Genomic DNA, 115,343 nt, shown 5'->3' with positions numbered 1-115,343 from the left:
GCAAGGCAAAAATGCAGGCGATGCGTAACACTTGCACACGCGAGCGTTCCGACATGGGTGAATTCACTTTCGCTAACGACAGCGCCAATGTTGACCATAACTCCAAGGATTCGGGCGAAAGCGTTAACTCGTTCACGTCGCTGGAAAACTGAATGGCTTTGGCGACTTCATCCGCGTAGTGCAACATTTTGACAACAGGAATACTCTCAGGAATGGCTACAATTTTCGGGCGACGTACACAGATCCATAAAATACGACTGGCTAATGCGGTGGCATATTCGCTTTGCTCCAAACGCTTCACCAACTCTTCATAGGTAATGTGACCCACGAAACACACATGCGCATCCGTGACCGTCACGCGATTGTTTTTAGTTAAAGGGGAAAAATTGCCTGTATCCCAAAAGCGACGAATTGCAGCCGAGACCGTATTACCTTCACGACGCGCTGCTTGCAGAACAGCGGCGAATTCTTCTTCGAGTATCATTAAGCGCTTATCGGGAACACCTTTGTCGGTTGGGTTGCCATCTTCATCATCCGTATCCGCCGGATCACGTACCGCCCATGCCAACCCTTCCCCGCTCGACATTGGCCCGTCCCGGTACAATATCAATGGCAAACCTAACTTACGTAATTGCACGTTTACATAGTCATGCATTAATTTTCTTACTGGGGAAGCCGCTGTGCCTTTACCACCACCGGCAGAACTCGCTGTCACACTAAAAAGACGTGGTGGCGCTTCCACATCCCCTAAACGCAATATCGCTTTGTTGCCGAAATAAGCACCCGCCCATGTTAATAGGTGAATGAGCACCCCCATGGGATCGGCCTCGGACTGCTGACAAGCATCAAAGGCAAATTTTCCGGCTATTCCGTAGTAACAACCCTCGTGAGGAATTGGAAATTCTGACGGAGCGTCTTCTACCTCAATTCCGTTCTGCGAGCCTGTTTCAGGCAATTTGACAACATTACTCATGGTGTTTCTCCGTTCAAAGTACTATTAAGTACGTAATAGTATACGCCAAAAAATACCATAAATTAACATTTAAGTTAATGTAAATTAACGTTAATTTTATTTTTACGTAAATACGTTTTAATTTTTTTAGTAAGTTACTGCACAATATAAGTGCACGTAATGAATACGTGTACTTTACACATTACTTATGACGAATTAACCAACAGCCATGAATTTTAGGATCGCGTTCAAAATCCAGTGGTAATGACTGTTTACGATAATCTTGTACAGCGTATTGGTTATCGACTTCCGCGTCCAACTTGAACTTACGGAAATTGTTGGAAAAAATCAGTGTGCCATCCGGTGACAGTACCCGCATTGCATCGTTGATCAGCGCTATATGATCACGTTGCACATCAAACGTATCTTGCATCCGCTTGGAATTACTAAACGTAGGCGGATCAAGAAAAATCAAATCGTAATATTCATCACAGTCATACAACCAGTCCAGTACATTGGCCTGAATAAAGCGGTAACGTCGATAAGGATCATGTTGCAAACCGTTCAGCTCGAAATTATCTTTCGCCCACTCTAAGTAAGTAGCCGACATATCCACGCTATCAACACGATTTGCCCCACCCACCGCAGCATGGACACTTGCCGTGCCGGTATAGCAAAACAGATTCAACACTTTCTTACCTTTGGCATGTTGCTGCAACCAATAGCGCATCGGGCGATGATCGAGGAATAATCCCGTATCCAAATAATCCGTCAAATTTACTTTAAAACGTGCGCTATGCTCAGTGACAACAAGGGATTGTTCTGCCCTGCCCTGTTTTTGATATTGGTTTTTACCTTTCTGTTGCCGACGTTGTTTCAGTACAATCTTTTTTGGGTCAACACCCAGCGATTCAGGTAAGGTGAGCAAAGCTTGTTGCAAGCGTTGTTCTGCCGCTTTTTCATCAATGGTTTTCGGTGGTGCATATTCCTGCACATGTAACCAATCTGCATAACGATCAACGGCAATCGCGTATTCGGGAATATCCATATCATAGACGCGGTATGCATCGGTATGCCCTTGCTTGATGAAACCTTTTAGCTTACGTAAATTTTTGCCAATTCGATTCGCCAAATCCTCAGCAATCCAAGCAGTTGGGCGTTCTTTCTGCAATAACTTGTCAAAAGTATAGAGCTTGGATTCGGTTTCACTGTTCAGGAAACGGTATTCTTTGCTGTAAAACAGATTAGTTAACGCAATCGGTGCCTCGTTTTCCGCGAACAATGCGCCTCGATAAGTCTCCGGCAAACTAGCCATCCACTGCCCCAATGCATCATAAATTGGGCGGAGTGCAACCACGTTGCTATCCGTAGTAAACGGCGGACTGCTAATCACCAAACCTGTTGTTGCTAATGTTGGCGCTGGCATTGCCTTTAAGTCACATTGCGTCCAACGTGCTGCCGGTAAGTCGATAGAACGCCAATCCGCTCGCGCTGCCATGACAGCCGCTGCATTACTGTCATTGCCCCAAAATTCAAAACGTTCAGCATTCGTAAAACCAGCACTACGGCGTTGCTCTGCTTCGATATATAGCTCATTCCAGAGAGTCGAGTCATGCCCTAACCAACGTTCGGCAATTGTTTGCTCCCGCAATAAACCGGGGGCAATATCCAGCGCCATTAACGCACCTTCGATGAGAAACGTACCAGCACCACACAGCGGATCAAGCAATGCGACGGTTGCAGCATCACTGGCTAACATATCCAGCCACCCTGCCCGAATCAATACCGCCGCCGCAAGATTTTCACGCATCGGAGCATGAGTATCAAGATCGCGATAGCCACGTTGATGCAAACTGTGTTGATTGAGTTCGATACCAATGCTGGCATTGCCTTTGTGTAAGTTCACCACAACGACCAGATCAGGCGTATTACTGACGCTAGGACGTACTCCGTGTTGGCTGCGGAATTGATCGCCAATCTGATCTTTAACCCATTGCGCTCCAAATTGCGTGTTGCGAATATCGTCATTCAGACCAAAGAAACGTACTTTTAGTGTTCCCTCTGGGCGCAGGTGTTGTTGCCAGTCAATGCTATCAATTAGTGCTTGTAACTCCGTCTGATCTTTGCCGAAACCGTGAGCCAGTTGCAAGGTAGCGCGTGAAGCCAGCCGACTCCACAACATTGCGCGATAGCCGAAACGCAAATCCCCAGTAGCTTGCACACCGGCGTGACCGATTTTGACTGACTCTGCCCCATAACGGGTAAGTTCATCTGCCAACAGTGGTTCGATAAATTGAGGACAGGCAAAAAACCATTGCAAAGGGGCTGAAGCGTCTGCTTGCATTGTGTTGACCGGGGTTAAAAGCAAAGCTGAATTCTACCATCAAAATCGGCGGGAATTCGCAGTTGTGCTAACATCTTGTGAATTTTACCCGTTGAAGGAATCCGCATGAACCCAATGACACAACCTAAAATCGGCTGGATTGGCCCCGGCATTATGGGACTACCGATGTGTAAAAATCTGATGAAAGCCGGTTTTACCCTTGCCGTTTATGCGCGTCGCCCTGAAGCAGCACAAGAACTCGTGAATCAAGGCGTGGAATATTATGCTAACCCCGCTGCACTCGCTGCAAATGTCGACATCGTAATATCTATCGTATCCGACACACCGGATGTAGAAGCGGTATTATTAGGTGATAACGGCGTTATCGCAGGTGGCAAACCCGGTTTGCTAGTGGTTGATATGAGTACCATTTCCCCAGTCACAACCCGTGCAATTGCTGAAAAGCTGTCAGAAAAAGGTATCCGAATGCTGGATGCACCCGTATCCGGCGGTGATGTTGGCGCAATTGCTGGCACATTAACCATTATGGTGGGCGGCAATGCTGACGATTTGGAATATGCTCGCCCCGCTCTTGCGGCAATGGGGAAAACCATCACCCATATCGGCAATCACGGCGCTGGGCAATTAGCCAAAGCTTGTAATCAGTTGATTGCTGCACAAACAGTCATTGCAGTCACGGAAGCATTTGAAATGGCAAAGGCGGCAGGTGTTGATCCCGCTAAAGTACGCTCGGCGCTGCTGGGGGGTTTTGCCTATTCAAAGGTGTTGGAACTGCACGGTCAACGTATTTTGGATGAAAATTTTCAGCCCGGTTTTAAAGCGCATTTACACAACAAAGACATGCATATTGTAATCGATACGGCTGCCACATTTGGTTTGAACTTACCGGGAACGCAACGCGCTGCGGATTACATGCAAGCGTTGGTGGATGCGGGGCTTGGGGAACTCGATTCGTCGGCATTAGCGAAAATTGTGCAGAAAAACGCGCTTACTTAAGTGCCTGAAGTCGCAGTAGAATGAGGCGCACCGCTTCACGGCGTAACTCCTCCTTGATAACGGTTTCCTCTTCTGCTGTGCCTAACACATATTTACCGTCATACACTTGAGAACGGGTGGCGTTTACCGAACGTTCCACGCTTTCTGTCAGCGCAGGTGTTTTAACCGTAAAATCAACCGTGACAGAATGGTTGAACTCCCGCACTTGCCGCGTGGAGGAATACCCAGAGACCGAACGATTTTCCCGCACATTCTTAATGGTTAAAGTGGTAGCGGCATCTTGTGGATTTTCTTTCAGGATCGCACCCGCATTCTCCAAACCATCACGCAATGCCAAGGTAAAATCATTTTGCGGGTCAAGCCCTTGCAAATAAATTCCTTGACGCATCAATTCGGGCAATGGCTTGCTGCCGCGTAGGTGGAACGGTTCTCCACCACACGCAGACAGCAATAACAGTAAACTCAACGCTAAAATGAACGTTTTCATCAGTTTGCCACGATGTTTACCAAACGGCCTTTAACGACGATGACCTTTTGCACGCTTAAACCCTCTAGGAATTTTTGAACATTTTCATTGGCTAATGCTGTAGCTTTAATTGTATCTTCGAGTGTGTGCGCACTGACTTGAATTTTACCGCGCACTTTGCCATTCACTTGCACAATTAATTCTAGCGTGTTTTGCACCAGAGCACTCTCATCGACGTTAGGCCAGCGCGTATTCACCACGGCTTCATTATGCCCAAGCGCTTGCCAGAGTGCATGAGAAATGTGTGGCGTAATTGGCGCAAGCATTAACACCACGGTTTCTAAGGCTTCGTGACGCACCGCCCTACCCGTGGTGCTATCATCGCTAAAGCGCGAAATCTCGTTCAGCAACTCCATGTTCGCGGCAACAGCAGTGTTGAAGGTATGACGACGCGCCATATCATCCCCGACTTTTTGTATCATCTGATGAACTTTACGGCGCAATGCTTGCTGTACATCATCCAATGCGGTGGTGTTCAAAAGCTCGACTGCACCCAAAGCCACGTGATCAAACACTTGTTTCCACAAACGTCTGAGGAAACGTTGCGCCCCTTCTACCCCAGAATCTGACCATTCCATGCTTTGATCTGGCGGTGCGGCAAACATGGAAAACAAGCGCAAAGTATCCGCGCCATATTTCTCAATCATTTCCTGCGGATCAACGCCGTTATTCTTGGATTTAGACATTTTGGTAATGCCACCGGATTGCACCGGTAATCCATCAGCAAGCAGCGTTGCACCCACGACACGCGCTTTATCATCACGCTCGACATTCACCGCGGTGGGTTGAAACCAATCTTGCCCACCGTTCTCTTTCTCGCGGTAGAATGTTTCTGCCAACACCATGCCTTGTGTCAACAGGTTAGTAAATGGCTCATCAGAATCCACTAACTTATTGTCACGCATTAATTTATGGAAGAAGCGCGAATACAATAAATGTAAAATCGCATGTTCGATCCCACCGATATACTGGTCAACCGGCAACCAATAATTAGCCCGTGAATCCAGCATCGCGTCATGATTATCTGAACAGGTGTAACGGGCGTAATACCACGAAGACTCAAAAAACGTATCAAACGTATCGGTTTCGCGCGTCGCAGGTTTGCCGCAGCACGGACAAGTCGTCTGGTAAAATTCTGGCATCCGCTTAATCGGTGAGCCGCCGGTTTCATCAAAGGTCACGTCTTCCGGCAAAATCACCGGCAAATCTTTTTCGGGAACAGGTACAGCGCCGCAATCATCGCAATAAATAATCGGAATCGGGCAACCCCAATAACGTTGCCGCGAAACACCCCAGTCACGCAAGCGGAAATTAATCCGCCGCCGCCCTTTCCCTTTCTTTACCAAATAGTCAGCAATGGCTTCAAAGGCCGCCGCAGAAGTCAGCCCGCTAAACTCACCTGAATCAACCAACACGCCTTTTTCGGTAAATGCGGCACTATTCAAATCAATGTCACGTTCATCGGTGGGTGCGATGACTTGCTTGATAGGCAAATCGTAAACCTTGGCAAATTCCCAGTCACGCTGATCGTGCGCCGGAACCGCCATCACTGCCCCAGAGCCATAAGACATCAACACGAAATTGGCAACCATGACCGGCACACTTGCACCTGTCACTGGATGCAGCGCCATGATTCCCGTCGCCATGCCTTTCTTTTCCATCGTCGCCATATCAGCTTCGGCAACTTTGACCAATTTGCATTCTTCGATGAAAGTGGCTAATGCAGGGTTAGTGGTTGCCGCTTTCAATGCCAGCGGGTGTTGTGCCGCAACTGCCACGTAAGTCACGCCCATCAATGTGTCGGGGCGTGTGGTGAACACACTTAACTTGCTATCCGAACCCGCCAAACCAAATTCAAGTTCCACACCTTCTGAACGCCCAATCCAGTTCTCCTGCATGGTACGCACTTGTTGCGGCCAGCCCGGCATCTTACCGATTTCTTCTAACAATTCATCGGCATAAGCAGTAATCTTCAAAAACCACTGGTCAATTTCACGCTGTTCAATCAATGCACCGGAACGCCAGCCACGCCCATCAATGACCTGCTCATTGGCTAATACGGTTTGGTCAACCGGGTCCCAATTCACCGTGGATTTTTTACGATAGACCAAACCTTTTTCATACAACTGAGTGAAAAACCATTGTTCCCAACGGTAATATTCAGGCGTACACGTAGCAATTTCGCGTGACCAATCAATGCCCAAGCCCATGGATTTGAGCTGAGTGCGCATGTAGTCGATGTTTTTGTACGTCCAAGCGGCAGGAGCGGTATTGTTTTTGATTGCCGCATTTTCAGCAGGCAAGCCGAAGGCATCCCAACCCATGGGTTGCAAGACGTTTTTACCCTGCATCCGCTGGAAACGTGCAATCACATCACCGATGGTGTAATTGCGGACATGCCCCATGTGCAGCACGCCGCTGGGGTAAGGAAACATGGAGAGGCAGTAATACTTTTCCTTGTTAGGGTCTTCTGTGACTTCAAAGGTACGTTGTTGTTCCCAGAATTGCTGAATTTCCGGTTCCAAGGATTGCGGTTGATACTGTTCCTGCATATTACTCATAGCCTAGGCTTGCTTTTCACTGGTGATCAAAGGGGCGAAGCATACAAAGGCTGCTGACAATATGCCAGCAGCTTTGCGGGTAAGCGCGGGATTATAGCGGATTATTTGGGGCAATTCTCCACGCAAAACTGATAAGGCTTCACTGCCCCGCCACAACTGGTATAACACTGGCGATATTGCGTGTCACATTGGCATTCACTGCTACAAATTAGCTCACGAATGCGTACTGTCTCGCTAGTCAGCGTCGGTTTTTCAGGCATATTATCAGGGCGACGCGGTTCATTGAGTGAAGACATTCCGTTTAATAGGGAATGATGGTGTAAGCAACTCGCTGATTCTTTGCCGTCGCGGTCACAGGTGAGCCGCCGCAGATCGTGTTGCAATTCACGCTGACGCAATTCCATTTCGTAAAAGCGCAAATCGGTTTCGTAACGTTCCCTCTCACGTTGCCAAGCGGCTAGGCGTGTGTCGTATTCGCTAAGTTTTGCGGGAAGTTCGGCTTTAGCTTGTTGTTCCGCTTTAGCGCTGCATTGACCGTATTGTAAATTGCATTGCAGGTTGCAGGTGCGCGTCTGGGTTTCGCAGCGGTTGAGACAACTCAAACCGCCGGTACTCGTCGGTGGCGTGAATTCGTAGCGGGTTTCGTATTGCGGCGCACAGCCGGATAACAGCCAAAGACTGATTAAGAATCCCCACCATTTGTTCATCACTCACCTCATTGTTTATTTACGCATTTTTGCTAAGGCTGCGGCTAAGGCATCACCCATTGCTGAGTTTGCGGCAGATGCTGACTCTTTCATAGGCTTTTTCGCGTTAGGCTGACGATTGTCAGATTTACGGTCATTGCGGTCATTACTGCGCTCCTGTGGCGGACGCACCGCTTGTGGCCTGCGTTCTTCACGGTTCGCCGCCGCCTTAGACATAGGGTTTAGAACAGCTTTCGTTTGAGTAGGTTCTAAACGCATGGTTAAGCCAATGCGCTTGCGCTGCACATCGACTTCTTCGACGCGCACTTTCACCACATCGCCAGTACGCACCACTTCACGCGGGTCTTTGATGAATTTATCAGTCAGTTGGGAAATGTGTACCAAGCCATCTTGATGCACACCAATATCCACAAACGCACCGAAATTCGCCACGTTAGTGACCACGCCTTCGAGAATCATGCCCGTTTGCAAATCTTTCAGCTCATTCACCCCTTCGCGGAAGGTAGCGGTCACAAATTCGGGGCGCGGGTCACGACCCGGCTTCTCCAGTTCTGCCAAAATATCGCGAATAGTGGGCAAACCGAATTGTTCAGTCACGTAATCGGCTGGGGTAAGCGTGCCGACAAAATCGCTATTTCCCACCAACTCTTGCAAAGGTTGACGGTTCACGGCGGCAATCTGCTCGACCAGCGTGTAGGCTTCCGGGTGAACGGCGGAAGCATCCAACGGATACTCACCATCACGAATCCGCAAAAAACCGGCGGCTTGTTCAAAGGTTTTTGCACCTAGCCGTGACACTTTTCTCAATTGGTTACGATTGCGGAATGCGCCATTGTCATTGCGGAAATCCACAATATTGTCGGCAATGCCACTGTTTAGACCGGAAACCCGTGCCAGTAATGCCGCAGACGCGGTATTCACATCGACACCGACCGCGTTTACACAGTCTTCCACTACTGCATCCAGCGAACGCGCCAGTTCTGGTTGATTTAAATCGTGTTGGTATTGACCAACGCCAATGGATTTAGGGTCGATTTTCACCAGTTCTGCCAGCGGATCTTGCAAGCGGCGGGCAATGGATACTGCACCACGGATAGAAACATCCAAACCAGGGAACTCGCGGGCAGCCAATTCCGAAGCGGAATACACCGAAGCACCGGCTTCCGACACCACGATTTTAGACAGCTTGAGTTCGGGGTGACGGCTAATCAAATCGCCCGCGAACTGATCGGTTTCGCGGGATGCCGTGCCATTACCAATGCTGATCAGTTCCACGCTGTGTTTAGCGCATAAGTCTGCCAATATCGCAATCGACTGATCCCATTGCTTTTTCGGCACATGCGGATAAATCGTGGCAAAATCCAACAGCTTGCCGGTGGTATCCACAACAGCGACTTTCACTCCCGTGCGCAAACCGGGATCAAGCCCCAGCGTATTGCGTGCGCCAGCAGGTGCTGCCAGCAATAAATCTTTCAAATTGGCAGCAAACACGCGGATGGCTTCTGCTTCCGCTTGTTCACGCAAACGCTGGTTCAAGTCAGTGCTTAAGCGGCTGTGCAATTTCACTTTCCACGTCCAACGTACCGTATCCAGCAACCACCGATCCGCCGCCCTGCCCTGATCATAAATATTAAAAGCTTGCGCAATTTTATCTTCACACGGGTGATTCATGCCGTCTGCGACGGTGACATCCAGTTTCAAATCCAGAATGCCTTCGTTGCGTCCACGAAATAATGCCAACGCGCGGTGGGAAGGGATTTTGTTTAGCGCTTCGCTATACGCAAAGTAGTCCGCGAATTTCTGTCCTTCGTGTTCTTTACCTGCAATCACGTTGGACTCAAAACCGCCCTGCTCCCATAAATATTCGCGCAATACACCGCTCAATTCAGGGTTTTCCGCGAAATCTTCCATGAGGATCTGCCGCGCACCATCAAGCACTGCTTTGGTATCGGCGAATTCCATCTCAGGGTTAAGGTATTTGGCTGCTTCGGTTTCAGGGTCAAGTTGCGGATCACTGAGTAAAGTTTCTGCCAGTGGTTGAATCCCTGCTTCGCGGGCAATCATGGCTTTGGTGCGGCGCTTAGGTTTATACGGCAGGTAAATGTCTTCGAGTTCGGTGCGAGTTTGTGCTTGCAATACTTGTTGCTCTAATTCGGCACTCAACTTGCCTTGCTCGCGGATGGAGTTGAGTACGGTCTCACGACGCTTTTCCAGTTCACGTAAGCTGCCCAGACGGGTTTCGAGGTAACGCAGTTGGGTATCGTCCAACCCGCCGGTTTTTTCCTTACGGTAGCGGGCAATGAAAGGAACCGTTGAACCCTCGTCCAATAAGGCGACAGCACTAGCCACTTGCTGTTCTTGAACCGCCAATTCGGTAGCGATACGGGAAAGAATACTTTGCATACGAAACTCGTTGTTGTGATCAATGCCTTGCATCATAACAAAGTCGGGGAAAGCCGCAAAACAAAGCGAATTAAATGTGATTGGTGATGATTATCACAGCAAAAGCCATAGACCACTGCGATAATTCGCCTACTAAGTAAGCAATAGAATGCGCACATTGGGTAAATGCATTCACAACTAACAACGTTTCTGAAATTTTTGGCTTTGCCAGTTCTCAAAAAGGGTCTAAATATCATGGGTGTACATTTACATCTTGCTGCAATTTCTGATTTTAATATCAGTCGCCTGATGGCAAATCCAAGGCTCATCTGGACGATTGCATTTGCCGAGCAAGTCAATGCCATGCAAGCGGAACAGCCATTTCCGATGCCACGCCACGCACTCGAACCGGAAACCATTAACCTGCGGGAAACATTGGGTGAATACTGGCATGGGATTCATTACTTGATGTGTGGACAAGTGTGGAGCGGTGAATTTCCCGACGCATTTTTGATTGACGGCGGCAGCTATGTGGGTGATGTGGACTTAGGTTACGGCCCGGCACGCGCGTTTGAATCATGCGAAGTCAAACACATTGCTCAAGCGTTACAGAACAAAACGCCGGATTCATTAGCCCGGCATTTTGACGCCAACCAAATGTTGGATGATGACATTTACCCCCAAATTTGGGATGGCAACGACCAAGCCTTGGCTGACTGTTTGAACCGTTTCAAGGCCATGCAACACTTCATGAGCCATGTGGCTGAAAATAATCTGGGTTTAACCGTTTACCTGCAAGCAACGCATTGAGCGTAACGCCCCGTATCATCTACACGATACGGGGCGTTATGTCAGATAAATACGTGAGCGGGGTTTTAGACCGCCCCGGCTCTGATCGTAGCAAGGCGATTTCGTGCATACATAAAATACATCAGCGGAATTAACACCAGCGTTAGCACGGTTGAAACCAAGATCCCAAAGATCAGCGATACCGCTAAACCACCAAAGATAGGGTCATCAATAATAAAGAATGCCCCGACCATTGCCGCCAACGCCGTTAAAGCAATTGGCTTTGCCCGCACCGCACTGGAATTGATAACCGCTGCTTTCAAATCCATGCCACCACGCACTTGCTCGTTGATAAAATCCACCAGCAAAATCGAATTGCGCACAATGATCCCTGCCAGTGCAATCATGCCGATCATGGACGTCGCGGTAAATTGCACCCCTAATAAGGCATGACCCGGCATAACCCCAATAATGGTGAGCGGAATCGGTGACATAATGACCAACGGCACCATGTAGGATCTAAATTGCGCCACGATCAATAGAAAGATCAGAACCATCCCAAATGCGTAAGCAATCCCCATATCGCGGAAAGTTTCATAGGTCACTTGCCATTCGCCATCCCATTTCATGCCATATAAATACGGGTCATCGGGCTGGGCGATAAAGAATTGATTGACAGGGTTATCGTATACCGATAATTCTTTGATACCACTGAAGATTTCAAACATACCGTACAACGGGCTATCGGTAGTACCTGCCATATCACCCGTCACGTAAACAACCGGCAATAAGTCTTTGTGGTAAATGGAATGTTCGCGAGTTGTTTCCTGTACGCTCACCAATTCAGACATTGGCACCAACTCACCGGCTTGGCTGCGCACCCGCAACGCCAGCACCGAATCCATTTTATCTTTGAGTGCTACCGGGAATTCAACGCGAATGGGTACGGCGTATTTAATCCCCTTGCCGTGCAAAAATACCACGTCTTCGCCGCTCAATACCGTATCAATTGCCGAGGCAATCGTATCTTGCGATACCCCCAATAACGCGGCTTTGCTGCGATCAACTTGCACCACTAAGCGTTTTTGCGGTGCTTCTACGCTGTCATCAATATCGACAATATCCGGTGTTTGCTCAAATACACCGCGAATTTGCTTAGCAACACCAATCTGCCCCGGATAATCCAGACCGTACACCTCTGCCACAATCGGCGACATCACCGGTGGCCCTGGTGGTACTTCCACCACTTTCACATTCGCGTTGTATTTCTTGGCAATTTCTTGCAACGGCGGGCGCACATCTAAGGCAATCTCGTGGCTTTGGCGTTCACGCCCGTGCGAATCGGTCAGATTGACTTGAATATCGCCAACGTTAGCCCCTTCGCGCAAATAGTATTGACGTACTAAGCCATTGAAATTGATCGGTGCTGCCGTCCCCGCGTAAATCTGGTAATCGGTGACTTCATCCACTTTACCCAGATATTCCGACATTTCATTGAGAACCCGCGAAGTTTGCTCCAATGACGTACCTTCCGGCATATCCAGAATCACTTGGAATTCAGATTTATTGTCGAAAGGCAGCATTTTCAGCACAACCAGTTTGAATACCGCCAGCGAAGCCGACAATACGATCAGCAAAGTAATTACCGCAAACAACGTGACCCGCCGCTTCCCGCCCTTTTTGTCATCCAAAAATGGCGACATAATCCGGCTGAAAAACCCGTGCAGCTTATTGTTATCGTGTTGATGATGGTTGAAATCGACTTTCGCCAACATTTTGCCCGTCATCCACGGTGTTACCACGTAAGCTACCGCTAAAGAAACCAGCATCCCCATGCTGGCATTAATCGGGATCGGCGACATATAAGGCCCCATTAGCCCCGATACAAACGCCATTGGCAGCAATGCCGCAATCACCGTAAAGGTCGCTAAAATAGTCGGGCCGCCGACTTCATCGACTGCCAACGGAATAACTTCCAACAGTTTTTTACCACCCTGCTGCATGTGCCGGTGAATGTTTTCCACCACCACAATCGCATCATCTACCAGAATCCCGATAGAGAAAATCAACGCAAACAATGACACCCGGTTCAGCGTAAACCCATACGCCCACGACGCAAACAAGGTGACTGCTAACGTAATCACCACCGCAGCCCCAACAATCAACGCTTCGCGCCACCCTAAAGCAAACCAAATCAGCAACGCGACCGCGATCGTTTCAATAATCAGCTTGTGAATCAGCTTTTCAGATTTGGCTTGCGCGGTTTCACCGTAATTGCGCGTCACAGAAACATTCACGCCTTCTGGCACAAACGTGCCGCGCAATTTCTCGAAACGGTCAATGACATTATTCGCAACATCCACCGCGTTTGTCCCTGGTTGTTTGGCTACCGCAATCGTTACCGCCGGTGTGTGAATGCCAGTGGGCAAGCCTTTGTGTGCCGCCGCTGCACCCGTGCCAAAGCTCACATACGCTTCCGGCGAATCCGAAGTACGTTTCACTTCCGCCACATCACTGAGGAATACCGGTTTGCCCTCGAATACCCCAACCATTAACTCGCCAACTTCCGTCGCATCCATCAGGAAAGTACCCGCTTGTACCTGAATTTCCTCATTGTTGTTTACGAGAGAAGCCGAATCGCGTGCCGAATTACTTGCCCGCAATGCATTACGCAAATCGGCTAATGAAATGCCATGCCCCGCGAGTTTTTCCGCATCTAACAACACGTGCACCACTTGTTGTGGCCCACCGATGGTATAAATATCACGCGAACCGGGAACACGCTTGAGTTCTGATTCAATCGCGTGCGCCACTTGATTGAGTTCGTATGCACCACGCTTGTCATCCTCTGTCCACAAGGTCAGCGCCACAATCGGTACATCGTCAATGCCCTTGGGTTTAATCAGTGGTGTACCCACCCCCAAATTTTGCGGCAACCAATCTTGATTAGACGCAACCTTATTGTATAAACGCACCAAGGCATCGGTACGATCCTGCCCCACTTTGTATTGCACGGTTAGGACAGACATCCCCGGCATTGAGGTAGAATAAATGTGTTCCAACCCCTCAATTTCGGACAATACTTGTTCGGCAGGCGTACTCACCAAACTTTCCACCTGCTCAGCGCTTGCCCCCGGAAACGGGATAAACACATTCGCAAAAGTCACATTAATCTGCGGATCTTCTTCACGCGGCGTCACCATCACGGCAAACAGCCCTAACAGCAAACCCACCAGCGCCAATAGCGGCGTGATTTCGGTGATGAGAAATTTTTTGGCAATTGCCCCGGATATACCCAGCTTTGGCTCATTCATCGTGCGTTACCTCGGCTGCTTGTTGCTTTAGAGAAATCGCCGCGTGCACCGGGTCAAGCGCAATGGTTTCCCCTGCGGCTAAACCCGCCAGCACACTGATGGTATCGTCATCCAATTTTTTACCCAAACGGATTTGTCGCAACGCGGGTTTACCGTCAGCATTGAGGACGTACACCCCAATTACCTCACTGCGTACCACGACCGCGCTTTCAGGAACGCTGACCACGCCTTCCTGTTGCCCCATCACAAACGCTACCTTGACAAACATGCCAGGGAATAAGTCTTGCACGCCTGCTTTCAAATCAATCCTGACCTTAAATGCATTGGTTTTGGGGTCGGCATAAGGAAAAAATGTCAGCGAATCAACCGCTAATGATTTATTAGAGCCATCCTGAAACACAAAGGCTTTCTTTTCCTGACGCACTTTAGCGATCAAACGCTGCGGCACTTCGACCACTACCCGCATTTTATCCAGTGAAATACCCGTCATGACCGGCGTACCGGGGTTGACCGCTTCACCTAATTGCACATGGCGTTTGATCACAATGCCGCCATAAGGTGCAATTAAACTGGTATAACCTAACTGCTCACCGGCTTGCGTCATTTGTGCTTTCGCGGCGGCCAAACGTGCTTCAGCCGCTTTCAAGCCAGCTTGAGCCGCATCCAAATCCGCTTTAGGCACGAGGCGTTTGGCGTAAATTTCACTGATACGTGCAAAGTCTGCTTGCGCTTCGGTGTAACGTGCTTGCGCTTCATCCAGAGAAGCTTGTGCCTGTTCGACGCCTGCTTGCTGATTTTTGGATTTTATCCGCGCAATTACTTTACCCGGTTCTACATAATCATCCACATCGTAAAACAGTTTTTCGATAACCCCGCTGGTTTGCGCGGAGATCGTACTTTCATTGACGGCTTCTACATGACCATCAAGGTAGTGTAATTCAGGCGTACCGACCGCATTCACCTTGGCAGTTTGCAAAGTTGACTGCACTGCCGGTTTTACTGCTTCTGAATTTGCCGATTGCTCAACTTTTCCACAAGCCGACAATGCTGACAATCCGACGATCAGTAACCACTTTGGTAACATTTTCATGGCATACTTACCTTAAGCAAAATGAGAAATTGACGCATCCTAACAGAGAATATTAGAAAATACTAATATGTGATCAAACACTAACATCACAAGGTGATCCCATGAAAAAAGCAATCTTTATGCCCGTTATATTATTGGTAAGCGCTATGGTTACGACTACCGCAGCCGCTGAAATGTACAAATGGACCGACAAAAACGGCGAAACCCATTACACCCAAACCCCGCCGCCGCCTGATGCAAAAGGTGAGAACATTGAAGACGAAATTCGCCTGTCTACTGGCAAGTTAGGCAACACCATCCCCACTGCCCCAAGCGAAGCCCCGAAAGATGACATGGAAAAAGCTCGGCAGGAAGGTGAAAAAAGCGACCAAAAACACCGTGAATTTTGCGCACAACAAAACGATGCATTGCAAAAAATGACGGCGAATGCACTCATTAAATGGAAAGATGCCCAAGGCGAACGTTTCCTGACGGCTGAAGAAAAAACTGTCAAGACGAAGGAAATTCAAGGCAATATCGACAGCTTATGCAAACCAGAAATGTTCAATAATACAGAGAAAACGACGCGCCAAACCGAAAAAGCGGTTGATGCGCGGCTGAATAGTGATGCATCAACCACTTCCGAGAGCAGCCAAAATCCTACTCCATCAAGCACCAATACTAATGCAACCGGTTCGGGCAGCAACGTCACCAATCAAGCAGCTACCGCTATGCTACCGGCAACTGATTGACTTAAGTCAAGAAAACAGGATGCAACCTAGTGAAAACCCTTGAGAAACCCACTGTTTTCCCACGGTTTTATGTATTGGTTTATTAGCAAATACTAATTACAATCCGTTCCAGTACTTGCAACAACAACCGTGTTAAACGCTAAGCTAGGAGCGAAAGCAAGTACCAATAAAATAGACCGAACGAAACGATAATAAAATTAATCTGGGGAGTCAGAGCCATCTGACTCCCCAATTTTTTTGGGATTTTCGGCACGGTAAAATTATCTGCTATTATACGTTTGTTACAACAGGGACAACACCATGACTACCGATATTGATAGCGAACAAGTCGATAAAAAAGAAGATGACAATCGCACCATTATCGTTGGTATTGGCGCATCAGCAGGCGGCTTAGAGGCATTAAGAGCCTTAGTTCCCAACCTCCCTATTGATGAACGTGTCGTTTACATTTTGGCACAACACCTAGATCCCAAGCACAGCAGCATGATGGTGCCCATTCTGGCACGCGAAACCAAATTGCCGATTGCGGAGTTACAACACAATCAACCCATCCAAACCGGAATGTTCTACATTATTCCGCCAGCGATGGATGCTTTTTATGCCAATGGACGGTTTCATTTGGAAAAAGCCACCGGCATTGGCCCCAAACCTTCCGTTGATCGCTTGTTTGCCTCATTAGCAGAAAATCATGGCAGACACACCGTAGGCATTATCCTTTCTGGTACGGGCACAGATGGCACACACGGTATCCGCGCCATCAAAGCCGAGGGCGGTATCACCATTGCGCAACTCGAATCCACCGCCCGTTTTGACAGTATGCCGCATTCCGCTATCGGTACGGGGCATGTTGATCTTGCCCTGCCCCCTGAAGATATTGCCCAACAAATTCACGACATGCTGGCGCAACCGGATATTTCATTTTTATTTGCCAGCAAACCTGAACCCAGTGAAGATGAGATTCAGGAAATATTGAGGATGTTACTCGATCAAACCGGCACGGATTTTCGCGATTACAAACGCAATACCTTGCTGCGCCGTATCGAACGCCGCATGACGGTACACAAATGCAAGCAACTGAGTGAATACGCTGCTTATTTGAAGCAAAAACCCGAAGAATTGTATGAGTTACACAATGATATTCTGATTTCAGTCACGAGCTTTTTTCGGGATACGGACGCTTATCAAGCCCTGCGGCGCGTAGTAGAAGATATTGTCCCTGAAGGTGGACACGAAATTCGGGTATGGGTGGCAGGTTGTGCCACGGGTGAAGAGGCTTATTCCATCGCAATTATGTTGTCTGAATACCTCGGCAACCGCATTGCGCGTTATAAAATACAAATTTTTGGTACTGATTTGTATGATGGTGTTTTGACCATTGCGCGGCAGGCACGGTATTCCAAAGCTTCAGTCGCGGGAATTGATCAACGCATTCTCGATAAATACTTCATCCAAAAAGACGGCGAATACCAACTGACGCAAACCATCCGTAATATGGTATTGTTTGCGCGTCATGATTTAGTTCGCGACCCGCCCTTTTCACACTTGAACTTGGTTTCATGCCGCAATGTATTGATTTACTTTAATCAGACCTTGCAACGCAATGTATTAGAATCTTTCCATTACGGTTTAGAACCGGATGGCATTATGTTTCTCGGTAAATCGGAAACCATTGGCGGCAGTGATCGTTTATTTATTACGGTGGATCGTAAATCGCGTATTTACCGCCGTCGTAGCGATATTAAAGGACACTTGCCTTATTTATTGCAAAATCGCTCACTCCGCGAACAACGCAACCAACAATACAGCAATAATCTTCGCGACAAACCCCGTGCTAAATTACAAGATTCCATCGACAAGCTATTGGTTAATATTTACCAACCCGCCTGCATTATGTTGGATGACCGTCAAGAAATTGTGTATGTGCGCGGCAATGTTGACCCCTACCTTGGTTTTGGGGAAGGTCGTGCAGCGTTAGGTGTGCTCGATTTAATTCGCACTGAATTACGCCAAGACTTACGTGGATTAATTTACAAAGCACGGCGTGCTGATGAAACGATTACCAGTCGCCGCATTAATTTCACCCTCAATGGTGAACTGGTGCGCTTGGTGATGCGTATCCGTCACTTTCCAGCGGGTAAAATGACTGAAACAGAAGTTAGCCTCGTTATTTTTGAAGTCTTGCCCCCGAACGATCACCCCATCGCGTTAGAACAAGAAGCTATTAGCGTCAGCGATGCTTTGCGTATCAAAGAGTTAGAAGAAGAATTGCGTGAAGTTCGTGAAAGTTTGCAAACCACAATCGAAGAATTAGAAACGTCCAACGAAGAGCTGCAATCTACTTACGAAGAAGCCCAATCCACTAACGAAGAACTCTACACCTCTAGCGAAGAATTGCAGACATCTAATGAAGAATTGCAATCCACCAATGAAGAATTACGCACGGTTAACCAAGAAGTTAGCGTCAAAAGTAGCGAGTTAGAAGCGGCTAATTTACAACTGAAAAATACCAACGAATTGTTGCTCCACGAAATTGAAGAACGCAAGTGGGCGGAAGCTCGTCTGGAAATCGAACGCGCTAAGCTGGATACCATTTTCCAAAGCCAACCGAACTGGATTAATATCTGCGCATTGGATGGCACGATTCAAGAGGTGAATCCCGCAGGACCAATGATTATGGAGGCAAAAAATCCAGAGCAGTTGATTGGACACTCGCTCAAAGATTTTGTGTTTCCTGAATACCAAGCCGATGTCGATACGTGTATCACTCAGATTAGCCAGACAGGTGAGTTTCATGCACGCGAACTTAAAGTCAAAACCTTTAAAGGCAATGTTCGCTGGCTGGAAATACGTCCGGTATTGATTCATCTGGACAATGATGAATTGCGCATTATGTCAATAATTGTTGACCACACTGACCGCATGATTGCTCAACAATTGCTGGCAGACCGCCAACAAGAACTTGCACACATTATGCGTTTAAATACCTTGGGTGAAATGGCATCGGGCATTGCGCATGAACTCAATCAGCCATTGTCCGCGATTGCCAATTATATTCGTGGCTGTGAATTACGCATGAAAAGCGACGAATGCAGCATGAAAGATATTGCGGATGTGATGCAATTGGTCGGTACTCAAGTGCGGCGAGCAGGCGAAATTTTACGTTATGCCAAAGACTTTACCCGCAAAGATCAGGATGTCGAATGGCACGAGCATAATATTAACCAGATTATTGAGGAAACTTTGCACCTACTGGATACAACGGAACAATTTAAACAAGTTAAATTAAGCAAAACGCTTTATCCCAACTTACGGTTGGTGAATGTTAATAAAATCCAGATTGAACAAGTATTGGTGAATATGATTCTAAATGCATTGGATGCAATGGAAGAATTTTCACCTGAAACCATCGGCAAACTGCATATTCTCAGCGAACCTGTCGGCACATACGCAGTACGAGTGACGGTGATTGATGAAGGCACGGGCCTGCCTGAAGATTTTGCCAGTAAGATTTTCCGACCCTTCTATACCAGCAAGAAAAGTGGAATGGGCATGGGATTACCAATCAGCAGTTCCATCATTGAGGCGCATGGTGGTAAGCTTGAGGCTACCAATAATGCTACCAAAGGCGCTACCTTTAGTTTCACTTTACCGTTGACAGGAACTAACCGTAAATGAATTATGAACCTACCGTATTTATCGTTGATGATGACCCCGCCGTGCGTGATTCCCTACGCTGGTTGTTGGAGTCAATGCGTTTAAAAGTGGCGACATTCGGTTCAGCCGAAGATTTTCTTAAGTTTTATACCATGCACATGATCGGCTGTCTGATTTTAGATGTGCGGATGCCGGGCATGAGCGGTTTACAATTACAACAGTTTTTGACCAAACAGAAATACGCGCTGCCGATTTTATTTATTACCGGTCATGGCGACATTCCGATGGCAGTACGTGCCATGCAAGCCGGAGCAATGTATTTCTTGGAAAAACCGTTTGAAGACCAAGTGTTGCTGGATTATGTGCATGAAGCCTTAACACTGGATGTTGAAAATCAGCAATCCCGCATTCGTTTAACCATGATCCAAGCACGCATTGCCAATCTAACCGAACGTGAACGCGAAGTCATGGAACTGGTCATCGACAACCATTCCAACAAAGAAATTGCTACCAAACTGGGGGTTAGCATTAAAACAGTCGAATTTCACCGCAGCCACATGATGGATAAAATGCACGCCACGTCACTGATTGAATTGGTGAACATGGCGCGGGAAGCAACGGATAACGAAAAAGTTTAATAATGCTCGCCAACCAAATGGAAGCTACGCACAGTACGCCCATTCGGTTCTACTGAGTGCAAATCGACATCATAGCCCCACAACTGATGCACATGGCGTAACATTTCGTTCACGTCATTATTCAAGGGACGGCGGTCGTTCAATACATGCTGCAATGTTAACGAACGATCGCCGCGCACATTCACTTTGTAAATTTGAATATCAGGCTCTTGCTGACTCAGATTATATTGCAGGGATAACATTTCTCGTACCCGCCGATAACCTTCGTCATTATGAATCGCTGCCACATCAATGGTATTTTTGCGGTCGTCATCTTCCAATGCAAACAAGTGAAAATCCCGAATCACTTTCGGCGATAAAAATTGCAGGATAAAACTTTCATCACGGTAATTGCGCATCACATTATCCAAGGTGCTGAGCCAATCACTGCCTGCAATATCAGGAAACCATTGCCTATCTTCGTCCGTCGGGTGTTCACAAATACGCCGAATATCCGTCATCATCGCGAAACCCAGTGCGTAAGGATTAATCCCACTGTAATACGGGCTATCAAAACCGGGTTGCATCACCACATTGGTATGCGAGGTCAAAAACTCCATCATGAAACCGTCATTCACCAGCCCTTCGTCATACATTTCATTGAGAATGGTGTAATGCCAGAAAGTCGCCCAGCCTTCATTCATCACTTGCGTTTGACGTTGTGGGTAGAAATATTGCGCGACTTTGCGCACGATACGGATAATTTCACGCTGCCAAATCTCCAATGACGGCGAATTTTTCTCAATGAAATACAACAGGTTTTCTTGCGGATCTTGTGGGAAATTCCTGACTACTTTCTCTTCATCGCGTTCCCGTCCGCGATGTGGCAAAGTACGCCACAAATCATTGAGGTGTTGCTGAATATACAATTCGCGTTCTTTTTGGCGGTTTTGCTCTTCTGCTGCTGAAATCGGCGCGGGACGTTTGTAACGGTCTACCCCGTAATTCATCAGTGCATGGCAAGAATCCAGCAAGGTCTCGACCTGCTCCACACCGTGGCGCTCTTCGCACTCACTGATGTATTTTTTTGCGAACATTAAATAATCAATAATCGCTTCAGCATCCGTCCACGTGCGGAACAAATAATTGCCTTTGAAGAAAGAGTTATGCCCATAACAAGCGTGCGCAATCACTAACGCCTGCATGGTCATGGTATTTTCTTCCATTAAATACGCAATACACGGGTTGGAATTAATGACGATTTCATACGCCAAGCCCATGCGCCCCCGACTGTAGTTTTGCTCCACATTGACAAAATGCTTACCATACGACCAATGGTTATAGAAAACCGGCATCCCAATAGACGCATACGCATCCATCATCTGATCCGAACGAATCATTTCAATCTGATTCGGGTACGTATCCAATTTGAATTTATCGCGGGCAATGCGGGCAATTTCGCGGTCATAAGCTTCGATGGTCGCGAATGTCCATTCTGAACTGGTGGAAATATAACGGTCAGTCATCAATCAACCTCCTCACCCGCGTGTTTGCGGAACAACTCACGGAATACTGGGTAAATTTCAGCATTATTGCGCACCCGTTGAATCGCAAACCGATCCAGAAAATCACGCTGCAAATGTTCGTACAAATACCACAAGCCTTGCGGATCACGGTCGCCGATTTCGATATAAGTGTAATACTGCACGAACGGCAAAATATCCTTGATCAAGGCATCGTGGCAGCGTTGATTATCTTCGTGCCAGTTATCCCCGTCAGACGCTTGCGCAACGTAAATATTCCACTGGTTGGGTGCATAACGTTCTTCAATAATCTCACCCATCATGTTCAAGGCGCTGGATACCACCGTGCCGCCGGTTTCGCGGGCGTAGAAAAAGGTGTTTTCATCCACTTCCTGCGCTTGCGTATGGTGACGGATAAACACAACTTCGATCTTTTCGTAATTCTTTTTCAGAAATAAATACAACAAGAAAAAGAAACGTTTTGCGGTGTCTTTAATGTCCTGTGTCATTGAACCTGACACATCCATCACACAAAACATTACGGCCTTAGGCGATGGTCTGGGTATCTTGACCCTGAGATTGTATTTCAGATCAAAGTCATCCAACCAAGGAATCGCGTGAATCTTCACATTCAAACGTGCCAGTTCAGCCTGTAATAGCGCCTGTTGCGCAGCAGTTTCAGCGGTGACGTTGGCCTGCTCCAATAATGCCAGCTCAGCCAAAATTTCACGCCGCCGCCGCCGCTCTTTACCTCGCAGTGCAATGCGCCGCGCATGAGCACTGCGCATCGAACGCACCACGTTAATTTGCGCAGGATTCCCGACTTCGCTAACCCCAGCACGGTGATAATCAAAGGAATCGCTACTCAGTAATTGGCGTTTCACCATATTGGGCAAGGCGAGGTCTTCAAACAAGTATTCGAGAAATTCTTCCTGCGAAATCTGGAATACAAAGTCTTCCATCCCCTCGCCGTCAGCGGACGCTTGCCCTGAACCACTGCCACCGCCCGCGCCGCCGGGTGGACGCTGGATGCGGTCACCTTCGACAAACTCCTTATTGCCAGTATGCACAATGCTGCGTTTGCCGCCCTGCCCGTGCCGAAACACCGGCTCAGAAATATCACGCTTGGGGATCGTAATACTCTCCCCTTGTTCCATATCCGTGATGTTGCGACGGCTTACCGCATCCGATACCGCGCGGCGAATCTGCTTCTGGTAACGCTTTAAAAAGCGCTCCCGATTCACCAGACTTTTGTTCTTGCTGTTTAACCGACGATCAACAATATAGGCCATACGGCACTCCTTTGGGTCTCACCGTTTACTGGGATTTACGTACCCGTAAATACCACTCAGCCAACAAGCGCACTTGTTTCTCGGTGTAGCCACGTTTCATCATGCGCTCCACGAAATTGTCATGTTTGCGCTGTTCATCCGCTGACGATTTTGCGCCATACGAAATCACCGGCAGCAAATCTTCCGTGCTGGAGAACATTTTCATCTCAATCACGCGGCGCAACTTTTCGTAGCTCGTCCAAGCAGGATTGCGCCCGTTATTGCTATTGGCACGCGCCCGCAACACAAAGTTGACGATTTCATTACGGAAATCTTTCGGATTGCTAATACCCGCCGGTTTCTCGATTTTTTCCAAATCGGAATTGAGTGCCGCACGATCCAAAAACTCGCCGGTTTCAGGGTCGCGGAATTCCTGATCCTGAATCCAGAAATCGGCATAGGTCACGTAACGATCAAACAAGTTCTGACCGTATTCTGAGTACGATTCGAGGTAAGCCGTCTGAATTTCCTTGCCGATGAAATCCACATAGCGCGGCGCGAGATACTCTTTGATAAAGCGCACATAACGGTCTTGCAATTCGCGTTGATACTGCTCTTTCTCAATCTGACGTTCCAACACATACATTAAATGCACCGGGTCAGCCGCTACTTCGGTCGCATCGTAGTTGAAAACTTTGGACAGAATCTTGAAAGCAAAGCGCGTTGACAAGCCATTCATGCCTTCATCCACACCAGCAGCATCCTGATATTCCTGAATGGTCTTGGCTTTCGGATCAATATCCTTCAGGTTTTCACCATCATAAATGCGCATCTTGGAATACAAACTGGAGTTTTCCGGTTCTTTCAGGCGTGACAGCACAATGAATTGCGCCAACATCTTCAAGGTGTCTGGAGCGCATGGCGACGCCGCTAAAGAGCTGTTAAACAATAACTTTTCATAGATCTTGATTTCTTCGGTAACACGCAAGCAATACGGCACTTTCACAATCGATACCCGGTCAATGAACGCCTCATTGTTGCGGTTATTTTTGAAGGTTTGCCATTCAGATTCATTGGAGTGCGCCAGAATCACCCCACTGAAGGGAATCGCACCGATACTTTCCGTGCCGTTGAAATTGCCTTCTTGGGTAGCGGTCAATAGCGGATGTAGCACTTTAATCGGCGCTTTGAACATCTCCACGAATTCCATCAAGCCTTGGTTCGACAAGCACAAACCGCCGGAATAGCTGTACGCATCGGTATCGTTTTGTGGGAAATCTTCCAGTTTGCGAATATCAACTTTGCCCACCAATGACGAAATATCTTGGTTATTTTCATCACCCGGCTCGGTTTTAGACACCGCAATTTGGTTGAGACGCGAAGGATAACGTTTCACCACGCGGAACTTGGTAATGTCACCGCCGTATTCGTGCAAGCGCTTGACTGCCCAGGGCGACATCACGGTTTTCAAGTAACGGTTCGGAATCCCGAAATCTTCTTCCAAAATCGCGCCGTCTTCTTCCACATTGAACAAGCCCAGTGGCGACTCATTAATCGGCGAGTTTTTGATGCAATAAATCGGGGCTTTTTCGATCAATGCTTTGAGGCGTTCGGCGAGTGACGATTTACCACCGCCCACTGGCCCCAACAGATACAACACCTGCTTGCTCTCTTCCAAGCCTTGTGCGGCGTGACGGAAGAAGGACACGATTTGCTCAATGCACTCCTCCATGCCATAAAATTCAGAAAATGCCGGATAGCGACGGATGACTTTGTTGGAAAACATCCGGCTCATGCGCGGGTCGCGAGACGTATCGACCAATTCCGCTTCACCGATAGCGTACAACAGTCGTTCAGCGGCGGTGGCGTAAGCCATGCGGTCGCGTTTGCACAAATCCAGATACTCTTGCAGCGAGTATTCTTCTTCTTGCAAAGCTTCATAACGCGATTGATAGTGATTGAAAATGCTACTCATTGTGTACCCCTTTCACGGTAAATACGGGGCAGGTAACTGCCCTGCGGTGTATATACAGACAACTATCTGCTTCTGATACTGACAGTTTGCAAGTCAAATGCCAAGTGACTGCAAACCGACTAATGTTGAATTCTTATCTACCTCTTACTGTAGACTACTGATCAAGCAAAAAGTGTGATCAGCCGCCAGTTAATGTCTACAATTTAAACTGAAACAACCACTATCGACACAAATAGCTGATGAACGGAGGGAATCCACAAGCCCAACTGAAAAGAACCTTTCCTCACTAAACGTTATCTGCTATACCACTGATGCTGAGTTGATCAATGATTACTATTGATCAACTCAATGCTAAACAATGCGCGTAATGAGGAGGAAATTTCTATGTTAAAACAAACAGCTTTGGCGTCCTGCCTACTGATGCTGGCGGTAGCGCCTGTCCAAGCGGCAGAATTTATGGATGCGGCATGGGCGAAACAAGCCTGTGATGCGTGGAATGCCGATGCCACCTTAACCAGTGGATTGAAAGAGAGCGATGGCTATTCATGGATTCAAAATGACAACAGCCGAGGCTACAAATTGGTGCAAATGTACCGCACAGATTGTGGCGAAAGCACCAAAGTGCAGCTCAACATCAGTTTGCAAAATGACAAAGCCATGTGCAATTACGGCGGCGCACCGGACGGCAAAAAAATGGACGCCAGCTACGACTACCTCATGCACGCTACCGATGCAGATTGGGCGTGCATGGGCGAAGGCAAGTTCGGTTGTGGTGCAATGGGTGCAATGGGCACGGGCAAACTCAAATTCACCGGTCCGAAAATGGAAGCCATGAAAGTCATGGGGCCATTCGAGAATTTCCTCAAACTCACCGGCAAAGTCGCGGGTACAAAAACGGAATGCAAGGCTAAGTAAGCCACTTGGGGTGAGGTTGCTCCCGCGTAAAACATGCTATTATCCGCGCGGTTAACACTAGGATAAGAACCATGTCGGAGCAACTTCCCCCGCAACTCCCCAAATCCGCGTTACATCAATTATCGCAATCACTGGGTTTACGCACCCTAGTCGTCATGTTACTGGCGCTGTTGATGTTAATTCCGCTGTTTTTTGCCGACACCGTGGTGAAGGAACGTCAAGCCGATTACCAAGCGGCGTTGAACAGTGTTGCAGAGCGCTGGGGTGGCAAACAAACTCTCATCGGCCCGGTTTTGGTCGTGCCGTATGTTGAACACTTCACCAGCGTTGACACCATTAGCGATGAAAACGGCGAAAGTCGCGTGGTCAGCAAAGACGTTTTCAACGACCGTACCGCGATTCTGCTGCCCCAAGCGCTTGAAATCCGCGCTAATCTCAATGAAGAACACCGGCAACAAGGCATTTACGATGCGCTTGTTTACAACGCCACCATTAGCTTAAGTGGCAAGTTCAACCACGCACAAGTGCTGCAATCCAGTGAAGGCGAACGCCGCATTCTGTGGAATAAAGCCTTCGTCGCCTTAGGCTTAAGCGATCAACGTGCCGTTGATACCGCTTCCAGCTTTTTCTGGAATGACGGGCGTATCGACATGCAACCCGGCACGCGCCTGAGCAAATTACTCCCCTCCGGTTTTCACATTCCTTTGAGCGTCAATGCCGATAGCACGCCTAGCAATGAATTCAAATTAACCCTCAATCTGCGCGGCAGTGACGGGTTATTTTTCGCCCCCTTGGGGCAAACCACCGCGATTCGCATGACATCGGCTTGGACACATCCCAATTTTCAGGGCGACTTATTGCCCAACAAACACGACATTACCGCAGCGGGCTTTAATGCCGCATGGGACATCCCCCACCTCGTGCGTAGCTACCCGCAATATTGGGTCTTAGAAGATCAGCAAACTTATGACTTGCACAGCTTCAGTGCCGGAGTGGGTTTGCATGAACCGGACTCGCTCTACACCCTGATTGACCGCTCGGTAAAATACGGAGCACTGTTTATTGGCCTGACATTCTTGGTATTTCTCGCGTTTGAAATCAGCCTCAAACAACGGCTGCACGTTTTGCAATACGGCTTGGTAGGCGCGGCGTTATCGCTGTTTTACCTAATATTGCTGGCAGCGGCGGAACACATCGGCTTTCTGTATGCCTATGCAGCAGCGGCAGCTACCACTATTTTCAGCATTACGGTTTACACCGGAATGATATTGCGCCACTGGCGGCAAACTTTCTTACTGTTTTTGTTACTGGTGCTGCTGTACGGCTCGCTGTATTTATTACTAGAAATGGAAGACTACGCGCTACTAATCGGCGTGGGGCTATTGCTGTTTGCCACCCTGCTTATGATGTACGTGACACGTCACTTGCTTTCCACACCCAAATAACATCGTTACGCGGGTCACGGTAATCCGCTTCCAGTTTGCTGATTGGCAGGTCAGCAAACAGCGTGGCAATGCCGCGCGGTGGTAACATCGGATGACCGATTTTAATGCCCATCCCCGCATTCAACACAGTACGCCATTGTGCCGATGTCGAGAGCGTATCCCCGTGAAATTGGCTATTCGGCGCATGAATGTACAGCAAACCACCCGGTGCTAATAAGCCGCAAAGCTGCTTGGCAAACGCCTTATCATTTTGGCAGTAATACCAGCAAATCCGGTTAAAAATCAGGTCAAAACTCGCGGGTTGCAGCGCTTGCGTCTCTTCCAAATAGCCTAATGACCAATGCAAATTCACCTTGGCAACCGCCGCTTTTTGTTGCGCAATGCGTTGATAGGTATGCGAAATATCGTGCCAAGTCACATGCGCCCCCCGCTGCGCCAAGGCAACGCTGTATTGCCCCGCCCCCGCGCCCATATCCAGAATGCGTTTGCCCCGCAAGCCACCGAGTTGTGCCTCAAGCTTATCCAATAAGGCGTTATCGACCATTTGCCACTCGGCAGCGGCGTATTCTTGCGCCCATACGGGATCGACCGGATCCCACCCTTTTTCGGGGCGATGCAGCTTGCTATGCAACCAATTGATCACCGTGACCACCTTTATTGTTAACTTGTTGAGGCTAATTGTTTTGATGCGCAAAGCGTAACGATTCAACCCGCTGGATTACTGCGAAATACGGGTTAAACGGCAATTTTTCTGGATAACTGGTAAGGTTTACTGTGTATAGCTTTTGAGGAGATAGTTACCATGAGTTCACCCGATACCGCGTACCAAGCGTTCACGCTGGAATGGCACAGCAGCGTTGCCACCCACCGCGATTGTTGGTTTACCCCCGCGTCTACCAATACTGGCAGCAGTGATTCGGCAACAACCTTGGCCGCCGGTGAATGGGTAACGCCCACTCAACGCGCCCCCGTTACTTTTCCACGCTCACAATTCATTACTCAACACCGCCAGCTCACGGTAACACCACGCACCGGGCGTTTTTACCCGCAAGCGTATGCGTGGGAAGCCTTGGATTGCAGCCGCAGTGACTTTCGCCCTTTTCGCTTGATTGCTGCAACACCGGATACTTTGACGGCGGATTTGAATCACCCGCTGGCGGCTTATCCGTTGCGTATCATCAAGTCGGAACACGCCCCCCTCACGCCCGAAATTAGCAAAGCGCTCACCGAAACCGGCGCGGGGATGCAAGCGCCCTACCCCAGCGTATCCACTGATTATTATGCATCGTATCCCTTTACGCGGGCGGATGAACGCGATGATGCGCAATTTTACACAACGCCACGTTTCGTGAATCATTTGGATACCACCGCACTGGCGCAAGTTACCGCCGTGTATGAGCGCTTGCTACGCCCCGGTATGCACGTCCTTGATCTCATGACCAGCCACGTTTCACACCTGCCCGACACCTTGACCGACATAACCGTCACCGGGCTTGGCATGAATCCGGCGGAACTCGCCACTAACCCGCGTTTACAACAGTATGTGGTGCATGACCTCAATCAAGACACACAACTGCCTTTTGCTGATGACAGCTTTGATGCGGTTATTTGCACGGTTTCCATCGAATATTTAACTCAGCCATTAGCCGTGATGCAGGAATTAGCACGGGTAACGCGAAGCGGTGGCAAAGTGATTATGGCATTTTCAACCCGTTGGTTTCCGCCTAAAGCCATTACGCTGTGGACAGAAATGCACCCGTTTGAACGCCAAGGCTTGGTGTTGGATTATTTTCTGAAAACGGGGCAGTTCAGTGACTTGCATACCGAATCGGTACGGGGATTACCGCGCCCGCTGAATGATCCGCATCGGCGAACGACGCCGTTGTCTGATCCGGTTTTTGCGGTATGGGGGACAGTTACTTAAGCTGAAAGCGAATAAACCCCACAAAACCTTCGTTTTTTAGCACTTCCCTGCATCCATCACGCATACTCAGCCGTACAAGTAAGGTATAGGTTTAGACAAAGGAAGTGCGTTATATGTATAAGAAAAGTGTGGCAATTATTGGCTCAGGTATAACAGGACTTGCATCCGCATGGCTGTTACACCCACGCTACAACGTCACTCTGTTTGAAAAAAACGCCTACATCGGCGGGCATACCCACACCATCGACGTACCCGAAGCAGACCGCCAGATTCCGGTCGATACCGGCTTTATCGTCTACAACGACCGCAACTACCCCAACCTCATTGGGCTATTCGCGCAACTTGGCATCCCCACCCGTGACACCGATATGTCGTTCGGATTCTCGCTGAATCAGGGTGAACTGGAATATTCCGGCTCTAGCCTCAATACCCTATTTGCACAACGCAAAAACCTATTCCGCTTAAGTCACTGGCGTTTGCTCAAAGAAATCATGCGTTTCAACCAAGTGGCGCACCGCTTGCTCGAAAACCCCGTTGCCGCCCCTGACATGAGCTTGGGTGAAATGCTCGACGCGCACCAGTTTTCCCGCGATATGCGCGAACATTACCTGTTGCCAATGGGTGCAGCGATTTGGTCATGCCCGGTTGACACCATGCTCGCATTTCCCGCGCTAAGCTTCCTCCGCTTCTTCGCCAACCACGGTTTGATTGATCTCCACAACCGTCCCCAATGGCGGACAGTTTGCGGAGGAAGTTCTTTTTACGTGCGCAAACTTCTCGCCGAAATGAGCGACAAGATCACCATTCAATCCGGTGCAGTACGGGTGGAACGCAGCACCACGCAAGCCAGCGTCTTTACCGACACCACCAAACACGACTTTGATGCGGTGATTTTTGCCTGCCACGCCGATGAAACATTGGCGCTACTGGCACAACCCAGCGCGGAGGAACAACGCATCCTCGGCTGCTTCCGCTACGAAAAAAACCAAACGTATTTGCACACCGACACCAACCTCATGCCCGTCAATCGCAAAGTGTGGTCGTCCTGGAATTACCTCGCCACCAGCCAGCCAGAATACGCCAACGCTCGCCAACAAATGACCGCGACCTATTGGATGAATAACTTGCAAGGGCTGGACACCACCACCGATTATTTCGTCACCCTCAACCCGTATCAGTTGCCGCGTGACGAGCACATCATTGCTGAAATGTCTTACGAACACCCGATCTTCGACCAAGCCGCCGTCGCCGCGCAACCACAACTTGCCAGCCTGCAAGGGCAGCAACACTCGTGGTTTTGTGGCAGTTACCACCGCTACGGTTTCCACGAAGATGCCATCGCCTCGGCGGTGAAGGTTTGTGCAGATTTCGGCATTGCCCCGGTTTGGGTCAAAGCACAGGAAACGACGACTCCTCAGCCTGTGCTTCCGTTGTCGATAGCTGGAGCGGTCATACCATGAATACGCTTGCACCTGCGGCTGTCTTTCCCTCAACAGTCATGCACAGCAGGCGTTTTCCGGTGGTTTACCGTTTCAGCTATCGCGTTTTTAGTTTGTTAGTGGACATCGACCGGCTGGATGAAGTCGGACGTAACCCACTGTTTTCCATCAACCGTTTCAACCTATTCAGCCTTTACCAGCGTGATCATGGCGCACGCGATGGCAGTGCATGGCGCGGCTGGGCAGAAACATTGTTGTGCGACAATGGCATTGACGCTGCTATTGGCAACATCCAGTTGCTGTGTTTCCCGCGTATCTTGGGTTATGGCTTTAACCCGTTAAGTTTGTGGTTCTGCTATGACACGGCGGGCAACTTGCTGGCAGCCATTTGCGAAGTGCGCAATACCTTTGGTGAACACCACCATTATTTGCTACCGGTAGCCGCTAATGCCGCCATCGTCACCGGCAGCAAGCAGAAAGTATTTCATGTGTCGCCCTTCATGGGGATGGAAGCCCGGTATGAATTTTTCATCCATCCACCGGCTGACACGGTAAAGATTCTGATCCACGAATACGAAGGCGACGAATTGGCACTGATTGCCAGCCAACAAGGGCAACGCCAGCCGTTTAACACTGGCGTTTTGCTGCGGCAATTTGCACTCATCCCCTTCATGACGCTGAAAGTCATGCTCTTGATTCACTGGCAAGCCCTGAAAATCTGGCTAAAAGGCGGCAAGTTTTATCGCAAGCCTGCGCCCTCAACGGAGACCGTAACCTAATGCCCTTAGAAACCACCCTGAACCCGCCATTAGCGCCCAGTTTTGATCATTTGCCCACGCTGAAACGCTGGCTGTTGGCGACGTTTGCCCGCATTCAATACGGGCGGCTCAGCATTCATTTGGATGGCGAATATTACGTGCTGGGGCATTCCGACGAATTGCACGCCAGCATCCACATTCACCGCCCCTTGCGTCTTGCGCTGAAATGTTTGACCAAAGGTGATTTAGGGTTTGGCGAAGCGTATATCGCAGGCGATTGGTCAAGCGATCACCCGGCGGATTTGCTGACGCTGTTACTACGCAATTGGGAACAATTCGGTAATACGCTTGATAGTCGCAAGCTGCTGCGCAAACCAGCCAACTGGTTTCACCAACTGCGCCGCAACAGTGTCCGCAACAGCCGCAAGAACATTGCCCACCATTACGACATGGGCAACGATTTCTACCGCGAATGGCTGGACAGTACCATGACGTATTCGTCGGCGTTGTACACCACCCCAGAATTAACCCTGGAACAGGCACAACGTGCCAAATACCAACGCATTTTGGATGAATTGCAGGTGCAAGCGGGGCAAACCGTGCTGGAAATCGGTTGCGGTTGGGGCGGTTTCGCGGAAATGGCAGCCGAACAGGGTTGCAAAGTTCATGGCATTACCCTTTCCAACGAACAACTGGCGTGGGCGCAACAGCGTTTGGAACGTTTTGGCGAACAAACCGTGCTGGAATTGCGCGATTACCGCCACCTGGAAGGCACTTACGACCACATTGTCTCGATTGAAATGTTCGAGGCAGTGGGCGAACAGTATTGGGAAACCTATTTCCAAACGCTGCAACGTCACCTCAAACCGGGCGGACGTGCCGTGCTGCAAATCATCGCCATTGGTGATGACTGGTTTGAAACCTACCGTTCGCGAGCGGATTACATCCAACGTTATATTTTCCCCGGTGGGATGTTGCCAAACCCTGCCAACCTCGAAAAGCTGGTTGCGGGTAGTCACCTCAAGCAGATTAATCAAGTTGGTTTTGGCAAAGATTATGCGCGGACGCTGCGCGAATGGGATGAACGTTTCATCGCCGCCCTGCCAACGCTGCGCCCGCTGGGGTATGACCAACGCTTTGAACGCTTGTGGCGTTATTACCTTGCGTATTGCGAAGCGGGTTTCAACGAGGAACGCATCGACGTGATTCAGTTAACGCTGGAGAAACCGTTGTCATGAAAGCGGCCTATTATCGCCAGTTGCTGTTTTACGGTTTACCGGGGCTACCGCTGGCGATGTTGGGCTTGCCATTATACGTGTATTTGCCGTCGTTTTATGCGCAAGAGTGGCATTTGTCACTGACGGTGATTGGCATTGCGCTACTGGCAGCACGTGGTTTTGATGTGCTGACTGACCCGCTGATTGGTTGGGCAAACGACAAGGTAAACAGCCGTATTGGGCGGCGTAAATTATTCATCTTGTTGGGGATACCGTTACTGCTGGTGGGGTTGGATTATTTGTTGCGCCCGGTGGGTAAGGTCGATGGCCTTTACCTGTTCACTTGGTCAATGGTCACGTATTTGGGTTGGACGTTGATCAGTATTCCTTGGCAAGCATGGGGGTCGGAAATGACCCGCGATTACCACGGCAAAAGTGCTTTATCCGCCAGTCGTGAGGTGTTTGCGATCCTCGGCACGGTGGTGGTGATTAGCCTGCCGTTCTTGCTCGGTTCGATGGATAACATTGCACTCACATTGGATACCCTTGCCAAATTATTGTGGGTGTTATTGCCCTTGAGCCTTTTTCCCGCCTTGGTGTGGTTGGTGGAACGCCGCCAAGTGCGTCGGTTCGCGCCATTGCGCAAAGTGGGTAGCATTCTCTCAGCACACCCAGCGATACGCCAGTTGCTGCCCGCTTATTTTATTAACAGTTTAGCCAATGCCCTGCCTGCTACCTTGTTCATTTTGTTTGTGACCCATGTGTTACAAGCATCGGAACAGGTCGGCACGGTGCTGATGGTGTACTTTCTCAGCGGTATTGTTGGTCTGCCGCTGTGGTTGTGGCTCGCCCGTCGCATCGACAAAAGTCGGGCGTGGGTATTGGCTCTTGTGTTGTCGGTGGCGGCATTTGCGTGGATGCCGCTTTTGGGCGCAGGCGATGTGTATGGGTTTCTCGCCATCTGTGTTGTCAGTGGTTTGGCGCTGGGGGCTGATGTGGCGTTGCCTGCGTCAATGCAAGCGGATATTGCTCAGCAAATGGAACATCAGGGCAATCCGCAAACCGGCTTGCTGTTTGGTTTGTGGGGTTTGCTGACGAAATTGGCACTGGCTTTGGCGGTGGGGATTGCATTTCCGTTGTTGGATTGGGCGGGGTTTGCGCAAGAGGCAGCCCTACAAAGCGATACAACTTTATTAACGATGGCTTTGTTATACGCCGGACTGCCCGTATTGCTGAAAAGCTGGGTAATTTGGCGCATGTGGCGATTTCCATTCAGTGAAGTCGATTTTCGGGATTATTGGGAGATGAGTTATGCGAATGCGCTCTATTCTGCTCGCCCTTCTACTCATCACAATGAGCGGGTGCAGCAATATGAAGATTGAAGATTACGCGACGTTTGAACCAAAGTTTGACCTGTTTGCATATTTTCAGGGCAATACCCGTGGTTGGGGCGTGTTTCAAGATCGCAGCGGCGCATTGAAACGCCAGTTCTTGGTCAACATCAAAGGTGAAGTGAACAAGGATGGCGAATTGGTGATGACCGAAGATTTCGTGTGGAACGACGGCGAAATCTCCCAACGCATTTGGTACATCCGCAAACAAGACGCACACCGTTACAGCGGGCGAGCGGCCGATGTGGTCGGTGAAGCTAAAGGAGTGGCTTACGGCAATGCGCTCAATTGGCAATACGATTTGAATCTGCCAGTAGATGGCAAAGTCTGGCAGGTGCATTTCGATGATTGGATGTATTTGCAACCCGATGGCGTATTGCTGAACCGCGCGAAAATGAGCAAGTTTGGGTTCACGCTGGGTGAAGTCACGATTGTGTTCCAGAAACGCTAAGAACATCCTGAAGAGGGCGTATGCAATACGCCCCTACAGATGGCGGTCTTCGTAGGGGCGTATTGCATACGCCCTCTTCAATGACAACAAAGGGGTATCAATATGTTACGGAAAGGTTTATTGCTGGCATTGTGCTGTTTACCGCTGAGCGTGTGGGCAAACATTCCGGCGGGCTTGCAAACCGTTGGCAAAGGTGAGGCACGTTATCTGGGCATGATCAAAGTGTATGACGCGGAATTGTCGGTTAGCCCTGATGCGAGTCGCGCTACGGTGCTGGATGCGGCGGTATCACGCTGTTTAAAGCTGGATTACGCGGTGGAATTGACTGCCGACAAATTCACGCTTGCCGCCGAAACCGTGCTGAAACGCCAGCATGACGCGGCAACATTGGCAAAGATTCAGCCGCAACTTGACCAACTGCATACGGCGTATGTGGATGTGAAACCCGGTGATATTTACCAAATGTGCTACGATACCAAAACACAAACCACCAACTTGCTATTGAATGGCAAGGCGGTGACAAAGGTGAAATCGGCGGCGTTTGCGCAAGTGTATTTCGGCATTTGGTTAGGCGAAAAGCAGCCGATTGCGCAGGAATTGCGGGAACAATTACTCACCGGGCTGTAGATTGACGCAACACCAAGCGCTGCTTGGTCGTATCATACTGGTAATGCGCAATTTGTTCCGTCATCAATAAGCGAACTGCTTGATCAATCACCTTGAGTGGCACCACAAACCATTCGCGTGGGCTATGCCGCTGCCCTGCCGCATCAAATATATCCAGATTCAAACAAGCCTCGGCAAACAGGGTGTGCAAGAGCCATTCCAGCTTTTGCGGATTCAGGTCGTAAGTCTGGTACTCCGCCATCACCTCGACTTCCGCCAGCAAATAGGTTGGCTCTTGCACTGCATTTTTCAGACGCTGCGCAATGGCTTGACTGGAAAAACCAATTTTGTGCAAATAAGGCAATTCCAAAATAGCGGGATTGCTACTCAAGGAACGCAACACATAAATCACCCCGGTCTGTGTGCCGGTTTCACTGACTCCGGCAAAGCCCGCTCTAAAACGGGCGTGCGTTTCCGCTTCGGTATCGGTGACGATATAACCCTCTTGATACAGCGCTTTCGCTAGGGAACGGTAGAGCATGTTCGATTCCGTAGCGTTTTCAAACACGCAATACGTGCGCCCGTCTTTGCGGTAACGCCTGCCATTCACCGTTTTTTCTGTTGAAGTGAAATGGACGTTCACCATTTTGAGCAAAATGCCATCCAACACATAATAAGCGCCATCTACCAATTGCTCGCCCTTATCCGTGAAAGGCAACAGTTTGCGTTTCCCTGTGGCTAATTCGCGGTGTACCTGCTTAAACTCGGCTTCATACGCCGCAAACTCAGCCGGGTTACACGGCTTACGCTTGGCGACATACGCACTGCTGGCGCGGGGTATTACGCTGATATGCTGCAATTGCAAAATACTGTCCGCAACCGTTTCCTCGGCGGATGCGCCCCCTAATAAACCCAGCGGATCATCCAAAACATCCGCGACCGTTTCAATGGTGGGCATATTAGGGAGCGTAATCCCAGCCAACAAACCAAAACGGTCAACGCTTTGCAAGGAAAGCGCTTTTTCGGGGTCAGCACGTAAGCCTTGCAAACGGCTATAGAGTTTACGTTCTTGAATATCACGACTGGCGGCAGGCTCACGCCCATGTTGTGCAAAAAACGCATTGATTTCCTCAAACGCTGCCAACAAGCGTTCATCGGTAGAAACGTTATTGCTGGCTTTGGCGGTTACACTCAGCAAACCCAAGGGATCATTGTGCAGGATCGCTTGCATTTCCTTATCAAAGTCAATCATGCCGGATTCGCCTGTGCTGCTTGTTGGGCTTGTTGCTGGCGGCGTTTATTGCGCAAATACACCAATGCTTCCGCCATGCGCTTTTCCAGCGGGTCAGAAGCGTTGATATGCGGTTCACGCCCGTGTTGCTGCATAAATGCACCGATTCTATCACGGTACAAAATCACCGCCTCTTCATCGGTCATCTGAATGCGCCCCGCATCAATGGTTTCCTGAATCACTTTGAGCAAGGAAGCCGTTACCGATTTGGATAACACTTCAAACGCTTTCTGGAACGGATTCACGCGGTCAATCAGATCAATGTGCAAATCTTCGATATTGACGAATTTGCCCGCCATGCGCACAAACTTCTTATCGCCGACCTCCTTGATTTCACCGTTTTTGATAGCGGAATCCGCCACGACGTGCTGGCGCACTTCCTCGACCTGTTCATCGTTCAAATCGGGGTATTTGGTGCGAATAACCCGTGGAATCAGCACCTTGTTAATCACTTCTGGGTCAATAAACTCGCCTGGTAGCACTTTCAGCAAGGTGCTGTCTTGCAAAATACTCGCCTTTAAATCGTTCAAGTCCGACGCGACAATCGCTTTTACCCGCATAGAGGTCGGCTCTTTGAAACCGCGAATGTGGATAGTCCCCACTTCTGGGGTTTGCGTGTCATCGGGGTGCTTGGTCTTGAATTTAAAATTAGGCGCAAGCACTTGTTCCATCAACAGCGAGGCGGTAATCGCTTTCAGCATATTATTGACGGAAAGCTTCACCTCGCCATCCGCTGCATCCGGCTGCGCAATCAGGTTGGTAAATTGCGCATGGGTTTTGTTCGGGCTATCGCGGGTAGCACGCCCGATAATCTGAATGATTTCGGTCAACGAACCGCGATAACCCACCGTCAGTGCGTGTTCGCAAAAAGGCCAGTCGAAACCTTCTTTCGCCATGCCCAATGCAATGATCAGATCCATATCATCGGGGCTATTGAGAGTGCGCAGGTAAGCGACGATCTTGTCACGGTCTTTGGGATTATCGTTCACCAAATCCGCCACTTTAATAACCTTGCCATCGGTTTTGCGGCGCACGAATAACACCCCCGTCGCGGAATCCTGCTTTTCCACCTCACCGATAGCATCAAGAATGTAATTCACCTCATCATGTTTTTGCTTGGTCGACTCACCCGCGTTGACATTGGGGATGTGCAAAATGGTTTTCTTGTCCGTATCCAAAATCTGCGCAATCGCGCTCAGGTAACGCCCCTGATAAAAATGGTAGCCAATCCCCAACGTTTTCAAGTGGGTATAACCGTTCAATTGCTCGTAATAGTTGTAAGTCACTTTGCTGAAACGGGCTTCATCTTCGGCTTGCAGCACCGGCACGCTATCCCCACGGAAATACGAACCCGTCATGGCGATAATATGCGCGGTGGTATGACTCATCACCGAGCGCAACACTTCACCAAGGCGATTATCGGCATCCGCCGATACATGGTGAAATTCATCAATCGCCAGCAACACGCGGTTAAAACGGCTTTCTTCCACCGCATCAAAGGCAAAACGCAAGGTAGCGTGGGTACAAATCAAAATCGTCGCCGCCGTGTCATCCAAAAACTTGCCGAAAGCTTTGACCTTGCTGGACTCACCACCGGGTGTACACAGGTTGTAAGCGTCATTCACCTCCCAATCCGCAAAGAACCCGTGGGCGCTCAGGCGAGCGCTGGCAAACGAGGCACCGATGGAACGTTCCGGCACGGCGACAATCACTTTCTGCACGCCTTGATTGAACAGTTTATCCAGTGCCAGAAACATGAGGGCGCGGGATTTGCCAGAGGCAGGCGGGGCTTTCAGCAACAGGTATTGGGCGTCACGCGCCAGAAACGCCTTGGCTTGCATTTCACGCATTCCCATGCGGTCAAGCGCGATGCTATCGCCGGTTTGAGCGTAGGTGACGTTGACGAGATTGGTGGGGGCAACCACCGAAGAGGGCGACAGCCGGTCGCCCCTACGGGGGGATTCTGTAGGGGCGACCGGCGGTCGCCCTCTTCCTCTTCCAGCGTCTCCACCATAATCGACCTCAAACGGCTTAACCTGACCTTTGACGGCGAAAGGTTCGATGGCACGCGCTTCCGCCAGAATCCATGCCCAATCGCCGGAATCTTCGCAGTCTTGCGCAGTGTCGCGGTCACAGCCTGCGGCTTTGCCGTGCAATTTGGCATTAAACGGAACGCAATCCACCAGCTTGACGTGCGCTATTGCCATACCGGAGGGGTAAAGCGTGCCATCCCGCATCCGTTGCCCCGCCATGTTTTTGCTGGCACCAATCAGCAAGTCGCCACGGTGGGTGTAGTGCCAACTGCGGATTTCCACGGTTTTGCTGCCGTCGGCAATTTGGCTTGCCCAGGGTTGGCGTACCATTAAACATTTCATTTTCTAAGCCCTTTAACGATCAATCGTCTTTTTCGCCATATCATTGTTTATCCCATCGCCGACTGAATCAGGGAAATATCTTTGCGCAACAATTCATTAACCAACTGCTGCACGTCGATACCTTTGGCTTTGGCTCGCTCGGCAAACCATGTTTCTACATCCTGATCTAAATAGACAGGGATGTTCAGGCGGGCATCAGGGCGGAAAAACTGACCACGCCCCCCTTTAGAAAAATCGTATTCGTCTTTCATGCTGCTTCAGCCATGCTCGGTTGCTCAATAAATGCCAGCACGATGTCTTGTTCGGCTACACCGTATTGGAGCAAATCATCGGTAATGCCGTGTTCGATACCGTCGTATTCGACGATAACTTTGCCATCTTGCAACGTGATGTAGATGAGGTTGCCGCGTACTCGTCTACCGCGATCCCAGCCGACTTGCATCAGGGCGTAGCGGTCGTGTGTATCATCGAACAGTACATCTAGGCGAATGTTGCCGTGAGAAGGGCGAAACTTGGCATACGTTTCAATCACATGTTTTATCGCCGTCCGGTAGTCTTGCGTATCCATTTTTTTACCTCCACTGTGTTGATGTCGATCACGATCAAATCCATCGGTAACTCATTCACGACTAATTCGCCGATGGGTTCGCTGAATATTTCGTCGTAGGCAAGGTGCGTAATCGCCAAGTAAACCTTTCTTTTTGGGTCAACTTGTTTGAGCAATAATTGATACAACACGTATTGCCCAATGGCTTGTTCAAGGTTGCTAATCGCGGATTTTCCACGGAAATCCTTGATTTCGACTGCGATTTTTTGATCACGACGCTGTGCGCCAATAAATTGCCCTGTGGTCGGTGCACTGGATGCACCTAAGTCCACGAACAGGAAACGCTCACCGTAGGATATAACGTAAGGGTCATCGGTTACATCCCAACCGTCTTTTACTAGCGCGTCTCTTACCGTTTGGTGGATAGCGTCTCTTTGTGGCATAAGATCAATATTTCCTAATAAGGGCGAGGGGCTCTTCTACGTCATTATATGTCATCCCCGCGCTTTCTCCTTGGCGATCATCGCCTCATACAACGTGAACAAATACTCCAGCCGTTCTTCGTCGGTGGTGAAGGGTTTGGCGCGGTAACATTGCTCGATGGCGATGTCCATGTCGTGGTGGGCTTGGCGGAGGGCTTCGGGCATTTTGTCGGGGTCGTAGAGTTGCGCCATGGTCTTTTCGGGGTGTTTTTCGCGCTCATCCAAGACGCGGAAGACGTGATCTTCCAGCTTCTCTTTTTGCTTTGCCGAAATATCAGGAAACGGAAACGTGTTATAACAAAGCACTGATGAATAGCTAATATCTTCTCTCATTCGTCCGCCAACAGTCCGCACCCAAACCATGTGCATTCTTGATGAAAGAAAACTAAAAATATAAGGCTCACTTTCATACAAAACCATTGCTTTATTTGTGACGACAGTGGAATTATCTATAAAAATAATTGGCAAATATTCTCTTCTTTCTGATGAAACAGTAGGCAATACAATACTCTGCGTTTTTGTTTCATTTATATCTCTGAACTGATGCGGTCTCTCGATAAGTTTCGCCATTTCCTTGTCCGCACTATTCTCTCTGGCTTTTTTAACAGCAATTATTCGCTTTTTTAAATCGGGCAATGACTCTGCGAAAGCTCTATCTTCATTACTTATCCATAAGCACCATTTACTTAATCCTTTAATTAACTCATCCGAACCTATGAGTTTTTTTACAAATCCAGCCGCTTCGGGATTTCTTTTTATCAATGAATCTTTCTCATCATCATTCATCATGAGATTTTGAGCGTGCTCTGTATAATTACCTGCCAACATTATTGGGATGGATTTAACAGGTAATTTTCTTGCTTTTACAGATATATCTTTTCCATCGACAAGATAAGCATTAATATTATTGGCGATAGCCATTGCATTATTTTTAAAAAGACGTTTTGGCTTCTTTATTTTATTTCTAATGCCAATAATTACGCACGTAACACCTGCATTCCCTTTTGCATTATTTATCCATTTAAATGACTGATATGCAAAACCAATCTCCAGATTCATCGCTATAATTGGAGTCCATAATATATCAACCTGTTGACCTTGATTAATTGAGTTTGTAGAAACGAATGCCATTTGATAATTGGTATTCTTGATATATTTAGCTCCTAAAAAAAACCAACATGCAATATAATCAAGATTTTTGTAGTTACTTGAACCTTTAAATGCAATAGACATATCTTCTTTTTGAAGATCTGACTGTTTACGAGTACCTTTGTAGGGGGGGTTGCCGAGGATGTAGGTTTCGTGGGCGGGGTCTTTGGGGCAGACGGTTTCCCAGTTGAGGCGGGTGGCGTTGCCGCAGACGATATTGCCGCCGCTTTGCAACGGTAGCGTAGGCTTGGCATCGCCGAACACTTCGCGGAATGCCATGTTCATTTGGTGTTCCGCCAACCACAGGGAGAGCTTGGCGGTTTCGTGTGCGAAATCGTCCAATTCGATCCCGTAGAATTGCGTCAAACGGATACCCGATTTTGCCGTCTTCCACTTGGTATTCAACGCCTGCAATTCGCGGAAAATCGCAATCTCCAGCTTGCACAATTCCTTATACGCAATGATCAGGAAATTCCCCGACCCACACGCCGGATCAAAAATTCGTAAGTGATACAGCCGATCCAGCAATTTAACCAGCTTGCCCTCATTCCCCGCAGCCTTCCCCAATTCCTCCGCCAATTCATTCAAAAACAGCGGCTCTATCACCTTCATGATATTCACCACCGAGGTATAGTGCATTCCCAAATGGCTACGCTGCTCATCATGCACCACCGCCTGAATCATTGAGCCGAAAATATCGGGATTAATCGCCTTCCAATTCAACGCCCCGCATTCCAGAATCAGCTTGCGCGATTTTCTGCTAAATTGTGGTACAGGATAGTCTTTCTCAAACAAGCCGCCATTCACATACGGGAATGCCTGCAAAAACGCTGGAAAATCGCCACGTTCCCGCAGCGCCAATACCCGAAACAATTTCTGCAAATAGTTCGATAAATCGCTGCCATCGTCCGCCGTATGCGAACCCACCGCATTGGTAAACTGGTTGTCGCCAAAAATGCCGGTATCTTCCGCAAAAAAGCAAAACAACAAACGCGACAAAAACAGATTCAAGGCATGGCGATCAAACCCCTTATTGTCTACATGGATCAAATCATACAGCCGCCCCATGCGCTCCGCCGCTTTCACATCCGCCGGATTTTCGCTTTGGAATTGCTGTTTCTCCATCCCCGCCCACGGTAAAAAGAAATCGAAATGCTTGGGCAAATCCACCAGTTCAATATCCAGCGTATCCTGCGTTTTGGTATCGACCGCCACCAGATGCTGCATAGTGGTCACGATTAAGAATCGGGGCGCATGGCGCGTAATCGCCGTATCTTGCTGGATAGCATCAATCAGCGCGTGTAAATCCAAATGGCGTTCATGGCTGAAATACACTTTCTTCTTCCACAACACATCCGTGCCACGTTTGGCGAGGTTGTAATCGCCCTTTTGCAAACGGGTGATGGACGCACGCGGCTGCTCATACACCAGTAACAACTCATACAGAAACTGGTTAGGGTCAGGGTTTGTCACCAATTTGCGTAGATTCTGTTCCAGCGTGTCGATATTCATGCCATGCGTTGCCCGTGATGAAAGAGCCAACATATTAACCCATTGACCCGCCCAACGTCATTCAACCCGCCGCCAACTTGCCCCGCAACCAACGCATCACCCACCCCAACACCGGCAATTTGCTGTAAATATGCTCCGCCGGATCCCAATAATCCACATGCTCCACCGCCAAACCCGCATCATTAAACCGCACCACGCTCGTACCGGGGATTTCCCAACGCTCCCCTTTCAAGGTCTGAAAATGGTAATCCCAACGAATAAACAGCGTATTCCCCGCCAGCGCGTGATCCACAATCATAAAGCGTGAATGCTGAGTGGTCGCAAACATGTGCGCAAAAACTCGCGTAATCGCCGCCAACCCGCGCACATCATTAAACGGGTCTTTGAACCGCGCATCCGCCGCAAAAATTCCTGCCAAACGCTCCAAGCCATCTGCCTGCAAGGTCGTAAAGGTCTGCAAATAACGCTTCACATGCTCCATCATGCCGCCCCCTTCGTCAGTTTGAAATACAACGAATACGGCAACAAACGCAACAGTTTCATCAAATACGCAAAGCGTTTCGGAAAGGCAATCTCGAAGTTCTGGCGCGGCAAATCACGCATAATCGCTTGCGCCGCGTCCTCTGCTTCCATCAAAAACGGCATTTTGAAGTCGTTTTTATCAGTCAACGGCGAACGCACAAAACCGGGGTTAACCACCCGCAACAACACGCCACGCGCTTTCAATTCCAGATGCAAGGATTCCGCCAAGCTAATCACCGCCGCTTTGCTGGCACTGTACGGCGCGGATTTTGGCAAACCGCGATACCCCGCAATACTCGCCGTCAGCAAGATTTGCCCACGCCCCCGCGCCAACATCAATGGCAAAATCGCATCCAGCCCGTTCACCATGCCCAGATAATTCACTTCACACAGCTTACGGAATAAGGCAGGATCAAAAGCATCCAATGGCATCGGAGTGTAATCGCCCGCATTCAACACGCACAAGTCAATCTCACCGAGTTCACGGGTAATCGCCGCCGCCGCTGCGTGCAAGCTGTGCGCATCGGTCACATCCAACGGGTAAGGTGTTAATGAAGGGTGGCGCGTTTGCATCGCTTGCAACGGCTCGCTACGCCGCGCACTGATCGCGACTTGCCAGCCTGCTTGTGCTAACGCAAACGCAAGCGCTTGCCCAATGCCGGAACTTGCGCCGACTAACCAAGCGACTGAAGGTGTTGTCATAATTGTTGCACTCTGAAGAACCCCTCACCCCAACCCCTCTCCCTCAAGGGGCGAGGGGCTAAGAAAATAATCCCTCTTGCTCCCCCTCGCCCCTTGAGGGAGAGGGGGCTGGGGGTGAGGGGTAACAATGCCTCTCGAACGAAAGATCATTTTAGCCCTCAGGAACTGAAAGCCCTAATGCCCAGTCAAACCCAAGTATAATCATGAGTGTAAGGAGTATTTTATGAGCGCGATGCGTTTTGGCGGGATGGTAGTGCTGGCTGGCAGTGTGTTGTTGAGTGCGTGTGTGCCGAACGGGGTGTATGTCGACCCATTTAATCCGTGGGGTACGCCCACTTACCCGCCCGCCACTCCTGTTCCGGTGACTTATGTTGATGTCTTCAAGTACCAAGGTTCACGGCAATGTGAAGGCGGCGGCACCCCGTTAGCGGAAATGCAGCGCCAACTGCAAGCCGGTGGCGCGATTGTCACCAGCAGCAGTTGTGGCATGGACGGACGCATGTACCCCGCTTTCTGTGGCGGCGCGGATGGCAAACTCAATATTTTCACCATCAGCAGCAACTCGATGAATGCCGCGTTAGCACAAGGGTTCACACCCCTCACTAACCTGCCAGAAGCGCAAAAAACCAGTTGCTACAACGCCCCTGCCAGCACCGGCACCAGCACTAGCACTAGCACTACTTACCCGTATACCGGCGGCAATAACAGCTCGTACTATTCGTATCAATAGCGTTTAAACAGCGGCTAATTCCCGTACTTGATCGGCGGTGAGCAGGAATACTCCATCACCGCCGCGTTCAAACTCCAACCAATGAAATAACACATCGGGGTAAGCAGCTTGCAGCGCATACTGACTATTGCCCACTTCCACCACCAAAATCCCATTCGGGGTAAGGTGATCGGCGGCATCACGCAAAATACGCCGCGTGTGTTCCAAGCCATCCGCGCCGGAGGCTAACGCCAGCTCAGCGGGTTCGTGCAAGAATTCCGGGGTCAAGGCTGCCATGTCTTCCGCATCCACATACGGCGGGTTACTCACAATAATGTCGTACTGACGCCCTTGCAGATTCTCAAACAAATCCGATTCCAGCGCTTCAACCTGCCCCGCTAGATTGTGGCGTTCAATATTGATTTGCGCCACTTCCAACGCCCACGGAGAAATATCGCTCAAATCCACCCGCGCATGGGGGAAAGCATAAGCACAAGCAATCCCAATGCAACCACTGCCGGTGCAAAGATCCAAAATCGTGTGGACTTGCGGTGGCTCAATCCACGGCGCGAATTGCTTTTCAATGTACTCCGCAATCGGTGAGCGCGGAATCAGCACATTTTCATCCACATAAAACGGCAAGCCCAAAAACCAGCCCTCATTGGTCAAGTACGCTGCCGGTTTGCGCGTTTCCACCCGTTGTTGCACGATGTCTGCCACCGCTTGGCGTTCATGGCTGGTCAGGCGGCTGTCGAAATACAGATCGGGCGTATCCACCGGCAAATGCAGGGTATGCAATACCAAATACGCTGCCTCATCGAAGGGCGATGCCATGCCGTGGGAAAAACTCAATTCCGCCTCGGCAAAACGGCTTGCGCCCCAACGAATATAATCTTTAATCGTCAACAGTTCGGCGTGGTTGAAATCCATAAGCTCCGTCATCGCATCAGTCCAAAGGGGGTCTATCATCCCGTATTTTGCGGAATGCTACCATGTTTATTGCCACTCCTTACTGCACCCCTTATGATTGCGCCCATTCTCAACCTAGCAATAAAGCAACAATCACCATGAAACATATCGAAAGTTTTTTTGAACACTTCCTGTTCACTAGCCGCTGGCTGCTTGCCCCTATCTACTTAGCGTTAGTGATTGCCTTGGGCGTATTATTGGTTAAAGCAGCGAAAGTCTTATGGATACTGACCACTGGCGCTCTAACCGCCAGCGAAGACGACATTATCATTGGCGTCCTCTCACTGGTGGACATTTCCCTGATCATGAACTTACTGATCATTATCATTTTTAGTGGCTATGAAACTTTTGTCTCCAAAATGGAAGACCTGCACGGTCACGCGGATCGCCCCGACTGGATGGGGCATATCGGTTTCAGCGATTTAAAACTCAAACTCATCGGTTCTATAGTCGCCATTTCAGGGATTGACCTGCTGAAATCCTTCATGGCCTTGGGTACAAGCTATGCGCCAACCACTGAAGAAATGGCGTGGATGGTTGGCATTCACCTGACATTTGTGTTGTCCGGCGTGTTGTACGCACTCACGGATCGTTTAAGCCATAGCGTAAAATCAGGCAATCATCCCCGTTAAGCACATCACGCGCACCCAAAACGGTTGGTCAGCTCGCCAATACCTGCGATGCTGACCACCACGGTATCCCCGTCTTGCATTCCACACACGCCCACTGACGTACCGCAAGCAATAATATCACCGGCTTCCAAGGTCATATCGTGCGAAATTCGACTCACAATGTCAGCCGGTGAAAAAAACATGTCCGCCACCGGATAATTTTGCTTTTCCACACCGTTCAACTCAACCCGCACCCGCAACTCAGCCGGATCAAGCTCGGTGGCAACGTTGGGGCCAAACACCCCAAATTGATCGAAACTTTTGGCTCGTGTCCAATGCACAAATACCGGGTCTTGTTTGAGCAAATCCCGTGCGGTGACATCATTCACGCAGGTATAGCCAAAAATGTAATCAGGCGCTTGTTCCTCTGTCACGTCTTGGCAACGTTTACCGATGACAATGCCTAATTCGCCCTCAAACACTACCATGCCGTCGTAACCCGTCGGGCGCGGAATCACCTCACCCTGCCCCGCAAAACTGTTGGCGGCTTTGAGGAAATACAAGGGGTGCGCAGGCTTATGCAGATTTTCCACCACCGCCCGTTCCTGAAAATTATTCCACAAACCAATCAGCTTAGAAGGTTCACACGGGCGCAATAATTGCACGGCTGCCAAGGCAAATTCACGCCCCGTCAGCGAATGCTCGGCGAACATATCACCGCAATATTCGGTAATAATGCCGTGTGCCAAGGTTCCAAAACGGGTTTCACCCTCGGTGGAAAAACGTACCCATCGTGCCATCGTCTGCTCCTGTTAAAACAATGCCTAAAGCTTACGGTTGCAGCGCACAAAAAGCACGGATTTGTTGCTCACAAGCCGCCGCCAGCGCTTTACGATCAATACCTGTCGTGGTCATTAACGGTAAAAAGTGAATTTCTGCTTGAATCCCGGATTCTGACAACAACGCTTTCAAATTATCCCACAACGATTGCTGATCGACATACGGCACGACCGGGTGCGTCAAACCGTCTTGCCCCGGATAACGCAACGCGACCGGCTGTACCGCAACCCCCGCCTCAAACGCAGGCGCAAACAAACGTGCATGAAAGGTACGCACATCATTGCCCGTCGTCGTTGTACCTTCTGGGAACAGCAATACCGAATCCCCCGCCTGTAACGCTTGCAAAATAGTTGCAGCCGCTTGTGCTGCCGCCCCCGCTTTACCCCGCGTAATAAATAAAGTGCCGGATTTTGCTGCCAGCCAACCGATCACCGGCCATTGACGCACTTCTTGCTTGGACAGAAAACGCGGATTGGCAACCCCGCCCAATAGCGCAATGTCCAACCATGAAATATGATTAGCCACCATCAATACCGCCTCAGCAGCGGGATTTCCCACGACGGTTAGCTGAATTCCAACGATTCGCCCCGCTTTACTCAACCACCAACGCACCAAACGCGGGTAAAAAGTGGCTTGCCACACCCCAGCAAACAACACCGTCATGCACACGCCAAGGCACACGTGTAGCGCCAACCGAATCAACCGTATCATTCTGCGTAATCGCTTCATTTTATCTCCCTGGTTTCAGATGCCCTGAGGTTATTGGGTTACATTCTTTGGCGAAAGAGCATAACCGTATTTTTTTGTGTTTGTCACAAAGCTGTCATATTCACCGCCTATAGTTCGCAGCAGTTCAACACTGACACTGATTGAAAACGATTGATCTAAAACTTTGGAGACTTTCAAATGAAGAAACTTGCTCTGGCAATTGCTGCCGCTCTGGCACTGTCTGCTACTGCTGCACAAGCACGTGACAATATCGAAATCGTGGGTTCTTCCACTGTTTATCCTTTCACGACAGCGGTTGCAGAAACATTTGCTAAGAAAACGGGCAATCCAGCACCAAAGGTTGAATCCACTGGTACTGGTGGCGGCATGAAATTGTTCTGCGCTGGCGCTGGCGTTGAAACCCCAGACTTGACCAACGCTTCACGCCGCATGAAAAAAGGCGAATTTGAAGATTGCCAAAAGAACGGCGTTGACGCTATCACTGAAATCAAAATGGGCTACGATGGCCTGAGCATTGCACAGTCCAAAAGCGGTGATGAATTCAAAAACTTCACCCTGAAAGATTTGTACATGGGTTTGGCGAAAGACGTGCCTAACGAAAAAGGCGAATTAGTCCCTAACCCTGCCAAAACTTGGAAAGAAGTTAACGCTGAACTGCCGGACGTTAAAATCGAAGTCATCGGGCCGCCACCTACTTCTGGTACACGCGACTCTTTCAACGAACTGGGCATGGAAGGTGGCTGTAAGCAAGTTGAATCGCTGAAAGCACTCAAAGAAAAAGACGAAAAAGCTTACAAAGCGGCTTGCCAAACCATCCGTGAAGACGGTGCGTATGTGGAAGCGGGCGAAAACGACAACCTGATCGTGCAAAAACTGGAAGGAAACCCTAAAGCTCTGGGCGCATTCGGTTTCAGCTTCCTTGAGCAAAACGAAGACAAACTGCGCGGTTTGGCTATCGGCGGCGTTGCACCTTCAGCAGAAGCGGTAATTGACGGCAGCTACCCTATGTCACGTTCCATGTATGTTTACGTGAAAAACAGCCACGTTGATCAAGTAAAAGGCATCAAAGAATTTGTTGCTGAATACGTGAGTGAAGCGGCAATGGGTACTGACGGTTACTTGGCAGACAAAGGCTTAGTGCCTGTTGCTGCTGACGAATTGCCAGAAATTGCTAAAAACGCAACGGCACTCACACCCATGACTGCGGATGGCTTGAAGTAATTTGAAATAATAATATCCTCCTCCGAAGATAATATTTCCAATAACGGATTCAAAAGGAGTGCCGAGGCACTCCTTTTTTTATGGTGAAAGCAATCCACCCCACGCATTGCGGCTTCTCGACACGCCCCCTGTCATCTGCTTTGCTTGTAGGGATTCCACCAACAGGATTCCCCATGCGCCCCCTAAATTTCGACAACCGTTTCGTGCGCGAACTACCCGGCGATACCGACCGGATCAATATGCCGCGCCAAGTCTATGACGCCTTCTGGTCAACGGTACGCCCCACGCCCGTGGCGAATCCGCGCTTACTGATTCATTCGCCGGAAGTTGCCGCCTTGCTCGGTTTAAGCGAGGCAGACATAGCGCACCCCGATTTTGCGCAAATCTTCGGCGGCAACCAACTCATGGCAGGAATGCAGCCCTACGCCGCTTGCTACGGTGGACACCAATTCGGTGGCTGGGCAGGGCAATTAGGCGACGGACGCGCCATGAGCCTCGGCGAAACCATTAACAGCGCGGGCGAACGCTGGGAACTGCAACTCAAAGGCGCAGGCCCCACCCCCTATTCCCGCCGCGCGGACGGACGTGCCGTCTTACGTTCCTCGGTGCGCGAATTCCTGTGCAGCGAAGCCATGCACCACCTCGGCATTCCCACCACTCGCGCCCTCAGCCTCGTCGCCACGGGTGACGGCGTAATGCGCGATATGTTTTACGACGGCAATCCGCAAGTCGAACCGGGCGCAATCGTATGCCGCGTCGCCCCCTCCTTCACGCGCTTCGGCAACTTTGAACTGCCCGCCTCACGCGGCGACATCGGCTTGCTGGAACAATTGGTGGATTTCACCATCGCCCGTGATTACCCCGAATTGCACGGCGATACGCAGGAAAAACGCGGGCAATGGTTCTTGGAAATCTGCCGCCGTACTGCGGTGATGATTGCGCATTGGATGCGCGTCGGTTTCGTGCATGGCGTGATGAATACGGACAATATGTCGATTCTGGGCCTGACCATCGACTACGGTCCTTACGGCTGGCTGGAAGATTACGACCCGCTGTGGACACCGAACACCACCGACGCCCAAGGCAAACGTTACAGCTACGGGCAACAACCCTACATCGGTCACTGGAATCTGGCGCGTTTAAAAGATGCGCTGAAACCCGTGATTGCCGATGCCAGTGTGTTGGATGCCGGTTCGCAAGTGTACGCTGACACCTACAGCGAAACCTTTGGTGTGATGCTTGCCGCCAAATTCGGGATTCGGGAATTATCGGATGAAGATGCGCCGTGGATCAATGGCGCGTTTGAGCTGCTGCATAAGGCCGAGGTGGACATGACGCTGTTCTTCCGCAACCTTGCCACTATCGACCTAGCAAACCCCACGTTGAAAGCACTCTACCCAGCGTTTTACCGCGATGAGTTATTGCAGCAATACCACGCGGAATGGGAGCAGTGGTTGCAGCACTATTGCCAACGTTTACAGCGTAATCATCTGTCGGATGTGGAACGCCGCCAGCGCATGAATGCCGTGAATCCACGGTTTGTATTACGCAATTACCTCGCGCAACAAGCCATTGACCAAGCCACGGCTGGTGATAACAGTATGATCACAGAATTGTTAGACGTGTTGCGTCACCCGTATGCCGAGCAAGCGCACTGTGCGAAATTTGCCGAGAAGCGTCCCGAATGGGCACGGCACAAGGCGGGATGTTCGATGCTGTCGTGCAGCTCTTAATTGACCGGTCGCTGGCGCATTGGCAGGGAACAGAACGTGGTGCATTGCACATTGTTGCCAACATTGACTTCCACCTCCTGCTGCCCCTTGGGTTCGGGAGGTTTAGTTTCCACCCGAATGCTGGTCGCAGGCGTACTCAATGGCATACTTTCATTCGCAGGCGCAGATTCAGAGCCTTCCGCATCCGTTTGCTGTTTAAACGGGTTAACCGCCGCCAAGGTAGAACAAGCCGATAGCGACAAGCTACCCAGTAATACCGCTATGCACGCCAAGGTTCTTGGGCTGGTGATCTTCATTTGCTAGTCTCCTTACTGTGTCCCACAACAGGACTATTTTTACACAATAGTGCAAGTGTAGCAGTAAAGATACAAAAATCCTGTTGATTTTATTGATATGTTGCAAATTTCATACAAAAAATTCTATTTCAAAGACACATCTAAACTTTAGCCTGCATTTGTTCCGGGCGCGTCGGCGGATTTAATTCGGTTTCTGCCCAATCCACATCGACTGGCTCACCCGCTCGATTAAACAAGGGCAATTCGTAATCATTCCAGCCGCGTACCCCGGTTTTCATGGAATAGACTTGCTGATAGCCCAATAATTGCAACGTCAACGCCGCCAGCGCAGTACGGTTTCCCGAACGGCACACCAGCACCACCGGCTTGTCGCGTGCCAGCGCTAACGCAGGAATGGTGTCGGAATAGCCCCAGTCACAAGAAGCTTCCAGAATACCACGCGGCACATGCAGAGAATCTTTAATGTGTGCCGCGTCGTATTCGTCCGCTTCACGAACGTCGACGATCAGTAAATCCGGGTGGCTGGCTTGCATTGCCTCAACATCCCACGGCATCAATTCCTGAATGTGGGACAAAGCGTCGGCAACCAGTGCCGCAAAGGTTTTCGCGTTATTCATGGTATTCGTCAATGGATTAATGTTCTGCGTTAGCCGCTTCGACACGGATGCCGTATTCCACTGCCATCACCGCAGCGGTAATTCGCGAGCTAACATTTAATTTGCGTAAAATGGCTTTAACATGCAGTTTTACCGTGCCATCCGAAATACCCAAATTGCGGGCAATGACTTTATTGCTTTGACCTTCTGCCAACAAGGTGAGAATTTCGTATTCACGCGGGGTCAATTCAGAAAACGGGTTCGCAAGCTTACCTTCGTTAGCGCGTGCATCGCCACCTTGCACCACTCTTGCCAATATTGCCGCAAGTTCTGGCGCAACCACCGTTTTGCCTGCGACGATTTCGCGCAAAGCCACCACTAACTCATCGGGTTCAATGTCTTTGAGCAAGTAACCACGTGCGCCACTGCGCAAGGCTTCGACTAAATCGTTTTCATTGCTGCTGGTCGTGAGCATGACGACCCGCAGATTCGGGGTATTTTTGCGTAACTGGCGCAATACCGTGAGGCCATCCATTTGCGGCATCCGCATATCCAGCAAGACAATATCCGGTTCAAGGTTGATAGCAGCCGCTAAGCCTTCGTCACCACTGCCCACCGCCGCAACCACTCGGATACCCCGTCGTGTCAGCAAATCTTCCAAACCGGCACGAAACAGGGTGTGGTCATCAATCAACAATACTTTTTCATTCATGTGGTGAGGTCGCTTATTACTGTGGTTATCAAAAGCAGGTTACACCCCAAACAAATCAGAAAGTTTCTTGGTTGGCGGTGCATCAAAATTTAATTGTATCAGTGTACCCTCACCCGGCTCACTTTCAAACTGTATCTCGCCACCGATCTTCTCAGCACGCTCTTGCATAATGCGTAAACCGATGTGTTCGCCCGTGGTCGGGTTGGGTTCAGGCAGCGGGTCGGGCAAACCAATACCGTCGTCTTCGACCAAAATGCTGCACTTGCCTTCTTCGCTACTGTGCAACAACAAGCGCACGGTTGATGCTTGGCTGTGTTTACGAATATTGGTCAATGATTCTTGCACGATACGGATCACTTCCAGCTCAACTTCGCGCGACAAATCTTTCAATGCCCAATTATGGTAGAAAAACACTTCCATACCCGTTTCTTGGCGGAAACGTTCGGTCAAACGCTCAACTGCACGCAAAATCCCTTTACCATCAATTGGCGCACGGAAATCGGTAATCAGGCTGCGTAATTCGGCGTAAGCTTCGTCGATGGTATTTTCCAAGACCTCCAATTCATGCCACATATCCGCTTCTGCCCCCCGATTGAACGAGTCATCCAGCAGGCGCACCTTAAAGCGCAAACTCGCCAAGGTTTGCGCCAGTGAATCATGCAATTCGTGCGCCATCCGGGTACGCTCTTCCATGATTGATAAGGTGCGCATGTCTTCATCGCTATTGGCTTTTTCAATTGCCATGCCCAAATGCTGACCGATACTGAGCAATAGCTCGTCATCTTCTACTTTGTCGTAACGCCCTTGGCTAATAAACAAGTTGTAAACACCCAGAATTTTATCGCGGTATTGCAACGGAATCGCCAACATTTCCAAATTTTGTTTACCCGCACACAGGGGCTTGCCGAGAATCGCATTGCACTGTGAAATATCACTGCGCATTTTGATTTGCTTATCCGTTGCCGCTTTGCCGCACAAACAACTGGGTAATGGCAAGGTTTCTTCCGCTTTCAAAGCGGCGGGATTCAAACCAATGCTAGAAACGAGGCGCATATTGCCTTCACGATCCAGCAAACGCACCGTTGCCGCTTCTGCGTGCACCACGTCGGTTAGGGTGTGCAGAAAAAGATTGAGCAACGCTTCCAAACTGTCGGCACGGTTAATACAGCTTGCCACCTCGTAAAGCACACTGAGGTGACGCTTTTTCTGGGCAAGGTATTTTTCTTGCCGATTCATGCGTTTTTGCTGCACCCGTGACAGCGCTTGGTAATCTTCGGTAATCGCGTTGATTTGCTCACGAATTTTGCGCGATGGGCAGCTTTTGCCTGAAATCAGCATCCGCGCACTAAAATCGCCTTTGCGCAAACGAATCGCCCAACGGGATAATTCTGCCCCAAATTTGGAAAATTCGCGCCACACCCAATACAACAATGACAAGACACCCGCACCCGCAATCAACCATAAACCGGTCATCATCGGCGCAATCCACTGGTATTCCGCTTTGCTGCTTGTTACCCAAAAATAAACCGCGCCAATCACCGTGAAGGTGAAAAACAGCACCATCAGACTCATTTGCGCCTGCCAAGGCAAATCAATGACAGGGCGGCCTTCTTGACTAGCCCAGTAACTGTCGCGTGAAGCCGTCGCAGCAGCATCGTCAACTTCTGCTGCCTGATGGTGCATTTCTTGCATAGAATTACGCCTGTGGTGGACGGTAGTTAGGGTCATTCGGATTGATGAAAACAAACTCCAGTTTGCCGTCGATTTCCACGTAATCCAGCGTCATGCCGGTTACTAATGGCTGAGAAGCCTCATCCACCACCAATACCACGCCTTCGGATTCGATTTTTTGGTCGCCTGCTTTTTCCTGATCGTCAAACCCCATCAGGTAATGAAACCCACCGTCCGGCTTTGTTTGGATAGCAATGCGTAACGGTAAACCAATGGCATTGCCCTGTACCGAAGCGGTACGAACTTGAGTGGCGGCGGCGGCAGTAACGGTGATCATGCAATAGAATTCCTTTGAGTTTGACGGATAAATTCCACAAAACGCTGTGCCCACCGGAATTGGGAGGTATCGCGCATGTGTGTGTAAGAAGCTAACAAATTGCGGTAAACCCAGCCATCGTGTTGACCATCAATGCCAGTTCCGCGCCGCATACGGTAGGCGAATTTACCCGTTGCGGTCAAATTCTCAAGCCGCGAATAGTGGAACTCGTGTGCATTAATCGTGTGCAACGTGTCGCCCCCCGGCCAAGGCATATCCGCAGTTTCTTGCAATTTCACGTAACCCCTGCCCTGCGGCTTGGTATGCATCACCGCGTCACCGGGAATCACGCCCACCATTGGTGCTTGTTGCCCGTTCCAGATTAGGCTACGGGAAAGGTACATCAAGCCGCCACATTCTGCATACGTCGGCAAACCGTTGTCGATGGCGCAGCGGATGGAATCGCGCATTGACGTATTTGCCGCCAATTGCTGCATGTGCGTTTCGGGAAAACCACCGCCAATAAACAGACCGTCGATGGCGGGCAAAGCGGTGTCTTGCAGGGTGTTCACTGGAACAAGGGTTGCGCCTGCTTGTTGCAGGGCTTCGAGGTCGCCGGGGTAGTAGAAACCGAAAGCAGGGTCTTGACAGATACCGATGCTAAGAGACCCAGAATATTGTAGGGGCGATTCATGAATCGCCCTGCCCTCCAACCCTACTGCACGCTCCGCAATCCCCAGCACTGCTCGCAAATCCACCTGTTCTGCCACCAGATCCCGAATCCGTGCAATCTGCTGTTCTGCTGCACCGCTCTCATTGCTCGGCATCAACCCCAAATGGCGCTCTTCGATTTCCATTTCGGGATTATTTTGTACCGCGCCCAACACCTTGATGTCGGTGTAATGCTCAACGGATTCACGCAACTTAGCGGCGTGGCGAGCACCGCCCACGCGATTGAAAATGATTCCGGCAATATTTACTTCGCGGTCAAACGCTTGATAACCGAGCAATAACGGCGCAATGCCGCGTGTCATACCGCGTGAGTCCACCACCAAAATAACGGGGGATTGGGTTAATTTAGCGACAGCCGCATTGCTATCCGAACCATTCAATGCCATGCCGTCGTACAGCCCTTTATTGGCTTCGATTAGCGCAATATCTGCATTTTGCGAATAATGCTGCACGGTTTGGATGATTTCAGCCGGTGTCATCGTATTGAAATCAAGGTTGTGGCAGGGGCGCTGACTCGCCGCCCCTAACCACAGCGGATCGATATAATCCGGGCCTTTTTTGAACGGCTGGACACGTAAACCTTGGGCGTGCAAAGCGGCACACAGACCGATGGACAGTGTGGTTTTGCCGGAGGATTTATGAGTTGCGGAGATAAAAATTCTTGCCATGGACGCATTCTACCGCAACTCAGGTATATTATTAAATCTTAATATTATCGTGGCGTTGCCAGACAAACATAATCCAATAGAACAAGGCGGCAACCACCACAAAGCTGATCAAACTCGCCACCGGATCAATTTCATTAGCGGTAAACAGCGACGGGGCAGGCAATGCCGAATCCGCGTAATTCATAATCAACACGGTAAACAAATTATTCGCGGCGTGTACCCCAATCGCCAATTCCAAAGAGTTACTTTTGACGGTAATCACCGCTAAAAACAAGCCCATTAACAAATACAACAAAGGAATCAAATAAGCATCCGCGCCCACTTCTGGATTTGCCAAATGCGCCGCCATGAACAGCAACGAAGACCCCAACACCGGTATAACAGCACCACGTCCCCACAAACCCAAGCCTTGCATTAAATAACCACGGAATAGCAATTCTTCCGCTGCCGCCTGAAGCGGCGTAATCACCAGTGCAATCGGCAAGAACATCAAAAATTGCGTTGCGTCAAACGTCATTTGATACCCCGCAGGCTGGGATAACGCTTCCAACAACGTTGCCAGCGCAATCAAAGCAAAGAATACGAAAAATCCCTTCAGCATGAGCTTCCAATCAATGCGCATTAACGGCGTTATCAAACTGGTGAAATAACGTTTGTGCAAAAAACGCACCGTCACAAACACGCCCAGCAACATCGCCAGCAGGGTGAAATTAATTCCCAAATAAGGCCACAAGCTATTGACCCCCTCAAACTGCAAGGTGCTCAGATCGACATTCGTGTTAGGGTCATCATCACCCAGCAACATAACCACCATGATTCCTAACGGAATAGCACCCAATACCTGCCAAAAAATCGCAATGACTAATAAGCCAAGTACATAACGCCACCAATGATTTTTGCCTAGGCTGGCTAAGCTTAGATAACTTGTGTTCACTTATTTTCCTTAATTATGTAATTCACATCATACACATGCAGACTATTGTAGCGCATATTTTGAATTGCACATGCATTAAGAGACAACCATAATCAAGATGAATAGACTCAGTAAACCGCTCCACTGATTATTTCAGACTAACGGAGTGAAGAGCACGCTTGTAACAAAGCACGGCGGGATTCAGCAAGGCAGTAATAGACACGATTAGCCACCCGATGCGAAGACAATAAGCCCTTGTCACGCATGATCGCTAAATGTTGGGACACATTGCTTTGACTCGTGCCGACATGATCCACAATATCTTGCACTGTCATCTCATGTTGTGAGAGTAAACACATGATTTTTAAGCGCAATGGGTGAGACGCGGCTTTGAGGGAACGGCTTGCATATTCGATATCGTCTTCTTGTATCGGAATGCCATTAACCATAATACTGTGTTCTGATGTGTGCATAATTAACCCTTCCTAGGTTAGTCTCAATGGAAAATCTAGCGGGGTTGATGGTTGATTAGAATATTATAATAAACTGAAGTGTAGGAGCTTTTGAAGGTTTTGTCACGGTTAAATCTCAGAAAGATAAGGGTTGTATGTTGCAGTATGTCATTAAACGCTTGCTAGGTGCGCTGCCAACCTTGCTGGTGATCATCACGTTGGCGTTCTTTTTAATCCGTTTAGCACCGGGCGGGCCATTTGATACCGAACGCCCCATGCCGCCGGAAATTGCGGCGAATATGGAACGTGCTTACCACTTGGATAAGCCTTTGCCGGTGCAATACGGGTATTACTTGCTCAATGTGTTGCAAGGGGATTTGGGGCCGTCGTTTAAGTACAAGGATCACAGTGTCAGCAGCTTGATTGCGGAAGGGTTTCCGGTGTCTTTGCAATTGGGGGTGTTTGCCATGCTACTCGCCTTGTTGGTTGGGATTCCGGCAGGAATGTTGGCGGCGTTGCATCACAACCGCCCGCTGGATCACGCGGTAATGGCGGTTTCCATGACGGGTATTACGATACCCAATTTTGTCATGGCACCGTTATTGGCGTTGGTGTTTGGGGTATTTTTGCATTGGCTGCCGGTAGCCGGTTGGGATCAAGGCTGGAAATCAGCCGTGTTGCCGGTAATTGCGCTGGCATTGCCACAAATAGCGTATGCAGCGCGGTTAATGCGTGCCAGTGTGCTGGAAACGCTGTCTAGCCCGCATATTCGTACCGCTGTTGCGAAAGGTTTACCGATGCGCCTGATTGTGTGGCGGCATGTGTTGAAAGGGGCATTGTTGCCGGTGCTGTCTTGGCTGGGGCCTGCGACAGCGGCGATTATTACCGGGTCGGTGGTGATTGAGCAGATTTTCGGAATTCCGGGCATCGGGCGGCATTTTGTGCAAGGGGCATTGAATCGGGATTACACCTTGGTCATGGGCGTGGTTATCTTTTACGGCGCGTTGATTATTATGATGAATTTGCTGGTGGATGTGATCTACGGCTGGATGGATCCGAGGGTACGTTATGATTAAACACAAAGCATGGCATCGCTTGTTGCGTAACAAAATGGCGGTCGGCAGCGCCATCGTCTTGCTGCTGATTGCCGTCTTGTGTGTGTTAGGGCCGTTGTTTAGCCCGCACCCTTACGATGAAATTTATTGGGATGCCATGGGAATTCCGCCCGATGCCGTGCAAGGTTTCTGGTTTGGAACGGATGCGAATGGACGGGATTTATTCGTGCGTACCCTGATCGGCGGGCAGATTTCACTAATGGTGGGCTTGGCGGCAACCTCGGTCAGTTTGCTTATCGGCGTTTTGTATGGGGCAACGGCGGGGTATTTGGGTGGGCGCACCGATGCGCTGATGATGCGCTTGGTGGATGTGTTGTATGCCCTGCCCTTTATGTTTTTTGTGATTTTGCTGATGGTGTATTTCGGACGCAGCATTTTCCTGATCTTCGTGGCAATTGGCGCGGTGGAATGGCTGACAATGGCGCGGATTGTCCGTGGGCAAGCGCTATCCTTGAAAGGTCGCGCTTTTGTGGAAGCTGCACGGGTCAGCGGCGTGAGTCATTTTGGGATTATTCGCCGTCATATCGTCCCCAATACCTTGGGATCAGTGATTGTGTATGCCACTTTGACCGTGCCACAAGTGATCTTGTTTGAATCATTTCTGAGCTTTTTAGGCTTAGGGGTGCAAGAGCCGCTCACCAGTTGGGGCGTGTTGATTGCAGAAGGGGCAGCACAAATGGAAACTGCACCGTGGATGTTATTATTTCCCGCCGGATTTTTGGCGGTGACGTTGTTCTGCCTTAATTTTTTGGGCGATGGCTTGCGGGATGCGTTGGATCCGAAAGGGGGATGAAACATCCCCCCTTGGTTCAAGTGTTACTCGAATTCGACGACCAAATCACCCTGCTCGACCAGCTCCCCAGCCTGCAAGTGAACTTTTTTCACCTTACCCGCCTCTGGCGCAGTAATCGTGGTTTCCATTTTCATCGCCTCAATCACAAACAGCGGCGCATTCTGCTCTACCTCATCGCCCGCTTTAACCATAATGGCGGAGAGCTTGCCCTGCAACGATGTACCGACTTCATTCGGATCAACCGCTTTGCGGTTAGTCGCACGGGTCGGCTTCACGGACAAATCGCGGATTTGCATCGCACGAATTTGCCCATTGAAGTCAAACGTCACGCCACACATACCGTTCTCATCCGTCGGCGAACGGTACAGCAAGCGAATAATCAGTACCTTACCGCGCCCCAGATCAACCAGCACTTCCTCGTTCAGCTTGAGACCGTAGAAGAACAGCGAAGTCGGCAAATGGCTAATTTCGCCGTATTCTTGCTGATGCTTATAGAACTCGCGGAAGACCGCCGGATACATGGTGAATGACAGGAAATCGAGGAAAGTTTGCTCAGGGTCAAACTCTTGCTTGAATGCCTCAAATGCCGCATCCAAATCCACCGGCTTCAAGTGATCATTCGGGCGACCCGTGTACGGCTTCTCGCCTTTGAGGATAATGTCGCTCAAGTCTTTCGGGAAACCGCCGGGCACTTGCCCCAATCCGCCTTTGAACAAGTCGATCACGGAATCAGGGAACGCCAAGGTGCGCCCACGTTCCATCACATCCTGCTCGGTCAAGCCGTTGGAGGTCATGTAAATCGCCATGTCACCAACGACTTTGGACGATGGGGTAACTTTCACGATGTCGCCGAACATGCGGTTGACGACTGCGTAATTTTCCTTCACTTCCTCAAACTTGTGTTCCAAGCCCAGCGCAATTGCTTGCGGACGCAGGTTGGAATATTGACCACCTGGAATTTCGTGGTTGTACACTTCCGCCGTGCCTGCTTTCAAACCAGACTCAAACGGGTAGTACATTTCGCGTACATCTTCCCAGTAATTCGCGTAAGCATTCAACGACTTGAGATTGTACGGCTGTTCACGCGGCTGACCTTCCATCGCAGCAATCAACGAGTTCAAATTGACCTGCGAAGTCAGACCCGACATGGAACTCATACAGCCATCCACAATATCCACACCCGCTTCAATCGCTTTCAGCAAAGTCGCGGATTGAATCGACGCGGTATCATGCGTGTGCAAATGAATCGGAATACTCACCGATTCTTTCAACGCGGTAATCAACGTCGTCGCCGCATACGGCTTCAACACACCTGCCATATCCTTGACCGCCAGCATGTGCGCACCCGCGTCTTCCAACTGCTTCGCCAAATCCAGGTAATATTGCAGGTTGAACTTGTTCGATGGGTCTTTGTTCAGCACATCGCCGGTATAGCAAATCGTGCCTTCCGCAATCCCGCCAGTACGTTCGCGCACGCACTGAATGGATTTGCGCATCCCTTCAATCCAGTTCAAGGAGTCGAAGATACGGAATACGTCGATACCGTTTTCCCACGACTTTTCGATGAAGGCTTCCACCACATTGTCGGGGTAGGCGGTATAACCCACTGCATTCGAGCCACGGAACAGCATCTGGAACAGGATGTTAGGAATCGCTTCACGCAACAGCTTGAGACGATCCCACGGGCATTCGTGCAAGAAACGCATCGCCACGTCAAACGTCGCGCCGCCCCACAGTTCCAACGAGAATAATTGCGGATGATTTTTCGCCAAACCTTCGGCGATTTTCATCATGTCGTCGGTACGCACACGGGTTGCCAGCAAAGACTGGTGCGCGTCACGTAAGGTGGTATCGGTGTAGAAAATGTTCGGCTGGTCTTTCACCCATTGGCAGAATTTTTCTGCACCCATTTCGTCCAGCAAGTTTTTGCTGCCCTTCGGGTATGCTCCCAACTTGTCGAAATCGGGAATAATCGGCTTGCGGAAATGCTTGTTGGGGTCGACGTATTTCACATCTGGGTTGCCGTTGACGGTGACATTGCCGATGAATTTCAGCGTTTTGGTGCCACGGTCAAAGCGCAACGCGGTGTGGAACAGTTCGGGGTGGTTGTCGATGAACGTCACCGCGCACTTGCCCGTGGTAAATACCTCGTGTTGCAACACGTTTTCGAGGAAACCGATATTGGTTTTCACCCCACGGATACGGAATTCCTGCAAGGCACGTAAGTTACGATTGGCTGCACCTTCCAGCGTGCGCCCCCACGTCGTCACTTTCACCAGCATAGAGTCGAAGAACGGCGATACTTTTGCACCGGGATAAGCCGCGCCTGCATCCAGCCGCACGCCGAAACCGCCACTGCTGCGGTACGCGATAATTGTGCCGTAGTCGGGTTTGAAGCCGTTTTCAGGGTCTTCTGTGGTGATCCGGCACTGCACGGCGTAACCGTTGCAGTCGACCGATTCTTGGTTGGGAATACCGATTTCGGGGTCATCCAACCGTGCACCGCCTGCAATCAAAATCTGGCTGCGCACAATGTCGATGCCAGTGATTTCTTCGGTGATGGTGTGTTCCACCTGCACACGCGGGTTCACTTCGATGAAGTAAATACGTTCGTCTTTGTCGACCAAGAATTCAACCGTACCCGCGCAGGAATAATCCACATGGCGGGTAATTGCCAGCGCGTATTTATACAAGTTTTCGCGGGTTTCATCTTTCAGACTGGTACTGGGCGCAACTTCGACCACTTTCTGGAAGCGGCGTTGCACGGAACAATCGCGTTCGTACAAATGCACGAGATTACCGTGGGTATCGCCCAAAATCTGGATTTCGATGTGCTTAGGCGAGTCGATGTACTTTTCGAGGAAAACGGTAGCATCGCCAAAGGCTTTCAGGGCTTCGTTACGCGCATCGTTGTACGCGCCTTCCAACTGCGACGGGTCACGCAACACGCGCATCCCGCGTCCACCACCGCCCGACGCGGCTTTCAACATCAGCGGGTAGCCTATGCGGTCGGCTTCGCGACGCGCGATGTCCACCGTATTCAGCGGTTCGCGGCTGTCTTCGATCACCGGCAAACCAGCGGTAATGGCGTTTTCTTTCGCGGCAACTTTGTCGCCTAAACGCTGCATCGCTTCAGGGGTCGGCCCCACGAAAATAATACCCTCTTCGCGACAACGCTGAGCAAATCGCACGTTTTCAGACAAGAAGCCGTAACCTGGGTGAATCGCGTCCACATGGTGACGTTTGGCGGTTTCAATAATGGCTTCAATATCAAGGTAGGGCTTGAGCGGCTCGTCGTCTTTGCCAATCTGGTAGGCTTCGTCCGCCTTGTAGCGGTGCGGTGAAAAACGGTCTTCGTAGGTGTAAATCGACACCGTACACAGCTTGAGTTCGGCTGCTGCACGCAGGATACGGATTGCAATTTCGCCACGGTTGGCGACCAGAAGTTTCTTGATTGAGCGGGTCATGGAACTACCTTCGATAAGAGTGGAACGGGTTGCCATTAACGGTGGGCTGGGTGTGGAACTTGAGCGTATCCACACTATTATTATGCCAATAGTTTGCGTGAGTGGGCGGCGCTAGTCAAACCGCGATTGGTGCTTTAATCAGCGGATGGTGTGCGTAATCAACCAATTCAAAGTCATCATAAGTAAATGCGAACAGATCGGTCACTGCCGGGTTCAATTTCATCTGCGGCAACGCATACGGTTCACGGCTCAGTTGCAATTCCACCTGCTCCAAATGATTAGAATACAAATGTGCATCCCCTAACGTGTGAATGAATTCACCGGGTTGCAACCCTGTCACTTGCGCCACCATCATGGTCAGCAAGGCGTAAGAGGCAATATTAAACGGCACACCAAGGAAAATATCCGCACTGCGCTGGTACAACTGACAGGACAGCTTACCTTCCGCCACGTAAAACTGGAAAAAAGCGTGGCACGGCGGCAATGCCATATTGTCCACATTCGCCACATTCCAAGCGCTGACAATAATCCGGCGCGAATCAGGGTTGGTTTTTAATTGCTGGATAATTTGCGCAATCTGGTCAATATGCCGCCCATCAGGAGTTGGCCAATTGCGCCACTGGTAGCCGTAAACCGGCCCCAACTCACCGTTTTCATCTGCCCATTCATCCCAAATACTCACGCCGTTTTCTTTCAAGTAACGGATATTGGTGTCGCCTTTCAGAAACCACAGCAACTCGTGAATAATCGAGCGCAAATGCAATTTTTTGGTAGTAACAACCGGAAACCCAGTACTCAAATCAAAGCGCATCTGATAACCGAATACCGACACCGTACCCGTACCCGTGCGGTCGGCTTTGACGACACCGCGATCACGGACATGGCGCATTAAATCGAGGTATTGCTTCATGCCTTCGCCTTTTTATACGCAAACCACATAAACAACACGCCGAGCAGAATCATCGGCACACTCAACACCTGCCCCTGTGTAACCCAACCCCATGCCACGTAGCCGAGTTGCGCATCCGGTTCACGCACAAATTCCACAATAATCCGCGCCATGCCGTAGCCGACAAGAAATAAGCCAGAAATTGCTCCCACCGGCGGCGAACGCTTCCGAAACCAATTCAGCACGAGGAATAGCACCAAACCTTCGAGGAATGCTTGATAAAGCTGTGACGGATGCCGCACGATATTATCCACTTGCGGGAACACCATGCCCCACGGCACATCCGTTGACCTGCCCCACAATTCGCCGTTGATGAAATTGCCGATACGCCCCGCGCCCAAACCGATGGGAACAAGTGGCGCAACAAAATCACTGACTTGAAAGAACGTCAGTTTCCAACGCCGCGCCAACAAGAACATCGCCAGAATCACCCCCAGCAAACCGCCGTGGAAACTCATGCCACCGTCCCAAATCTGGAACAACGAAATCGGGTCAGACAAAAAACCTTTCAGGTTATAAAACAGCATGTAACCAATGCGCCCACCGGCAACCACGCCGAGAGCGCCCCAGAACATCATGTCATCCACACGGTCTTCGGTCATGACGCTACGGGGTTCTTTCGCACGCATTTTGCCAATGAATAAAAAGCCGAGGAAACCGATCACGTACATTAGCCCGTACCAATGCACTTGCAACGGGCCCAGCGATAACGCAACGGGGTCAAATTGAGGGTGTACCAGCATAAGTTGTGTTTACTCGCTTGCTAGAAAAACAGTTTTTTGAGTTCGGAGCCGGGGTCTTCCGCCCGCATGAAGGCTTCGCCCACCAGAAAGGCGTTCACGCCGTGGTCACGCATCAGTTGCACATCGGCGGGGGTATGGATGCTGCTTTCTGTGATAAGCAGAACATCCTCTGGCACATCAGGAAGCAGATCAAGGGTCGTTTGCAGAGACGTTTCAAACGTCCGCAGGTTGCGGTTATTGATGCCGATCAGTGGCGCATTGAGACGCAAGGCACGCCCAAGTTCATCCTTGTCATGCACTTCAATCAGTGCATCCATGCCCAGTTCCGTTGCCAGCGCGTACAGATCCATCATCTGTGCATCAGCCAATGCCGCCACGATCAGCAGGATGCAATCTGCACCAATCGCCCGTGCTTCGTAAACCTGATACCGATCAACGATGAAATCTTTACGAATAACGGGCAATTGGCAGGCGGCACGCGCGGCTTGCAAGTAGCTTTCGCTACCTTGGAAATATTGTGCATCGGTCAGCACCGACAAACACGCTGCACCGCCACGTTCGTAACTCGCCGCAATCGCAGGCGGATCGAAATCCGCACGAATCAAACCTTTGCTGGGTGAGGCTTTTTTGATTTCCGCAATCACCGCCGATTCACCCGCTGCCAAACGCTTGCGCATGGCTTGCTCGAAACCGCGCACGGGCGAAGCACTCGCTGCCTCTGCCTGCAATTGTGCCAAGCTACGCACGGCAGAACGTGCCGCGATTTCTTCCTGCTTAGTACGCAGGATTTTTTGCAAAATATCAGGGGTACTCATCAGGCATCAAAACTTTTGGTTAAGTCAATCAATTGCTGCAAACGCACAGCGGCTGCACCAGAATCCAGCACTTGCTGGGCTTTCGCAACACCAGCAGCATGGCTATCCGCCAGACCTGCAACGTAAATTGCCGCACCCGCATTCAAGCACACAATGTCACGCGCTGTGCCTTGCTCACCGGCAAACACGCGCTGAATCAGTTGCAAACTCTCTTGCGCCGTTTCCACCCGCACACTGTCGAGGCTGGACTGCTGCACACCCACATCTTCGGGCTGGATGGTGTATTCGGTGATCACACCGTCTTTCAGTTCTGCCACAAATGTCAGGGCGGCGGTACTGATTTCATCCAGCCCATCGGCAGCATGAACCACCATCACGTGATGACTTCCCAAGGTTTTCAACACTTCAGCCATTGGGCGTACCCAATGTTGATCGAATACGCCTAGGACTTGGTTGGGCGCATTTGCTGGATTCGACATCGGCCCCAGCAGGTTGAAAATCGTGCGTACACCCAACTCACGGCGTGGCGCACTCGCGTGCCCCATTGCACTGTGATGCTTTTGCGCAAACAAGAAACCCACACCCAAGGTATTGATGCACTCAGCCACCTGTTCAGGCGTAATGTTCAAATTCACGCCCGCCGCTTCCAACACATCCGCGCTGCCGGATTTGCTGGAAATAGAACGATTGCCGTGTTTGGCGACTCGCGCTCCCGCCGCCGCCGCAACAAACGCACTGGCAGTAGAAATATTAAACGTGCCAGACGAATCCCCGCCCGTACCGCAGGTATCCACCAAATGTTCCGGCGACACCTCAACGCGGGTCGATAATTCGCGCATGACACTAGCAGCGGCACTGATTTCCGTGACCGTTTCACCGCGCATCCTCAAGCCAATCAGAAACCCACCGATTTGCGCGGGAGTCGCCTGACCTGTCATGATGGTACGCATCGCAGCCGTCATTTCTTCGGTGGAAAATGAGCCGTTTTCAGTGATTTTACGTATAAATTTTTGCAATTCCATGAAATCCGCTTAATTCTTGCTAAGATAGATATGTACGAATGCTAACATGGATTTGGTCTTTTGTGTTCACTACTGAAAGAGGTGTCTTATGGAAAAGAACGTTGGCAGCATGGATAGAAATATCCGCTTCGGGGCAGGCGCTGTCCTGCTAATTTGGGGCTTGGTGTTTAAGGGCGGCTTCCTGTTGATTCTGCTTGGGATTGCGCTACTGGCCACTGGCTATCTGAACTTTTGCCCAGCCTACAAACTGATTGGCATGAATACCAACAAAAGGTAAGAGGATTTCTACTGCGCTGGCTACCGTCATTTGCCGGTAGCCAGTCAGTGTGCGATATTCACTACCATTTTTAGAATGGATAGTTTGCATCATGATCATCAAACCCAGTGAACAGCCCGGTTCACACGAGCGTCATTTACTCCGTAAAGCCAGCAACCCGCTGTTCCCCAATGCTCCCACATTAGACGATGACAATCTCATCGACGCGCAACGCCTTGACCACGAAGCCCTGCAAACCTTCAACACCGAATTCCGCGCCTTGCTGGAAGAAACGACTTCGCTCACTGGCAATGTTGAGAGTGAGGTGATTTTGCAGCTCAAAGACCGGCTGGATCGGGCGTATGAAAGTGCCTCCAGCATTGGCAGCGATACCACTGCCATGAAAGGCGCTATTCGCAAATTGCTGGGCTTTATGATGACAAGCGTGCGCCGTGGTGCTGGCAATGATGCTCAAGCCCACTTGGAGCTTGATCAGGAAGAAATGGCACGCGAAGCCCATTTTGCGTTGCTGGATGCACCGTTAGTGGCAGATCTATTGCACCCTGCCTCCCCAATTCACCCTGACGAACTCGTTCCCACCCTGCTGTCTGCGGATAAGGACGAGCTGCAATTAGCCCTGCAAATGTTTGATGAAGTGCAGTTACTGGCGATTTTAAGCCAAGGTGCAGCACTGCTCGAACAATTGCAGGGCGCAGGCGTGAATGTCAGTATTCCGCAGGAAAAACTGGCATTTATGCAAGGCTATGCGGAATTCGCGGGCGGATTGTAGAGACCCACGGTTTTACGTGCCAGTGCTGCAATGCCCTGCCAGTCGTGCGCACTCAGCATTGCCTCCGGGGTTAGCCAAGAGCCGCCCACACACAACACATTCGGCAGTGCCAAATAGTCGCCGAAGGTTTGCTCGCTGATTCCCCCTGTTGGGCAAAAACGCACGTCCGGCAGGGGGCCGTGGATGGATTTCAACATCTTCACCCCACCGGCGGCTTCCGCTGGGAAAAACTTCAAGGTATCGAAACCACGCTCCACCAGCCGCATCACTTCGGATACCGTGGCCACACCGGGCAGCAACGGCAAGCCTGCATCCTCAGCCGCCGCCAACAAACGTTCGGTAGCACCGGGGGAAACGGCAAACGCCGCTCCTGCTGCCTTCACCGCTTTCACATCGGCGGTGGTTAACACCGTGCCTGCACCGACAATGCTACCGGGGACGGCGCTCATGCGGCGGATGACTTCCAAGGCGACCGGCGTGCGCAAGGTTACTTCCAAGACATGCAAACCACCGCCGACTAACGCCAAGGCGAGTGACTCGGCGATGGCAAGGTCTTTCACCACTAATACCGGAATCACCGGCACTTGCTGACAAATACTTCTAACTGACATGCTTACACCCTCGCTGTATCGGAAAACAGGGCGCTTGCCCCGCTTGCGGCTGCACTGACGTGAGTACGGAATACGTCGAATAAATCCCGTCCACAGCCGGTTGCATTCATACTCAAATCGGCAGTTGCCGCTTCGCGCTCGGTAAAATCCTGCGCCAATACCTCCAGATGCCCGTGATGCGCATCCAAACGAATCACATCGCCATCGCGGACTTTGGCAAGCGCACCGCCATCCATCGCTTCGGGGCTGACATGAATCGCGGCAGGCACTTTGCCACTCGCCCCCGACATTCTGCCATCCGTGACCAATGCCACGCTTTGCCCACGGTCTTGCAACAGCCCCAGAATTGGGGTTAAACCGTGCAATTCAGGCATTCCATTGGCTTTAGGCCCTTGGAAACGCACCACGCACACAAAATCACCTTCCAGTTCACCCGCTTCAAACGCGGCTTTGACCGCTGCCTGATCATGGAAAACCTTGGCAGGCGCTTCAATCAGGTATTTTTCCGGTTTAACGGCGGATACTTTGATCACGGCATCGCCTAAATTACCCACTAAGCGCACCACGCCCCCAGAAAGCTGAAAGGCTTGGGCGACCGGGCGTAATACCGTGTCATCATGGCTAATGCTCGCGCCGTCACGCCATGCAACCGTACCATCGGCGGCGAGATATGCCTCTTGGGTATAATGGTGCAGCCCCTTACCGGCTACCGTTGCCACCTCTTCATGCAATAAACCGGCTGCCAACAACTCGCCAATCACGAATTGCAAACCGCCTGCCGCGTGAAAATGGTTCACGTCCGCCACGCCGTTGGGGTACACCCGCGCCATCAGCGGCGTAATCGCGGATAAGTCCGCAAAATCTTCTGGGCAAATCACAATGCCCGCCGCCCGCGCCATTGCCACCAGATGCAGCAATAAATTGGTCGATCCACCTGTCGCATTCAGCCCCACAATCCCATTGACAAAGGCTTGTACGCTGAGAATGTGTGCTGCTGGGGTGTAATCCTGCCCTTGCGCTGTCATCGCCAACGCACGCTGCGCCCCCGCCACGGTTAAGGCTTCGCGCAATGGCGTACCCGGATTCACAAAACTGCTTCCCGGCAATTGCAAGCCCATGAATTCCATCAGCATTTGGTTGCTATTCGCCGTGCCGTAAAAGGTGCAAGTGCCAACGCCGTGGTAAGACTGCATTTCGCATTGCAACAATTCGTCACGCCCGATTTTGCCCTCGGCGTATTGCTGACGCACCTTGCTTTTCGCGTCATTCGCCAAACCGGACACCATCGGCCCTGCGGGTAAGAAAATGCACGGTAAATGCCCAAAACTCGCCGCCGCAATCACCAAGCCCGGCACAATTTTATCGCATACGCCAAGGAAAACCGCTGCATCGAACACATTGTGCGACAAGGCAATCCCTGCGCTCATCGCAATCACATCGCGGGAAAACAGCGACAGTTCCATGCCCGCCTGCCCTTGGGTCACACCGTCACACATCGCCGGAACGCCACCCGCCACTTGCGCTGTGCCGCCGACTTCACGCGCTGCCGCTTTGATCACATCGGGGTAATACACAAACGGCTGGTGTGCGGAAAGCATGTCGTTGTAAGCGGTCACAATACCGAGGTTGCCTGCCGTCCATTCCACCAACTTCAGCTTGTCGGCGTTAGGAACGGCTGCAACGGCGTGCGCCAAATTGCCGCAACTCAGCTTGCTGCGCGGCGTCACCGGGTCGGCAGCGGCAATCTGTTGCAAGTATGCACGGCGGGTGGGCGCACTGCGGGCTTCGATACGCTGCGTCACTGCCACTAATTGAGGGTGAAGGTTATTCATGCTCATGCTTCGATCTCCCGCCAGCGGCGTCCGTCCCGTGCCATCATTTCAATCGCCGAAATCGGCCCGGAACTGCCCGGTTCGTAGCCATCCGGCTTGGTGCCCGATAATTGCTAGGCTTCGATAATCGGATCAATCCATTGCCATGCCGCCTCCACTTCATCGCCGCGCATGAACAGGGTTTGATGACCGCGCACCACATCCATCACCAAGCGTTCGTAAGCATCCGGCATCCGGCATCCGCCAGCCTGCATCCTGACGTTCTGCAAACGCCATATCCAACGGAATATCGTGCAAACGAAATCCCCCAGGCCCCGGCTCTTTGGTCATAATGTGCAAACGCAAACCCTCATCCGGCTGCAAACGCATACTCAATACATTGGGGAGAATCGGGGTATGCAATTCGCCAAACATGACGTGAGAAGGTTTTTTAAACACCACCGCAATTTCAGCGGCTTGGGCTTTCAAACGTTTGCCGGTACGCAAATAGAACGGCACGCCAGACCAGCGCCAACTGTCAATTTCGACTTTCAAGGCAACATACGATTCGGTCAAACTTGCCGGATTGCCCACTTCATCGGTGTAAGACGGGGTGGTTGATGTTCCCGAATATTGCCCGCGCACGGTGTAGTCGCGCACTTTATGCCCGCTAATGGGGCGTAGGGAACGCAATACTTTGAGTTTTTCATCGCGCACGGCGTCCGCTTCAAAGCGGTAAGGGGGTTCGATGGCAATCAAGCACAGCAACTGCAACAAATGGTTTTGCACCATGTCGCGGATAGCCCCTGCATTGTCATAATAGCCACCGCGTGTACCCACACCCAAGGATTCGGCGGCGGTAATTTGCACATGATCAATGCACTGTGCATTCCAAATCGGCTCAAACAGGGCATTGGCAAAGCGCAGTGCCATCAAGTTCTGCACCGTTTCCTTACCGAGGTAATGGTCAATGCGGTAGATGGCGTGTTCGTCAAACACTTCGCCAATCTGCGCATTCAGGCGGGCGGCACTCGCATAATCATGCCCTAACGGTTTTTCCACCACTAGCCGCGCATTATTGCCCGCCAAGCCTGCCGCCGCTAAACCGTGAGAAATCGGGTCGAACAGTGCCGGAGCGACGGCCAGATAATAAACGCGCACCCGCTCTGGGTGTTCGTCCAGCAAAGTGGCAAGGGCTTGGAAGCTGGCAATATCCCCAACATTGGTCACACGGTATTCGAGACGCGCTAGAAAACGCTCCAACATTCCAGCTTGTAATTCGTTGGCATCCAGATGGCTTTGCAGGGCATCGGCTACCTGATCGCGATACTCTGCGGTGGTTTGCTGGTTCAATGCCAGCCCAATAATGCGGGCTGGGGCGGGAATTTGCCCCGCTGCATCCCGTCGAAATAATGCCGGTAATAACTTGCGTAACGCCAAATCACCTGTTCCACCAAAGATGACCAGATCGAACGCGGCTACCGGAATAATGACTTGACTCATACCCTTAGCTCCGTCAGTTATTCAATTTTACTGCCGGGGTGACGATGCAAGTTTTACGCCATGAACTTGCTACGGGTGAATACGCTCCATCACCATCCGCCCAACCATACTTTCCACCGCGACAATTTTACCGCGCAAAGAATTCGGTTGCGCTTCGGTGATGCGGACATCCACGAACCGACCAATCAAATTCGCCGCCCCATCAAAATTCACCACGCGATTATTCTCAGTGCGCCCTGCCATTTGCTCATGTTTGCGAGAAGGACGTTCCACCAACACCCGTTGCACCGTCCCCACCATTGCTTCGCTAATGGCGTTGGCTTGCGCCAGAATGCGGGTTTGCAAATGCTGTAAACGGTCTTTTTTTACCGATTGCGGCACATCATCCGGCAAGCTCGCGGCAGGTGTGCCGGGGCGTTGGCTGTAAATAAAGCTGAAACTCAGGTCGAAGTTCATCTCTTCAATCAGCTTCATGGTATCGGCAAAATCCTGCTCGGTTTCACCGGGGAAACCGATAATAAAGTCGGATGACAAGCTCAAATCGGGGCGAATTTTGCGTAATTTGCGGATTTTGGCTTTGTATTCAATCGCCATGTGATTGCGCTTCATCGCCATCAGAATCCGGTCAGAACCGCTTTGCACGGGCAAGTGCAAATGGCTGACCAATTCCGGCACATCCGCGTACACCTCAATCAAACTGTCGTTGAATTCGTTGGGGTGTGAAGTGGTGTAACGAATCCGATCAATGCCATCAACCGCTGCCACCAAGGTGATCAGCATGGCAAGGTCAGCAATCGAACCGTCGTGCATTTTGCCACGATACGCATTGACATTTTGCCCCAGCAAATTGACTTCGCGCACACCTTGCGCCGCGAGTTGCGCGACTTCGGTAATCACGTCATCAAAGGGGCGGGAAATTTCTTCGCCACGGGTGTAAGGCACCACACAGAAGGTGCAATATTTGCTACAACCCTCCATCACCGACACGAACGCCGTAGGGCCTTCGGCACGCGGTTCGGGCAAATTGTCGAACTTTTCGATTTCGGGGAAAGAAATATCCACCACCGCATGGTGTTCGGTGCGTACTTGGCGAATCATGTCCGGCAAGCGGTGCAAGGTTTGCGGGCCAAATACCACATCCACCACCGGCGCACGTTGCCGCAAGGCTTCGCCTTCCTGACTTGCCACACAACCGCCAACACCAATCACAATATTGGGATTTTTGTCTTTGAGTTTTTTCCAGCGCCCCAATTGCGAGAATACTTTTTCCTGCGCTTTTTCTCGGATCGAACAGGTATTCATCAGTAAAACATCCGCTTCCGCCGGATTGTCGGTGAGTTCCATACCCTGCGCATGATGCAGCACGTCCAGCATCTTGGCTGAGTCGTACTCGTTCATTTGACATCCGTGGGTTTCGATAAAAATTTTGCCTGCCATTGTGTCCGTTCTATCCGTCGTGAAAGCGTGGGGAAACGCGCTATTATCCGCGCTCTACGGAATACAGACAACTTTTCACAAAAAACGCGCTAAAATTGTGGGTGTAATGCCCGCGAGGGGCGCTTTAATGAATAGAAATCGTAGGAATACACCATGAAAACAGCTTCATTTTTTTCAGCACTCGCTTTAGCGTTGGCACTGAGCGTTTCCAGCGTGCAGGCTGCCAGCGATGTATATGTGATCACTGGCGTGACAACAGGCGAATTCTTAAACATGCGAGCCAATGCAGGCACGGGTAGCAGCGTTGTCGGTAGAATCCCACACAATGGTCAGGGCATTGTGACCACGGGTGAAGAGAAAAAAGTCGGTAGCACCGTCTGGGCAAAAATTTACTGGAACGGTGTCGGCGGCTGGGTCAGCAAACGTTACTTATTGCCGGAAGACCAAGCAGCAAACGCACCACCCACGCCAACGCCAGCACCTGCTGCACCACCTGCGGTTGTTGTACCACCGATCAAAGTTCCGTCTAATGTCACGCCACCGCCTGCCAAGGCTGCCAGCAATAGCTTGGTGTGCAGCGGCACTGAACCTTTTTGGAGCATTGAAGTCACCGATGCCAATTTAAACGTGAATATGATGGATGGCCCTCGCTACAGCGTACCCGTCACGTTTCGCCAAACATCGGCAAATAACGCCACCATCGCAGTAATTGCCGGAGTCGCTGGTACAAATAATACTCAAGCGTTCATGCAAAAAGTCAGCAGTTGCAGCGACGGCATGTCGGATACCAATTATCCGTATAGCGTTACAGCGGTGTTGAATAACCAGAGAGTCGTGTCAGGGTGCTGCCAAGTGCGGTAACAGCATAGAAAAACAGGGAGATCATGGGTACACTCTGCCCTTTTCTCCTCTGTGCAAGGAACCCCCATGTCCCACATGCAGTTCGACCTGCTCACCACCGATGGCAATGCGCGGCGCGGTCGCCTTACCTTTCCGCGTGGCACAGTAGAAACCCCCGCCTTTATGCCGGTTGGCACGTATGGCACGGTCAAAGCCATGACCCCCGAAGAACTGCAAGGCATTGGCGCAGAAATCATCCTCGGCAATACCTTCCACCTAATGCTGCGCCCCGGCACGGAGATTGTGCAATTGCACGGCGATTTGCACGGCTTTATGCATTGGGAAAAACCGATTCTTACCGATTCTGGCGGTTTCCAAGTGTTTTCACTGGCGGAAATGCGCAAGATTTCCGAAGAAGGCGTGCGCTTCCAATCCCCCGTGAATGGCGCAAAAGTGCTGATGACCCCGGAATCGTCGATGCAAGTGCAGCGTGAACTCGGCTCGGACATCGTAATGATTTTCGACGAATGCACCCCCTTCCCCGCCACGCCCGACGAAGCCCGCCATTCGATGGAGCTTTCCTTGCGCTGGGCAAAACGCAGCAAAGACGCACACGAGGGCAACCCCTCCGCCCTGTTTGGCATTGTGCAAGGCGGCATGTACGAAGATTTGCGCAAAATTTCCGCCCACGGCTTGCTTGACATCGGTTTTGACGGCTACGCCATCGGCGGCTTATCGGTTGGCGAACCCAAAGACGAACGCGACAAAGTGCTGGAATGCACCCTGCCCGAACTCCCCACTGACCGCCCGCGTTACCTCATGGGTGTTGGCAAACCCGAAGACATTGTGGAAGGTGTCAGGCGCGGGGTGGATATGTTCGATTGCGTCATCCCCACCCGCAATGCGCGTAACGGCTTTTTATTTACCCGCTACGGCACGTTGAAAATCCGCAACAGCCAATACCAGCACGATACCCGCCCAATTGATGAACAGTGCGGATGCTACACGTGCCAGCATTATTCCCGCGCCTACCTACGCCATTTGGACAAATGCACCGAAATTTTGGGTGCGCGGCTGAACACCATCCACAACCTGTATTACTACCAAGAACTGATGCGCGGTATCCGTGACGCGATTGCAGCGGGGACGTTTGCAACCTTCGTGCGCGATTTTTATGCCTTACGCACCAAGGCTGAGGATTGCTGACTACCACAACAGGGTTATTGGCATCGCGCCGCCCTACCCCGATAATCTTGACATATTTCCTAGGATAATCGGTACACCCCTTGCAGCTTTCCAACGAAGACAACCTGCGGCTCAACGTCCTGCTTGCCCAACCGCTGCAAGCCGTGCGCATCAACGAGTCCACCATGACCGTCCACGCCCTCACCGAGCGGGGCGAAGCGAAAGTGCGCCTCAACCCCACGGCGCGGGACGAGCAATACCTGCGCTGGGTACGCGAATTGCTCTCCATGAAAGTCACCGGCTCACCCGGCGGCTACCCGATTTTCCTGAAACGCTGGACGCGCATGGGTCACGCCCGCAATAACCTCGACCAAATGCTGCTCCTTGGCGAACCCGAAGCCGTCGCCGCCGTGGTCTACACCCCCGGTTTAAGCCACGACATCGCGAAACGCGCTTGGTGGGCAAGCCCCAGTGCCACCAACGCCCGTTGCCTGTTAGAAAACCCCGAAGTTGTCGCGGGCGAACTTGGCAAAGAACTCACCGCCTACCTGCTCGAATTCCTGCCCTTCGAGGAAATCCAACTCGACGTAGTAGACACCGTGCGCCTCTGCCTGCAAGGTGAACTCATTTCCCCCGCCGAACGCAGCAAACTGTGGGAACGCGCCAAACGCAAAAACCCATTCTACATCGGTTTCCTGCACGCTGACCCCACGTACATTCCCTTGCCCGCCAAGCCGCATCGTCACCACGCTGACCTCATCGCACAACTGGCAACGCAACTCGACGCAAACAACCCCTACGCCCAAGCCTTCAGCCAAACGCTTGATAGCGCAGGGCAAAATTGGTTACGCGCCCTGCAACTAGCACTCGAAAAACCCGTCGATCAAGAAGTCGTCATCTCCTTATTCATCGCCATCGACAAACGTTTCCCGCTACCTTTACCGGAATCTCGTGGAGTACGCGACCTGAATACCGCCCTGCAACGCGCCGAACAATTTTGCCACACGGATGATGATTGCCCAGCCGATGCAAAAGCCGTGCGTGACACCTTGAATCCCGACACATTGCCCCTATTTAAGGCTATGTTAATACTCGCGCAAATGGGGGAAGATTCCCTCATTCCGTATTTTGGCGGCAACGATTCGGTCGGTTCAGTGATGCGCAAACGCCTCGAACCCTTGATCAAACCCTTGCTGGCGCAAACCACCCTTTTACTCAAATAGGTACACCCATGCCCTACTACGTGTTCAAAATCACCCAACCCAACCCGATGATCAAAAATCTGGACATGCAGCAAGCCTGTGAAGTTTACAAAGACGCGCGTGAACTGGCGCGTGACTTGCGAGCCAAGCAAGAACCCGGCGACAAAGCCATCGTCAAAATCGTCTTCGCTGCCAGCCAATTGGAAGCCGAAGAAAACCTGCACGAAACTCGCGAAAAACCCATCCTGATGGAATGGGAAAAGTAAACCGCGCATGGATGAAGACCAATACCGCAGTGTTTACCGCGAAGTTAACGCCAACCGCTGCGTATTCGAGAAAGCGTTAAATAATCGCCGTTGCGATTGCAGCCGTCACGAACGTTTCCTGCTGGCAACCCGCGAAGCCGTTGGCTGCAAATCGGAAGCCAGCCTCGCCAATTGCACGGTTTTTTTAGACACCTTGCGTGAAAAATCCCGCTTTGCGCTGCGTGAAACCCTGATTGATGGCCCATTGCCACACAATAAGGAACTAAAAGTGCAAGCAGGTGGCACCTTAGCCCTGCAACAGCACTTGTTTCCTGAGCAAATAGCGGCAAAAACCACGCAAGACATCTACGCATTGGTCAACATCGCGCTGTCAAAATACGCTAACATTGCCGATTTCCCGTATGGCGAACTCGTCAAAGGTGTCGTCCACTACGAAAGCCGCCCCAAACGTGGCAAATAACCCAGTTTTTAGGTGATAAATGGATCGTTTTCCCGTCTTTCTCGACCTGCATAACCGTCAATGCCTCGTTGTTGGCGGTGGCAAAGTAGCCGAACGTAAAGTGGATAGCCTGCTCAAAGCCGGAGCTGTCGTGACGTTAATTGCCCCCGACATCACCACGGAAATGGGCATTATCATTAGCGGGCAACGTGTCCAGCACCATGCGCGTCCGTTCGCGGATGGCGACATTGATGGGCAATTCCTCGTCATTGCTGCGACTAATAATCCCAGCGTCAATGCGCACATTGCCAGCCTTGCCGATGCGCGAAATATGCCGGTGAACGTGGTCGATGATGCCAGCGTGGGCAGTTTCATTATCCCCTCTGTCGTTGACCGCTCGCCCGTCACCATTGCCATTTCCACCGGCGGCGCGTCCCCCGTGTTAGCGCGGCAATTGCGGATGAAGCTGGAAACCATGATTCCCCCGCAATGCGGCGAACTGGCGGGTATCACCGAAGAATACCGCGACATCGTGAAAAAACACCTGCCCGAAGCGCAACGCAAAACCTTCTGGGAAAAAGCCTTGAAAGGCCCGTTTGCTGAATTGGTTTACGCGGGTCACGTCGAAGATGCCCGCCGTTTGCTGGATGAAATGCTGGCAAGCTACCCCGATGGGCAAACGATGGGCGAAGTCTATTTGGTCGGCGCAGGTCCCGGCGACCCCGATTTGCTGACCTTCAAAGCCTTGCGCCTGATGCAGCAAGCCGATGTGATGGTGTACGACCGCCTCGTGTCCAAGTCGATTCTGGACATGGCAAACCAACGCGCCGAACGCATTTATGTCGGCAAAGAAAAAGCCAGCCACGCCGTACCGCAAGATCAAATCAACGACTTACTGGTGAAACTCGCCAAGCAAGGCAAGCGCGTGTTGCGTCTGAAAGGCGGCGACCCGTTCATCTTCGGGCGTGGCGGCGAAGAAATCGAAACGCTGGCGGAAAACTGCGTGCCGTTCCAAGTCGTCCCCGGCATTACCGCCGCTTCTGGCTGTTCGTCTTACGCAGGCATTCCATTGACGCACCGCGATTACGCGCAATCTTGCACCTTTGCCACCGGGCATTTGAAAGACGGCAGCATCGACCTGAATTGGGCGCAATTGTCACAACCGAATCAAACCGTGGTGTTCTACATGGGTTTAACTGGCATTGAAGTGATCAGCCAGCAATTGCAAGCCTTCGGGCGTTCCGGCGATACGCCTGCGGCATTGGTCGAGCAAGGTACAACCCGCAACCAGCGCGTCCACATCGGCACGATTGCCACCTTGCCGCAATTGGTGAAAGACAGCGGGGTTCGCGCCCCCACCCTCACCATCGTTGGCGAAGTGGTTAATTTGCATAGCAAATTGCATTGGTACGAACCGCAACGCCACGTCATTGCCAGCGAATTCAGCCTCGATCACCCTGTTGCCCCTGTAGAGGTATAAGCCATGTCCGAAACCCGCATCAGCGTTGAAACCTTCAAGCAAAACTTGACCGCCACCGGGCAAGATTTCAAACACAACATGAGTTCCGAAGGCAATTGTTCCGAAAACGAACCCTATGCCATGCAAGTCATCGACGACAGTATGGAACCGGAATTCGCCAAAGGTTGTGTGATCGTGATCGACCCGACCGGTATCGTGCGGGATGGCGCATATGTGTTCGCGATTGACGACAAAGACGAATACATTTTTCGCCAATTGCGCATTGTCGAAGGCAAATACATCCTCGTGGCTCTGAATGAGGACTACGAAGCGATTGAGATCAGCGGCATGAATCGCATCGAAGGCGTGATTACCCAGCGTTCAGCGGGCAGTTATCGCCCACCGAACGGCAAACGCCGCACTTACCACAAGTGGTACGACAAATGACCATTATGTACGGCATCCCCAACTGCGACACCGTGAAAAAAGCCCGTGCGTGGCTGGGCGAACGCGGCATTGAATACACCTTCCACGATTTTCGTAAGGATGGCGTAAATCCGGTATGGTTACGTGCATGGGTCGCGGAGTTCGGCTGGGAAACACTGGTCAACCGCAAAGGCACGACTTGGCGCAAACTGCCAGAAGAAACCCGCGAGAACATGGATGAGGCGATTGCGTTAGTGGTAATGGAAGAATTGCCGTCGATCATTAAACGTCCGTTGCTCGACACGGGGACGCGGCATGTGGTGGGCTTTTCGCCGGATACTTACCGCGAGCTTTTTCAAAACTAAAACACGAGATTCTTTGATGTCCGCTACTCTCGATCTTGCTATCGACTTAATTTCGCGCCCCTCCGTCACGCCATTGGACGAAGGTTGCCAGCAATTACTGGCTGATCGCCTTGCGCCGCTGGGCTTTGTTGCTGAACACCTGCGCTTTGGCGACGTGGATAATATCTGGCTACGCCGTGGTAGCACCTCCCCCGTATTCTGCTTTGCAGGGCATACCGATGTTGTCCCCACCGGCCCGCTGGATGCGTGGGATAGCCATCCGTTTCAGCCAGAAATTCGTGATGGAATGCTCTACGGGCGTGGCGCTGCGGATATGAAAGGCAGCATTGCCGCATTCACCATTGCTTGCGAAACCTTCGTGCGCGAAAACCTGGATCATCAAGGTTCGATTGCATTTTTGATTACCAGCGACGAAGAAGGCCCTTCCATCAATGGCACGGTCAAAGTCGTGGAAGTGCTAGAGCAGCGCAACGAGAAAATCGACTGGTGCTTAGTCGGCGAACCTTCCAGCACTTGCTGCGTGGGTGACGTGGTGAAAAACGGGCGGCGCGGTTCACTCAATGGCGTACTCACCGTGATCGGGCAGCAAGGGCATGTGGCGTACCCGCATTTGGCAGACAACCCCATCCACCGCGCTGCACCTGCGTTGGCGGAACTGGTGAGCATCGAATGGGACAAGGGCAATGAATTCTTCCCGCCAACCAGCTTCCAGATTTCCAATATCAAAGGTGGAACGGGTGCGAATAATGTGATTCCGGGAACGCTGCACGTAGAATTCAACTTCCGCTTTTCGACCCAGCAAACAGAAATGGGTTTGCGCGAACAAGTGGAAGCGATTTTTAACCGTCACGGGTTGAAGTATGAGCTGAAATGGACGCTTTCGGGAAACCCGTTTTTGACACCGCGTGGCGATTTGGTCGATGCGAGTGTCGCAGCAATTCAGGCGGTAAGCGGGCAGGCCACTGAACTGTCTACCGCAGGCGGGACATCAGACGGACGTTTCATCGCGCCGACAGGTGCACAGGTCATGGAATTAGGGCCTGTAAACAAAACCATACATAAAATCAACGAATGTGTTGCAGTCGATGATTTAAACGCACTCACGATTATTTACCAGAAAATTCTGGAGCGTCTGCTAACAAAAGATGTGCCGAGCTGATACCCGGCTGCATCTTGTATCGCGGGTTTTATGCTGAATTTATTTGAACGTTTTACGCGGTCGCCCACGTTTGCGTTGGGTGATTTGCCCCTCTTCCAATTCAGCATTTGCCCAGTCAGTTAGGCTCTTATGAATATGCTCCGCCACTACTTGCAAGCGATCTTCTAGCGCTGCTCTGAAAAAGGCTTCCCGTTGCTCACTGGCGCGTAAAGCGTCACGAAGCTCACGCACTTCTTCTTTGTAGTTAGCATCAAGCTCTTCAAGTTGATTGCGTAACTGATTGATTTTATGTGTCAGTTCTTCCCGAATTTTGCGCTTCTCATCCGCTGCCTGTGTTCTCACATCAGCAAGGGTACTGGAAGTCGCACCTTTGGGGCGTCCTCTGCCACGTTTATTCATCGCATCATCTGTCTGCATGGATGTATGACCTGTCTCGTTGTCATGGCTGTTGCTTTGTAAAGTCGTCATGCCGGGCATTCCGTCCATATAATCCGCAGTTCTCACTTTTTTTCCCTCACAAGAACGCATTGAAGTGATTTCTTGGTTTTGACCCTAGAACCATCATTATCTGAATAAATATTCTACATTTCAAGATGATATTTGAAATTTATTCAAAAATAAATAATTTTATCTGTCAAAATGAAATCGTAATACCATACACGGCGCAATATGCTACCGCATTTATAAATTGATTTGTCGCAAGTATGGGTAGGTTACACTTTTTTTTGTTACGGTTTCAATTAAAAAGCATCACTGTGTGAGATATTTCTCATTGAGTCTCTGCGCAGAGTGTGCGATGTTAGGGCGCTTTAAATGCTGCATGGAAAACATGAGAACCAGATTACACCAGCATTTCTTGTTTAGCACCCTGTTAGCATTGGCGTGCAGCCCCAGCGTGGCGTTAGCGCAAACGGGGTGGATGGCGTGTCCCGTACCCGTCACTAACGAGACAAACGGGGTTCAACGCCCCGATAACCTGCCCCCCCAAGCCGTCTACATTGAAGCTGATACGGCTTTATTTCGTGGTCAAGGCATTTCAACCATGGGCGGCAGTGTTCATATCTCTCAAGAAAACAATCGTTTGGAAGCAGACCAAGCCAGCTATGAGCAACCCGCAGGAATTGTAACCGGCTCAGGCAATGTCAGTTTTACCAGCGATAATATGCAAATGCGTAGCCGTGAATTACGCTATAACTTGCTTCAAAACACCGGTGAAATGTTAGACGCGGAATACCATTTGCCACAAGCGGATGGACAAGGCTTGAGCAAGCGCGTCGTGCAAGAGTCCCCCGACTTAACGCGACTGGAATCCTCCACTTACACCACCTGCCCAATTGATGACCCCGATTGGAGCTTGAACGCGACTACCCTTACCTTGGATCATGCCAAAGAACGCGGCACAGCCAGCAACGCCACCCTGAAAATACGCGATATTCCGGTACTGTACTTACCGTATTTTACGTTTCCACTCACGGATACTCGCAAATCCGGTTTCTTGTGGCCGACCATGAGCAGCAATGAGCGCTCTGGGTTACAACTGAGTGCGCCTTACTATTGGAATCTTGCCCCTAACTACGACTTAACCCTGACACCCTCCCTGATTAGCAAACGCGGCTTGCAATTAGGCACAGAATTTCGCTATTTGACCGAAAAAAATCAAGGTTCTGCCAATTACGTGTTATTGCCTGATGACCAAGCCAGCGACAACGGCAGCCGCTACTACTTTGATCTGCGCAACAGCACCCGCTTAGGCACGAATGCGAGTGTGCAACTGAAAGCAGAAGGCGTGTCAGATGATCAGTACTTTGTCGACTTAGGCAATTCACTCGAAGCCACCAGCGTTGTCAATCTGGAACGGCGGCTCGAATACCGCACGGCTGGCAGCGATTGGTCGTTTTCCGGTTTATTGCAAAATTTTCAGGTACTGGACGGCGGGATCGCACCTCATGCCAAACTTCCGCAATTATTATGGGGTTATCACCCGCTCAAAAAAGGCAATGGCTTCGATGTGGATGCGGAAGCCGAATACACCAACTTTACCGGCAGCAATACCGAAACCAACGGTTCGCGCCTAGACTTCATGACACGTGCCAGCAAACAATTTTCAACCGAAGCCGCCTACGTCAAACCCTCACTGACCCTGCGTCACACCGAATACCAGCTTGATGATCCCGATAACACCAGCATCAGCCGCTCTGTGCCTAGTGCCAGTTTGGATTCGGGCTTATTCTTGGAACGCAATATCCGTGAAGGGCGTTACGTGCAAACTTTAGAGCCTCGGCTGTTTTACACTTACACCCCCTTCCGTGAGCAAAGTGACATACCGGTGTTTGACTCTTCTGCCCGCAGTTTAAATTACAACCAACTGTTTGCGGAAAATCGCTTCACCGGCAAAGACCGTATTGGTGATGCCAATCGGCTCACGGCGTCAATTTCCACCCGCATTCAGTCACCCGATGATGGGCGCGAACTGTTCCGTGCCAGTATTGGGCAGATGTACCATTTTGATGAACGCAAAGTCACCCTGCCGGATGAAGCTCCTTTGCAAGGCGACCGTTCTGAACTGATTTTAGAAGCCGCCGGGGAAATTAACCCGCGTACTCGCCTTAACACCACCGCGTATTGGGACAGCAAAGAAAATTCAATCAACGCGGGGGAAATACGGGTAAATTATAAAGATGATAAAAAACGCATTCTCAACGTCGGTTATGCACAACGCAAAGACAATTTTGAGTCAGCGAGTCTCTCATTTGCCGTCCCGGTCAACCCACAATGGAAAGCCATCGGTGCTTGGGAACGTGACTTACAAAATGACCGTGACCTAGAAACCGTTATCGGTGCAGAATACGAAAGTTGCTGCTGGAAAACCCGTGTCGCCAGCCGCGATTATTTACTTCCCGACAATACCACCCGTGATAACGCCGTATTTGTCGAGCTGGAGCTAAAAGGGCTGGGTAACTTTGGTAGCGGAACCCGTGACCTGCTACAAGACCGTGTGTATGGATATGAATAAAGTAAACTTTCACCCGTTACTCGGTGCAGCTATCTTAGCTGCGCTAATCAGCATTCCGTCGGTACAGGCTGATAATACAGCAACCCCGTTGGATCAAATTGCCGCCGTGGTCAACACGGATGTGATTATGCTGAGCGAGGCGCAGCAACGCGCACAAATACTGCGCTCTGCCAACCCTGCCGCCGCAAGCCTTGCCGCCCCCGCTCTGCTCAAACAAGCCGTCGACAATTTGATTCTGGAAAAGCTGCAAATCCAACAAGCCGATGCTGCCGGTATTCAGATTGATGATGTCACCCTGAATAAAACGCTGGCAACGATTGCGCAACGTAATCAACTGAGCCTGCCCGCGTTTCAGCAAGCTTTACAGCAGGAAGGCATTGATTATGCCGACTTCCGCGAACAAACCCGCCGCAAATTGATGGCGGATGCATTACGCAAACGGGAAATACAACAGCGTGTGCAAGCCGCCTCCCCCGAAACCGCTGATGCGCAAGCCGAGGAACAGTTTCAGGCATGGTTACAAGAATTGCGCAATGATGCTTACGTGGAATACCGCATTCCGGTCGAGCCTAACGGTTTGACGCTGCAATAGGCAAACACAATGGCAAACAACAAACGACGCATTGCTATTACGGCGGGCGAACCTGCCGGTATTGGCCCTGACATTATTCTGACACTATTGCAACAACAGCAATGGGCAGCGGATTTGGTGGTCATTGCTGATCCGACAGTATTGCGCGACCGTGCGGCACAATTGGGCATTAACGTGCACTTGCGCCCTTACACGGCGGCTGAGGAACAGCGCCCATGTGAAGCGGGGGAATGTTTCATCTTACCCCTAGCATGTGCTGCGCCGGTCACAGCGGGTGTGCTGAATCCCGCGAATGCTGACTACGTGTTGCAAACCTTGCGCCGTGCGGCATCCGGTTGCCTGAGCGGTGAGTTTGCGGCCATGGTGACAGCACCGTTACACAAGGGCGTGATTAACGATGCAGGCATTCCATTTACCGGACACACCGAATTTCTGGCGGAACTGACCGGGGCATCCTTGCCAGTGATGATGCTGACGGCGGGAACGTTGCGGGTAGCGCTCGCGACGACGCACGTTCCCTTGAATAAAGTCAGTGGTTTGATTACCCAGCCCTTGCTGGCAGAAGTGCTGACCATCTTGCATCACGACTTGCAAACCCAGTTTGGCATTGCTGATCCGCATATTTTGGTGTGCGGCTTAAACCCACACGCGGGTGAAGGCGGGCATTTGGGGATGGAAGAGATTGAAGTGATCACGCCGGTTATTCAACGCTTATGCCAACAAGGAATGCGCCTGACCGGGCCATTACCGGCGGATACCTTGTTCACCCCTCGGCATTTGCAAGGCGCGGATGCGGTATTAGCCATGTATCACGATCAAGGTTTACCCGTGCTCAAGTACGCCGGATTTGGCAAAGCGATTAACATTACCTTGGGCTTGCCAATTATTCGTACTTCGGTGGATCATGGTACGGCGTTGGATTTGGCGGGAACAGGCAAAGCAGAAACTGGCAGTTTGCGTGAAGCCATTGATTTGGCAGTGCAATTAGGCAGAAATCGCGCATAAAAAAGGGCATCCCGAAGGATGCCCAACCGCTAGGAGGATATAACCATCACCTGATGAATGTAAAGTGCTGCTTATATCGTTCTGGCAAGATGACCGATTAGTCGCTATTGAATTCGTCTTGGTTCATAATAATATTCTCATTTTCTAATAATTAGAATATAACCAAATACTAATACGTGACTAGCAAAAAATCAAGTTTTTTGTCAAGAGGTTTATACCATGTCCAATAAGCAACAACTGTTGATTGTCATCGCGCTGTGCGGCGGCTTGGCGTTGCTGTGGTTTTTCAAGCAAAATCCAGCGCTCAACAATCTGAATGCGGCGTTGCAAGCCGATGCCAGGTTGCAAGCTTACCCCTACACGTTTCGCACCATCAAAATCGAAGGCGACGTTGCCACGCTGACCAGTCCGCGTTCACCTCAAGTATCCGTGCTGCAATTTTTACAGATTGCCAAACCGAATCTGGATACCAGCAACCCTGACAGCCCGTCCATGATTGCCGCGCAAAAAGAACTCGCGCAAGTGCAAGAACAAGCGGCAGATATTGCCAAAGCGCAACCGGGCATTAAAAGCGTGCAATGGGAAATTGACCGCAGTTGGTACGCCAGTCACGGCATTATCGTGGAATAAGCGCCACTCAAACGGGTAATTCGCGCCCACCCAGCAACAGCGCCAAATCCAATAGCTCATCCCACAAGCGTTGGGGGTGGCGCGAAACGTCTTGCCCCACACCCTTGCTGTGCTGATCCAACCGTGCTGCCATCGCAAACAACCGCTGCCAATCCGCATTCAACAACCGCCGCAATGCGGTTTGAAATAGCCCTTGACGTGTTTTAGGCATTCGCATCAGCAAGGCTTGATTGGACACATTGTTGCGCACATTTTCACACCCCGCATAAAGCTGGCGCAGCAAATCTGCCAACGCCCACACCAATAGCGGGGTGGCGGTTTCTTCCTCTTGCAAGACCAGCATAATGTGGCGAATCCGGCGGGCATCTTGCACCAAGATCGCTTCCGCCAGATCAAAGACGGTGAAACGCGAATTATCTTCCACCACTGCCATAATATTCGCTGCCGTCATCGGACGACTGCCGTACAGCAAGAACAATTTGCCAATTTCTTGCACGGCTGCCAGCAAGTTCCCCTCGACCCGCTCGGTGAGGTAGCGCACCGCCTCATTATCCGGCTGCAAACCCGCTTGTTTCATGCGCCGCGCTATCCACGCCAAGGTTTGAGCGGGGGATAAATCCCAGACTTGTACCAAAACCCCCAGTTGCTCGACTTTTTTCACCCATGCGGCACTTTTACACGCTTTATCCAAACGCCCGGTCTGGAGCAGTAAAATTTTATCCGTGGGCAAATGCTCAAGGTAATGCTGCAAGGCTTTCGTACCCGACTGCCCGGCTTTACAGGTTGGCAAACGCATATCGAGCAATTTTTTATCAGAAAACAGCGACAACGCCCCCGCCGCGTCATACAACGTCCCCCAGTCGAATTGCGTATCGACAGTCATCACATCACGTTCGCTGAAACCCTTTGCCGCTGCCGCTTTGCGAATCGCATCAGCGGTTTCCATCACCTGCAATGGCTCATCCCCACTGATCAGGTAAACCGAGGCGAGGGTATGGCGAAGGTGGTCTTCAATCTGTTCAGCACGGACTTGCATAGGCGTTATTAAGTGACACAAAAAAGAAAATACTAGCATATCAGGCTTTTTGCGCGGTTTTTGTTTAGAATCCACCCCTGAATTCATTCCCGTTGCTGATTACCTTGAAATAAACCATGAAAATCATCCATTTTTCCGTATCGCTATTAACCGCTACCGTGTTCATTAGTGCGCCTATTAGCGCTGAACCCGCCGCTCAAGACGCAATTTGTGCGTCGCAAGTATTAGCGCCTGCATTGTTCCGCCCCAGTACAGAAGCGGTCACTGTTTACGAATCCAGCACGCGCTACAGCACTACCCCGGTTCAGATGGGTTACGGCGAGCGCAAGGTAAAAATAGCGGATGCATACGTTGAGTACGACATCATTCCCGCCAAATTCGGCGAAGTGACCGAAACCGTCGAAGTCGAACGCGAACGGATAGAACTCGAAACACTGCCCGCCACTTACCGCACCGACACCAAGCGCATTAAAGTCAAGGCAGCGACCCAGCGTTGGAATCCCAACTGCCCAGCAATACAGACAGCCGACAATAACTCAGCAGAAAACTGCTTATTAACTGTACCGGCAGAATACACCACCGTCACCCGTGAAGTCATCGACAGCCCGGCGCGTACCGTCAAGCGCGTCATCCCGGCGCGTACTGAAACGATTACCCGCAAAGTGTTGCTCGAACCTGCCAAAGCCGTCCGCCGCGAAATCCCGGCGGTTTACACCAGCGTTAAACTAGCCAAAGTCGAACAGCCCGCTAAAGTCGTCACCACGCAACAACTTGCCAAAACCCAAGCCATACCCGTGGAACAAACGGTGCGCTCAGAATTGGTGATAGCCATGCCAGCTTTGTGTGAAGCCTCCGTCAGCCCCGCGACCATCGAACAATTGCAACAGCGCCTGCAACAACAAGGCTATTACCAAGGCACACCCGACGGTATATTAGGCCCGAAAACACGCACCGCACTGACGCAATACCAAGAAGCGCACAGCCTTGCCAGCGGCGCAATTACCCTTGAGACCTTGCGAAAACTACAGCTTCAATAGAGACTTGCGGCGCTTTCCTGTTAAACTCAGCGCAATCTAAAAATAGTAGAAATGAAGGAGTCATCATGTCACAACCGAGCGGAATCCTCATCGGCAAGGGCGAAGAGAAAGTTTTCCTGAACCCACGCTTTGCCAATCGTCACGGTCTGATTGCGGGCGCTACCGGCACGGGGAAAACCATTTCCCTGCAAGTCTTGGCGGAAGGATTATCCCGCATTGGTGTGCCGGTGTTCCTAGCGGACATCAAAGGCGACCTCACCGGCATTAGCAAACCCGGCAACCCGCACCCCAAAGTGGACGAGCGCGTCGCTAAAATCGGCATTGACGATTTCCGCTTTGAAGGCTGCCCCACTGTCATTTGGGATTTATCGGGTGAACGCGGGCATCCGGTACGCGCCACCATTTCCGACATGGGGCCTTTGCTGCTGGCACAGCTCCTCGAATTGAATGACACCCAAGAGGGCGTGTTAAACATCGCTTTCAAAGTGGCGGACGAACAAGGCATGTTGCTGCTGGATCTGAAAGATTTACGCGCCATGCTGCAATACCTCGGCGAAAACAGCAAAACCCTCAGCAATACTTACGGCAATGTCAGCTCCGCTTCCATCGGCGCGATTCAACGCCAATTGCTGGTGTTGGAACAGCAAGGTGCAGACCAATTCTTCGGCGAACCAGCCTTGGATTTGTGGGATTTCATGCGTACTGGCGCAAACGGTTACGGCAATATCAATATCCTCGCGGCGGATCGCCTGATCAATACGCCACGCTTGTACGCGACTTTCCTGCTGTGGTTGCTGTCTGAGCTGTTTGAAAATCTGCCCGAAGTCGGCGATATGGAAAAACCGCGCCTCGTGTTCTTCTTTGACGAAGCGCATTTGCTGTTCAATGGCGCATCCAAGTCACTGGTGCAAAAGGTTGAGCAAGTCGTCAAGCTGATCCGCTCCAAAGGTGTGGGGATTTACTTCATTACCCAAACGCCACTGGACGTACCCGAATCGGTGCTGGGACAACTCGGCAATCGCGTGCAACACGCGCTGCGGGCATTCACGCCGCGTGACCAAAAAGCGGTACGCACGGCTGCTGAAACCTTCCGCCAAAACCCGAATCTCGACACCGCCGAAACCATTATGCAAATGGGCGTTGGCGAAGCATTGGTCTCGGTCTTGGATGACAAGGGCATTCCCACCGTCGTGCAACACACCCTTATCCGCCCGCCGCAATCACGGATTGGCCCGCTCACGGAAGAAGAACGCAGCGAGATTTTGCGCACCAGCCCGTTTGCGGGGCGTTACGACAATCTGGTGGATCGTGAATCGGCTTACGAACTCTTGCAAAAACGTGCCGTAACGGCTGCGACGGACGCGGCTGAACAGGAAGCCGCAGCCGCTGCACAAAAAGCCGAACGCAGTGCTAACAGTGGTGCACGGCGCGTTGCCGACCGTGAACCCGAATCCGACAGCTTATTGGGCAGCATCGGCGAAACATTCATGAAAAACGCCGTGAAAGCGGCAACCTCCAGCGCTGGGCGACGCATTGGCACACAAATCGTGCGCGGCTTACTCGGTTCGTTGTTCAAAGGACGCTAGGCAATACCCTTAACACTTGGGCGTGATAAATCCAGCATTTTCGCGCCCAATTGCTGCATATCGCCGCCGTTCGGTGTAGAATCTTATGTTTTTACGGTTTCGAGAGCAAAGGCAGATTTCAATGGCAAGCATTCTTCTGCTCAATGGTCCCAATCTGAACTTGCTAGGCAAGCGCGAGCCGGGGCATTACGGCAACATGACATTGGCTGATATTGAAGCGCGTCTGATAGCATTAGCAGACCAGCAACAACAAACGCTGCATTGCTATCAGAACAATTCCGAGGGTGCTTTGGTGGATCGCATTCACCAAGCCATGACGGAACAAGTCGATTTCATCCTCATCAATCCCGGTGCTTACACGCATACCAGCATTGCGCTGCGGGATGCTTTACTGGGGGTCGCGATACCGTTTATCGAAATACACTTGTCCAATGTACACCGGCGAGAACCTTTCCGTCATCACTCGTATCTATCGGATATAGCCGAAGGCGTGATCTTGGGACTCGGTACAATGGGCTATGAACTCGCACTGTATGCCGCTATACAGAAACTTAACAAACACGACAGAGCATTAACCCATGATGGACGTTCGTAAAATACAAAAATTAATCAGCTTGCTGGAAGGCAGCGATGTCGCCGAAATCGAAATCAAAGAAGGCGAAGACTCGGTACGCATCAGCCGCGTGAACTCCGGCATGACACTCGCCTCTGCGCCACAGCAATACTACGCACCGCAACAGCAGCACCCACAAGCGATGATGTCCGCCCCCGTTGCGGCGGCTGAACCGGTTGCTCCGGCTGCACCCTCCGGTCATGTTGTCGAATCACCGATGGTCGGCACGTTCTACCGCGCCTCTTCACCGACCGCGAAAGCCTTTGCCGAAGTCGGGCAAAGCGTGAAAGTCGGTGACACCTTGTGCATTATCGAAGCCATGAAAATGCTTAACCAGATTCAATCTGACGCATCCGGTGTCATCAAAGCCATTCTGGTTGAGAATGAACAACCTGTCGAATTCGGGCAGCCGCTGTTCATCGTTGAATAATCGTTGCGCTTGGCTAACACCTTCGAGGTGACAACATGTTGAAAAAAGTACTGATCGCAAACCGGGGCGAAATTGCCCTGCGCATTTTGCGTGGCTGCCGTGAACTCGGCATTAAAACGGTAGCGGTGCATTCCACGGCTGATCGCGACCTGAAGCACGTGCGCTTGGCGGACGAGTCCGTGTGTATCGGCCCGCCGCGCTCCATTGATAGCTATTTAAATATCCCTGCCCTGATCAGTGCGGCGGAAGTCACGGGTGCGGATGCGATTCACCCCGGCTACGGCTTTTTGTCTGAAAACGCCGATTTTGCCGAGCGCGTTGAATCCAGCGGATTCATTTTCATCGGGCCGCGTGCGGAAACCATTCGCCTGATGGGTGACAAGATTTCAGCAAAAGACGCGATGATTGCGGCAGGCGTTCCGTGCGTTCCCGGTTCAGAAGGTGGCACGCCCGAAGACCCCGAAGAAATCCTCAAAATGGGCACGCGCATTGGCTACCCGTTAATCGTCAAAGCCACGGGCGGTGGCGGTGGTCGCGGGATGCGCGTGGTGCATTCTGCGGACGAACTGGTGGCAGCGGTGAGCTTGACCCGTGCCGAAGCCAAAGCCGCGTTTGGCAACGACGTGGTGTTCATGGAAAAATTCCTGCAACGCCCGCGTCACATCGAACTGCAAGTATTGGCAGATTCCCACGGCAATGCGATTCACTTGTGCGAACGCGATTGCTCGATGCAACGCCGCAACCAAAAAGTGGTCGAAGAAGCCCCTGCCCCGTTCATTACCGAAGAGCAACGCGCCCGCATTGGCAACCGTGTTGCCGAAGCCTGCCGCAAAATCGGCTACCGTGGCGCGGGTACGTTTGAATTTTTGTACGAAGACGGCGAATTCTATTTCATCGAAATGAATACCCGTTTACAGGTCGAGCATCCTGTCACCGAATTGATTACCGGCGTGGATTTGGTCAAACAGCAATTGCTGATTGCCTCCGGTGAAGTGCTGGCGTTGCGTCAGGAAGACATCAAAGTCAACGGTCACGCGATTGAGTGCCGTATCAATGCTGAAGACCCGCAAACGTTTGCACCGTCACCGGGTAAGATTACCCGTTACCATGTGCCGGGTGGCTTGGGTGTGCGCGTGGATTCGCACATTTACGCCGATTACAGCGTGCCACCCTACTACGATTCCATGATCGGAAAGCTGATTGTCCACGGGCAAGACCGCGAAACCGCGATCAATCGGATGCACGGCGCACTCAGCGAAATGGTCATCGAAGGCATTAAAACCAATATCCCGCTGCAAACCCGCATTATGGAAGACCCCGCGTTCCGCGCGGGTGGTGCTGATATTCACTACCTCGAAAAAATGTTGGGAATGCATAAATAATGAGCTGGCAGCAATTGGTTTGTCATACCACCTCCAAACATCAGGAAGTGGTCGTGGAGTCGATGGAAGCCGTGGGAGCGGTTTCCATTACGTGGCAGGATGCGGAAGATGACCCCATCCTCGAACCACGCCCCGGTGAAATGCGCCTGTGGAATAATCTGGTGGTCACGGCATTGTATGAGGAAGACACCGACCTCAACGCCTTGCAGTTACTGCTGGAAACGCGCAAAGCCGACTGGCAAATCGAATCCGTGCTGTATGAAATTGTCGAAGACCAGCCGTGGGAACGCGCTTGGATGGATAGTTTCCAACCCATGTGCTTCGGTAAACGTTTGTGGATTTACCCCAGTTGGTTTGAAATCCCTGACGATGACAGCGTAAAACTGTTGCTTGATCCCGGTTTGGCGTTTGGCACAGGCACGCACCCCACCACCGCGCTATGCCTTGAGTGGTTGGATGGGCAAGATATGACAGGGCAAGACGTGCTGGATTACGGCTGCGGCTCTGGCGTGCTTGCCATTGCCGCGCTCAAACTCGGCGCGAAACACGCAGTAGGCACGGACATTGACCCGCAAGCACTGCTTGCCACCCAAGACAATGCCGAGCGCAACAACATTGACCCTGCGCTGTTGCATACCTGTTACCCCGAACAGTTGCCCAAGCAAACGTGGGATGTGGTCATGGCTAACATTTTGGCGGGTCCCTTAGTGGAACTCGCCCCTGCGTTATTGGCGGCATTGCGCCCCGGTGGAAAATTAGTACTGTCGGGTATTTTGGCAGAACAAGCCGCTGCGATTACGCAAGCTTACCAAGCGTCATTAGATGAATTTTCGCTGGTGCAAAAAGAAGATTGGCTGCGAGTCACGGGTGTGCGCCGCTAATCTGTATTTTTTGTGCAACTGCGCCACTGGTGATATTTTCTCTCGCCTAAACCAAACATTTTTGCCAAACAACAACTAGAATAAAGCGATTAATCAAATGGCGCGGAGTCATGTATACACAGTGTAACCACTGCAACGCGATTTTTCGCGTTACCATGAAAGAATTAACAGCAGCCCAAGGGTTGTTGCGCTGTGGTGAATGTGACAACATTTTCGACGCGATGAAAAGCTTAAGCCAAACACTGCCCGAAGAGCGCCGGTTTGCCAAATTAGGCACCGCCGCTGCCGCTGATTTTGCCGACATTCCACCCCCGCTCCACCCCAACCAGGCTGTTTCGCGCCCACGCCCCCAATGGTCATGGCCTCGTGGAATCTCAAGATTTTGGCTGCAAGCAATCCTCGGCATATTGGCTTTATTGTTGCTCTTGCAAGTGCTTTACAGCAGCCGTCACTGGTTAGCACAACAATCCCTGACCGCAACGCTTACTCGGCAAGTGTGTGACCTCATCGGGTGCAATCTCACTCAACCACGCGATATAGGTAAAATCAACCTGTTAAGCCGTAATATTTATTCACACCCCAATACCCCGAAGGTGCTGACAATTAGCGCATCCATTCAAAATGATGCGACATTTCCCCAGCCTTACCCGTTGATTGAAATCAGCTTTTTGGATAAAAACAATAAAGTCATGGCGTTGCGGCGCTTTCCACCTGAAGAATACATACCCAATTTCACCGGGCAATTAATGCCAATTGGCACGCCGGATGAGTTATTGCTTAATATTACCGATCCGGGTGAGGTCGCCGTGCGTTTTCAATTTCGTTTCATGTGAATAAAGAAACAGGGGAACTAACATAAATTTTTTAATAAATATCCGAATGGAATACGAAAGTTCTGTTTATTCTGAACAATTCAGCTATAATCCGCCCCGCATAAATTGCTGGCCAGTGTTAGAACGAAAAACGTTTCCATAACAAAAGAACTGACCATCGCCACTCACTGTTGGAGATAACAATGGCAACTGATACTGTAACCTACCTGAGCAGAAAAGCCGCACTACCTGTTGACGGCATCGAACCCTACACCCCCGAACCCGGCGAAGAATACATGAACGAAAAGCAATTAGCGCATTTTCGTCATATTTTGGTCGTTTGGAAAAAATCCCTGATGGAAGAAGTGGATCGCACCGTCGATCACATGAAAGAAGACGCGACTAACTTTTCTGACCCGGCTGACCGCGCTACTCAGGAAGAAGAATTCGCGCTGGAACTTCGCGCCCGTGACCGTGAACGCAAACTGATCCGCAAAATCGAGAAAACCATTGCGCGGGTCGATGACGATGATTACGGCTACTGCGATGCTTGCGGAGTCGAAATTGGCTTGCAGCGTCTGGAGGTTCGCCCCACGGCTGAACTTTGCATCGACTGCAAAACCACGCAAGAAATCAAGGAAAAGCAAATGGCGGTCTGAGGACGCTAAGTCTTGCTAACCATTGGCAGATTTGCCCCCTCCCCCACGGGGCCATTGCATTTTGGCTCTTTGGTTGCTGCTACCGCCAGTTATCTGGCGGCGCGGCAACCACAAGGCCGTTGGTTATTACGCATCGAAGATCTCGACAAACCGCGTGAACAGCCGGGCGCAACAGCTAATATTATTCAAACCTTGGACGCTTACGGTTTTGAATGGGATGGTGAGATTCTCTACCAAAGCCAACGCCAAGATGCCTACCAAGCCGCACTTGCCGCCTTGCAAATGCACACTTACTCTTGTACCCGTTCGCGCAAAGGCTTACCGACCTTGCCCGCTATCCGCGTGCGCACGCCGGATGATCCCATTTGCTTCACTGACAACATTCAAGGCAACTATTGCCAGCGCCTGAGCCGCGATGTGGGCGATTTTGTGTTGCTACGCGCTGATGGCTTATTTGCTTACCAATTAGCGGTGGTGGTCGATGATGCTTTTCAGGGAGTGAATCAAGTGGTACGTGGGGCGGATTTGCTGGATAACACCCCCCGACAAATTTGGCTGCAACAATTGCTGGGTTTGCCGCAACCGAATTACGCGCATGTGCCGTTAGTGTTAAATGAATTCGGGCAAAAACTGAGTAAACAAAACCTTGCGCCCGCACTCAACACCAGCGAACGCTTGCAAACATTGGTAGCCGCACTCCGGTTTCTCCAACAACCCTGCCCCGATGCTTGCGAGTTTTCCAGCCTCAGCGCGTGTTGGGGTTGGGCAATCGCACATTGGGATATGCATCACCTCAAACCTTCACAGGCATAATCATGGCAAACAATCACTGGCGCACCTTTCCCCGTTGGATGCTCGAAGAGCATGAAATCGAACTGCAATTTAATGCGCAACTCGCTACCGGACGCGCCGCAGAAGTGACTGCCCGCATCCAACGCGAACCCGCCACGCTGCAAGTCGTATTGGCATTGCTGGGGAACCCTAGCACGGCATTGAGCACCCGCATCGGCATTGGTGTGGTCATGGAAGACTTTGCGGGGTCAGCATTGCTTAAAAGCGCTGTAGCGACACTGGGGGAATTAAGCCAACACCCCGATGTCACGATTCGTTCGGATGCTTGTCATTACTTGGGATTAAGTGGCGATGCCCGTGCAATGCCATTTTTACAAGCGTGTTTGCACGATCAGGCAGCCGAGGTGCGCGACGTTGCCGCTGATGCATTGGCAACCCTTACACCGGATAGCCCGCCAAGCGATTGATGGTTTGTGCCAGTTCAATATCGCGGTGGGTAATGCCGCCAGCATCGTGCGTGGTCAGGCTGATAGCTAAAGTTTTGTACACATTGCACCATTCCGGGTGATGGTTCATGCGCTCCGCGACTAGCGCCACTTGCGACATAAAACCAAACGCTTCGACAAAATCGGCAAAAGTCAGTACGCGGTGTAACTTGCTGTCACGCAATACCCAACCCGGCAAACCTTCCAAAATAACTGCCAGCGCTTCATCGTTTAATTTTTCAATCATGGTTTGCTCCTAATAACACCACGGCATGGGCAGCGATGCCTTCCTTACGCCCGGTAAAACCTAATTTTTCAGTGGTCGTTGCTTTCACATTGACTTGATTCAGCGCACAGCCCAAATCAGCCGCAAGGTGTTCGCGCATGGTCAAAATATGCGGCGCCATTTTGGGCGATTGCGCAATAATCGTGCTATCAAGATTGATGACAGCATAGCCTTGACTGCGCACCAATCCGACGACGTGACGCAACAAAATTCGGCTATCAATGTTAGCGTATTCGGCGGCGGTATCGGGGAAATGCTGCCCAATATCACCCAACGCCAGCGCCCCCAATAAGGCATCACAAATCGCGTGCAACAACACATCCCCATCCGAATGCGCTTTAAAAGCGTGCGTGTGCGGAATCTTGACGCCACCCAGCACCAGATGATCGCCTGTCGTGAAGGCGTGTACATCGTAACCGTGCCCAATGCGCATCATGCGACTTCACCTTTATTGCGTTTGCCAAGAATTTTCGCGCTCATGAATGCCCCCGCGTATAAACCAATGCTGAGGAAAATCAGCGCGTAACCGTACAAGCGTTCTTGCGGGTCTAACACCACCCAAATGCCCAGCAGCAGATACAGCAACGACATTAACACGGCGAATACATGGGTTTGCGCATTGCCCTGCACAATACCGCGCACCAACAATACTAACGGGGCAAGTAACAACGGAATTTCCAACCACAACGGTACGTGTTGCACGCTGGCAAGCAGGCCATTCCACACCACAATCAAACCGATTAACCCCAACAGGCTGAATAAGGTCAAATTACGCCACAATGGAAGTTTATTCATAGCTTGTGTGCCAGTTGCGCCAAACGCTTGCCGAGGGCAAAACACAGGCGTTTTTCTTCATCCGTCAATGGGCGATTGCTGTCACTGCCGGACACATGCGTCGAGCCATACGGCGTACCGCCGCTTTGCGTGCTGATTAAATCCGATTCAGAATACGGCAACCCAGTAATGAGCATTCCGTGATGCAAGAGCGGCAACATCATCGACAACAACGTGCTTTCCTGACCGCCGTGCAAACTGGAGGTGGACGTGAAAACCCCCGCAGGCTTGCCCGTGAGTGTGCCAGACAACCACAGGCTGCTGGTTTTTTCGAGGAAATATTTCAACGGAGCCGCCATATTGCCAAAACGACCGGGGCTACCGAGCGCGAGTGCATCGCACTGCTTCAAATCCTCCAGTGTGACGTAGGGTGCGCCGCTGGCGGGGATGGTGTCTGCAACCGCTTCGCACACTTCGGAAATTTCCGGCACGGTGCGTAATAGCGCTTGGGTGTCGGTGATACTTTCGACACCACGCGCCAGTTGTTGCGCCATGCTGGAAACGCCACCGTGACGGCTGTAATACAAAATCAGGACAGTTTTCATCGGGGTTCAATACCTTTTTGAGTTGCTGTGCAATCTAGCGGGATGCTGGCTTCGGTGCAAGTGGGGATGCAACAAACGCGGAAGACCTAAAGATGCATCAAATGCCACCATCATTATTGATTAAAACTATGATGGTGTTACAATAAATATAAGTAATAATAAAAATTATGTTAGAAAAACCAATTAAAGCCGAAAAATCATAATGATAACGGAACTAGAATAATGAACATTTCAATGCCTAAACGTCGCTATGCCAATGGATCGCTTGGTTTTTCCTTACAAATTTTGTTTGCGTTATTGTTACTGACGGTGCTGACAGGGCAAGCATTTGCTGCTAACTGCACCGCGACTTACACGCAAACCAACACGGGCGGTAGCAACAATTACACCCTAACGTCGGGGCAATCACTCAAAATCGCCAGCGGTACGTATACCGGCACGGTGGAGTTCGGCAGCGGTGCGAGCATTTGTGTGGAAACGGGGGCGACATTCGCAGGCAGCCTTAATAACCCTGCTGGTACGCTGACTAATTACGGCACTACTACCTTGGCGGGAGCTGCATTCAACGCTGGTACAGTCATTGACAACTCCGGCACATTCACTTTCACCGGCAACCCAAATACTAACGGCGCAACCACGTTCTACAATCGAGCCAATGCGACCATGAGTGCCCCGACCTTTCAATTGGGCAGTAATTCCACTTTCACTAACGATGGCATCGTCAACGCAACAGGGGATCTCAATACCACGACTGGCACTACCCTGACCAACAATTACCGCATAGAGGTGGATGGCAATTTCAATCCAGATGGTACGTTCACTAATAATGGGCGGGCATATGCCAAAAACTTCATCAACATGAATTCCAGTGCGACCATTATCAATAATTGCACACTTGTATCTTATAACGGGTTTAACAGCAACAACCCGAACGTGACTAATAACGGAACGATCCTGATCACCAAACCCAACAACAAGTGGCAGCATAATGGTTCGGGGGTATTCCGTAATGGTCCGAATGCCAAGGTTGCGGGTTACGATTTCATCAATAATGCTAACGTTACGGGTAGTGGAGCCATGATCTTCTCTGGCTCAACCACTAATCAGGGAGCTTTCACGGGTAATAGCACTAGTGACAAAATTAATTTTTACGATGAAACACAGACGGGTTCACAGTTTTTTGACTTTCAAAATACCGCACCGACCAATACTGTGCGTATAATATTTACCCGCCCGACAGAACTGGATGCACCGACCACCTGTACCGCCAGTTACAAAGCTTTTGCGAATCCATCGACGACCGGCACCATCAGCGGCACGGTTTACACCGATAGCAACACTAACAATGCTTTTGATTCCGCCACCGAATCCGGCATTGGTTCCATTACCGTTTCTTTGCTGAATAACGCGACGGGTGTCACTATTGACACCACTAACACCGCAGCCGATGGTTCTTACAGTTTCGGCGACTTAGACCCCGCCCTTACTTATAAAATTAGCGCAGATACCACCGATGCCGACCTGCCAGTAGGCGCAACCATTGGCACAAGCAACCCCTTAGCAAGCGTTACCGTGGCAGCAAACAGCACAACCGCCAACCAGAATTTTGGGTTTGATGCCCCGGCAACTGGCGTTTGCCCAGCCGGTACGTATGTCGCGACTCAATCAGGAAATGCTGTCACCGCCACCAGCACTGGCTCTGTGAACAACACCACAACAGCAACCGGCGCACTAGCAAGCAGCGGCACTGGTGCTACCACATCCAATTCAGCCAAATTGAATGGCGCTGGCGGAACCTTGATACTCGACTTGGGAACGACGATTCCCGGCGTTAGCAGCGTTTCATTGTCCATGGCACGTACTAACGCTTCGTCCCGTGCGGCTGTCAGCACTTCTTTGAATAATTCCAGTTATTCCGCAGTCTCAACGTTGAGCAGTGCATCCACTTCCAACAGCGTTCTGGCTTACAAGGCATACACCATCCCTGCTGGCGGCGCTCGCTATATCCGGCTGGTTTACAGCGGGTCAGCCATGTGGGTGAATGGCGTGTCCTACACACAAGTTTGTCAGTCTTACGGGACTATCAGCGGCACAGTTTACACTGACAGCAATACCAACAATGCCTTGGATGCTTCAGAAACCAAGCTACCCAATATCACCGTTAGGGTATATAACAGCGCTAAAACCACGCTGCTGAAAACAGCAACCACGAATGCCAGCGGTACTTATACGGTTCCGGGGCTGGCAGTAGGTACTTATCAGGTTGAAGTGGATACCACCGATGCCGACCTGCCATCCGGTTCCAGTATTGGCACGACCAACCCATTAGCCAGCGTTACCGTGGCAGCAAACAGCATAACGGCTAACCAGAATTTTGGATTTGATCAGCCCGCACCTGTGTTGGCCTGTTCGCCGCCACCGCCAACTACCACTGGTGTCAATTCCAGCATTACTTGGAATCACAACCCGTATACGCCATCCAGCCAAGTGCTGGGCGGTCATCCTGTCCCTGCGATTTTAAACACCGGCTTGATAGCATCGGCTGCTAACGAAGTGAGTTCCAATCTGACCACTGGCGAGACAGATTGGGAGTTGTATACAGAAGCCGCCACTGTACCCTCAACCCTGGCACAAGCCATCAGTAGCAACAAATATTTCCAATACAGCTTTACCACGCAAGCCTCCTTGACCAGCGAACACATCCTGTACGGTGTGGCAATGTCAACGTTAGCGCCAACCAATACTTGGCAGCACAGCGGCAAGTACAAGATGCAAATTCAGCTTGATGATAATCCGACGTTCACTTCGCCTGCCATCGTCAAGAATATGATTCAAATTGATGAGGATAATCCAACAGTGGGAGGTGATGTAAGCGAAGGCCCTCTATATGAGAATTTCTACATCAGCCACTATGATTTGGATACGCCGGTCAACTTATCATCTAACAAAACGTATTATTTACGTTTCTACCTTTACGATGTCACCAAAGCAGGGGTCGCTAACGGCGTTGCCAACCGCATCATCTTTGATGACTTGCTGCTTAAAACAATAGACTGCGACGCAAGCCCCACCACCTTGCTAAGTGTCAGCGATGCGGTAGTGAAAGAAGGCAATAGTGGCCTCAGTTACCTAAATTTCCCGGTGCAATTGAGTGCTGCGGCTCCATCTGGGGGAGTCAGCTTCAACTACACCACCACGGATGGCACGGCAACCCTAGCCAATAACGACTATCAAGCAAAAACTGGTACGCTGACCATTCCAATCGGTGCCAATGGCAGCGTCATTTCCGTGCCAGTAGTCGGCGATACCACGGTTGAGCCGAATGAAAAAATTAGCCTGAATATCACCAATGTGATCAATGCCCAATACATAAACGGCTCATACCCGCAGCCACCGCAAGGCAGCATTATTGACGACGATACGGCTGGCGCTTGTAATGCCAGTAGCGGTCACTTTGGGGGCATTGTTTTCCAAGACTATAACCAGAATGGTACCCGTGAAAGCGGTGAAATAGGGCTTGCTGGAATTACTGTGACTGCCTACAACAGCAGCAATACCGCTGCGAGCACCACAACGGATGCTGACGGCTGGTACAAGTTCACGGGATTAACCAATGGTGCGTCATACCGATTGGAATTCACCAACTTGCCCGCTGGAATTGAAGTGGGCACTTCTGGCACAAATGCCAATAGTAACACGCGATTTGTCACGGTTAATGCCACCTGTGATGCAAATCTTGGCGTTTATAACCCTGTGGATTATTGCCAAGCTGACCCGAAACTGCTGACGGCTCGCTATATCAACGGTGATAATTTAGCCAGCGGCACGAACATGGCAGGTAGCTTTGCTGCACTGCTATCCTTTAATTACAGTGATTCCGGTATCGCCCCGCCGACGTTGAAGCAGGATGCACTTGGCTCTCAAGTGGGCAGTATCTGGGGCTTGGCCTACAACCGCCACAACAAGAAAGCTTTTGCAGCGGCGATGCTCAGACGTCATGTTGGCCTTGGTTCATTAGGTATCGGTGGTCTCTACGTCATCAATTACTCCGGTACAAACCCGGTCGTCAGCACTTTCCTCAATTTAGATACACTACCCGGAATTGATGTCGGCTCAGTTGGCAGCAATAGCGACCGTAATCTGTCAGGCGATCCTTATTCGCCCAGCCATGACCCAACAATGTTTGACAAAGTAGGCAAGGAAGGTTTAGGTGATATTGAGTTATCAGATGATGGCAACACGCTATACGTCAGCAACTTGTATTCCCGCAAAGTCATCAAAGTTGATCTGACCACCTATAATTCCAATGGCACCATTCCGACCACTGCCAGCGAAATCAGCCTACCTGCGGTCAGTTGCACCAAGGGAGTTGCACGCCCCTTTGCGCTGAAATATTACCGAGGCAAATTGCACGCGGGCATTACCTGTACCGGCGAAAATGGTGGCAGCAGCGCTGACCTGAAAGCATCCATCCACGCTTATGACGGCACAAGCTGGACGGAAAAGCTGAACGTTCCGCTGAATTACCCAAGATGGCATGCTGACCACATGCGGTCGTCTGAATACTCACGTTACAATATTCCATGGGTTAGCAGCCTGTCGGCATTGACTTTGGGCGACCATGGCTCGGCCGACTGGGTGGATGATGCACAACTCATGCTTAGTGGTATTGAATTCGATACCAATGGCGACATGTTACTCGGCTTCATTGACCGTAGTGGCCTGCAATTTGGGCAGTATAATTATGGCACCGATACCAGCTCTACACGTTTCTATGGGATATTTTCCAACGGCGAATTGTTGAAGGCAAGCTACAATGCGACAACGGGTGCTTACACAGTGGAAAACGCAGGGACGGCTAACGGCATTGCAGGTGAAGGGGTGAAAACCGGCACTGATCCTGCTTGGCCTTACGGTGGTCCTGGGGGTGGTGAGTTCTACGGCGGTGAAAAATTTGCGGGGCATACCGAAAACGTATTCGGTGCCTTGGCACTGATACCGGGTAAGCAAGAAGTTGCTCTGAACGCGATGAACCCGTTCAATATCACCACGGGCGGTACAATATGGCTGGATAACCGGACAGGAACGCGCAATAGCGGCCTCCAACTTTACGGTGAAGATAACCGTTTCCTCGGAAAAGCAGTGGGGCTTGGCGACTTAGAAGTGCTGTGTGACCCTGCTCCCACTGAAATCGGCAACCGCGTGTGGCTGGATACGGACAAAGACGGCCTGCAAGATGCAAACGAAGCAGGCATCGCCAATGTCAACGTCACACTGGCTTGCGGCGCGGATAACGCCACGGCAGCGACCAATGCACAAGGCGAATACTACTTCTCGAATAAAGCGGGCGGCAATGCCACCTTCATGGGCAGCGGTGAAAGTTGTAGCTTGAGCGTCAACAATACGCAAACCAGCCTCAATACTTACACTCTAACCACACAAAACGCTGACAGCAAAACCGATAATAATTACCAAACGGATATTCGGGATTCGGATGCAACGGTTAGTGGTGGCAATGCCGTCATCAATTTCACAGTGGGTAGTTCAGGGCAAAATAACCACGGCTTAGACTTCGGGTATCAATCCAATGAAGCGCCCAGTACTATTTCGGGCAAAGTCTGGTTCGATACCAATACTGATGGTATTCAAAACGATGGCATCACAGCCGCTATCGAAGGCGCAAAAATCGAACTCTACAACCCAGCAACCAGTAGCGTCGTAGTGACAACTACCACCAATGCCAGCGGTGAATACCAATTCACCAATGCCAGTGGTATGCAAGCCGCTACCAACTACCAGCTACGCCTCCTCAAACTCGATGCCCAAGCGCCCCTCACCAATTGGAGTCTTGCCACCTTGAATGCGGGTAGCGATGACACCCTTGATTCCGATGCCAGCCTCTCTGGTAACAATTGGATCATCAACGTAACCAGCCCAACTTCCGGCAATACAGCATCTGGCTATGACTTTGGTTTCACCAACACCGCCGCCACCGGCTGCTTGGATGTTAATAGTAGTGGTGTTTCCGATGAAAGTGTCGCCAACTCTCACCCCAACGCCTATGACTTCCTGTTTGGGGGAAAACAAGTAACGGGCTATTGCGCGGAAAAATCTGATCAAGATCCACTAGCAGGCGATAACTACGTCGTCAACGCATCCGACAGGCAATCGCTAACCGCCCTGAAAAAAGAAAAGCTCAGTCGTTGCTATTCAGCCCTCGCTGACCCAGACATCATTTTCCAGATCGCGGCTGCCTTTGACACAGGTAAAAACCAACAGCGGCTAGATGATTTGATGACTTACATGACGTGGTTCTACACCCACTGGAATGAAAGTCTAGCTTCAATGGATGCCCAAATTGATAGCAACGGTAACTATTCCTCTGCGCAACAAGCAGCCATGAAAAATATCGCCCGTGTCGTCATTGATCGAATCAACGGTGCTAACGGTCAAACGCAATATCAGATGCAAAACATCTTTTGGCTGTGGAATATGACCAGTACCAGCCGTCAGGATATTATCGTACCTGCGATGTATGCGGCTGGCTCTAGTTGTGCTACTGGCAAAATTATTTCGGGAAAAGTGTTTGAAGACAAAAACTACGGCGGCGGCGTAGGTCGTCCACTCAGTACACCCGGTATTGCTGGCATTCTAGGCGTTCGCGTAGAACTCTACGATTCAACCGGCGCATTTGTTAACAGCACGACCACCGTTGATGGTGGCCCGTACAGCTTTACAAATGTTGCCGCTGGTAATTATTACGTGCGTGTCGTCAATGACACCGTTAGCTCTACCCGTGCAGGCTCTACAGCGGCAGAACGCGCCATTCAAACTCACCGCAGCGACGGCACAACCGACGTAAACAATGAAGTCGGCGGACGTAAACCTGCGCTGGTTGATGCCGCCGCGAATACCACTAACCAGACGCTAAACACTGCTACCTTCACCCTCTCCGGTGGTGGTCAGGCACAATCCGTCCAACCGATAACGATCGCAAGCACTGACATTACCGGCGCGAACTTCGGCTTCAACTTCAGCACTGTCGTCAATACCAATGACAGCGGGCAAGGTTCATTGCGCCAAGGTATCCTCAATGCCAATCTGTTAGCGAATACCGGCATGGCGCAACCGGATAGCAATTACGGTGTGAATACGGCCTTGAGCAAGGAAGTGTTGGTCTTCAACATCCCAGCCAGTGGCGACCCGCAAGGACGGGCGGATATTTGTGGCGGTACAACCTGTAACATTACGGTTAATAGCAAACTGCCCGACATTACCGCTCCTTTAATTATTGACGGTACAACCCAACCCGGTTACACCGCAGGCACGCCGGGCATCCCGCGTATCCGCATCTCGCCCGTTACCGGACTGGATGCCCTTGGGGTTTCGATTGCCTACAACGCACCGGACAGCACGGTACGCGGCCTATCCATCACCGGCTTCCGCACCAGCAATATGAACCGTGCCATCAATGTGGCGGCGGCGCGTACCGTAGTGGAATCCAACTATATTGGGGTAAAACCGGATGGTACTGCCGATGCCAACGGTCAGGGCATCATGCTGGAATACGCCGATACCGCCACCAGCATTATCGGCGGTACGACACCTGCGAAACGCAATATTATTTCCGGCAATTTGCGCTGGGGTATCGCCTACGATACCGGCGCAACCGCTGGCACGATTCAAAACAACTTCATCGGCACAAATGTCACCGGTACTGCGGCACTGGGCAACCAAGCCGGTGGTCTTGACTTAGAAAGCGCTAACGACAGTGTGGTGCTGGATAACGTCATTGCAGGCAACGCAGGCGATGGCATCCAAATCGGCTTTACCAATGGTTCTATCCTCACCAGTGGTTACACCATTCGGGGCAATCGCATCGGAGTAGGCATCAATGGCGAAGCCATTGGCAATACCGGCCCCGGTATCATGAGCTATGGCGGATCCAGCAATCACCAGATCGGTGGTACAGCAGCCGGTCAAGCCAACACCATTGCCAACAATACCGGCGGTGGCATCAAACTGGCGGCGAACGCTACCAACATTAACAACGTCATTAGCGGCAATAGCATTTACAACAATGGTAATCTGGGTATCGACCTCGGCAACAACGGCGTTACCGTCAACGATGCCAACGACGCTGATACCGGTGCAAACAACCTACTCAATTTCCCGCTCATGTCTGACCTCAGTATTGCCAGCGGCAACCTGACCGTGAAAGGCTGCGCCCCCACTGGCGCAAGTGTGGAACTGTTTGAAGCCGACGTCAGCACCGGCGGCAAAGCCATACCGGGCGACAACAAAGTTGGCAAGAGCAAAGACTACGGTGAAGGCCAAACCTATCTTGCCAGCTTTGTCGAAGGCAGTGCAGCCGATACAGATGCTGCCAACTGCGCACTGGCAACCGATGCTGACGGCAACAACCAAACCGGCATGAAAGCTTTCAACGTCACCATCCCGACGCCAGCGGGTTTTGTGACCGGCGATACCTTGACGGCAACGGCTACCCTCGCTGCATCTGGCACGTCTGAGTTTTCACCCACCCTGACGTTACAGGAAGTCGGCGACTTTACGGGTAAAATCTTTGAAGACGTGAACTACGGCGGTGGTGCAGGTCGTCCATTTGGCACAACCGGCACAGTGGGTATCGCGGGCGCACGAGTCGAGCTGTATAACGCTTCTGGTAATTTTGTAAACAGCGCCACCACCGATACTGGCGGTATTTATACCTTTACTGGCGTTACCGATGGGGCGTATTACGTGCGAGCCGTCAACGATACGGTCAAATCCACCCGTACTGGTTCTAGTGGTGCAGAACGTGGCATTCAAACCTTCCGCACCGATGGTACAACCGATGTCGTTAACGAAATTGGTGGGCGCAAACCAAGCAGTGCGGATGCGCCCGCAAATACCACGAACCAAACACTGAATACCAACACGCTCCTGCTTTCTGGCGGGGCGCAAGCACAGTCGGTACAGCCGATCACGATCTTAAGTGGTGTGGTTAAAAGTGCCAGCATTGACGAAGATGATCCCATCTTTAAAGGGCCGGTATTCAACCCCGTTAAAGAACCCAGCTTCGGCTTTAACTTCAATACCGTCGTCAACACCAATGACAGCGGACAAGGTTCATTACGCCAGTTCATCCTCAACGCCAACTTATTGGGTAACGACAGCACACTGGCACAAACCGGGCGCACCGCTGGCAAAGACAATGCCATTTTGGAATTATCCACCAGCGACCTTAACTACAATGCCGCCAACCAATATTGGAGCATCGCGGTACAAAGCGCCCTGCCCGCGCTGGGCAATGACATTATCCTCGATGCCTCTACCCAACCGGCGCGAACGACTGCTCCCGCATTCACCTTCGCCAACCGCCCTGTCATTGAATTAAATGGCAGCAACGCCGGAAACTACACCAATGGTCTTGCATTAAATGGCGCGACCAATGGCAGCACGGTGAAATACTTCGCGATCAACCGCTTTAAAATGGCGGGTATTCAAGTGGTGCAATCTCAAAACAACCTGATTGCTTCAAATCACATCGGTACTGATCCAACCGGCGCTATCAACCGTGGCAATGGCGATAGCGGCATCACCGTTATTAGCCCCTTAGGGCCAAACCTGATTGGCGGTAGCGGTAGCGCAGGCAATCTGATTGCCTACAATAGCGGGGATGGCATAACAGTCGGCGGCACAGATGGGACTAAAGCGACCAGCATGTTAGGCAACAAAATCTACGCCAACGGCAAATTAGGCATTGACCTCGGTGGTAACGGTATTACCGTGAACGATGCCAATGATGCAGACACCGGCACTAACGACCTGCTCAACTTCCCCATACTCGCTAATATCACTGAAAGTGGTGGCAACTTGATTATCAAAGGCTGTGCACCCGCAGGAATAGCGGGCGCAACAACCGTAGAACTGTTTGAGGCCGACGTTAGTGCTGGTGGCAAAGCCACACCGGGCGATAACAAATTCGGCAAATCCAAAGATTACGGTGAAGGCCAAACCTACCTTGCCAGCTTTGAGGAAGGCAGCGCCAGCGATACCGACACCGCAACGTGCGCCATTGCCACCGACGCGGATGGCAACAACCACACCGGCATGAACGCCTTCACTGTCACCATTCCAACTCCGGCAGGGTTTGTAACGGGTGACAGCATGACCGCCACCGCCACACTCAGCAATTCCGGCACTTCAGAATTCTCTCCCACTGTTCTGCTGCTGGAAGTGTACGATGTTGCCGGTAAAATCTACGAAGACGTGAATTACGGTGGTGGCAATGGGCGGGCGTTCAATGCGGCAACGGCGGGCATGACGGGCATTAGTGGTGCCAGCGTCGAGCTACGCGATGCCAGCAATAACGTACTCGCCACCGCCGCCACAGCAGCCGATGGTAGCTACATTTTCACCGACATCCCCGTAGGTACATACAGTGTGCAAGCGGTAAATGCCAGCGTGCACTCGACCCGCCCCGGCTCCAACGGTTCAGAACGCGGGGTTATGACCTACCGTACTGACGGCGTTAACAATGTGAGTACCGCGAGCACGGCATTCAGCCAAGCCATTACGTTGAGCAATGCCAATCTCAGCAATGTCAACTTCGGCTTCAACTTCGACACCGTGACCAACACCAATGACAGCGGCGCGGGTTCGCTCCGTCAGTTCTTATTGAACGCCAACCTGTTGGATGGTGATGCGACACTGGCACAAGTTGGGCGCACCGCTGGCAAAGAAAACGCCATTTTAGAACTGTCCACCAGCGACCCGAATTACAATGCGGGTGTTTGGAAAATCGCCCTAAACAGCGCATTGCCTGACATCAACAAACCTCTGGTGTTGGATGGCAGCAAACAAGCGACTTTCAATAGCACGAGCGCCGCTCCTGTCATTCAATTGAATGGCAACGGTGGTGCGGGCAATGGCTTAACATTGGTTACTGGCAGCACGGGTAGTCAAGTCCTCAATCTCGCTATTACCAATTTCAGTGGTGATGGCATCAATGTACAGGGTGCAACCACCAATAACAGCTTCCTCGGTAACAGCATTTACGCCAATACCGGGTTGGGTATTGATTTGGTCGGTGGCGACGAAAACGGTTTCGGGGTAACGGCTAATGACGCCGGTGATGCGGATTCTGGCCCCAATAATCTGCTCAATTACCCAGACGTCAAAGTTAACTCCTTCGGCGCGAATGGCACTAAGGTTGTGACGTATGACTTCAACTTGGATGTGGCGGCAGGTGATTACCGTATTGAATTCTTTACCAGCGCCGCCAAAGACGCATCCGGCAATGGTGAAGGCCAAACCTTGATTGGCAGCAAAGACCTCAGTCACCCCGGTACTGGCAGCTTGAATTTCAAAGGCACGCTCAACAGCACAATAACCGTGGCGCAAGGTGCTTACATCAGCGTTACGCTGACACAGAAAATCGACGCCAGCACGTATGGTTCTACGTCGGAGTTTTCCGGCATAAAAGATGGCATTACCATCCAAGTCTGTGACAGCCTGATTGATGACACGACCAGCGGCGCCAATATGGTCATTGATGAAACCAATGTAACGACGGTGATCAAATTATTGGAAGCCAAAGATTCCAATGGCAACCCCATTACTTATGTCATCAGTGGTGGTAGCGACGGTAACTTCTTCACGATTACCAACCCGACCCCCGGCGCGACCTTAGACTGTGCAACGGTTAAATTTATTGTTAATAGCGTCATCATTACCAAATCGGCTGATGCTGAAGGTACGGAAATTGACACCCGCGCCGCGCCGCCACCGAGTCTGACCTTGCCGCCGGGCAATTACGAATCACCGATGGATAGCGACAAAGATAACGTCTATGACTTGGAAATCACGGCGACCACCGTGGATGGTGCAAAATACGTGCGCGATGTCAGCGTGCGGGTAATGAATACCAATGAAGCGCCCGCGATCACCTCAACCACCAGCCTGAGCGTCACCGAAGACACCAGTAAAACTGTATTGACGGTGGCAGCGCAAGATTCCGATGCCAATGACAAACTGAGCTACCGTATCAGCGGCGGCGCAGACAGTGCCAATTTTGAAATAGACCCCAGCACCGGCTTATTGCGTTTCCGCGTCATGCCTGATTATGACGCGCCGATGGATGCTAACCGCGATAACGTTTACGAAGTGGAGATTGCCGTTACCGATACCGGCGGTTTAAGCAGCAGTAAACTGTTCAAAGTGAGTGTCGTCAACAACACCGCAGATGATGGTGTGACGGTAAGCGTGCGTGCCATGTTACAAGGTGCTTATGACAGCAAAACGGCATTGATGGTAGACACCTTGAATACCTTAGGCTTATTGCCCAATACACAACCGTATCAGGCGGATCCGTTTAAATACGCTGGCACTGAAACACTCAGCACGATGGTTCAAGAAATGGCGGGCAACGATGCAATCGTCGATTGGATACTGGTTGAATTACGTACTGGTCTTGATACCGTGGTAGCAAGCCGAGCGCTAATTCTGCAACGGGATGGCGATGTCGTGGATTCGCAAACCGGCTCTAACCTGTTGCACTTTGCGAAGGTTAAAGCAGGTAATTACTACGTGAGTGTGCGTCACCGCAATCACCTCGGCATGGTAAGCGCCAGCCCTATCAGCTTGAGTAGCACCGCAAAAATGCTTAATTTCGCTTCAAGCTCAATGCTGGTCAGTGGCGATGAAACCCGCATTATTACTGGCACGGTAGCACTAATGTGGGCTGGCGATATTAATGTGAGCAATACCTTAAGCGCTAATGGCCCGAATAATGATGTTACCAGCCTGCTAGGGCGCGTGATTACTGCTGGCGATAATACGCAAAGCAATACCAACCATATCCTAACGGGCTACATCAACACCGACATCAACTTTGATGGCAAAACGTTGTTTACTGGGCCGGGCAATGACACCACGCTGTTGGTGGGTAATATCCTGCTGCACCCGCTCAACAGTGGTTTCGCGGCAAACTACATTGTGAAAGGTGGGTTGCAATAAACCATACGCCATAAAAAAGGGCGTCTTGTAAAAAACAGGACGTCCCTAGCCAGCCAACAGCTCAATATATTTAGAAATTGCTAACTGATGTTACGCAGACGCAGCTTCCATCCACTATATTTCAGGTATGAACCAAACACGTCTTGATCTCTACACCGACTACCTAACCGTGACTTTTGGCTACGCCACAGCAACGGGTTTATCCCAACTATTGGACGGCGAAATTAGCCACGATGCGATCAGTCGTTTTCTTTCGGGGGATGAATACACCTCGAAAGACCTGTGGAAACAGGTAAAAAAGACCGTCAGGGAGGTCGAATCAGCCGATGGCATCCTGATCATCGACGATACGGTGCAAGAAAAGCCCTACATGGACGAAAACGACCTGATTTGTTGGCATTACGACCACTGTAAAGGACGCAATATCAAGGGAATCAACTTGTTAAACTGCCTGTATCACAGCAACGGCGCATCCATTCCGGTTGCATTTGAACTGATACGGAAGCCATTCCGTTTCTGCGACATCAAGACCCGCCAAGAAAAACGGTGCAGCGATGTCACCAAAAATGAGCAAATGCGCTCCATGATTGACACCTGCATTCAAAACCAACTGAAATTTTCATGGGTGTTGAACGACATTTGGTTCGCCTCCGCCGAGAATATGGAACACATCAAGGAGAAACGGCAAAAGGACTTCATTATGGCATTGAAAAGTAACCGATTAGTCGCATTAAGCGAAAAAGATCGGAAGGAAAACCGTTACACACGGCTCGACCAATTGGCATGGACAGAACAAAAAGCCATCACGGGCTACTTGAAGGGGCTAACCTTCCCCGTCAAGCTCGCTCGGCAAATCTTTACGAACAAAGACGGCAGCACTGGCATTTTGTATCTGGTTTGTAGCCAGTTGGCGGTAGAGTGGGACGAAATCACGACAACCTACCAAAAACGGTGGAAAGTCGAGGTCTTCCATAAATCGCTCAAATCCAATGCGGCATTTGCGAAATCCCCTGCACACACCGCTAAAACACAAGCGAATCACTTATTCGCCTCCATCGTCGCTGTCTTCAAAATGGAGTGTTTGACCATCAGCAAGCATCTTAACCACTTTGCTTTACGGGCAAAACTCTACGCCAAGGCAATTCGGGGCGCTTTTGATGAGCTACAGGTGCTTAGGGCTGCGTAACATCAGTTGCTAATCAGTCGGGCATAACAAATCCAGTTATTAGTGGAATAAGTCGGCAAGCCATCCGGCACTTCGCCGTAATGACGCAATGCCACCATACTGCCACCGCGCGCGTTATCAGCACTGATTGGTAAACCATAATCGACGCCTTGATAGTTACATTCAATGCGCCCGTCAGCACTCTTATTCACTGGTGTTCCTGCGGGATACCCGCAATCCGTAGCCATGCGTGCTAAGTTTTCAGAACAATAGGCAGCTTTATTAGCCGCATTGACTGTATCCGGGAAAAATTTCAAGTCAATGTTGGGGCGTTGCCCGTTATCATTCACTTGGACTAAATTCAACAGCTCTTCCATGGTTGGCAAACGCCATTGCGATCTGCCACACAAGCCGCCGGAGTTGTTGACGGCATTCACATAACTGTAAGCGTCACAATTGCCAAGCACCTGACACAATATTGCGCCAGTGCTGTCCCTAGTGCTGGCATAACCGGCATAATTGTGAAAATGCCGATAGCGCCAGTCACGGTCACGTAGCCCATTATCATTCGTTTTGGATTCCCACACTTTCCCGGTAGCATTTTCCTTAACACATTCCCATGACGGAGCAGAAGCAGGCAGCACATTGCCTGCACTGTCAAGCTTCGTATAGCGTTTAGAAGCCTCTGCCAATTTAACTTCAGCCCTGACTTGTTCCGCCGCTTTTTGCGTAGCATCCCGCGCTTGTTCTGCTGCCGTTCGTGCCGCTTTCACACTAAGTGCTGCCGCTTGCACTTGCTGTAACAACGCCTGAATGCCATCGAGCGTTGTCACAGTGTCGGCATCGCTTACAGCCGTCGTTACTAAGGCTTTCTGTGCCAGCGCTTGATCCGTTGCTTGTTTAGCCTGATCCGCAAATGCCTGTGTTTCGGCTAATGCGCCAGCCGCCTCTGGGTAACTTGAGCCTTCCTGTTTAGCAAGCAATAACGAATAGCCCGCAATCGAATTAGCCGATTGTGTTGCTTTGGTGTCGGTTTCCACCTGACCAGCAATATCTTTGATTTGTTGACGAGCCGTCGCCATATTAGCTTGGCGATCCTCTTCTGCCTTAACAAGTGCTGCCGCTGTTGCAGCATCCGCCGCTGCTTTATCGGCTGCGGCCTGTGCTGCAATCGCGGCTTGCGCCGCCAATTCTTCTGCGGAAGGCCCACTGCTGCCACCACAAGCAGTGAGCAATGATGACATTACAATGCCCGCCAGTAGTAACTGCCCTTGTTTTGCAGCCGTGCTTTTATTAAGCGTATGAACGTTAATTTTGTTCATATTCATGATTCATGACCTATAAATGAGTAATGTAGAGTTAGCCTAAATTAACGAGAACTCACCATACGGGTGTAACAAATCCAGTTAGATGCATTACCAGGGTTGTCCACCAAACCATCTTTGATTTCCCCGTAATAACGCAAAGGAATCAAAATACTGTTTTCCAAGTTTTCTTTGGTTTGGGTACCGTTTAATAACGGCAAGCCATAATCAACACCTTGGTAGTTGTGTTCGGCATCAGCCCCCGTGTTGGTATTCATCGCGCAATAAGCAGCAACATAGGGTTTATAGACAATATCGGGGAAAACTTCCTGATTAATATGCGGGGGTGTGCCGCCCCCATTGATTTGCGCAATACTGCCCAGCTCACTTTTCAGCGGAATACGCCAAGAATTTCTGCCACATAATCCCGCACCATTCACCGCATTCATGTAAGAATAAGCATCACACGTATCAAGCCCACGGCATAATACTTGACCTTTCGTATCCACTGTATTGCCATAACCGCCATAGTTATGCATGTGACGGTAACGCCAATCTTTATCCCGGAAACTGCCATCATCGGTTTTGGTCTCCCAAACCAAGCCGGTCTGCTTGTCTTTCAAGCAAGACCATGACGTTGCGTTAAGTGGTAATTCATTACCACTGGCGTCCAATTTGGCGTAACGCCTGGCAGCTTCCGCAAGTTTAACGCCAGCACTGACTTCTGCTGCTGCTTTTTGCGTGGCATCACGTGCTTTTTCCGCAGCGACGCGGGCTTCTTTGGTACTGAGCGCAGCATTTTTAGCTTGTTCGGCAAATGCTGTCACGTCTGCAAGGCTTAGGGCAGTTTCCGCATTGGTTGCCGCTGCCGTCGCCAAAGCTTTCTGTGCCAGTGCTTGTTCGACAGCCTGCTTAGCTTGATCAGCAAATGCTTGTGTTTCGGCTAATGCTTCAGCAACTTCTGGGTAAGCTGCGCCTTGCTGTTTAGCTTGTAATAGCGCGTATCCGGCAATAGAACTGGCTGCCTGTGCTGCTTTGGTATCGGTTTCTACCTGCTTTACACTGTCTTGAGTTTCTTTACGCGCTGCTGTTAGCGCAGCTTGGCGCTCCTCTTCTGCCTTGGCATCTGCCGCCGCTTTATCGGCTGCGGCCTGAACCAGTGCTGCCGCTGTTGCCGCATCCGCTGCCGCTTTATTCGCTGCTACTTGGGCAGCAAGCGCTGCTTGTGCAGCCAATTCTTCTGCGGAAGGCCCGCTACTGCCACCACAAGCGGTGAGCAATGATGACATTACAATGCCCGCCAAGAGTAACTGCCCTTGTTTAGCGATAGAGGTTTTATTGAACGTATGAACGCTGACACTGTTCATATTCATGATTTATTACCTATAAGTGGTTAATTGGGGTTTATGGTTTCAATCAAATATTATATGGTAACTATCACTAAAATATTCATTGAATTTACTAATGGTAGTGTTTCGATGCCAACCAGTGGCACAAACCCCCACAACCTGCTACTTTATCGCGTCCCTATCAGAAGCCTTTAAAGACAGCCATGCAGCCAAGAAAAATCCTCATCACCAGTGCCCTGCCCTACGCCAATGGCCCAATCCATATTGGTCACATGGTCGAATACATCCAGACGGATATTTGGGCGCGTTTTCAACGTTTGCGCGGCAATGAATGCCACTATGTGTGCGCGGATGACACGCACGGCACGCCAATCATGCTCCGGGCGCAACAAGAAGGCATTACCCCAGAACAATTGATTGCCCGCATTGGCGCGGAACATCAGCGTGATTTTGCAGGGTTTCGGGTCGGTTTCGACAATTACTACACCACGCACTCCGACGAAAACCGCCATTTCGCCGAATTCATCTACAAGGCGGCGCGTGACAATGGGCATATTGAAAAACGCACCATTCGCCAAGCTTACGATGCGCAAGCGAAAATGTTCCTGCCCGACCGTTTTATTAAAGGCGAATGCCCACGTTGTGGCGCGGCGGATCAATACGGTGATAACTGCGAAGCTTGCGGTGCGACTTATTCCCCGACTGATTTGAAAAATGCGGTGTCGGCAATTTCCGGCACGACTCCGATTGAAAAAGAAACCGACCACTATTTCTTTAAGCTGGGGCATTTTGAAACCTTCCTGCGCGAATTCCTTGCCAGCGGCGCGGTACAAAAAGAAATCGCCAATAAGCAAATGGAATGGTTTGAGTCAGATCAAGGCTTGAGCGATTGGGATGTTTCCCGCGACGCGCCTTACTGGGGCTTTAAAATTCCCGACACTGATGACAAATATTTTTACGTGTGGCTGGATGCGCCGATTGGTTATTTAGCCAGCTTCAAAAACCTGTGTGACCGTACCGGGCTGGATTTTGATAGCTTCTGGAAACCCGATTCCACCGCCGAGGTGTATCACTTCATCGGCAAAGACATTGCCTATTTCCACACGCTGTTTTGGCCTGCCCTGTTGCATGGCGCGGGTTTCCGCACCCCCAGCGCGGTACATTGCCACGGCTTTTTGACGGTGAACGGCGCGAAAATGTCCAAATCACGCGGCACATTTATTCAAGCCGAAAGCTACCTCAAGCATTTGAACCCGGAATGGTTACGCTATTATTTCGCCAGCAAACTCAGCAATGGCGTGGATGACATTGACCTTAACCTCGAAGATTTCGTGGCACGGGTCAACAGCGATTTAGTCGGCAAAGTGGTTAATATTGCCTCGCGCTGCGCCGGTTTCATCAACAAGCGATTTGACAACAAATTGGCTGATACACTGCCTGACTCCGCGTTATATCAGGAATTTAGCGATGCCTCTGAGCGTATCGCCGAACTTTACGAAACCCGCCGCTACGGTCAGGCCATGCGCGAAATCATGGGTTTGGCTGACAAGGCCAACCAATACGTTGACGAACAAAAGCCGTGGGTACTCGCCAAAGACCCGGAACGCCTTGCCGAAGTGCAAAGCGTTTGCACCCAAGGCATCAATATGTTCCGGGCGATTGTGAGCTACCTCAAGCCGGTTCTCCCACAATTGGCGGTGGACGCAGAAAGCTTCCTCAATGCCGGTGAACTGACTTGGGCAAGTGTTGCGACTCCGCTGATTGGCAGCGAAATTGCCACGTTCAAAGCCCTGATGACTCGTGTTGAACCGGCAATGGTCGAAGCCATGCTCGAAGACAATGCTTCGGCTACGCTCAGCAACCAAACAGATAACCGCTCCCTGAGCGAAGTCGAAGGGAACAGTACTC

The 115,343-nt window shown here is 50.9% G+C and carries 97 protein-coding genes (2 of these 97 only partly in view); 48 read left to right on the top strand and 49 right to left on the bottom strand.

The features are described from left to right. Both HMY34_RS19625 and rlmKL read right to left on the bottom strand, forming a co-directional pair. Positions 1-973 carry the 5' portion of a helix-turn-helix domain-containing protein gene (locus tag HMY34_RS19625; RefSeq protein WP_202717089.1) on the bottom strand. 323 nt of this gene lie to the left of the window's left edge, so only the first 973 of its 1,296 coding nucleotides appear in the window; its start codon is at positions 971-973; its stop codon lies off the left edge, out of view. Between the two features lie 181 nt (positions 974-1,154). After that, positions 1,155-3,296 carry a bifunctional 23S rRNA (guanine(2069)-N(7))-methyltransferase RlmK/23S rRNA (guanine(2445)-N(2))-methyltransferase RlmL gene (gene rlmKL, locus HMY34_RS19620; protein ID WP_228287931.1) on the bottom strand — a complete coding sequence of 714 codons (2,142 nt, stop codon included), beginning with the start codon at positions 3,294-3,296 and terminating at the stop codon, positions 1,155-1,157. Between the two features lie 105 nt (positions 3,297-3,401). Here rlmKL and HMY34_RS19615 point away from each other — a divergent pair, with 105 nt between their 5' ends. Further along, entirely contained in the window at positions 3,402-4,292 is an 891-nt protein-coding gene (locus HMY34_RS19615; RefSeq protein WP_228287930.1) for an NAD(P)-dependent oxidoreductase, read from the top strand. Here the strand turns inward: HMY34_RS19615 and HMY34_RS19610 are convergent. The 4 genes from HMY34_RS19610 to HMY34_RS19595 form a co-directional block, all read right to left on the bottom strand. After that, a complete protein-coding gene (locus HMY34_RS19610) occupies positions 4,285-4,779 on the bottom strand; it encodes an LPS-assembly lipoprotein LptE (RefSeq protein WP_202717087.1) in 495 nt (164 codons plus the stop codon). The genes HMY34_RS19615 and HMY34_RS19610 overlap by 8 nt on opposite strands. Continuing rightward, positions 4,779-7,370, bottom strand: a complete 2,592-nt coding sequence (leuS, locus tag HMY34_RS19605; RefSeq protein WP_202719269.1) for a leucine--tRNA ligase — start codon at positions 7,368-7,370, stop codon at positions 4,779-4,781. Before leuS ends, HMY34_RS19610 begins: the two co-directional genes overlap by 1 nt. A 110-nt stretch (positions 7,371-7,480) precedes the next feature. Beyond that, a complete protein-coding gene (locus HMY34_RS19600; RefSeq protein ID WP_202717086.1) occupies positions 7,481-8,086 on the bottom strand; it encodes an Aq_678 family protein in 606 nt (201 codons plus the stop codon). A gap of 15 nt (positions 8,087-8,101) precedes the next feature. Further along, positions 8,102-10,489, bottom strand: coding sequence for a Tex family protein (locus HMY34_RS19595; RefSeq protein WP_202717085.1), 2,388 nt, complete (start codon positions 10,487-10,489; stop codon positions 8,102-8,104). A 234-nt stretch (positions 10,490-10,723) separates the two neighbouring features. Between HMY34_RS19595 and HMY34_RS19590 the strand changes: the two genes are divergently transcribed. Then, complete coding sequence (locus tag HMY34_RS19590; protein ID WP_202717084.1) at positions 10,724-11,278, top strand: YfbM family protein; 555 nt, start codon at positions 10,724-10,726, stop codon at positions 11,276-11,278. Positions 11,279-11,343: 65 nt separating this feature from the next. Here the strand turns inward: HMY34_RS19590 and HMY34_RS19585 are convergent, their stop codons facing one another. Further along, positions 11,344-14,571: an efflux RND transporter permease subunit gene (locus HMY34_RS19585; RefSeq protein WP_202717083.1), complete on the bottom strand. Its 3,228-nt coding sequence runs from the start codon at positions 14,569-14,571 to the stop codon at positions 11,344-11,346. Beyond that, positions 14,564-15,661: an efflux RND transporter periplasmic adaptor subunit gene (locus HMY34_RS19580; protein ID WP_202717082.1), complete on the bottom strand. Its 1,098-nt coding sequence runs from the start codon at positions 15,659-15,661 to the stop codon at positions 14,564-14,566. The genes HMY34_RS19585 and HMY34_RS19580 overlap by 8 nt, the downstream gene beginning before the upstream one ends. Before the next feature lie 146 nt (positions 15,662-15,807). Between HMY34_RS19580 and HMY34_RS19575 the strand changes: the two genes are divergently transcribed. From HMY34_RS19575 to HMY34_RS19565, 3 genes are all read left to right on the top strand, one after another. Beyond that, complete coding sequence (locus HMY34_RS19575) at positions 15,808-16,392, top strand: DUF4124 domain-containing protein (protein ID WP_202717081.1); 585 nt, start codon at positions 15,808-15,810, stop codon at positions 16,390-16,392. 300 nt (positions 16,393-16,692) lie between these two features. Continuing rightward, positions 16,693-20,067, top strand: a complete 3,375-nt coding sequence (locus HMY34_RS19570) for a CheR family methyltransferase (RefSeq protein WP_202717080.1) — start codon at positions 16,693-16,695, stop codon at positions 20,065-20,067. Continuing rightward, entirely contained in the window at positions 20,064-20,684 is a 621-nt protein-coding gene (locus tag HMY34_RS19565; RefSeq protein WP_202717079.1) for a response regulator transcription factor, read from the top strand. The genes HMY34_RS19570 and HMY34_RS19565 overlap by 4 nt, the downstream gene beginning before the upstream one ends. On the opposite strand, the gene HMY34_RS19560 is transcribed toward HMY34_RS19565, so the two are convergent. The 3 genes from HMY34_RS19560 to HMY34_RS19550 are packed head-to-tail and all read right to left on the bottom strand — an operon-like array spanning position 20,681 to position 25,432. Further along, positions 20,681-22,189: a SpoVR family protein gene (locus HMY34_RS19560; protein ID WP_202717078.1), complete on the bottom strand. Its 1,509-nt coding sequence runs from the start codon at positions 22,187-22,189 to the stop codon at positions 20,681-20,683. The two genes, HMY34_RS19565 and HMY34_RS19560, sit on opposite strands and share 4 nt — an antisense overlap. Further along, a complete protein-coding gene (locus HMY34_RS19555) occupies positions 22,189-23,478 on the bottom strand; it encodes a YeaH/YhbH family protein (RefSeq protein ID WP_202717077.1) in 1,290 nt (429 codons plus the stop codon). Before HMY34_RS19555 ends, HMY34_RS19560 begins: the two co-directional genes overlap by 1 nt. Before the next feature lie 25 nt (positions 23,479-23,503). After that, the gene (locus HMY34_RS19550; protein WP_202717076.1) at positions 23,504-25,432 is read right to left on the bottom strand and encodes a PrkA family serine protein kinase; all 1,929 of its coding nucleotides are present in this window, start codon (positions 25,430-25,432) and stop codon (positions 23,504-23,506) included. A 384-nt stretch (positions 25,433-25,816) separates the two neighbouring features. Here HMY34_RS19550 and HMY34_RS19545 point away from each other — a divergent pair, with 384 nt between their 5' ends. Both HMY34_RS19545 and creD read left to right on the top strand, forming a co-directional pair. Then, positions 25,817-26,347 carry an SCP2 sterol-binding domain-containing protein gene (locus HMY34_RS19545; protein ID WP_202717075.1) on the top strand — a complete coding sequence of 177 codons (531 nt, stop codon included), beginning with the start codon at positions 25,817-25,819 and terminating at the stop codon, positions 26,345-26,347. 71 nt (positions 26,348-26,418) lie between these two features. Beyond that, complete coding sequence (creD, locus tag HMY34_RS19540; RefSeq protein WP_202717074.1) at positions 26,419-27,792, top strand: cell envelope integrity protein CreD; 1,374 nt, start codon at positions 26,419-26,421, stop codon at positions 27,790-27,792. Here creD and HMY34_RS19535 read toward each other — a convergent pair. Beyond that, positions 27,749-28,435: a class I SAM-dependent methyltransferase gene (locus tag HMY34_RS19535; protein WP_202717073.1), complete on the bottom strand. Its 687-nt coding sequence runs from the start codon at positions 28,433-28,435 to the stop codon at positions 27,749-27,751. The two genes, creD and HMY34_RS19535, sit on opposite strands and share 44 nt — an antisense overlap. A gap of 159 nt (positions 28,436-28,594) precedes the next feature. On the opposite strand from HMY34_RS19535, the gene HMY34_RS19530 reads away from it, so the two are divergent. From HMY34_RS19530 to HMY34_RS19500, 7 genes are all read left to right on the top strand, one after another. Continuing rightward, positions 28,595-29,716, top strand: coding sequence for a class I SAM-dependent methyltransferase (locus HMY34_RS19530; RefSeq protein WP_202717072.1), 1,122 nt, complete (start codon positions 28,595-28,597; stop codon positions 29,714-29,716). Between the two features lie 113 nt (positions 29,717-29,829). After that, positions 29,830-31,176, top strand: coding sequence for an NAD(P)/FAD-dependent oxidoreductase (locus HMY34_RS19525; RefSeq protein WP_202717071.1), 1,347 nt, complete (start codon positions 29,830-29,832; stop codon positions 31,174-31,176). Then, positions 31,173-31,934, top strand: a complete 762-nt coding sequence (locus tag HMY34_RS19520) for a DUF1365 domain-containing protein (protein ID WP_202717070.1) — start codon at positions 31,173-31,175, stop codon at positions 31,932-31,934. Before HMY34_RS19525 ends, HMY34_RS19520 begins: the two co-directional genes overlap by 4 nt. Then, entirely contained in the window at positions 31,934-33,151 is a 1,218-nt protein-coding gene (locus HMY34_RS19515) for an SAM-dependent methyltransferase (RefSeq protein ID WP_202717069.1), read from the top strand. Before HMY34_RS19520 ends, HMY34_RS19515 begins: the two co-directional genes overlap by 1 nt. Continuing rightward, on the top strand, positions 33,148-34,512 hold the full coding sequence (locus HMY34_RS19510) for an MFS transporter (RefSeq protein WP_202717068.1): 1,365 nt from the start codon (positions 33,148-33,150) through the stop codon (positions 34,510-34,512). Before HMY34_RS19515 ends, HMY34_RS19510 begins: the two co-directional genes overlap by 4 nt. Continuing rightward, positions 34,502-34,972 carry a DUF3833 domain-containing protein gene (locus HMY34_RS19505; protein WP_266096940.1) on the top strand — a complete coding sequence of 157 codons (471 nt, stop codon included), beginning with the start codon at positions 34,502-34,504 and terminating at the stop codon, positions 34,970-34,972. The genes HMY34_RS19510 and HMY34_RS19505 overlap by 11 nt, the downstream gene beginning before the upstream one ends. 102 nt (positions 34,973-35,074) lie before the next feature. Beyond that, positions 35,075-35,599: a chalcone isomerase family protein gene (locus tag HMY34_RS19500; RefSeq protein ID WP_202717066.1), complete on the top strand. Its 525-nt coding sequence runs from the start codon at positions 35,075-35,077 to the stop codon at positions 35,597-35,599. On the opposite strand, the gene HMY34_RS19495 is transcribed toward HMY34_RS19500, so the two are convergent. The 8 genes from HMY34_RS19495 to HMY34_RS19460 form a co-directional block, all read right to left on the bottom strand. Further along, positions 35,586-36,830: a GIY-YIG nuclease family protein gene (locus tag HMY34_RS19495; protein WP_202717065.1), complete on the bottom strand. Its 1,245-nt coding sequence runs from the start codon at positions 36,828-36,830 to the stop codon at positions 35,586-35,588. The genes HMY34_RS19500 and HMY34_RS19495 overlap by 14 nt on opposite strands. Then, positions 36,827-39,232 carry an ASCH domain-containing protein gene (locus HMY34_RS19490; protein ID WP_202717064.1) on the bottom strand — a complete coding sequence of 802 codons (2,406 nt, stop codon included), beginning with the start codon at positions 39,230-39,232 and terminating at the stop codon, positions 36,827-36,829. The genes HMY34_RS19495 and HMY34_RS19490 overlap by 4 nt, the downstream gene beginning before the upstream one ends. Positions 39,233-39,291: 59 nt before the next feature. Next, entirely contained in the window at positions 39,292-39,495 is a 204-nt protein-coding gene (locus tag HMY34_RS19485; RefSeq protein ID WP_202717063.1) for a hypothetical protein, read from the bottom strand. Continuing rightward, positions 39,492-39,812, bottom strand: coding sequence for a XisI protein (locus HMY34_RS19480; RefSeq protein WP_202717062.1), 321 nt, complete (start codon positions 39,810-39,812; stop codon positions 39,492-39,494). Before HMY34_RS19480 ends, HMY34_RS19485 begins: the two co-directional genes overlap by 4 nt. Then, complete coding sequence (locus tag HMY34_RS19475) at positions 39,782-40,234, bottom strand: XisH family protein (RefSeq protein ID WP_202717061.1); 453 nt, start codon at positions 40,232-40,234, stop codon at positions 39,782-39,784. Before HMY34_RS19475 ends, HMY34_RS19480 begins: the two co-directional genes overlap by 31 nt. 51 nt (positions 40,235-40,285) lie before the next feature. Next, a complete protein-coding gene (locus HMY34_RS19470) occupies positions 40,286-42,934 on the bottom strand; it encodes a class I SAM-dependent DNA methyltransferase (protein ID WP_202717060.1) in 2,649 nt (882 codons plus the stop codon). A gap of 61 nt (positions 42,935-42,995) precedes the next feature. Then, positions 42,996-43,418 (bottom strand): nuclear transport factor 2 family protein, encoded by a 423-nt coding sequence (locus HMY34_RS19465; protein ID WP_202717059.1) that lies wholly within the window; start codon positions 43,416-43,418, stop codon positions 42,996-42,998. After that, positions 43,415-44,158 (bottom strand): SDR family NAD(P)-dependent oxidoreductase, encoded by a 744-nt coding sequence (locus tag HMY34_RS19460; protein WP_202717058.1) that lies wholly within the window; start codon positions 44,156-44,158, stop codon positions 43,415-43,417. Before HMY34_RS19460 ends, HMY34_RS19465 begins: the two co-directional genes overlap by 4 nt. Positions 44,159-44,381: 223 nt before the next feature. Between HMY34_RS19460 and HMY34_RS19455 the strand changes: the two genes are divergently transcribed. Next, the gene (locus tag HMY34_RS19455) at positions 44,382-44,888 is read left to right on the top strand and encodes a hypothetical protein (protein ID WP_202717057.1); all 507 of its coding nucleotides are present in this window, start codon (positions 44,382-44,384) and stop codon (positions 44,886-44,888) included. 3 nt (positions 44,889-44,891) lie between these two features. On the opposite strand, the gene prmB is transcribed toward HMY34_RS19455, so the two are convergent. Continuing rightward, entirely contained in the window at positions 44,892-45,809 is a 918-nt protein-coding gene (prmB, locus tag HMY34_RS19450) for a 50S ribosomal protein L3 N(5)-glutamine methyltransferase (protein ID WP_228287928.1), read from the bottom strand. A gap of 125 nt (positions 45,810-45,934) precedes the next feature. Between prmB and HMY34_RS19445 the strand changes: the two genes are divergently transcribed. Next, a complete protein-coding gene (locus HMY34_RS19445) occupies positions 45,935-46,468 on the top strand; it encodes a TIGR00645 family protein (RefSeq protein WP_202717056.1) in 534 nt (177 codons plus the stop codon). A 5-nt stretch (positions 46,469-46,473) separates the two neighbouring features. Here the strand turns inward: HMY34_RS19445 and HMY34_RS19440 are convergent, their stop codons facing one another. Both HMY34_RS19440 and HMY34_RS19435 read right to left on the bottom strand, forming a co-directional pair. Continuing rightward, complete coding sequence (locus HMY34_RS19440) at positions 46,474-47,247, bottom strand: fumarylacetoacetate hydrolase family protein (RefSeq protein WP_202717055.1); 774 nt, start codon at positions 47,245-47,247, stop codon at positions 46,474-46,476. A gap of 31 nt (positions 47,248-47,278) precedes the next feature. Next, positions 47,279-48,016 (bottom strand): lysophospholipid acyltransferase family protein, encoded by a 738-nt coding sequence (locus tag HMY34_RS19435; protein ID WP_202717054.1) that lies wholly within the window; start codon positions 48,014-48,016, stop codon positions 47,279-47,281. Positions 48,017-48,193: 177 nt separating this feature from the next. On the opposite strand from HMY34_RS19435, the gene HMY34_RS19430 reads away from it, so the two are divergent. Both HMY34_RS19430 and HMY34_RS19425 read left to right on the top strand, forming a co-directional pair. Beyond that, on the top strand, positions 48,194-49,237 hold the full coding sequence (locus HMY34_RS19430) for a substrate-binding domain-containing protein (protein WP_202717053.1): 1,044 nt from the start codon (positions 48,194-48,196) through the stop codon (positions 49,235-49,237). 173 nt (positions 49,238-49,410) lie between these two features. After that, positions 49,411-50,970 carry a protein adenylyltransferase SelO gene (locus HMY34_RS19425; protein WP_202717052.1) on the top strand — a complete coding sequence of 520 codons (1,560 nt, stop codon included), beginning with the start codon at positions 49,411-49,413 and terminating at the stop codon, positions 50,968-50,970. Here HMY34_RS19425 and HMY34_RS19420 read toward each other — a convergent pair. The 8 genes from HMY34_RS19420 to HMY34_RS19385 all read right to left on the bottom strand — a co-directional run bounded on the left by HMY34_RS19420 (position 50,967) and on the right by HMY34_RS19385 (position 57,347). Then, on the bottom strand, positions 50,967-51,266 hold the full coding sequence (locus HMY34_RS19420) for a hypothetical protein (protein WP_202717051.1): 300 nt from the start codon (positions 51,264-51,266) through the stop codon (positions 50,967-50,969). The two genes, HMY34_RS19425 and HMY34_RS19420, sit on opposite strands and share 4 nt — an antisense overlap. A 140-nt stretch (positions 51,267-51,406) precedes the next feature. Further along, positions 51,407-51,883 carry a rhodanese-like domain-containing protein gene (locus HMY34_RS19415; protein ID WP_202717050.1) on the bottom strand — a complete coding sequence of 159 codons (477 nt, stop codon included), beginning with the start codon at positions 51,881-51,883 and terminating at the stop codon, positions 51,407-51,409. Positions 51,884-51,899: 16 nt separating this feature from the next. After that, on the bottom strand, positions 51,900-52,574 hold the full coding sequence (locus HMY34_RS19410) for a response regulator (protein ID WP_202717049.1): 675 nt from the start codon (positions 52,572-52,574) through the stop codon (positions 51,900-51,902). A 39-nt stretch (positions 52,575-52,613) separates the two neighbouring features. Further along, the gene (locus HMY34_RS19405; protein ID WP_202717048.1) at positions 52,614-54,266 is read right to left on the bottom strand and encodes a GAF domain-containing sensor histidine kinase; all 1,653 of its coding nucleotides are present in this window, start codon (positions 54,264-54,266) and stop codon (positions 52,614-52,616) included. 4 nt (positions 54,267-54,270) lie between these two features. Continuing rightward, positions 54,271-54,582: a HesB/IscA family protein gene (locus HMY34_RS19400; RefSeq protein WP_202717047.1), complete on the bottom strand. Its 312-nt coding sequence runs from the start codon at positions 54,580-54,582 to the stop codon at positions 54,271-54,273. Then, a complete protein-coding gene (locus HMY34_RS19395; RefSeq protein WP_202717046.1) occupies positions 54,579-55,961 on the bottom strand; it encodes a cobyrinic acid a,c-diamide synthase CobB in 1,383 nt (460 codons plus the stop codon). Before HMY34_RS19395 ends, HMY34_RS19400 begins: the two co-directional genes overlap by 4 nt. A 31-nt stretch (positions 55,962-55,992) precedes the next feature. Continuing rightward, positions 55,993-56,895, bottom strand: coding sequence for a CPBP family intramembrane glutamic endopeptidase (locus HMY34_RS19390; RefSeq protein WP_202717045.1), 903 nt, complete (start codon positions 56,893-56,895; stop codon positions 55,993-55,995). 137 nt (positions 56,896-57,032) lie between these two features. Further along, entirely contained in the window at positions 57,033-57,347 is a 315-nt protein-coding gene (locus HMY34_RS19385) for an ArsR/SmtB family transcription factor (protein ID WP_202717044.1), read from the bottom strand. Between the two features lie 134 nt (positions 57,348-57,481). Between HMY34_RS19385 and oppB the strand changes: the two genes are divergently transcribed. Beyond that, complete coding sequence (gene oppB / locus HMY34_RS19380; protein WP_202717043.1) at positions 57,482-58,402, top strand: oligopeptide ABC transporter permease OppB; 921 nt, start codon at positions 57,482-57,484, stop codon at positions 58,400-58,402. Further along, positions 58,395-59,234 carry an ABC transporter permease subunit gene (locus tag HMY34_RS19375; RefSeq protein ID WP_202717042.1) on the top strand — a complete coding sequence of 280 codons (840 nt, stop codon included), beginning with the start codon at positions 58,395-58,397 and terminating at the stop codon, positions 59,232-59,234. The genes oppB and HMY34_RS19375 overlap by 8 nt, the downstream gene beginning before the upstream one ends. Before the next feature lie 23 nt (positions 59,235-59,257). Here the strand turns inward: HMY34_RS19375 and HMY34_RS19370 are convergent, their stop codons facing one another. The 5 genes from HMY34_RS19370 to trpD form a co-directional block, all read right to left on the bottom strand. Then, complete coding sequence (locus tag HMY34_RS19370) at positions 59,258-62,701, bottom strand: pyruvate carboxylase (protein WP_202717041.1); 3,444 nt, start codon at positions 62,699-62,701, stop codon at positions 59,258-59,260. A 115-nt stretch (positions 62,702-62,816) separates the two neighbouring features. Beyond that, the gene (locus HMY34_RS19365; RefSeq protein ID WP_202717040.1) at positions 62,817-63,611 is read right to left on the bottom strand and encodes a thymidylate synthase; all 795 of its coding nucleotides are present in this window, start codon (positions 63,609-63,611) and stop codon (positions 62,817-62,819) included. Beyond that, positions 63,608-64,393, bottom strand: coding sequence for a prolipoprotein diacylglyceryl transferase (gene lgt / locus HMY34_RS19360; RefSeq protein WP_202717039.1), 786 nt, complete (start codon positions 64,391-64,393; stop codon positions 63,608-63,610). The genes HMY34_RS19365 and lgt overlap by 4 nt, the downstream gene beginning before the upstream one ends. Before the next feature lie 20 nt (positions 64,394-64,413). Then, positions 64,414-65,208: an indole-3-glycerol phosphate synthase TrpC gene (gene trpC / locus HMY34_RS19355; protein ID WP_202717038.1), complete on the bottom strand. Its 795-nt coding sequence runs from the start codon at positions 65,206-65,208 to the stop codon at positions 64,414-64,416. After that, a complete protein-coding gene (trpD, locus tag HMY34_RS19350; protein ID WP_202717037.1) occupies positions 65,208-66,230 on the bottom strand; it encodes an anthranilate phosphoribosyltransferase in 1,023 nt (340 codons plus the stop codon). The genes trpC and trpD overlap by 1 nt, the downstream gene beginning before the upstream one ends. Before the next feature lie 88 nt (positions 66,231-66,318). Between trpD and HMY34_RS19345 the strand changes: the two genes are divergently transcribed. Together HMY34_RS19345 and HMY34_RS19340 are read left to right on the top strand one after the other, a co-directional pair. Continuing rightward, positions 66,319-66,507 (top strand): YgaP family membrane protein, encoded by a 189-nt coding sequence (locus tag HMY34_RS19345; RefSeq protein ID WP_202717036.1) that lies wholly within the window; start codon positions 66,319-66,321, stop codon positions 66,505-66,507. A 91-nt stretch (positions 66,508-66,598) separates the two neighbouring features. Then, positions 66,599-67,276, top strand: a complete 678-nt coding sequence (locus tag HMY34_RS19340; protein WP_202717035.1) for a hypothetical protein — start codon at positions 66,599-66,601, stop codon at positions 67,274-67,276. On the opposite strand, the gene eda is transcribed toward HMY34_RS19340, so the two are convergent. The 5 genes from eda to miaB form a co-directional block, all read right to left on the bottom strand. Continuing rightward, entirely contained in the window at positions 67,249-67,887 is a 639-nt protein-coding gene (eda, locus tag HMY34_RS19335; RefSeq protein ID WP_202717034.1) for a bifunctional 4-hydroxy-2-oxoglutarate aldolase/2-dehydro-3-deoxy-phosphogluconate aldolase, read from the bottom strand. The two genes, HMY34_RS19340 and eda, sit on opposite strands and share 28 nt — an antisense overlap. A gap of 2 nt (positions 67,888-67,889) precedes the next feature. Next, a complete protein-coding gene (gene edd, locus HMY34_RS19330; RefSeq protein WP_443080460.1) occupies positions 67,890-69,725 on the bottom strand; it encodes a phosphogluconate dehydratase in 1,836 nt (611 codons plus the stop codon). A gap of 107 nt (positions 69,726-69,832) precedes the next feature. After that, positions 69,833-69,916 (bottom strand): hypothetical protein, encoded by an 84-nt coding sequence (locus HMY34_RS20430; protein ID WP_266096961.1) that lies wholly within the window; start codon positions 69,914-69,916, stop codon positions 69,833-69,835. Next, on the bottom strand, positions 69,879-71,201 hold the full coding sequence (gene zwf / locus HMY34_RS19325) for a glucose-6-phosphate dehydrogenase (RefSeq protein WP_266096939.1): 1,323 nt from the start codon (positions 71,199-71,201) through the stop codon (positions 69,879-69,881). Before zwf ends, HMY34_RS20430 begins: the two co-directional genes overlap by 38 nt. A gap of 69 nt (positions 71,202-71,270) precedes the next feature. Next, positions 71,271-72,638, bottom strand: a complete 1,368-nt coding sequence (miaB, locus tag HMY34_RS19320; RefSeq protein WP_202717033.1) for a tRNA (N6-isopentenyl adenosine(37)-C2)-methylthiotransferase MiaB — start codon at positions 72,636-72,638, stop codon at positions 71,271-71,273. A gap of 153 nt (positions 72,639-72,791) precedes the next feature. Here miaB and HMY34_RS19315 point away from each other — a divergent pair, with 153 nt between their 5' ends. From HMY34_RS19315 to dapE, 9 genes are all read left to right on the top strand, one after another. Further along, positions 72,792-73,499 (top strand): SH3 domain-containing protein, encoded by a 708-nt coding sequence (locus HMY34_RS19315; RefSeq protein WP_202717032.1) that lies wholly within the window; start codon positions 72,792-72,794, stop codon positions 73,497-73,499. Positions 73,500-73,574: 75 nt separating this feature from the next. Further along, a complete protein-coding gene (tgt, locus tag HMY34_RS19310) occupies positions 73,575-74,684 on the top strand; it encodes a tRNA guanosine(34) transglycosylase Tgt (RefSeq protein WP_202719266.1) in 1,110 nt (369 codons plus the stop codon). Between the two features lie 80 nt (positions 74,685-74,764). Continuing rightward, positions 74,765-75,886, top strand: a complete 1,122-nt coding sequence (locus tag HMY34_RS19305) for a hypothetical protein (protein WP_202717031.1) — start codon at positions 74,765-74,767, stop codon at positions 75,884-75,886. An 8-nt stretch (positions 75,887-75,894) separates the two neighbouring features. Continuing rightward, positions 75,895-76,131, top strand: a complete 237-nt coding sequence (locus HMY34_RS19300; RefSeq protein WP_202717030.1) for a hypothetical protein — start codon at positions 75,895-75,897, stop codon at positions 76,129-76,131. A 7-nt stretch (positions 76,132-76,138) separates the two neighbouring features. Further along, the gene (locus HMY34_RS19295; RefSeq protein ID WP_202717029.1) at positions 76,139-76,591 is read left to right on the top strand and encodes a hypothetical protein; all 453 of its coding nucleotides are present in this window, start codon (positions 76,139-76,141) and stop codon (positions 76,589-76,591) included. Between the two features lie 19 nt (positions 76,592-76,610). Continuing rightward, positions 76,611-78,050, top strand: coding sequence for a siroheme synthase CysG (gene cysG, locus HMY34_RS19290; RefSeq protein WP_202717028.1), 1,440 nt, complete (start codon positions 76,611-76,613; stop codon positions 78,048-78,050). A 3-nt stretch (positions 78,051-78,053) separates the two neighbouring features. After that, the gene (locus HMY34_RS19285; protein WP_202717027.1) at positions 78,054-78,476 is read left to right on the top strand and encodes a S24 family peptidase; all 423 of its coding nucleotides are present in this window, start codon (positions 78,054-78,056) and stop codon (positions 78,474-78,476) included. Beyond that, positions 78,473-78,820 (top strand): ArsC family reductase, encoded by a 348-nt coding sequence (locus HMY34_RS19280; RefSeq protein WP_202717026.1) that lies wholly within the window; start codon positions 78,473-78,475, stop codon positions 78,818-78,820. Before HMY34_RS19285 ends, HMY34_RS19280 begins: the two co-directional genes overlap by 4 nt. 16 nt (positions 78,821-78,836) lie before the next feature. After that, entirely contained in the window at positions 78,837-79,979 is a 1,143-nt protein-coding gene (dapE, locus tag HMY34_RS19275; protein WP_202717025.1) for a succinyl-diaminopimelate desuccinylase, read from the top strand. Between the two features lie 39 nt (positions 79,980-80,018). Here the strand turns inward: dapE and HMY34_RS19270 are convergent, their stop codons facing one another. After that, on the bottom strand, positions 80,019-80,447 hold the full coding sequence (locus HMY34_RS19270; RefSeq protein WP_228287927.1) for a DNA-binding protein: 429 nt from the start codon (positions 80,445-80,447) through the stop codon (positions 80,019-80,021). Between the two features lie 361 nt (positions 80,448-80,808). On the opposite strand from HMY34_RS19270, the gene HMY34_RS19265 reads away from it, so the two are divergent. The 4 genes from HMY34_RS19265 (at position 80,809) to HMY34_RS19250 (ending at position 85,219) form a co-directional block, all read left to right on the top strand. Next, a complete protein-coding gene (locus HMY34_RS19265) occupies positions 80,809-82,992 on the top strand; it encodes an LPS-assembly protein LptD (RefSeq protein WP_202717024.1) in 2,184 nt (727 codons plus the stop codon). Beyond that, complete coding sequence (locus HMY34_RS19260; protein ID WP_202717023.1) at positions 82,985-83,584, top strand: SurA N-terminal domain-containing protein; 600 nt, start codon at positions 82,985-82,987, stop codon at positions 83,582-83,584. The genes HMY34_RS19265 and HMY34_RS19260 overlap by 8 nt, the downstream gene beginning before the upstream one ends. A 9-nt stretch (positions 83,585-83,593) precedes the next feature. Then, positions 83,594-84,589 carry a 4-hydroxythreonine-4-phosphate dehydrogenase PdxA gene (pdxA, locus tag HMY34_RS19255; RefSeq protein WP_202717022.1) on the top strand — a complete coding sequence of 332 codons (996 nt, stop codon included), beginning with the start codon at positions 83,594-83,596 and terminating at the stop codon, positions 84,587-84,589. 219 nt (positions 84,590-84,808) lie between these two features. Continuing rightward, complete coding sequence (locus HMY34_RS19250; protein WP_202717021.1) at positions 84,809-85,219, top strand: hypothetical protein; 411 nt, start codon at positions 84,809-84,811, stop codon at positions 85,217-85,219. A 7-nt stretch (positions 85,220-85,226) separates the two neighbouring features. On the opposite strand, the gene holA is transcribed toward HMY34_RS19250, so the two are convergent. Then, complete coding sequence (gene holA, locus HMY34_RS19245) at positions 85,227-86,255, bottom strand: DNA polymerase III subunit delta (RefSeq protein WP_202717020.1); 1,029 nt, start codon at positions 86,253-86,255, stop codon at positions 85,227-85,229. A 116-nt stretch (positions 86,256-86,371) separates the two neighbouring features. Here holA and HMY34_RS19240 point away from each other — a divergent pair, with 116 nt between their 5' ends. From HMY34_RS19240 to HMY34_RS19195, 10 genes are all read left to right on the top strand, one after another. Then, entirely contained in the window at positions 86,372-87,292 is a 921-nt protein-coding gene (locus tag HMY34_RS19240) for a peptidoglycan-binding domain-containing protein (RefSeq protein ID WP_202717019.1), read from the top strand. A 65-nt stretch (positions 87,293-87,357) separates the two neighbouring features. Further along, positions 87,358-88,878 carry a helicase HerA-like domain-containing protein gene (locus HMY34_RS19235; protein ID WP_202717018.1) on the top strand — a complete coding sequence of 507 codons (1,521 nt, stop codon included), beginning with the start codon at positions 87,358-87,360 and terminating at the stop codon, positions 88,876-88,878. A gap of 121 nt (positions 88,879-88,999) precedes the next feature. After that, positions 89,000-89,473: a type II 3-dehydroquinate dehydratase gene (aroQ, locus tag HMY34_RS19230; protein WP_202717017.1), complete on the top strand. Its 474-nt coding sequence runs from the start codon at positions 89,000-89,002 to the stop codon at positions 89,471-89,473. Beyond that, a complete protein-coding gene (gene accB, locus HMY34_RS19225; protein ID WP_202719264.1) occupies positions 89,460-89,921 on the top strand; it encodes an acetyl-CoA carboxylase biotin carboxyl carrier protein in 462 nt (153 codons plus the stop codon). The genes aroQ and accB overlap by 14 nt, the downstream gene beginning before the upstream one ends. A gap of 35 nt (positions 89,922-89,956) precedes the next feature. After that, positions 89,957-91,303 carry an acetyl-CoA carboxylase biotin carboxylase subunit gene (accC, locus tag HMY34_RS19220; protein ID WP_202717016.1) on the top strand — a complete coding sequence of 449 codons (1,347 nt, stop codon included), beginning with the start codon at positions 89,957-89,959 and terminating at the stop codon, positions 91,301-91,303. After that, on the top strand, positions 91,303-92,184 hold the full coding sequence (prmA, locus tag HMY34_RS19215; protein ID WP_202717015.1) for a 50S ribosomal protein L11 methyltransferase: 882 nt from the start codon (positions 91,303-91,305) through the stop codon (positions 92,182-92,184). The genes accC and prmA overlap by 1 nt, the downstream gene beginning before the upstream one ends. A gap of 110 nt (positions 92,185-92,294) precedes the next feature. Beyond that, on the top strand, positions 92,295-93,017 hold the full coding sequence (locus HMY34_RS19210) for a zinc-ribbon and DUF3426 domain-containing protein (RefSeq protein ID WP_202719263.1): 723 nt from the start codon (positions 92,295-92,297) through the stop codon (positions 93,015-93,017). Positions 93,018-93,199: 182 nt separating this feature from the next. Continuing rightward, complete coding sequence (gene dksA / locus HMY34_RS19205; RefSeq protein WP_202717014.1) at positions 93,200-93,655, top strand: RNA polymerase-binding protein DksA; 456 nt, start codon at positions 93,200-93,202, stop codon at positions 93,653-93,655. A 12-nt stretch (positions 93,656-93,667) separates the two neighbouring features. After that, positions 93,668-94,468: a glutamyl-Q tRNA(Asp) synthetase gene (locus tag HMY34_RS19200; protein ID WP_202717013.1), complete on the top strand. Its 801-nt coding sequence runs from the start codon at positions 93,668-93,670 to the stop codon at positions 94,466-94,468. Positions 94,469-94,470: 2 nt separating this feature from the next. After that, positions 94,471-94,914, top strand: coding sequence for a HEAT repeat domain-containing protein (locus HMY34_RS19195; RefSeq protein WP_202717012.1), 444 nt, complete (start codon positions 94,471-94,473; stop codon positions 94,912-94,914). Here HMY34_RS19195 and HMY34_RS19190 read toward each other — a convergent pair. From HMY34_RS19190 to wrbA, 4 genes are read right to left on the bottom strand one after another with little or no spacing between them, the layout of a single operon-like run. Continuing rightward, positions 94,886-95,179: a 4a-hydroxytetrahydrobiopterin dehydratase gene (locus tag HMY34_RS19190; protein WP_093065671.1), complete on the bottom strand. Its 294-nt coding sequence runs from the start codon at positions 95,177-95,179 to the stop codon at positions 94,886-94,888. The genes HMY34_RS19195 and HMY34_RS19190 overlap by 29 nt on opposite strands. Next, on the bottom strand, positions 95,172-95,651 hold the full coding sequence (ispF, locus tag HMY34_RS19185) for a 2-C-methyl-D-erythritol 2,4-cyclodiphosphate synthase (RefSeq protein ID WP_202719262.1): 480 nt from the start codon (positions 95,649-95,651) through the stop codon (positions 95,172-95,174). The genes HMY34_RS19190 and ispF overlap by 8 nt, the downstream gene beginning before the upstream one ends. After that, positions 95,651-96,013, bottom strand: coding sequence for a DUF2069 domain-containing protein (locus tag HMY34_RS19180; RefSeq protein WP_202717011.1), 363 nt, complete (start codon positions 96,011-96,013; stop codon positions 95,651-95,653). The genes ispF and HMY34_RS19180 overlap by 1 nt, the downstream gene beginning before the upstream one ends. Continuing rightward, a complete protein-coding gene (gene wrbA, locus HMY34_RS19175) occupies positions 96,010-96,597 on the bottom strand; it encodes an NAD(P)H:quinone oxidoreductase (protein WP_202717010.1) in 588 nt (195 codons plus the stop codon). The genes HMY34_RS19180 and wrbA overlap by 4 nt, the downstream gene beginning before the upstream one ends. A gap of 234 nt (positions 96,598-96,831) precedes the next feature. On the opposite strand from wrbA, the gene HMY34_RS19170 reads away from it, so the two are divergent. Both HMY34_RS19170 and HMY34_RS19165 read left to right on the top strand, forming a co-directional pair. Beyond that, a complete protein-coding gene (locus tag HMY34_RS19170; RefSeq protein ID WP_202717009.1) occupies positions 96,832-109,617 on the top strand; it encodes an SdrD B-like domain-containing protein in 12,786 nt (4,261 codons plus the stop codon). Between the two features lie 127 nt (positions 109,618-109,744). Beyond that, positions 109,745-110,803, top strand: coding sequence for an IS701 family transposase (locus HMY34_RS19165; protein ID WP_202715909.1), 1,059 nt, complete (start codon positions 109,745-109,747; stop codon positions 110,801-110,803). 2 nt (positions 110,804-110,805) lie between these two features. Here the strand turns inward: HMY34_RS19165 and HMY34_RS19160 are convergent, their stop codons facing one another. Both HMY34_RS19160 and HMY34_RS19155 read right to left on the bottom strand, forming a co-directional pair. Further along, the gene (locus tag HMY34_RS19160) at positions 110,806-112,110 is read right to left on the bottom strand and encodes an Lcl C-terminal domain-containing protein (RefSeq protein ID WP_202717008.1); all 1,305 of its coding nucleotides are present in this window, start codon (positions 112,108-112,110) and stop codon (positions 110,806-110,808) included. A 41-nt stretch (positions 112,111-112,151) separates the two neighbouring features. Next, a complete protein-coding gene (locus HMY34_RS19155) occupies positions 112,152-113,459 on the bottom strand; it encodes a cell envelope integrity TolA family protein (protein ID WP_202717007.1) in 1,308 nt (435 codons plus the stop codon). 179 nt (positions 113,460-113,638) lie between these two features. Here HMY34_RS19155 and metG point away from each other — a divergent pair, with 179 nt between their 5' ends. Beyond that, a protein-coding gene (gene metG / locus HMY34_RS19150) for a methionine--tRNA ligase (protein WP_202717006.1) crosses the window boundary here: on the top strand, positions 113,639-115,343 show its 5' portion. The gene runs 353 nt beyond the window's last position; only the first 1,705 of its 2,058 coding nucleotides appear in the window; its start codon is at positions 113,639-113,641; its stop codon lies beyond the right edge, outside the window.

Source organism: Thiothrix subterranea (assembly GCF_016772315.1).
GTDB classification, from domain to species: domain Bacteria; phylum Pseudomonadota; class Gammaproteobacteria; order Thiotrichales; family Thiotrichaceae; genus Thiothrix; species Thiothrix subterranea.
The sequence above is the reverse complement of the archived record's forward strand: the minus strand, read 5'-3'. Positions and strand labels throughout refer to the sequence as shown.

Coding starts and splice junctions, on each gene's coding strand:
- rlmKL (WP_228287931.1), bottom strand. CDS start 3,296: ATGCAAGCAGACGCTTCAGCCCCTTTGCAATGGTTTTTTGCCTGTCCT.
- HMY34_RS19615 (WP_228287930.1), top strand. CDS start 3,402: ATGAACCCAATGACACAACCTAAAATCGGCTGGATTGGCCCCGGCATT.
- HMY34_RS19610 (WP_202717087.1), bottom strand. CDS start 4,779: ATGAAAACGTTCATTTTAGCGTTGAGTTTACTGTTATTGCTGTCTGCG.
- leuS (WP_202719269.1), bottom strand. CDS start 7,370: ATGCAGGAACAGTATCAACCGCAATCCTTGGAACCGGAAATTCAGCAA.
- HMY34_RS19600 (WP_202717086.1), bottom strand. CDS start 8,086: ATGAACAAATGGTGGGGATTCTTAATCAGTCTTTGGCTGTTATCCGGC.
- HMY34_RS19595 (WP_202717085.1), bottom strand. CDS start 10,489: ATGCAAAGTATTCTTTCCCGTATCGCTACCGAATTGGCGGTTCAAGAA.
- HMY34_RS19590 (WP_202717084.1), top strand. CDS start 10,724: ATGGGTGTACATTTACATCTTGCTGCAATTTCTGATTTTAATATCAGT.
- HMY34_RS19585 (WP_202717083.1), bottom strand. CDS start 14,571: ATGAATGAGCCAAAGCTGGGTATATCCGGGGCAATTGCCAAAAAATTT.
- HMY34_RS19580 (WP_202717082.1), bottom strand. CDS start 15,661: ATGAAAATGTTACCAAAGTGGTTACTGATCGTCGGATTGTCAGCATTG.
- HMY34_RS19575 (WP_202717081.1), top strand. CDS start 15,808: ATGGTTACGACTACCGCAGCCGCTGAAATGTACAAATGGACCGACAAA.
- HMY34_RS19570 (WP_202717080.1), top strand. CDS start 16,693: ATGACTACCGATATTGATAGCGAACAAGTCGATAAAAAAGAAGATGAC.
- HMY34_RS19565 (WP_202717079.1), top strand. CDS start 20,064: ATGAATTATGAACCTACCGTATTTATCGTTGATGATGACCCCGCCGTG.
- HMY34_RS19560 (WP_202717078.1), bottom strand. CDS start 22,189: ATGACTGACCGTTATATTTCCACCAGTTCAGAATGGACATTCGCGACC.
- HMY34_RS19555 (WP_202717077.1), bottom strand. CDS start 23,478: ATGGCCTATATTGTTGATCGTCGGTTAAACAGCAAGAACAAAAGTCTG.
- HMY34_RS19550 (WP_202717076.1), bottom strand. CDS start 25,432: ATGAGTAGCATTTTCAATCACTATCAATCGCGTTATGAAGCTTTGCAA.
- HMY34_RS19545 (WP_202717075.1), top strand. CDS start 25,817: ATGTTAAAACAAACAGCTTTGGCGTCCTGCCTACTGATGCTGGCGGTA.
- creD (WP_202717074.1), top strand. CDS start 26,419: ATGTCGGAGCAACTTCCCCCGCAACTCCCCAAATCCGCGTTACATCAA.
- HMY34_RS19530 (WP_202717072.1), top strand. CDS start 28,595: ATGAGTTCACCCGATACCGCGTACCAAGCGTTCACGCTGGAATGGCAC.
- HMY34_RS19525 (WP_202717071.1), top strand. CDS start 29,830: ATGTATAAGAAAAGTGTGGCAATTATTGGCTCAGGTATAACAGGACTT.
- HMY34_RS19520 (WP_202717070.1), top strand. CDS start 31,173: ATGAATACGCTTGCACCTGCGGCTGTCTTTCCCTCAACAGTCATGCAC.
- HMY34_RS19515 (WP_202717069.1), top strand. CDS start 31,934: ATGCCCTTAGAAACCACCCTGAACCCGCCATTAGCGCCCAGTTTTGAT.
- HMY34_RS19510 (WP_202717068.1), top strand. CDS start 33,148: ATGAAAGCGGCCTATTATCGCCAGTTGCTGTTTTACGGTTTACCGGGG.
- HMY34_RS19505 (WP_266096940.1), top strand. CDS start 34,502: ATGAAGATTGAAGATTACGCGACGTTTGAACCAAAGTTTGACCTGTTT.
- HMY34_RS19500 (WP_202717066.1), top strand. CDS start 35,075: ATGTTACGGAAAGGTTTATTGCTGGCATTGTGCTGTTTACCGCTGAGC.
- HMY34_RS19495 (WP_202717065.1), bottom strand. CDS start 36,830: ATGATTGACTTTGATAAGGAAATGCAAGCGATCCTGCACAATGATCCC.
- HMY34_RS19490 (WP_202717064.1), bottom strand. CDS start 39,232: ATGGTACGCCAACCCTGGGCAAGCCAAATTGCCGACGGCAGCAAAACC.
- HMY34_RS19485 (WP_202717063.1), bottom strand. CDS start 39,495: ATGAAAGACGAATACGATTTTTCTAAAGGGGGGCGTGGTCAGTTTTTC.
- HMY34_RS19480 (WP_202717062.1), bottom strand. CDS start 39,812: ATGGATACGCAAGACTACCGGACGGCGATAAAACATGTGATTGAAACG.
- HMY34_RS19475 (WP_202717061.1), bottom strand. CDS start 40,234: ATGCCACAAAGAGACGCTATCCACCAAACGGTAAGAGACGCGCTAGTA.
- HMY34_RS19470 (WP_202717060.1), bottom strand. CDS start 42,934: ATGAATATCGACACGCTGGAACAGAATCTACGCAAATTGGTGACAAAC.
- HMY34_RS19465 (WP_202717059.1), bottom strand. CDS start 43,418: ATGATGGAGCATGTGAAGCGTTATTTGCAGACCTTTACGACCTTGCAG.
- HMY34_RS19460 (WP_202717058.1), bottom strand. CDS start 44,158: ATGACAACACCTTCAGTCGCTTGGTTAGTCGGCGCAAGTTCCGGCATT.
- HMY34_RS19455 (WP_202717057.1), top strand. CDS start 44,382: ATGAGCGCGATGCGTTTTGGCGGGATGGTAGTGCTGGCTGGCAGTGTG.
- prmB (WP_228287928.1), bottom strand. CDS start 45,809: ATGACGGAGCTTATGGATTTCAACCACGCCGAACTGTTGACGATTAAA.
- HMY34_RS19445 (WP_202717056.1), top strand. CDS start 45,935: ATGAAACATATCGAAAGTTTTTTTGAACACTTCCTGTTCACTAGCCGC.
- HMY34_RS19440 (WP_202717055.1), bottom strand. CDS start 47,247: ATGGCACGATGGGTACGTTTTTCCACCGAGGGTGAAACCCGTTTTGGA.
- HMY34_RS19435 (WP_202717054.1), bottom strand. CDS start 48,016: ATGAAGCGATTACGCAGAATGATACGGTTGATTCGGTTGGCGCTACAC.
- HMY34_RS19430 (WP_202717053.1), top strand. CDS start 48,194: ATGAAGAAACTTGCTCTGGCAATTGCTGCCGCTCTGGCACTGTCTGCT.
- HMY34_RS19425 (WP_202717052.1), top strand. CDS start 49,411: ATGCGCCCCCTAAATTTCGACAACCGTTTCGTGCGCGAACTACCCGGC.
- HMY34_RS19420 (WP_202717051.1), bottom strand. CDS start 51,266: ATGAAGATCACCAGCCCAAGAACCTTGGCGTGCATAGCGGTATTACTG.
- HMY34_RS19415 (WP_202717050.1), bottom strand. CDS start 51,883: ATGAATAACGCGAAAACCTTTGCGGCACTGGTTGCCGACGCTTTGTCC.
- HMY34_RS19410 (WP_202717049.1), bottom strand. CDS start 52,574: ATGAATGAAAAAGTATTGTTGATTGATGACCACACCCTGTTTCGTGCC.
- HMY34_RS19405 (WP_202717048.1), bottom strand. CDS start 54,266: ATGCAAGAAATGCACCATCAGGCAGCAGAAGTTGACGATGCTGCTGCG.
- HMY34_RS19400 (WP_202717047.1), bottom strand. CDS start 54,582: ATGATCACCGTTACTGCCGCCGCCGCCACTCAAGTTCGTACCGCTTCG.
- HMY34_RS19395 (WP_202717046.1), bottom strand. CDS start 55,961: ATGGCAAGAATTTTTATCTCCGCAACTCATAAATCCTCCGGCAAAACC.
- HMY34_RS19385 (WP_202717044.1), bottom strand. CDS start 57,347: ATGCACACATCAGAACACAGTATTATGGTTAATGGCATTCCGATACAA.
- oppB (WP_202717043.1), top strand. CDS start 57,482: ATGTTGCAGTATGTCATTAAACGCTTGCTAGGTGCGCTGCCAACCTTG.
- HMY34_RS19375 (WP_202717042.1), top strand. CDS start 58,395: ATGATTAAACACAAAGCATGGCATCGCTTGTTGCGTAACAAAATGGCG.
- HMY34_RS19370 (WP_202717041.1), bottom strand. CDS start 62,701: ATGACCCGCTCAATCAAGAAACTTCTGGTCGCCAACCGTGGCGAAATT.
- HMY34_RS19365 (WP_202717040.1), bottom strand. CDS start 63,611: ATGAAGCAATACCTCGATTTAATGCGCCATGTCCGTGATCGCGGTGTC.
- lgt (WP_202717039.1), bottom strand. CDS start 64,393: ATGCTGGTACACCCTCAATTTGACCCCGTTGCGTTATCGCTGGGCCCG.
- trpC (WP_202717038.1), bottom strand. CDS start 65,208: ATGAGTACCCCTGATATTTTGCAAAAAATCCTGCGTACTAAGCAGGAA.
- trpD (WP_202717037.1), bottom strand. CDS start 66,230: ATGGAATTGCAAAAATTTATACGTAAAATCACTGAAAACGGCTCATTT.
- HMY34_RS19345 (WP_202717036.1), top strand. CDS start 66,319: ATGGAAAAGAACGTTGGCAGCATGGATAGAAATATCCGCTTCGGGGCA.
- HMY34_RS19340 (WP_202717035.1), top strand. CDS start 66,599: ATGATCATCAAACCCAGTGAACAGCCCGGTTCACACGAGCGTCATTTA.
- eda (WP_202717034.1), bottom strand. CDS start 67,887: ATGTCAGTTAGAAGTATTTGTCAGCAAGTGCCGGTGATTCCGGTATTA.
- edd (WP_443080460.1), bottom strand. CDS start 69,725: ATGAGCATGAATAACCTTCACCCTCAATTAGTGGCAGTGACGCAGCGT.
- zwf (WP_266096939.1), bottom strand. CDS start 71,201: ATGAGTCAAGTCATTATTCCGGTAGCCGCGTTCGATCTGGTCATCTTT.
- miaB (WP_202717033.1), bottom strand. CDS start 72,638: ATGGCAGGCAAAATTTTTATCGAAACCCACGGATGTCAAATGAACGAG.
- HMY34_RS19315 (WP_202717032.1), top strand. CDS start 72,792: ATGAAAACAGCTTCATTTTTTTCAGCACTCGCTTTAGCGTTGGCACTG.
- tgt (WP_202719266.1), top strand. CDS start 73,575: ATGCAGTTCGACCTGCTCACCACCGATGGCAATGCGCGGCGCGGTCGC.
- HMY34_RS19300 (WP_202717030.1), top strand. CDS start 75,895: ATGCCCTACTACGTGTTCAAAATCACCCAACCCAACCCGATGATCAAA.
- HMY34_RS19295 (WP_202717029.1), top strand. CDS start 76,139: ATGGATGAAGACCAATACCGCAGTGTTTACCGCGAAGTTAACGCCAAC.
- cysG (WP_202717028.1), top strand. CDS start 76,611: ATGGATCGTTTTCCCGTCTTTCTCGACCTGCATAACCGTCAATGCCTC.
- HMY34_RS19285 (WP_202717027.1), top strand. CDS start 78,054: ATGTCCGAAACCCGCATCAGCGTTGAAACCTTCAAGCAAAACTTGACC.
- HMY34_RS19280 (WP_202717026.1), top strand. CDS start 78,473: ATGACCATTATGTACGGCATCCCCAACTGCGACACCGTGAAAAAAGCC.
- dapE (WP_202717025.1), top strand. CDS start 78,837: ATGTCCGCTACTCTCGATCTTGCTATCGACTTAATTTCGCGCCCCTCC.
- HMY34_RS19270 (WP_228287927.1), bottom strand. CDS start 80,447: ATGACGACTTTACAAAGCAACAGCCATGACAACGAGACAGGTCATACA.
- HMY34_RS19265 (WP_202717024.1), top strand. CDS start 80,809: ATGAGAACCAGATTACACCAGCATTTCTTGTTTAGCACCCTGTTAGCA.
- HMY34_RS19260 (WP_202717023.1), top strand. CDS start 82,985: ATGAATAAAGTAAACTTTCACCCGTTACTCGGTGCAGCTATCTTAGCT.
- pdxA (WP_202717022.1), top strand. CDS start 83,594: ATGGCAAACAACAAACGACGCATTGCTATTACGGCGGGCGAACCTGCC.
- HMY34_RS19250 (WP_202717021.1), top strand. CDS start 84,809: ATGTCCAATAAGCAACAACTGTTGATTGTCATCGCGCTGTGCGGCGGC.
- holA (WP_202717020.1), bottom strand. CDS start 86,255: ATGCAAGTCCGTGCTGAACAGATTGAAGACCACCTTCGCCATACCCTC.
- HMY34_RS19240 (WP_202717019.1), top strand. CDS start 86,372: ATGAAAATCATCCATTTTTCCGTATCGCTATTAACCGCTACCGTGTTC.
- HMY34_RS19235 (WP_202717018.1), top strand. CDS start 87,358: ATGTCACAACCGAGCGGAATCCTCATCGGCAAGGGCGAAGAGAAAGTT.
- aroQ (WP_202717017.1), top strand. CDS start 89,000: ATGGCAAGCATTCTTCTGCTCAATGGTCCCAATCTGAACTTGCTAGGC.
- accB (WP_202719264.1), top strand. CDS start 89,460: ATGGACGTTCGTAAAATACAAAAATTAATCAGCTTGCTGGAAGGCAGC.
- accC (WP_202717016.1), top strand. CDS start 89,957: ATGTTGAAAAAAGTACTGATCGCAAACCGGGGCGAAATTGCCCTGCGC.
- prmA (WP_202717015.1), top strand. CDS start 91,303: ATGAGCTGGCAGCAATTGGTTTGTCATACCACCTCCAAACATCAGGAA.
- HMY34_RS19210 (WP_202719263.1), top strand. CDS start 92,295: ATGTATACACAGTGTAACCACTGCAACGCGATTTTTCGCGTTACCATG.
- dksA (WP_202717014.1), top strand. CDS start 93,200: ATGGCAACTGATACTGTAACCTACCTGAGCAGAAAAGCCGCACTACCT.
- HMY34_RS19195 (WP_202717012.1), top strand. CDS start 94,471: ATGGCAAACAATCACTGGCGCACCTTTCCCCGTTGGATGCTCGAAGAG.
- HMY34_RS19190 (WP_093065671.1), bottom strand. CDS start 95,179: ATGATTGAAAAATTAAACGATGAAGCGCTGGCAGTTATTTTGGAAGGT.
- ispF (WP_202719262.1), bottom strand. CDS start 95,651: ATGCGCATTGGGCACGGTTACGATGTACACGCCTTCACGACAGGCGAT.
- HMY34_RS19180 (WP_202717011.1), bottom strand. CDS start 96,013: ATGAATAAACTTCCATTGTGGCGTAATTTGACCTTATTCAGCCTGTTG.
- wrbA (WP_202717010.1), bottom strand. CDS start 96,597: ATGAAAACTGTCCTGATTTTGTATTACAGCCGTCACGGTGGCGTTTCC.
- HMY34_RS19170 (WP_202717009.1), top strand. CDS start 96,832: ATGCCTAAACGTCGCTATGCCAATGGATCGCTTGGTTTTTCCTTACAA.
- HMY34_RS19165 (WP_202715909.1), top strand. CDS start 109,745: ATGAACCAAACACGTCTTGATCTCTACACCGACTACCTAACCGTGACT.
- HMY34_RS19160 (WP_202717008.1), bottom strand. CDS start 112,110: ATGAATATGAACAAAATTAACGTTCATACGCTTAATAAAAGCACGGCT.
- HMY34_RS19155 (WP_202717007.1), bottom strand. CDS start 113,459: ATGAATATGAACAGTGTCAGCGTTCATACGTTCAATAAAACCTCTATC.